Source organism: Asanoa ishikariensis, from assembly GCF_900107455.1.
Lineage (GTDB): Bacteria > Actinomycetota > Actinomycetes > Mycobacteriales > Micromonosporaceae > Asanoa > Asanoa ishikariensis.
Genome location: NZ_FNQB01000001.1, coordinates 2,333,429 through 2,442,254 on the forward strand (window position 1 = coordinate 2,333,429; position 108,826 = coordinate 2,442,254).

121 protein-coding genes, 1 pseudogene and 1 riboswitch (2 of these 123 cut by a window edge) are annotated in these 108,826 nt (G+C 71.7%); of the genes and pseudogenes, 60 read left to right on the plus strand and 62 right to left on the minus strand.

What is annotated here, in order from left to right:
• Positions 1-188: pseudogene (locus tag BLV39_RS10960) on the minus strand (alcohol dehydrogenase catalytic domain-containing protein); its annotated part reaches 1,291 nt to the left of the window's first position; the annotation flags it as partial.
• Between the two features lie 131 nt (positions 189-319).
• Positions 320-2,776: a M14 family metallopeptidase gene (locus BLV39_RS10965; protein ID WP_090789855.1), complete on the minus strand. Its 2,457-nt coding sequence runs from the start codon at positions 2,774-2,776 to the stop codon at positions 320-322.
• A gap of 318 nt (positions 2,777-3,094) precedes the next feature.
• On the opposite strand from BLV39_RS10965, the gene BLV39_RS10970 reads away from it, so the two are divergent.
• Positions 3,095-4,306 (plus strand): epoxide hydrolase family protein, encoded by a 1,212-nt coding sequence (locus tag BLV39_RS10970; protein ID WP_239083956.1) that lies wholly within the window; start codon positions 3,095-3,097, stop codon positions 4,304-4,306.
• A 3-nt stretch (positions 4,307-4,309) separates the two neighbouring features.
• Here BLV39_RS10970 and BLV39_RS10975 read toward each other — a convergent pair whose 3' ends face one another.
• From BLV39_RS10975 to BLV39_RS10990, 4 genes are all read right to left on the minus strand, one after another.
• Positions 4,310-4,789, minus strand: a complete 480-nt coding sequence (locus BLV39_RS10975; RefSeq protein WP_239083955.1) for a VOC family protein — start codon at positions 4,787-4,789, stop codon at positions 4,310-4,312.
• A gap of 61 nt (positions 4,790-4,850) precedes the next feature.
• The gene (sigJ, locus tag BLV39_RS10980) at positions 4,851-5,693 is read right to left on the minus strand and encodes an RNA polymerase sigma factor SigJ (protein WP_090789861.1); all 843 of its coding nucleotides are present in this window, start codon (positions 5,691-5,693) and stop codon (positions 4,851-4,853) included.
• A 16-nt stretch (positions 5,694-5,709) separates the two neighbouring features.
• Positions 5,710-6,900 (minus strand): NAD(P)/FAD-dependent oxidoreductase, encoded by a 1,191-nt coding sequence (locus BLV39_RS10985; RefSeq protein ID WP_239083954.1) that lies wholly within the window; start codon positions 6,898-6,900, stop codon positions 5,710-5,712.
• A 52-nt stretch (positions 6,901-6,952) separates the two neighbouring features.
• Positions 6,953-10,612, minus strand: coding sequence for a S8 family serine peptidase (locus BLV39_RS10990; protein ID WP_090789863.1), 3,660 nt, complete (start codon positions 10,610-10,612; stop codon positions 6,953-6,955).
• Positions 10,613-10,747: 135 nt separating this feature from the next.
• On the opposite strand from BLV39_RS10990, the gene BLV39_RS10995 reads away from it, so the two are divergent.
• On the plus strand, positions 10,748-11,725 hold the full coding sequence (locus BLV39_RS10995) for a helix-turn-helix domain-containing protein (protein ID WP_090789865.1): 978 nt from the start codon (positions 10,748-10,750) through the stop codon (positions 11,723-11,725).
• A 143-nt stretch (positions 11,726-11,868) separates the two neighbouring features.
• Entirely contained in the window at positions 11,869-14,457 is a 2,589-nt protein-coding gene (locus tag BLV39_RS11000) for a M14 family metallopeptidase (protein ID WP_090789867.1), read from the plus strand.
• Between the two features lie 46 nt (positions 14,458-14,503).
• On the opposite strand, the gene BLV39_RS11005 is transcribed toward BLV39_RS11000, so the two are convergent.
• Both BLV39_RS11005 and BLV39_RS11010 read right to left on the minus strand, forming a co-directional pair.
• Positions 14,504-14,830 carry a hypothetical protein gene (locus BLV39_RS11005; RefSeq protein ID WP_090789869.1) on the minus strand — a complete coding sequence of 109 codons (327 nt, stop codon included), beginning with the start codon at positions 14,828-14,830 and terminating at the stop codon, positions 14,504-14,506.
• Positions 14,831-14,906: 76 nt separating this feature from the next.
• Positions 14,907-15,386, minus strand: a complete 480-nt coding sequence (locus tag BLV39_RS11010; protein WP_090789871.1) for a hypothetical protein — start codon at positions 15,384-15,386, stop codon at positions 14,907-14,909.
• A 240-nt stretch (positions 15,387-15,626) separates the two neighbouring features.
• On the opposite strand from BLV39_RS11010, the gene BLV39_RS11015 reads away from it, so the two are divergent.
• Both BLV39_RS11015 and BLV39_RS11020 read left to right on the plus strand, forming a co-directional pair.
• Entirely contained in the window at positions 15,627-16,277 is a 651-nt protein-coding gene (locus tag BLV39_RS11015; RefSeq protein WP_176984847.1) for a 5'-nucleotidase C-terminal domain-containing protein, read from the plus strand.
• A 32-nt stretch (positions 16,278-16,309) separates the two neighbouring features.
• A complete protein-coding gene (locus BLV39_RS11020) occupies positions 16,310-17,266 on the plus strand; it encodes a metallophosphoesterase (RefSeq protein ID WP_090789875.1) in 957 nt (318 codons plus the stop codon).
• A 4-nt stretch (positions 17,267-17,270) separates the two neighbouring features.
• Here BLV39_RS11020 and BLV39_RS11025 read toward each other — a convergent pair whose 3' ends face one another.
• On the minus strand, positions 17,271-17,966 hold the full coding sequence (locus BLV39_RS11025; RefSeq protein WP_090789877.1) for an MOSC domain-containing protein: 696 nt from the start codon (positions 17,964-17,966) through the stop codon (positions 17,271-17,273).
• Between the two features lie 41 nt (positions 17,967-18,007).
• A complete protein-coding gene (locus BLV39_RS11030) occupies positions 18,008-18,562 on the minus strand; it encodes a DUF6529 family protein (protein WP_090789879.1) in 555 nt (184 codons plus the stop codon).
• Between the two features lie 126 nt (positions 18,563-18,688).
• Here BLV39_RS11030 and BLV39_RS43605 point away from each other — a divergent pair, with 126 nt between their 5' ends.
• The gene (locus BLV39_RS43605; RefSeq protein ID WP_204082926.1) at positions 18,689-18,844 is read left to right on the plus strand and encodes a hypothetical protein; all 156 of its coding nucleotides are present in this window, start codon (positions 18,689-18,691) and stop codon (positions 18,842-18,844) included.
• Positions 18,845-18,886: 42 nt separating this feature from the next.
• Positions 18,887-19,543 carry a GDSL-type esterase/lipase family protein gene (locus BLV39_RS11035; protein WP_204082925.1) on the plus strand — a complete coding sequence of 219 codons (657 nt, stop codon included), beginning with the start codon at positions 18,887-18,889 and terminating at the stop codon, positions 19,541-19,543.
• 11 nt (positions 19,544-19,554) lie between these two features.
• Here the strand turns inward: BLV39_RS11035 and BLV39_RS11040 are convergent, their stop codons facing one another.
• The gene (locus BLV39_RS11040) at positions 19,555-20,574 is read right to left on the minus strand and encodes a response regulator transcription factor (protein ID WP_204082924.1); all 1,020 of its coding nucleotides are present in this window, start codon (positions 20,572-20,574) and stop codon (positions 19,555-19,557) included.
• Positions 20,575-20,640: 66 nt separating this feature from the next.
• On the opposite strand from BLV39_RS11040, the gene BLV39_RS11045 reads away from it, so the two are divergent.
• On the plus strand, positions 20,641-20,931 hold the full coding sequence (locus BLV39_RS11045; protein ID WP_090789881.1) for a hypothetical protein: 291 nt from the start codon (positions 20,641-20,643) through the stop codon (positions 20,929-20,931).
• A gap of 153 nt (positions 20,932-21,084) precedes the next feature.
• Here BLV39_RS11045 and BLV39_RS11050 read toward each other — a convergent pair whose 3' ends face one another.
• Positions 21,085-21,447 (minus strand): YciI family protein, encoded by a 363-nt coding sequence (locus BLV39_RS11050; protein ID WP_090789883.1) that lies wholly within the window; start codon positions 21,445-21,447, stop codon positions 21,085-21,087.
• A gap of 244 nt (positions 21,448-21,691) precedes the next feature.
• Between BLV39_RS11050 and BLV39_RS11055 the strand changes: the two genes are divergently transcribed.
• Together BLV39_RS11055 and BLV39_RS11060 are read left to right on the plus strand one after the other, a co-directional pair.
• Positions 21,692-22,630 carry a permease gene (locus BLV39_RS11055; protein WP_239083967.1) on the plus strand — a complete coding sequence of 313 codons (939 nt, stop codon included), beginning with the start codon at positions 21,692-21,694 and terminating at the stop codon, positions 22,628-22,630.
• A complete protein-coding gene (locus BLV39_RS11060; RefSeq protein ID WP_090789887.1) occupies positions 22,627-23,349 on the plus strand; it encodes a TIGR03943 family putative permease subunit in 723 nt (240 codons plus the stop codon). Before BLV39_RS11055 ends, BLV39_RS11060 begins: the two co-directional genes overlap by 4 nt.
• Here BLV39_RS11060 and BLV39_RS11065 read toward each other — a convergent pair whose 3' ends face one another.
• Positions 23,350-24,477 carry a hypothetical protein gene (locus tag BLV39_RS11065; protein ID WP_143049726.1) on the minus strand — a complete coding sequence of 376 codons (1,128 nt, stop codon included), beginning with the start codon at positions 24,475-24,477 and terminating at the stop codon, positions 23,350-23,352.
• 116 nt (positions 24,478-24,593) lie between these two features.
• Here BLV39_RS11065 and BLV39_RS11070 point away from each other — a divergent pair, with 116 nt between their 5' ends.
• Positions 24,594-25,709, plus strand: coding sequence for a hypothetical protein (locus BLV39_RS11070; protein ID WP_143049727.1), 1,116 nt, complete (start codon positions 24,594-24,596; stop codon positions 25,707-25,709).
• Positions 25,710-25,716: 7 nt separating this feature from the next.
• On the opposite strand, the gene BLV39_RS11075 is transcribed toward BLV39_RS11070, so the two are convergent.
• A complete protein-coding gene (locus BLV39_RS11075) occupies positions 25,717-26,118 on the minus strand; it encodes a RidA family protein (protein WP_090789893.1) in 402 nt (133 codons plus the stop codon).
• A 64-nt stretch (positions 26,119-26,182) separates the two neighbouring features.
• Here BLV39_RS11075 and BLV39_RS11080 point away from each other — a divergent pair, with 64 nt between their 5' ends.
• From BLV39_RS11080 to BLV39_RS11090, 3 genes are all read left to right on the plus strand, one after another.
• Positions 26,183-27,157, plus strand: coding sequence for a helix-turn-helix transcriptional regulator (locus tag BLV39_RS11080; RefSeq protein WP_090789895.1), 975 nt, complete (start codon positions 26,183-26,185; stop codon positions 27,155-27,157).
• Complete coding sequence (locus tag BLV39_RS11085; protein WP_239083953.1) at positions 27,154-27,993, plus strand: EamA family transporter; 840 nt, start codon at positions 27,154-27,156, stop codon at positions 27,991-27,993. Before BLV39_RS11080 ends, BLV39_RS11085 begins: the two co-directional genes overlap by 4 nt.
• A gap of 190 nt (positions 27,994-28,183) precedes the next feature.
• Positions 28,184-28,414 (plus strand): hypothetical protein, encoded by a 231-nt coding sequence (locus tag BLV39_RS11090; protein ID WP_090789896.1) that lies wholly within the window; start codon positions 28,184-28,186, stop codon positions 28,412-28,414.
• On the opposite strand, the gene BLV39_RS11095 is transcribed toward BLV39_RS11090, so the two are convergent.
• Positions 28,411-28,599 (minus strand): hypothetical protein, encoded by a 189-nt coding sequence (locus BLV39_RS11095; protein WP_176984849.1) that lies wholly within the window; start codon positions 28,597-28,599, stop codon positions 28,411-28,413. The genes BLV39_RS11090 and BLV39_RS11095 overlap by 4 nt on opposite strands.
• 50 nt (positions 28,600-28,649) lie before the next feature.
• On the opposite strand from BLV39_RS11095, the gene BLV39_RS11100 reads away from it, so the two are divergent.
• A complete protein-coding gene (locus BLV39_RS11100; protein WP_090789900.1) occupies positions 28,650-29,567 on the plus strand; it encodes an aminoglycoside phosphotransferase family protein in 918 nt (305 codons plus the stop codon).
• On the opposite strand, the gene BLV39_RS11105 is transcribed toward BLV39_RS11100, so the two are convergent.
• Both BLV39_RS11105 and BLV39_RS44740 read right to left on the minus strand, forming a co-directional pair.
• Positions 29,533-30,174, minus strand: a complete 642-nt coding sequence (locus BLV39_RS11105) for a class I SAM-dependent methyltransferase (RefSeq protein WP_204082923.1) — start codon at positions 30,172-30,174, stop codon at positions 29,533-29,535. The genes BLV39_RS11100 and BLV39_RS11105 overlap by 35 nt on opposite strands.
• A gap of 45 nt (positions 30,175-30,219) precedes the next feature.
• Positions 30,220-31,224: an alpha/beta fold hydrolase gene (locus BLV39_RS44740; protein ID WP_090789904.1), complete on the minus strand. Its 1,005-nt coding sequence runs from the start codon at positions 31,222-31,224 to the stop codon at positions 30,220-30,222.
• Between the two features lie 282 nt (positions 31,225-31,506).
• Between BLV39_RS44740 and BLV39_RS11115 the strand changes: the two genes are divergently transcribed.
• Positions 31,507-31,800, plus strand: a complete 294-nt coding sequence (locus BLV39_RS11115) for a type II toxin-antitoxin system RelE/ParE family toxin (protein WP_090789907.1) — start codon at positions 31,507-31,509, stop codon at positions 31,798-31,800.
• A 26-nt stretch (positions 31,801-31,826) separates the two neighbouring features.
• Complete coding sequence (locus BLV39_RS11120; protein WP_090789910.1) at positions 31,827-32,897, plus strand: ImmA/IrrE family metallo-endopeptidase; 1,071 nt, start codon at positions 31,827-31,829, stop codon at positions 32,895-32,897.
• Between the two features lie 18 nt (positions 32,898-32,915).
• Here the strand turns inward: BLV39_RS11120 and BLV39_RS11125 are convergent, their stop codons facing one another.
• Together BLV39_RS11125 and BLV39_RS11130 are read right to left on the minus strand one after the other, a co-directional pair.
• Positions 32,916-33,236: a GYD domain-containing protein gene (locus BLV39_RS11125; protein WP_090789912.1), complete on the minus strand. Its 321-nt coding sequence runs from the start codon at positions 33,234-33,236 to the stop codon at positions 32,916-32,918.
• A 5-nt stretch (positions 33,237-33,241) separates the two neighbouring features.
• Positions 33,242-34,114 (minus strand): alpha/beta fold hydrolase, encoded by an 873-nt coding sequence (locus BLV39_RS11130; RefSeq protein ID WP_239083952.1) that lies wholly within the window; start codon positions 34,112-34,114, stop codon positions 33,242-33,244.
• Between the two features lie 85 nt (positions 34,115-34,199).
• On the opposite strand from BLV39_RS11130, the gene BLV39_RS11135 reads away from it, so the two are divergent.
• From BLV39_RS11135 to BLV39_RS11150, 4 genes are read left to right on the plus strand one after another with little or no spacing between them, the layout of a single operon-like run.
• The gene (locus tag BLV39_RS11135) at positions 34,200-34,529 is read left to right on the plus strand and encodes an ArsR/SmtB family transcription factor (protein ID WP_176984850.1); all 330 of its coding nucleotides are present in this window, start codon (positions 34,200-34,202) and stop codon (positions 34,527-34,529) included.
• The gene (locus BLV39_RS11140) at positions 34,529-35,182 is read left to right on the plus strand and encodes a cation efflux transmembrane domain-containing protein (RefSeq protein ID WP_090789916.1); all 654 of its coding nucleotides are present in this window, start codon (positions 34,529-34,531) and stop codon (positions 35,180-35,182) included. The genes BLV39_RS11135 and BLV39_RS11140 overlap by 1 nt, the downstream gene beginning before the upstream one ends.
• Positions 35,183-35,212: 30 nt before the next feature.
• Positions 35,213-35,845: a DUF305 domain-containing protein gene (locus BLV39_RS11145; RefSeq protein WP_239083951.1), complete on the plus strand. Its 633-nt coding sequence runs from the start codon at positions 35,213-35,215 to the stop codon at positions 35,843-35,845.
• The gene (locus BLV39_RS11150) at positions 35,842-36,534 is read left to right on the plus strand and encodes an alpha/beta fold hydrolase (protein WP_090789920.1); all 693 of its coding nucleotides are present in this window, start codon (positions 35,842-35,844) and stop codon (positions 36,532-36,534) included. Before BLV39_RS11145 ends, BLV39_RS11150 begins: the two co-directional genes overlap by 4 nt.
• Before the next feature lie 88 nt (positions 36,535-36,622).
• Here BLV39_RS11150 and BLV39_RS11155 read toward each other — a convergent pair whose 3' ends face one another.
• From BLV39_RS11155 to BLV39_RS11170, 5 genes are all read right to left on the minus strand, one after another.
• A complete protein-coding gene (locus BLV39_RS11155) occupies positions 36,623-37,174 on the minus strand; it encodes a GNAT family N-acetyltransferase (protein WP_090789922.1) in 552 nt (183 codons plus the stop codon).
• A 49-nt stretch (positions 37,175-37,223) separates the two neighbouring features.
• Entirely contained in the window at positions 37,224-38,390 is a 1,167-nt protein-coding gene (locus BLV39_RS11160; protein ID WP_176984851.1) for an NAD(P)/FAD-dependent oxidoreductase, read from the minus strand.
• The gene (locus BLV39_RS11165; protein ID WP_090789926.1) at positions 38,282-38,680 is read right to left on the minus strand and encodes a cyclic nucleotide-binding domain-containing protein; all 399 of its coding nucleotides are present in this window, start codon (positions 38,678-38,680) and stop codon (positions 38,282-38,284) included. The genes BLV39_RS11160 and BLV39_RS11165 overlap by 109 nt, the downstream gene beginning before the upstream one ends.
• The gene (locus BLV39_RS44745; RefSeq protein WP_275414310.1) at positions 38,680-38,808 is read right to left on the minus strand and encodes a hypothetical protein; all 129 of its coding nucleotides are present in this window, start codon (positions 38,806-38,808) and stop codon (positions 38,680-38,682) included. The genes BLV39_RS11165 and BLV39_RS44745 overlap by 1 nt, the downstream gene beginning before the upstream one ends.
• 92 nt (positions 38,809-38,900) lie before the next feature.
• Complete coding sequence (locus tag BLV39_RS11170) at positions 38,901-41,927, minus strand: AAA family ATPase (protein ID WP_239083950.1); 3,027 nt, start codon at positions 41,925-41,927, stop codon at positions 38,901-38,903.
• 184 nt (positions 41,928-42,111) lie between these two features.
• Between BLV39_RS11170 and BLV39_RS11175 the strand changes: the two genes are divergently transcribed.
• The 3 genes from BLV39_RS11175 (at position 42,112) to BLV39_RS11185 (ending at position 43,935) form a co-directional block, all read left to right on the plus strand.
• Positions 42,112-42,903: an alpha/beta fold hydrolase gene (locus BLV39_RS11175; RefSeq protein ID WP_090789930.1), complete on the plus strand. Its 792-nt coding sequence runs from the start codon at positions 42,112-42,114 to the stop codon at positions 42,901-42,903.
• Between the two features lie 13 nt (positions 42,904-42,916).
• Positions 42,917-43,426, plus strand: a complete 510-nt coding sequence (locus BLV39_RS11180) for a monooxygenase family protein (RefSeq protein ID WP_090789934.1) — start codon at positions 42,917-42,919, stop codon at positions 43,424-43,426.
• 68 nt (positions 43,427-43,494) lie between these two features.
• Positions 43,495-43,935: a VOC family protein gene (locus BLV39_RS11185; protein ID WP_090791398.1), complete on the plus strand. Its 441-nt coding sequence runs from the start codon at positions 43,495-43,497 to the stop codon at positions 43,933-43,935.
• A 139-nt stretch (positions 43,936-44,074) separates the two neighbouring features.
• Here BLV39_RS11185 and BLV39_RS11190 read toward each other — a convergent pair whose 3' ends face one another.
• On the minus strand, positions 44,075-44,749 hold the full coding sequence (locus BLV39_RS11190) for a type 1 glutamine amidotransferase domain-containing protein (protein ID WP_090789936.1): 675 nt from the start codon (positions 44,747-44,749) through the stop codon (positions 44,075-44,077).
• A gap of 110 nt (positions 44,750-44,859) precedes the next feature.
• On the opposite strand from BLV39_RS11190, the gene BLV39_RS11195 reads away from it, so the two are divergent.
• The 3 genes from BLV39_RS11195 to BLV39_RS11205 all read left to right on the plus strand — a co-directional run bounded on the left by BLV39_RS11195 (position 44,860) and on the right by BLV39_RS11205 (position 46,495).
• Complete coding sequence (locus tag BLV39_RS11195; protein ID WP_176984852.1) at positions 44,860-45,354, plus strand: CGNR zinc finger domain-containing protein; 495 nt, start codon at positions 44,860-44,862, stop codon at positions 45,352-45,354.
• A 1-nt stretch (position 45,355) separates the two neighbouring features.
• Positions 45,356-45,640, plus strand: a complete 285-nt coding sequence (locus BLV39_RS44750) for a LysR family transcriptional regulator (RefSeq protein ID WP_090789940.1) — start codon at positions 45,356-45,358, stop codon at positions 45,638-45,640.
• Positions 45,641-45,772: 132 nt separating this feature from the next.
• Positions 45,773-46,495, plus strand: a complete 723-nt coding sequence (locus BLV39_RS11205) for an SDR family oxidoreductase (RefSeq protein WP_090789941.1) — start codon at positions 45,773-45,775, stop codon at positions 46,493-46,495.
• On the opposite strand, the gene BLV39_RS11210 is transcribed toward BLV39_RS11205, so the two are convergent.
• Positions 46,492-47,433: a nucleoside hydrolase gene (locus BLV39_RS11210; protein ID WP_176984853.1), complete on the minus strand. Its 942-nt coding sequence runs from the start codon at positions 47,431-47,433 to the stop codon at positions 46,492-46,494. The genes BLV39_RS11205 and BLV39_RS11210 overlap by 4 nt on opposite strands.
• Positions 47,434-47,565: 132 nt before the next feature.
• Between BLV39_RS11210 and BLV39_RS11215 the strand changes: the two genes are divergently transcribed.
• Positions 47,566-47,895, plus strand: a complete 330-nt coding sequence (locus tag BLV39_RS11215; RefSeq protein ID WP_090791401.1) for a putative quinol monooxygenase — start codon at positions 47,566-47,568, stop codon at positions 47,893-47,895.
• On the opposite strand, the gene nadE is transcribed toward BLV39_RS11215, so the two are convergent.
• Positions 47,892-48,725, minus strand: a complete 834-nt coding sequence (gene nadE, locus BLV39_RS11220; protein WP_090789943.1) for an ammonia-dependent NAD(+) synthetase — start codon at positions 48,723-48,725, stop codon at positions 47,892-47,894. The genes BLV39_RS11215 and nadE overlap by 4 nt on opposite strands.
• A gap of 90 nt (positions 48,726-48,815) precedes the next feature.
• Between nadE and BLV39_RS11225 the strand changes: the two genes are divergently transcribed.
• Positions 48,816-49,346, plus strand: coding sequence for a SigE family RNA polymerase sigma factor (locus BLV39_RS11225; RefSeq protein ID WP_090789945.1), 531 nt, complete (start codon positions 48,816-48,818; stop codon positions 49,344-49,346).
• Positions 49,343-50,428 carry a hypothetical protein gene (locus BLV39_RS11230; protein WP_090789946.1) on the plus strand — a complete coding sequence of 362 codons (1,086 nt, stop codon included), beginning with the start codon at positions 49,343-49,345 and terminating at the stop codon, positions 50,426-50,428. The genes BLV39_RS11225 and BLV39_RS11230 overlap by 4 nt, the downstream gene beginning before the upstream one ends.
• Here BLV39_RS11230 and BLV39_RS11235 read toward each other — a convergent pair.
• Positions 50,375-51,028, minus strand: a complete 654-nt coding sequence (locus BLV39_RS11235) for a VOC family protein (RefSeq protein WP_090789948.1) — start codon at positions 51,026-51,028, stop codon at positions 50,375-50,377. The two genes, BLV39_RS11230 and BLV39_RS11235, sit on opposite strands and share 54 nt — an antisense overlap.
• Positions 51,029-51,118: 90 nt before the next feature.
• A complete protein-coding gene (locus BLV39_RS11240) occupies positions 51,119-51,475 on the minus strand; it encodes a hypothetical protein (protein ID WP_176984854.1) in 357 nt (118 codons plus the stop codon).
• A 58-nt stretch (positions 51,476-51,533) separates the two neighbouring features.
• Between BLV39_RS11240 and BLV39_RS42950 the strand changes: the two genes are divergently transcribed.
• The 3 genes from BLV39_RS42950 to BLV39_RS11250 all read left to right on the plus strand — a co-directional run bounded on the left by BLV39_RS42950 (position 51,534) and on the right by BLV39_RS11250 (position 53,026).
• On the plus strand, positions 51,534-51,704 hold the full coding sequence (locus tag BLV39_RS42950) for a hypothetical protein (protein ID WP_176984855.1): 171 nt from the start codon (positions 51,534-51,536) through the stop codon (positions 51,702-51,704).
• A gap of 20 nt (positions 51,705-51,724) precedes the next feature.
• The gene (locus tag BLV39_RS11245; protein ID WP_090789950.1) at positions 51,725-52,099 is read left to right on the plus strand and encodes a VOC family protein; all 375 of its coding nucleotides are present in this window, start codon (positions 51,725-51,727) and stop codon (positions 52,097-52,099) included.
• Between the two features lie 84 nt (positions 52,100-52,183).
• Positions 52,184-53,026, plus strand: coding sequence for a polysaccharide deacetylase family protein (locus tag BLV39_RS11250; protein ID WP_239083949.1), 843 nt, complete (start codon positions 52,184-52,186; stop codon positions 53,024-53,026).
• On the opposite strand, the gene BLV39_RS11255 is transcribed toward BLV39_RS11250, so the two are convergent.
• The 5 genes from BLV39_RS11255 to BLV39_RS11275 form a co-directional block, all read right to left on the minus strand.
• Positions 53,017-53,319 (minus strand): hypothetical protein, encoded by a 303-nt coding sequence (locus BLV39_RS11255; RefSeq protein ID WP_090789952.1) that lies wholly within the window; start codon positions 53,317-53,319, stop codon positions 53,017-53,019. The genes BLV39_RS11250 and BLV39_RS11255 overlap by 10 nt on opposite strands.
• 66 nt (positions 53,320-53,385) lie before the next feature.
• On the minus strand, positions 53,386-53,991 hold the full coding sequence (locus BLV39_RS11260; RefSeq protein WP_239083948.1) for a GNAT family N-acetyltransferase: 606 nt from the start codon (positions 53,989-53,991) through the stop codon (positions 53,386-53,388).
• A 104-nt stretch (positions 53,992-54,095) separates the two neighbouring features.
• Positions 54,096-55,007, minus strand: a complete 912-nt coding sequence (locus BLV39_RS11265; RefSeq protein WP_090789954.1) for an NAD-dependent epimerase/dehydratase family protein — start codon at positions 55,005-55,007, stop codon at positions 54,096-54,098.
• Positions 55,008-55,048: 41 nt separating this feature from the next.
• Positions 55,049-55,924 (minus strand): TIGR03620 family F420-dependent LLM class oxidoreductase, encoded by an 876-nt coding sequence (locus BLV39_RS11270; RefSeq protein ID WP_090789956.1) that lies wholly within the window; start codon positions 55,922-55,924, stop codon positions 55,049-55,051.
• Between the two features lie 110 nt (positions 55,925-56,034).
• Positions 56,035-56,247, minus strand: coding sequence for a helix-hairpin-helix domain-containing protein (locus BLV39_RS11275; RefSeq protein ID WP_090789958.1), 213 nt, complete (start codon positions 56,245-56,247; stop codon positions 56,035-56,037).
• A 29-nt stretch (positions 56,248-56,276) separates the two neighbouring features.
• Between BLV39_RS11275 and BLV39_RS11280 the strand changes: the two genes are divergently transcribed.
• Positions 56,277-56,858: a hypothetical protein gene (locus BLV39_RS11280; RefSeq protein ID WP_090789960.1), complete on the plus strand. Its 582-nt coding sequence runs from the start codon at positions 56,277-56,279 to the stop codon at positions 56,856-56,858.
• Positions 56,859-56,862: 4 nt separating this feature from the next.
• Here the strand turns inward: BLV39_RS11280 and BLV39_RS11285 are convergent, their stop codons facing one another.
• The gene (locus tag BLV39_RS11285) at positions 56,863-57,432 is read right to left on the minus strand and encodes a DUF1349 domain-containing protein (protein WP_090789962.1); all 570 of its coding nucleotides are present in this window, start codon (positions 57,430-57,432) and stop codon (positions 56,863-56,865) included.
• A gap of 26 nt (positions 57,433-57,458) precedes the next feature.
• Here BLV39_RS11285 and BLV39_RS11290 point away from each other — a divergent pair, with 26 nt between their 5' ends.
• Positions 57,459-58,250 carry an SAM-dependent methyltransferase gene (locus tag BLV39_RS11290; RefSeq protein ID WP_090789964.1) on the plus strand — a complete coding sequence of 264 codons (792 nt, stop codon included), beginning with the start codon at positions 57,459-57,461 and terminating at the stop codon, positions 58,248-58,250.
• A 4-nt stretch (positions 58,251-58,254) separates the two neighbouring features.
• Here BLV39_RS11290 and BLV39_RS11295 read toward each other — a convergent pair whose 3' ends face one another.
• The 3 genes from BLV39_RS11295 to BLV39_RS11305 are packed head-to-tail and all read right to left on the minus strand — an operon-like array spanning position 58,255 to position 61,652.
• On the minus strand, positions 58,255-59,031 hold the full coding sequence (locus BLV39_RS11295) for a hypothetical protein (protein ID WP_090789966.1): 777 nt from the start codon (positions 59,029-59,031) through the stop codon (positions 58,255-58,257).
• Between the two features lie 24 nt (positions 59,032-59,055).
• Complete coding sequence (locus BLV39_RS11300) at positions 59,056-59,697, minus strand: response regulator transcription factor (RefSeq protein WP_090789968.1); 642 nt, start codon at positions 59,695-59,697, stop codon at positions 59,056-59,058.
• Positions 59,685-61,652 carry a sensor histidine kinase gene (locus tag BLV39_RS11305; protein WP_204082922.1) on the minus strand — a complete coding sequence of 656 codons (1,968 nt, stop codon included), beginning with the start codon at positions 61,650-61,652 and terminating at the stop codon, positions 59,685-59,687. The genes BLV39_RS11300 and BLV39_RS11305 overlap by 13 nt, the downstream gene beginning before the upstream one ends.
• A gap of 131 nt (positions 61,653-61,783) precedes the next feature.
• Here BLV39_RS11305 and BLV39_RS11310 point away from each other — a divergent pair, with 131 nt between their 5' ends.
• The 3 genes from BLV39_RS11310 to BLV39_RS11320 all read left to right on the plus strand — a co-directional run bounded on the left by BLV39_RS11310 (position 61,784) and on the right by BLV39_RS11320 (position 64,432).
• Positions 61,784-63,184 (plus strand): hypothetical protein, encoded by a 1,401-nt coding sequence (locus BLV39_RS11310; protein WP_090789970.1) that lies wholly within the window; start codon positions 61,784-61,786, stop codon positions 63,182-63,184.
• 75 nt (positions 63,185-63,259) lie between these two features.
• The gene (locus tag BLV39_RS11315) at positions 63,260-64,063 is read left to right on the plus strand and encodes an NAD(P)H-binding protein (protein WP_204082921.1); all 804 of its coding nucleotides are present in this window, start codon (positions 63,260-63,262) and stop codon (positions 64,061-64,063) included.
• Between the two features lie 96 nt (positions 64,064-64,159).
• Positions 64,160-64,432, plus strand: coding sequence for a hypothetical protein (locus BLV39_RS11320; RefSeq protein WP_090789972.1), 273 nt, complete (start codon positions 64,160-64,162; stop codon positions 64,430-64,432).
• 3 nt (positions 64,433-64,435) lie between these two features.
• Here the strand turns inward: BLV39_RS11320 and BLV39_RS11325 are convergent, their stop codons facing one another.
• Entirely contained in the window at positions 64,436-65,437 is a 1,002-nt protein-coding gene (locus BLV39_RS11325) for an AraC family transcriptional regulator (RefSeq protein WP_176984856.1), read from the minus strand.
• 98 nt (positions 65,438-65,535) lie between these two features.
• Positions 65,536-65,970: a hypothetical protein gene (locus BLV39_RS11330; RefSeq protein WP_090789976.1), complete on the minus strand. Its 435-nt coding sequence runs from the start codon at positions 65,968-65,970 to the stop codon at positions 65,536-65,538.
• Positions 65,971-66,363: 393 nt separating this feature from the next.
• Here BLV39_RS11330 and BLV39_RS11335 point away from each other — a divergent pair, with 393 nt between their 5' ends.
• From BLV39_RS11335 to BLV39_RS11345, 3 genes are all read left to right on the plus strand, one after another.
• On the plus strand, positions 66,364-66,717 hold the full coding sequence (locus BLV39_RS11335; RefSeq protein WP_089248800.1) for an STAS domain-containing protein: 354 nt from the start codon (positions 66,364-66,366) through the stop codon (positions 66,715-66,717).
• Between the two features lie 86 nt (positions 66,718-66,803).
• Positions 66,804-67,550, plus strand: coding sequence for a serine/threonine-protein kinase (locus BLV39_RS11340; protein ID WP_090789978.1), 747 nt, complete (start codon positions 66,804-66,806; stop codon positions 67,548-67,550).
• A 9-nt stretch (positions 67,551-67,559) separates the two neighbouring features.
• Positions 67,560-68,090 carry an SRPBCC family protein gene (locus BLV39_RS11345; protein ID WP_176984857.1) on the plus strand — a complete coding sequence of 177 codons (531 nt, stop codon included), beginning with the start codon at positions 67,560-67,562 and terminating at the stop codon, positions 68,088-68,090.
• Here the strand turns inward: BLV39_RS11345 and BLV39_RS11350 are convergent.
• Together BLV39_RS11350 and BLV39_RS11355 are read right to left on the minus strand one after the other, a co-directional pair.
• Entirely contained in the window at positions 68,084-69,157 is a 1,074-nt protein-coding gene (locus tag BLV39_RS11350) for a coiled-coil domain-containing protein (protein ID WP_090789980.1), read from the minus strand. The genes BLV39_RS11345 and BLV39_RS11350 overlap by 7 nt on opposite strands.
• A gap of 7 nt (positions 69,158-69,164) precedes the next feature.
• Positions 69,165-69,292: riboswitch (cyclic di-AMP (ydaO/yuaA leader) on the minus strand.
• Between the two features lie 166 nt (positions 69,293-69,458).
• Positions 69,459-70,367: a cation diffusion facilitator family transporter gene (locus BLV39_RS11355; protein WP_090789982.1), complete on the minus strand. Its 909-nt coding sequence runs from the start codon at positions 70,365-70,367 to the stop codon at positions 69,459-69,461.
• Positions 70,368-70,534: 167 nt separating this feature from the next.
• Here BLV39_RS11355 and BLV39_RS11360 point away from each other — a divergent pair, with 167 nt between their 5' ends.
• A complete protein-coding gene (locus tag BLV39_RS11360) occupies positions 70,535-73,072 on the plus strand; it encodes an ABC transporter permease (RefSeq protein ID WP_176984858.1) in 2,538 nt (845 codons plus the stop codon).
• A 19-nt stretch (positions 73,073-73,091) separates the two neighbouring features.
• Positions 73,092-73,622 carry a barstar family protein gene (locus BLV39_RS11365; RefSeq protein ID WP_090789987.1) on the plus strand — a complete coding sequence of 177 codons (531 nt, stop codon included), beginning with the start codon at positions 73,092-73,094 and terminating at the stop codon, positions 73,620-73,622.
• Here BLV39_RS11365 and BLV39_RS11370 read toward each other — a convergent pair.
• Complete coding sequence (locus BLV39_RS11370; RefSeq protein ID WP_090789989.1) at positions 73,619-73,909, minus strand: metal-sensitive transcriptional regulator; 291 nt, start codon at positions 73,907-73,909, stop codon at positions 73,619-73,621. The genes BLV39_RS11365 and BLV39_RS11370 overlap by 4 nt on opposite strands.
• A gap of 14 nt (positions 73,910-73,923) precedes the next feature.
• The gene (locus BLV39_RS11375; RefSeq protein ID WP_090789991.1) at positions 73,924-75,945 is read right to left on the minus strand and encodes a copper-translocating P-type ATPase; all 2,022 of its coding nucleotides are present in this window, start codon (positions 75,943-75,945) and stop codon (positions 73,924-73,926) included.
• Positions 75,946-76,002: 57 nt separating this feature from the next.
• Here BLV39_RS11375 and BLV39_RS11380 point away from each other — a divergent pair, with 57 nt between their 5' ends.
• The 3 genes from BLV39_RS11380 (at position 76,003) to BLV39_RS11390 (ending at position 77,896) form a co-directional block, all read left to right on the plus strand.
• On the plus strand, positions 76,003-76,320 hold the full coding sequence (locus BLV39_RS11380; RefSeq protein WP_090789993.1) for a hypothetical protein: 318 nt from the start codon (positions 76,003-76,005) through the stop codon (positions 76,318-76,320).
• A gap of 10 nt (positions 76,321-76,330) precedes the next feature.
• Positions 76,331-76,906, plus strand: a complete 576-nt coding sequence (locus tag BLV39_RS11385; RefSeq protein ID WP_090789995.1) for a YdeI/OmpD-associated family protein — start codon at positions 76,331-76,333, stop codon at positions 76,904-76,906.
• Between the two features lie 69 nt (positions 76,907-76,975).
• Positions 76,976-77,896 (plus strand): SMP-30/gluconolactonase/LRE family protein, encoded by a 921-nt coding sequence (locus BLV39_RS11390; protein WP_239083946.1) that lies wholly within the window; start codon positions 76,976-76,978, stop codon positions 77,894-77,896.
• Here the strand turns inward: BLV39_RS11390 and BLV39_RS11395 are convergent.
• On the minus strand, positions 77,886-79,991 hold the full coding sequence (locus BLV39_RS11395; protein ID WP_090790000.1) for a HelD family protein: 2,106 nt from the start codon (positions 79,989-79,991) through the stop codon (positions 77,886-77,888). The genes BLV39_RS11390 and BLV39_RS11395 overlap by 11 nt on opposite strands.
• Positions 79,992-80,162: 171 nt before the next feature.
• On the opposite strand from BLV39_RS11395, the gene BLV39_RS11400 reads away from it, so the two are divergent.
• On the plus strand, positions 80,163-81,206 hold the full coding sequence (locus BLV39_RS11400; RefSeq protein WP_090790002.1) for a saccharopine dehydrogenase family protein: 1,044 nt from the start codon (positions 80,163-80,165) through the stop codon (positions 81,204-81,206).
• Between the two features lie 107 nt (positions 81,207-81,313).
• Here BLV39_RS11400 and BLV39_RS11405 read toward each other — a convergent pair whose 3' ends face one another.
• Positions 81,314-82,243, minus strand: coding sequence for an alpha/beta fold hydrolase (locus tag BLV39_RS11405; protein ID WP_090791411.1), 930 nt, complete (start codon positions 82,241-82,243; stop codon positions 81,314-81,316).
• Between the two features lie 257 nt (positions 82,244-82,500).
• Here BLV39_RS11405 and BLV39_RS11410 point away from each other — a divergent pair, with 257 nt between their 5' ends.
• Both BLV39_RS11410 and menC read left to right on the plus strand, forming a co-directional pair.
• Positions 82,501-83,352 (plus strand): GNAT family N-acetyltransferase, encoded by an 852-nt coding sequence (locus BLV39_RS11410; protein WP_204082920.1) that lies wholly within the window; start codon positions 82,501-82,503, stop codon positions 83,350-83,352.
• Positions 83,353-83,362: 10 nt separating this feature from the next.
• Positions 83,363-84,481: an o-succinylbenzoate synthase gene (gene menC, locus BLV39_RS11415; protein ID WP_090790007.1), complete on the plus strand. Its 1,119-nt coding sequence runs from the start codon at positions 83,363-83,365 to the stop codon at positions 84,479-84,481.
• On the opposite strand, the gene BLV39_RS11420 is transcribed toward menC, so the two are convergent.
• The 6 genes from BLV39_RS11420 to BLV39_RS11445 all read right to left on the minus strand — a co-directional run bounded on the left by BLV39_RS11420 (position 84,433) and on the right by BLV39_RS11445 (position 90,990).
• Positions 84,433-84,675, minus strand: a complete 243-nt coding sequence (locus BLV39_RS11420; protein ID WP_090790009.1) for a hypothetical protein — start codon at positions 84,673-84,675, stop codon at positions 84,433-84,435. The two genes, menC and BLV39_RS11420, sit on opposite strands and share 49 nt — an antisense overlap.
• An 80-nt stretch (positions 84,676-84,755) precedes the next feature.
• Positions 84,756-85,178 carry a winged helix-turn-helix transcriptional regulator gene (locus tag BLV39_RS11425; RefSeq protein WP_090790010.1) on the minus strand — a complete coding sequence of 141 codons (423 nt, stop codon included), beginning with the start codon at positions 85,176-85,178 and terminating at the stop codon, positions 84,756-84,758.
• Between the two features lie 27 nt (positions 85,179-85,205).
• A complete protein-coding gene (locus BLV39_RS11430; protein ID WP_090790012.1) occupies positions 85,206-87,560 on the minus strand; it encodes a hypothetical protein in 2,355 nt (784 codons plus the stop codon).
• A complete protein-coding gene (locus BLV39_RS11435) occupies positions 87,557-88,579 on the minus strand; it encodes a glycosyltransferase family 2 protein (RefSeq protein WP_090790014.1) in 1,023 nt (340 codons plus the stop codon). The genes BLV39_RS11430 and BLV39_RS11435 overlap by 4 nt, the downstream gene beginning before the upstream one ends.
• A 60-nt stretch (positions 88,580-88,639) precedes the next feature.
• Entirely contained in the window at positions 88,640-90,346 is a 1,707-nt protein-coding gene (locus BLV39_RS11440; protein ID WP_090790016.1) for a glycoside hydrolase family 3 protein, read from the minus strand.
• 152 nt (positions 90,347-90,498) lie between these two features.
• Complete coding sequence (locus BLV39_RS11445) at positions 90,499-90,990, minus strand: DUF3145 domain-containing protein (RefSeq protein ID WP_090790018.1); 492 nt, start codon at positions 90,988-90,990, stop codon at positions 90,499-90,501.
• A gap of 218 nt (positions 90,991-91,208) precedes the next feature.
• On the opposite strand from BLV39_RS11445, the gene BLV39_RS11450 reads away from it, so the two are divergent.
• From BLV39_RS11450 to BLV39_RS11475, 7 genes are all read left to right on the plus strand, one after another.
• Positions 91,209-91,538: a hypothetical protein gene (locus BLV39_RS11450; protein WP_089248760.1), complete on the plus strand. Its 330-nt coding sequence runs from the start codon at positions 91,209-91,211 to the stop codon at positions 91,536-91,538.
• Between the two features lie 102 nt (positions 91,539-91,640).
• Positions 91,641-91,877, plus strand: a complete 237-nt coding sequence (locus tag BLV39_RS43610) for a hypothetical protein (RefSeq protein ID WP_204082919.1) — start codon at positions 91,641-91,643, stop codon at positions 91,875-91,877.
• 17 nt (positions 91,878-91,894) lie between these two features.
• Positions 91,895-92,491: a class I SAM-dependent methyltransferase gene (locus tag BLV39_RS11455; protein ID WP_204082918.1), complete on the plus strand. Its 597-nt coding sequence runs from the start codon at positions 91,895-91,897 to the stop codon at positions 92,489-92,491.
• A gap of 33 nt (positions 92,492-92,524) precedes the next feature.
• Entirely contained in the window at positions 92,525-93,085 is a 561-nt protein-coding gene (locus tag BLV39_RS11460; RefSeq protein ID WP_090790020.1) for a TetR/AcrR family transcriptional regulator, read from the plus strand.
• Positions 93,082-93,747 (plus strand): alpha/beta fold hydrolase, encoded by a 666-nt coding sequence (locus tag BLV39_RS11465; protein WP_090790022.1) that lies wholly within the window; start codon positions 93,082-93,084, stop codon positions 93,745-93,747. Before BLV39_RS11460 ends, BLV39_RS11465 begins: the two co-directional genes overlap by 4 nt.
• 9 nt (positions 93,748-93,756) lie before the next feature.
• A complete protein-coding gene (locus tag BLV39_RS11470) occupies positions 93,757-94,392 on the plus strand; it encodes a DJ-1/PfpI family protein (protein ID WP_090790024.1) in 636 nt (211 codons plus the stop codon).
• A gap of 22 nt (positions 94,393-94,414) precedes the next feature.
• Positions 94,415-95,320, plus strand: coding sequence for an ion transporter (locus BLV39_RS11475; protein WP_090790026.1), 906 nt, complete (start codon positions 94,415-94,417; stop codon positions 95,318-95,320).
• Here BLV39_RS11475 and BLV39_RS11480 read toward each other — a convergent pair.
• From BLV39_RS11480 to BLV39_RS11490, 3 genes are read right to left on the minus strand one after another with little or no spacing between them, the layout of a single operon-like run.
• Positions 95,293-97,020 (minus strand): ATP-binding protein, encoded by a 1,728-nt coding sequence (locus tag BLV39_RS11480; protein WP_090790028.1) that lies wholly within the window; start codon positions 97,018-97,020, stop codon positions 95,293-95,295. The genes BLV39_RS11475 and BLV39_RS11480 overlap by 28 nt on opposite strands.
• Positions 97,021-97,032: 12 nt before the next feature.
• Positions 97,033-97,662: a class I SAM-dependent methyltransferase gene (locus BLV39_RS11485; protein WP_090790030.1), complete on the minus strand. Its 630-nt coding sequence runs from the start codon at positions 97,660-97,662 to the stop codon at positions 97,033-97,035.
• A gap of 13 nt (positions 97,663-97,675) precedes the next feature.
• A complete protein-coding gene (locus BLV39_RS11490) occupies positions 97,676-98,374 on the minus strand; it encodes a class I SAM-dependent methyltransferase (protein ID WP_090790032.1) in 699 nt (232 codons plus the stop codon).
• 27 nt (positions 98,375-98,401) lie between these two features.
• Here BLV39_RS11490 and BLV39_RS11495 point away from each other — a divergent pair, with 27 nt between their 5' ends.
• Positions 98,402-98,620 (plus strand): hypothetical protein, encoded by a 219-nt coding sequence (locus tag BLV39_RS11495; protein ID WP_090790034.1) that lies wholly within the window; start codon positions 98,402-98,404, stop codon positions 98,618-98,620.
• A 1-nt stretch (position 98,621) separates the two neighbouring features.
• On the opposite strand, the gene BLV39_RS11500 is transcribed toward BLV39_RS11495, so the two are convergent.
• From BLV39_RS11500 to BLV39_RS11525, 6 genes are all read right to left on the minus strand, one after another.
• Positions 98,622-100,031: an acyl-CoA carboxylase subunit beta gene (locus BLV39_RS11500; RefSeq protein WP_204082917.1), complete on the minus strand. Its 1,410-nt coding sequence runs from the start codon at positions 100,029-100,031 to the stop codon at positions 98,622-98,624.
• 41 nt (positions 100,032-100,072) lie between these two features.
• On the minus strand, positions 100,073-101,299 hold the full coding sequence (gene fabF / locus BLV39_RS11505; protein ID WP_090790036.1) for a beta-ketoacyl-ACP synthase II: 1,227 nt from the start codon (positions 101,297-101,299) through the stop codon (positions 100,073-100,075).
• Between the two features lies 1 nt (position 101,300).
• The gene (locus BLV39_RS11510) at positions 101,301-101,540 is read right to left on the minus strand and encodes an acyl carrier protein (RefSeq protein WP_089248740.1); all 240 of its coding nucleotides are present in this window, start codon (positions 101,538-101,540) and stop codon (positions 101,301-101,303) included.
• Between the two features lie 48 nt (positions 101,541-101,588).
• Positions 101,589-102,533, minus strand: coding sequence for a beta-ketoacyl-ACP synthase III (locus BLV39_RS11515; protein ID WP_090790038.1), 945 nt, complete (start codon positions 102,531-102,533; stop codon positions 101,589-101,591).
• Positions 102,530-103,699, minus strand: a complete 1,170-nt coding sequence (locus tag BLV39_RS11520; protein ID WP_090790040.1) for an acyltransferase domain-containing protein — start codon at positions 103,697-103,699, stop codon at positions 102,530-102,532. Before BLV39_RS11520 ends, BLV39_RS11515 begins: the two co-directional genes overlap by 4 nt.
• A 136-nt stretch (positions 103,700-103,835) precedes the next feature.
• Positions 103,836-105,029 carry a PucR family transcriptional regulator gene (locus tag BLV39_RS11525; RefSeq protein WP_090790042.1) on the minus strand — a complete coding sequence of 398 codons (1,194 nt, stop codon included), beginning with the start codon at positions 105,027-105,029 and terminating at the stop codon, positions 103,836-103,838.
• Positions 105,030-105,052: 23 nt separating this feature from the next.
• Here BLV39_RS11525 and BLV39_RS11530 point away from each other — a divergent pair, with 23 nt between their 5' ends.
• Positions 105,053-105,688, plus strand: coding sequence for a phosphatase PAP2 family protein (locus tag BLV39_RS11530; RefSeq protein WP_090790044.1), 636 nt, complete (start codon positions 105,053-105,055; stop codon positions 105,686-105,688).
• On the opposite strand, the gene BLV39_RS11535 is transcribed toward BLV39_RS11530, so the two are convergent.
• Positions 105,668-106,840 (minus strand): sensor histidine kinase, encoded by a 1,173-nt coding sequence (locus tag BLV39_RS11535; protein ID WP_090790046.1) that lies wholly within the window; start codon positions 106,838-106,840, stop codon positions 105,668-105,670. The two genes, BLV39_RS11530 and BLV39_RS11535, sit on opposite strands and share 21 nt — an antisense overlap.
• A gap of 170 nt (positions 106,841-107,010) precedes the next feature.
• Here BLV39_RS11535 and BLV39_RS11540 point away from each other — a divergent pair, with 170 nt between their 5' ends.
• Both BLV39_RS11540 and BLV39_RS11550 read left to right on the plus strand, forming a co-directional pair.
• A complete protein-coding gene (locus BLV39_RS11540) occupies positions 107,011-107,562 on the plus strand; it encodes a hypothetical protein (protein ID WP_090790048.1) in 552 nt (183 codons plus the stop codon).
• Between the two features lie 912 nt (positions 107,563-108,474).
• Positions 108,475-108,826 carry the 5' portion of a TetR/AcrR family transcriptional regulator gene (locus tag BLV39_RS11550; protein ID WP_090790050.1) on the plus strand. It continues 227 nt past the right edge of the window, so the window shows 352 of its 579 coding nt (coding positions 1-352); it begins with the start codon at positions 108,475-108,477; its stop codon lies beyond the right edge, outside the window.

Sequence of the window (108,826 nt, forward strand, 5' to 3'; positions counted from 1 at the left end):
TTGGCGTCGGACACGCTCACGCCCACGGCGTCGTGCCGCACGAGCAGTTCGTCCCGGCCGGGCACGGGCAGTGGCTCACTGACCGGGCCTTCCAGATCAGCCAATCCTGGGCCGGTCAGCCGCCACACCCGGTGCTCCGTGGGCAGCGGCCCGGCCACTTTGCGGTAGTCGTCGAGAAGATCCCCCATGTGCGGACGGTAATTGATTCGTCCGATTGGGGACCCCGACGCCGGAAAATTGCGTTCGAACGTGTACGTAACAGCACCGCCGCCAGGACCATGGGCGGTCCTGGCGGCGGCGGGCCGTACGAATGGCGCTGTTAGCGGATCGTGATCGTTGCCTTGCGGAAGTTCTTGCCGTTCTTGTCGGGGTCGTAGTTGCCCTCGACGTTGCCGGCGGCGTCGACCGAGAACCACTGGAACGTGGTCGTCTCGGTCACGTGGAACACCTGACCGGGCTCACGGAACTCGGTCGCCTCGTAGCGGGGCGACTCGAGGGTGGGCCGGCTGCCGTCGGTCGTGTAGTAGATCGTGGCCGGCTCGTTCGTCTCGAAGTGCACGTCGACCGGACGCGTGAACCGACCGCTGCCGGGGACGAGGTCGGACTTCGGGTCCTTCTTGTCCTTACCCCAGTCGGCGGCGACCCGGAACATCTCCATGAGGCCGTTCGCGTACTCCATCGTCTCGGAGTGGCCGCTGACCAGGTTCGGGTCGCCCTCCCACACCGGCTGGAACGAGCCGCCCTGCCAGTTGCCGGTGGCCGGGTTGTAGACCGAGCCGCCGACCTCCCAACCGAAGGCGAAGATGCCGTACGTGTGGTAGAGGTCCTCACGCACGTTGCCGGCGGACGAGTAGAGCACGTCCGACGAGCCGCCGACGTTCTCCGGGGTGACAACCGTTTCCCGGTACGCCTTGACCTGCGACAGGATCCGCCCGGCGGACTGCCAGTAGAACGCCTCGTCGCCCAGCGGCGGACGCGGCGTGGTGATCCGGCCGTCCGCGATGTAGGCGCCCGGCTGCCAGAACAGCTGGCCGCCGTTGGAGTGCACCGACATCATGAACTTGATGTTCTGGAACCTCTCGACCAGCCAGATGATGTTCTTCGACTCGGGCTCGGACAGTTCCGCGGGACCCTGGTAGGTGCCGCTGGTGCAGCTCGACGACGCGCCGTCGTAGCCGTCGAAGCCCGACCCGACCCGGTAGTTGCGGTTGAGGTCGACGCCCCACGAGTCGCGGCGACCCGGGTCGTCGTTCGCGTCTTCGCAGTGGTTGGTCATGTTCTTCCGCTGCGAGGCGAAGTTGTAGAAGCTGTAGTTCGCCCCGTCGGGGTTGTTGGAGAGGATGAAGAAGACGTCGGTGTTGTTGACGATCTTCTTGGTCTCCTGGTCGGTGCGGTAGTTGCGCACCAGCCGCTCGGCGGCCTCCAGCGAGGCCGTCGCCGGCACCCACTCGCGGGCGTGGTCCTGCGCCTGGATCAGGACACCGGGCTTGCTCTGGTCGCGGTGCTTGCCGATCCGCAGGACGGGGATCGTCTTGGGACCGCGCGGCACCTCGCCCTCCGGCGCGCCGACGCGCTTCAGGTCGAGGGAGTCCGTCAGCTTGACCGGGCTGGGCGTCGCGGCGACGATGCCGCTGCCCGCGTTGGTGCGGTACGGGTGCGCCCGGTCGACCAGCCCCTGCGACTGCGTCTCCAGCGCCGTCGACACCTGCGCGGCGGTGCTGGACACGGCCCCGTCGGCGTTCGTGGCGAGCAGGACGCGGATGGCCTTGCCGGTCACCTCGACGCCGAGCGGCAGGTTCGCGCCCGCTCGTTCGACGAACTCGACGGTGATGTCGTTGCCGCCCTGGTGGCCCCAGGCCGCCGAGCTCAGCACGACCGCGGACTGACCGGTGCCGCCGATCGCGGCCTGCGCCTTACGCTGGTAGCCGTTCGTCCGGTTCGGCAGGTAGATGATCTCCGCGATGTCCGGGTACTGGTCGGCGATCTCCTCCGCACGGGCGTACAGCTGCTGCGGGTGCTTGTAGCCGTCGATGAAGTTCGACTTGTAGCCCGGGCGGTCCGTCAGCGGCGGGGGAGCGTCCTCGAGCCAGTCGGAGACCTTGCCGACGGTGACGCCGCCGGTCGAGCTGGTGACCCGGATCTCGTGGGGACGGGCGTCCAGCTTGAACAGGTTCCGGTGGAACATGTACTCACCGGAGTCGACGAACCGGCTCATCGTGCGGGCGTAGCCCCAGTCGGTGGCCTTGCCCGAGTCGTTCTCGAGCTGCATGCCGACGACCGGGTCCGCCTGCGCCCCTTCGGTGGTGCGGGCCTCGACGTACAGGAAGCCCTGGTCCTTCGTGGTGAACCAGTCGGCGCGGACGACCCGCACGGTGTCCTCGTGGTTCAGGGTCTGGACGGACCGCGCGCTGGCCCCGGCGGCGGGGATGCCGCCGTCGGCGACCTCAGGCCACTTGAAGCCCTCGTTGTCACCGAGGATCTTGACGCCCATCGCCTTGAGCTGGGCGACCTCCTCGTCGGTCGCGAACGCCTCGCCCTCGATGCCGTTCGGCACCCGCTCGAGGCCGTGCTCGATGTCGAATCCGGCGTCGTTCACCTTGTTGAGCATGGCGGCGCCGGTCAGCTCGATCCGGACGAGGCGTGCCCCGTCCTGGGCCTGTCCGGAGGCCGTGGCCTGCCCGGACTCGGCTCCCGCGGATGGTGCTCCCATGAGGACACTGCTCACCAGCAGGGCGGGCAGCGCGAGAAGTGCGATCCGCAGTCGTCTGCGTCGCATGCTTCCTCCTTGTTTCTGCGCGTGGGGGGTCGTTGCCGCTTGATCAGTCTATAAAGGACACTCGTGCGAGGGGTGGGTCCGATCAGCGTATGTGTATCTCTCACTCCAGCGGCGGCGCGCAGCGGATCTTGAGTATTACTTGAGCTGCGTCGCCGGTTCTCGCCCGAGAAAGTCGGGACAGGCCTAGGCTTGAGCTTTGATCTGACGTGCTAGGCGCTGTGGTGGCCTGGGTCAGGCACGGGCGTCGCACGACGTCTCCCTCTCCTCGACCTGCTGTGGGCAGGCGCGTTGTCCTCAACGCTCTGAGAGGGGCTAAAAGTGTCTGTACAGACCGAGGCTGCCGTTCGGCCGTTCATGGTGCACGTGCCCGAATCGGACCTCACGGACCTTCGCGGACGCATCGCGGCCACCCGCTGGCCCGAGAGCGAGACCGTCGGCGACGGGTCGCAGGGAGTGCAAGAGGCCACGATGCAGGCCCTCGCGGGCTATTGGGAGCACAACTACGACTGGCGTCGGGCGGAGGACCGGCTCAACGCCTTCCCGCAGTTCATGACCGAGATCGACGGCCTGGACATCCACTTCATCCACGTGCGGTCCAGGCACGACGACGCGCTGCCGCTCATCCTCACCCACGGATGGCCCGGCACCATCGTCGAGTTCCTCGGCACCATCGAGCGGCTGACGGATCCGGAGGCCCACGGTGGCCGAGCCGAGGACGCCTTCCACGTCGTCGTCCCGTCGATCCCGGGCTACGGGTTCTCCGGCCGGCCGGAGACCACCGGCTGGGACCCCGACCACATCGCCCGGGCCTGGGTGACGTTGATGGACCGCCTGGGCTACCAGCGCTTCGTCGCCCAGGGCGGCGACTGGGGTGGGGTCATCGTCGACCTCATGGGCCTGCAGGCACCGCCGGGGCTGGTCGGAATCCACACCAACTTCCCGGGAGTGGTCCCGCCCGCCGTCGCGAAGGCGCTCGCGTCGAACGTCCTCGGGGCGGGCGATCCCAAGCCGTCGGGCCTGTCCGCCGAAGAGAGCCGCACCTACGACCAGTTGAGCTTCCTGTTCACCATGGGCATCGGGTACGCGCTGGAGATGGCGCTGCACCCGCAGACGCTCTACGGCCTGGCCGACTCGCCGATCGCGCTCGCGGCCTGGATGCTCGACCACGACAAGCAGAGCTACGACGAGATCTCGCAGGCCTTCGTACAGAAGGAGGCCGTCGGCAACCTCACCCGGGACGAGGTGCTGGACAACGTGACGCTGACGTGGCTCACGAACACGGGCGTCTCGTCGGCCCGGCTGTACTGGGAGAACAAGTACGGCTTCGTCGACGCCAAGGGTGTTCAGGTGCCGGTCGCCGTCAGCGTGTTCCCGCACGAGATCTACCAGGCGCCGCGCTCGTGGACCGAGCAGGCGTACCCGAATCTCGTCTATTTCAACGAGGTCGAGGTCGGCAACCACTTCGCGGCGTGGCAGGAGCCGGAGGTCTTCGTCACGGAGGTCCGCAACGGCTTCCGATCGCTCCGCTGAGCGTCACCGTCCGGGCTGGCGCTCCTTGATCTCCTGCAGCAGCCACCCGTTGCCGTCCGGATCGGTGAACGAGGCGAACGAGGCATAGCTGCGACCATCGGGCGCGTATCCGTCCACGCGCTCCTGGTCGCCGCTGTCGTAGACGTTGTGGAAGATCTCGCTCACCTGCACGCCTTTGCTGATCAGGTCGGCGCGGGCCTGGCCGAGGTCCGAGACCACGAGATAGGTGTTCTGGACGGTGCCAGGCGCGGCCGGGGTAACCCCGCGGCCGAACTGGATCGAGCACGCGGATCCCGGCGGCGTCAGCTGCACGATCCGGAACTTGGGGCCGGCCTCGTAGTCAGCATCGAGCCGCCACCCCAAGCCCTGGTAGAAGCGCAGGGCGCGGTCAACGTCAGCCACAGGAATGGCGACCACCTCGAGTTTCAGAAGCGTGCCGTCCGGACCTGCTTGCGAAGTGCTCATGCCGACCTCCCATGACACGGCTGACTCCGACAATTGTGACTTGCCGGGCACCACCGACGAGGCCCGTTGGCGCAACCCGTCAGCGCAGTGTCAGCAACGTCAGGGACTCCGCGCGGGAGAGCTTCTCCGGGTTGCGGACGTAGTAGATGTTCGTGACGTGGCCGTCCTCGACTCGGAGGGCGGCTACTCCGTCGAGCTCTCCGTCGACGCGGAACAGTAGCGCCGGGTTGCCGTTGATCACCGTTGGTTCGAGGGTGAGTGTGCCGCCGACCTTGCGCATGCTGCCCACGAAGAAGCGGATCGCCTTCTCCGCGCCCACGACCGGCCTCGGTGCGGCGATCTTGATGCCGCCGCCGTCGCTGACCACGACCACGTCGGGGGCGAGCACGTTGAGCAGTGCCTGTAGGTCGTTGGTCTCGACCGCGTGCTGGAACGCCTCCAGTGCCGCCCGTCGTTCGCGCGGGGACACCGTCGCGCGGGGGCGGCGGGCGTCGACGTGTCGCCGGGCGCGGTGGGCGATCTGGCGTACGGCCGTCGGGCTCTTGTCTACCGCTTCCGCGATCTCGTCGTAGCTGACCTCGAACACCTCGCGCAGGACGAAGACGGCGCGCTCGGTCGGGGAGAGCGTTTCCAGGACCGGTGCGGTCCGCAACGGCTCGGGGAGCCAGGAACCGACGTACGCCTCCCTGCGCCGTTGCATCGTGCGGATGCGGTTGAGCGACTGCCGGGTGGTGATCCGGATCAGGTACGCGCGCTGGTCGCGTACCTGATCCAGATCGACCTTGACCCAGCGGAGCCAGGTCTCCTGCAGTACGTCCTCCGCGTCGGCCGCCGATCCGAGGATCTCGTACGCGACGGTGAACAGCAGGTTCCGGTGCGCAACGAAGGCCTCCGTCGCCGGGTCACCTTCGTGGTCGCCCATCGCACGCACCTCGTCCTCACGCCGGCTGGCCGGTGACCTCCGGGGTTTCCTGCGCCCTGGCGCGCAACACGTTCGGGCGCCGGCGGTCCTTGAACCAGGGGTTGAACTTGCCAGGCCGGCGCGCCTCCTGCGAGAGCTGCCAGACGGTGCTTTTGCACACGCCTTCCTTGAGCATCGCCATGCTCCGACTGCCCAGGATGAACACCCCGGTCACAGTGTCGTCCCTGCGAGCGTACTGGACGACACCCCCGCCCCGGCCCAGGCTGATGCACTGCCCGAAGAGCCCGGCGTCGAACCGCGCGGGCTGCTTGCCGGCGAGACGGCTCAGCACCGTCTGCGCGGCCTGCGGGCCGATCTGCATCGCGGACTGGCAGCTCATCCGCACCGGCAGGTTCGACGGTGCCGCCGAGTCTCCCGCCGCGATGACGCGTGGGTCGTCCACGCTGGTGAGTGTCTCGTCGGTGAGCAGGCGGCCCACCGCGTCCGTGGTCAGCCCGCTGCGGGCGGCCAGGTCCGGCACGCCGAACCCGGCGGTCCAGATGGTCACGGCGCTGGGTAGGTCACGGCCGTCGGCAAGCTGGACCGCGTCACGGGTCACGCCCGTCACCGTCGCGCCGGGGCCTTCGATAAGGGTCACGCCCAGCTTGACGAGCCGTGCGGACACCGCCCGCCGCGTACGCGGGTGCAGGTAGGCGCCGAGCGTCCGTCCACACACGAGAGTCACCTTGCGGCCCAGCTCCGCCAGCTCGGAGGCGGTCTCGATGCCGGTCGACCCGGCACCGACCACCGTCACCGGTGCCGAGGCCGCCGCGGCCGCGAAGACCGGGCGCAGGCGCTGTGCGTCCTCCAGGGTGGAGATCGGGTACGCGTACTGCGCCGCACCGGGCACGGTCGGCTCGGCACTGGCGCTGCCCACGGCGTACACCAGGTAGTCGTAGTCGAGGGCGTTGTCGCTCGCCAGCGTCACGCGGCGCTCGGCCGTGTCGATCAGGGTCACGGTGTCGACCACGAGCCCGACCCGGCGGGCCAGGATCTCCTGGTAGTCGACGACCGCGTCGTCCGACCCGCCGACGAGCTGGTGCAGGCGGATCCGTTCGACGAACGACGGGCGAGGATTGATCAGCGTCACGCTGACGTCAGCGCGCTGCGTCAACCGGTTCGCCGCCATCACGCCGGCGTATCCGCCGCCGATCACGATGCAGGTCACTGACCAAGCGGCCCGCCCCTGGTGGGGGACGGGCCGCGAGGGGGTGAAGTGGTCAGCGAAGGCCGACGGCGCGGGCGATCGTCTGGGTGACGGAGTTGCCTGCGGAGTCGGTGGCGCTCACCCGAAGCGAGGCGAACCGCGCCTTCTTCGGTGCGTTCAAGCGATAGAGACCTCGGTGGTCGTCGGAGAGGCGGGTCCAGGTGCGGCCGTCGTCGTAGGAGACCTCGACCCGGGGTGAGCGAGGAGTGCCACCGCCGCCGACCGACACCGGGGTCAGGCCGACGGAGACGGGCGCGCGCGTTTCGACGGTGACGCCGAACGTCGAGTCGCGGGCCACGAGTCCGGCGGCGTCCGGGTCGACGGCGTAGCCGATCTGCAGGAGCGGAAGCAGCTCCCGTTCGCCGGGGACCTTCGGGGCGGCCGAGGTGAACGTCCAGGCCGTCGTCGTCGAGGACGAGTAGGGGCTGATGGTCGCGTCGCGGTGGTTCTCGACGACCAGGCGGTACGGCAGCTTCCCGGCGCTGGGGGCCGTGGGGTAGAAGATGAGCCCGTTGTCGGACCTGCCGAGCTGGGTGCCGCCCTGGTAGAGGGTCACGGTCTGACCCGCGTGCTGCTGGTCGTAGAGCGCACCGGTGTGGTCGGCGTTGCCGGACCCCGGCACGTCGATCCGCATCTCGTCGCCCGTACGCGTGGGGCCTAGGAAGTTGTTGTTGAGGTACGGCCGCTGGATGGGGGTGAACCACTTGTCGCTCGACACGGAGCCGGCTTTGTACGTGCGCCGGACGCCCCACTGGTTCAGCAGGCCGTCGTAGACCTCGTGCCCCCACCGGTTCGCGCCGTCGGTCGTGACCCAGTCCGTGCGGCGCCCGCTGGCGGCCATGGCGACGTAGTTCCCGATGCCCCATTCCGTGTACGCCGGGTAGTCGTACCGCCATTCCTGTCCCTGCCCACTGGGCACGAGGCCGGCGAACGTCTGGTCGATGCGCGCGAGGTTCTTCCCCGACGCGTGGACGACCATGTTCCTGGGCACCTCGTTGTGCCAGGTGTGCGCGAGGTCGTAGACGTAGGCCGGCGCCGGGTGTGACTCCGCACGCAGCGTCGCGTCGCGCCGCCGCGCCTGGGCGATCAGCTTCTCGCCCTCGTCGATGCCCACGAGCGCGACGTCGAGCGCGTCAGTCCCGAAGTACAGGCTCTCCCGGCCGGGCCGGTCGTTGGCCACGAGCAGCAACGTGGCGCCGGCGTCGGCAGCCGCCTGGGCGAGCACGTCCGGGGTCACCGACTCGGTGCGCCGCACGACCACCGCCTTGCCCCGGGCCTTGAGGCCGGCGTAGTCCGACGGCGCACCGGCACCCGCGAAGACGAGCGGCAGGGTCCGCGTTCCATCAGGCAGTGCGGCCACGCCCCGCTGCCGGGCGACGTCGGTGTAGTCCGTGCCCCGGACGGACACCGTCAACGCCGGCTGCTCCTTGCGCCACCGCGCACCGACCACGAAGTCGCCGTGCGTCGCCTTGCCCTGCGGCTGGATCCACAGGCTGTCGACGTCCGCGCTGGCCAGACCGAAGTCGTGCAGGCGGCCGTCCTCGTGGAGCATCCGCGAGTACTCGAGCCGCTGGTAGCTGGCGACGCTGCGCTGCGGGGTGGTCTCGTCGACCAGGCGGACCTTGGCCGCGTCCAGCGTGACCGTCCGGTCGCCGTCGAGAGTGAAGTCCGGATCGCCGACCAGCGCGAGCCCCATCGAGTTCGGGCCCTGGCGGCCGGGCACAGCCATATAAGCGAGCGCCGAGTACTGGTCGTCCGGCGTGTAGAAGCTCCCCGTGCCGTCGATGGCGAGCAGGATCGGGTTCGGGTCGCCGGCCCGCAGCGCGATGACGAACGCCCACGCGGGCTGGCCCGCCGCGTCCTTGACGTCGATGGTCAGGCGGTGGGCCAGCGCGCCGAGCGAGACCGCGGTGTGCGCGGCGAGCCCGCCGCTCGGCCCGGTCGCCAGGATCTGGGCGCTGTAGCCCGTGGACCCGGCGGTCGCCTTGCCAGGGTCGATGGTCACGGTGACCGTCGCCGTGCCGTGTGCGGCAACGGTCACCTTGTTGCCCGAGAGCCGGAACATCCCATCGGGTACGCCGGGCGCCGCGATCGACAGGTCGAGAGTCACCGGAGCGGCACCGAGGTTGGTGTACGTCACCGGACGGTCGACCGGGCCGGACGCGTTCTGCCCGGCCGAGGCGGTGGCCGAGGCGAAGATCCCGGCGCGGGCGGCGGCTGCCACGTCCACGCGTCCACTGCCGGCCTGGAACGCGGTGTAGTCCGGAGTCTGCTTGGCGGTGCTGGTCAGCAGGTCCTTGAGCTGGGCGCCGGTGAGCTCGGGGTGCTTAGCGGCGAGCAGCGCGGCGGCCCCGACCACGTGCGGCGTGGCCATCGACGTGCCGCTCATCGTCAGGTAGGGACCCTCCCCTTCGGAGGTGTACTGCGACCGCGCGGCCAGGATGTCGACGCCCGGGGCGGTGACCTCCGGCTTGAGCGCGCCGTCGCCGACCCGCGGACCCTGGCTCGAGAACTCGGCGAGGTGGTCATTGCTGTCGACCGCACCCACGGTGAGAGCGGCGTCGGCGGCACCGGGCGAGCTGACGGTGCCGGAGCCGGCGGTGTTGCCCGCCGCGATCACGAACAGCGCACCGGTCTGCGCGCTGAGCCGGTTCACCGCCTGCGACATCGGGTCCGTGCCGTCGGAGGGCTCCTGCGTACCCAGGCTCATGTTGATGACCTTGGCGTGCTGTTCGACCGCCGCCCACTCCATGCCGGCGAGGACCTGGGAGTCGCTGCCGGAGCCGGAGTCGGCCAGCACCTTTCCGATGTGCAGGCGAGCGCCTGGTGCGACACCCTTCTCGGCGCCGCCCGACGCGGCGCCCGTGCCGGCGATGGTGGAGGCGACGTGGGTGCCGTGGCCGCGGACGTCCTTGACGTCCTCGCCGGGGATGAAGCTGCGGGTGTCGACGATGCGTCCCGCGAGGTCGGGGTGGCCCTCGTCCACACCCGTGTCGAGCACCGCGACGTCGACGCCCTGCCCGGTGTCGCCGCCGGCCCAGACCTCGGGCGCGCCGATCCGCGCGACCGACTCGGCCAGGTCCGGGTAGACCTTGCCGTCGAGCCAGATCTGCTTGATGCCGTTGGCGAACGCCGCTGCGGACTTGGCCGCGAAGGACGGTGCCGTCGCCGCGGCCCAGAAGTCATGTGCCCGCGCGTGGTTCGTCGTGACGGCCGCGCCGTCGACGCTCGTGAGGGGCCGGACCAGCGTGGATCCCGGCAGCGCGGCGTTCGCGCGGATCCCGGGCGACGCGGTGGCGTAGGAGACGATCAGCGGCAGGTCGTCGCGGTGCGCGTCGTCGTAGCCGGCCGCGATCAGGTCCGTGACGTTGAAGAGCCGCCGGTCGAGCACGCCCTTGCCGAGGTAGGGCGCCGCGGAGTTCGGGAAGACGAACACGTCTCCCGCCGACTCCAGGATCCGCGCGTCGGCGGGTCCGCCGTCCGGCCCCTTGACCGAGATCGTCCCGCCGCTGTCACCGGTGTCACCGGTCGCGTTCACCGTGACGACATCGCCGGTGATCAGAGTGAGGGTGTGGGTCGGCGGGGCTGATCCGACGGGAGCGGCTGACGCCGAACCGGCGGCCATGATGGAGCTGAGCGACGACGCGAGGCACGCGGCCGTCACGATCGCCATGGCCCGACGTGTGCGTGAGGTTCTCAACGGCGGGATTCCTTTCTGCGCGGAAGCTGGCCGAACACTGTCAGCCGTCGATCCCCGTTACAAGATCCTTATGTGGCTGCTTCCTGCCAACTGGCACAATCTGGCCCCATGGAGCTCGCGGTGCTGGGGTTGTCCGCCGACGAGGAGCGGGTCTACGAAGCACTGGTCGCGCTGCCCGGGTCGACGGTCACCGCGCTCGCCGACCACCTCTCGACCCCGCCGGACCCGTTGCGGCGAACCATCGAGGCCCTGACCGACAAACACCTGGTGGCCGGCAGCGGCAGCCCGGAGCGCTACCTGGCCGCTCCGCCGGACATCGCGATCAACCGGCTCGTGCAGCAACGGGAGCGGGAGCTGAGCGCGGCGCGCGCCAAGGTGCACTCCCTGTCGGAGATCCATCGCAGCGCGCACCGGACGAGCCCGGAGCTCGTGATCGAGCAGTTGACCGACCGGGAGACGATCGCCGCGGCCGTCGCGCACATGGAATCCGAGGCGCACCACCAGGTCCGGGTGTTCGACACGCCGCCCTACTACGAGCTGCCCGGCGGGGAGGGTGCGGCCAGGAACACCGAGGCCCAGATCGCCCGCCACAAGAACGACGGCGTCGCGCACCGCGTGATCTACAGCCTGGACGCGCTGGCCTGGCCGCAGAAGCTGGAGACCGACATCCTGCCTGCGGTACGCGGCGGCGAGAGGGCCCGTACCCGGAGGACTCTGCCGATCAAGCTGATCATCCGAGACGACCAGGACGCGCTGATCCCGTTCGACCTCAGCCGGAGCGGCCTGCAGGTCGCCTACCTCGTGCGGCGGTCCCCGTTGCTGACCGCCCTCGAAGCCCTGTTCGAGGGCGAATGGGCACAGGCCGCCCCGCTCGACATGGCGCCGGCCGGCCGGTCCGAGCCGGACGAGGAGACCAGGTCGCTGCTCACGATGATGATGGCCGGACTGACCGACACGGCGATCGCGCGGGTCAACGGCTGGAGCACCCGGACCACGTACCGCCGGCTCCAGGCTCTGATGACCGAGCTCGGCGCGTCGAGCCGTTTCCAAGCGGGCTGCCTGGCGGAACGCCGCGGCTGGCTGTGAGTGGGTAAGGACCGAAATAGTCCCGACCCCATAGCATTCACATCCTCAAATTTTCCTCAACGTCGATGTCTTCAAGGTCGTTACCGACGAGTCAGGCCCTTAGATCGAAAGCGTCCTGTGGAGGACAGAGATGAGGGTTTCTGGTGGATCGACGAAGATTACGGACCCTGCCCGCCGCGATCGCTGTTGTCCTGCTCGCCGCTCCGGCCCTGAGTGCGGCCTCCGCCTCGGCGACCGGCACGTCCCGCATCCCCAAGCCGGAGTCGGTGATCGGCTGGACGCCGTGCACCGACTACAAGCTGGCCACCTACGAGCAGATCGCCGACTACTACCGCAAGCTCGACGCGGCCAGCGACCGCATGAAGCTGATGGAGATCGGCAAGACCTCCGAGGGACGGCCGCAGCTCATGGCCGTCGTCTCCTCCGAGGAGAACCTCAAGGACAAGAACCTCAAGCGGTACAAGGACATCTCCGTGCGCCTGTCGCAGGGCGACAAGCTCTCCGACTCGGTCGCGCGCGGACTGGCCAAAGAGGGCAAGACCATCGCGTGGGTCGACTTTGGCATCCACTCCACCGAGGTGGCCGGACACCAGACCGCACCGCAGTTCGCCTACGACCTGGTGACCAGCGAGACGACGGAAGCTCGTGAGGTGCGCGACAACGTCGTCACGCTGCTCGTGCCGAACGTCAACCCGGACGGCGGCACGAAGGTCGCCAACTGGTACCGGCAGAACCTCGGCGGGGCCTACCAGGACGCCGGATACCCAGAGCTGTACCAGAAGTACGCGGGGCACGACAACAACCGCGACTGGTACATGTTCAACCTCCAGGAGACCCAGAACGTCGGCCGGCAGCTCTTCCACGAGTGGCTGCCGCAGATGATGCACAACGTCCACCAGACGGCGGTCTTCCCCGGTCGGATCAGCATCCCGCCGTACGAGGACCCGATGAACCCCAACATCAACCCGCAGGTGGTACGCGGCGTCAACCTCATCGGTGAGGCGATGGGACAGCGGCTCGACCGCGAGGGCAAGGTCGGCGCGCTGGCCCGCCAGTCGTACGACATCTGGTGGAACGGTGGCGCCAGGACGGCGCCGTACTACCACAACCAGATCGGCATCCTGACCGAGACGGCGCACGCGTCGGCGACCCCGCGGGTGTACGACCCGAAGGACTTCCCGGCCACGTTCGCCGACGGCACGTCGACCACCCAGCCGTCGGTGTTCTACCCGAGCCCGTGGAAGGGCGGCGAGTGGCACCTGTCGCAGAGCTGCGCGTACATCGTGTCGGCGTCGTGGGCGATGCTCCGGCAGGCCAGCGACGACCGCGAGGGCTGGCTGTACGGCGCGTACCAGATGGCCCGCGACGGGGCGCGCGACGGTGGCAACACCACCTACGTGATCCCCGCGGACCAGGCCGACTTCCCAACCGCCACCAAGCTGGTCGACAAGCTGCGGTGGAACAACATCCAGGTCGAGCGGGCTGTCCAGTCGTTCACGGTCGGCTCGCGCACGTACCCGGCGGGCAGTTATGTGGTCCGTGAGGCCCAGCCGTACCGGGCGGCCGTGCTCGACCTGCTCAACGCGCAGGTGTACCCGGACCGGCGGCTCTACCCCGGTGGGCCGCTCGAACCGCCGTACGACATCACGGGTTACACGCTGTCGTTCCAGATGGGTGTCACGGTCGACAAGCTCGACCAGGCAGTCCGGGCTCGCACGGCTTCGGTCGACTGGCCGAAGGTTCCGGAGGGTACGGTCGCCGGCGCGCCCCGGCACTCGTACGCCCTGGACCCGCGGGTCAACGACAGTGCCACCGCCGTCAACGCGCTGCTCGCCGCCGGTGAGCAGGTCTGGCGCGCGGGTGGCGAGGTCACGACCCGGACGGGCAAGCTGCCGGCCGGCGCGTTCCTCGTCAAGGCGGGCGCTTCCACCGGCGGCCGGGTGACCGGGCTCGCCAAGCAACTGGGCCTGTCGATCGCGGCGGTGGATACGGCACCGACCGGTCTTGCGGCTTTGAAGGCGCCCCGGATCGGCCTCTACGACGGTTTCAACAACTACGACGAGGGCTGGACCCGGTACGTGCTCGACCAGTTCAAGTTCGGCTACCAGAAGCTGACGAACACGGCCGTGCGCGCGGGCGACCTCCGGTCCAGTTTCGACACCATCGTGCTGCCGGACGCGACGTACAACTCGATGCGCAACGGCCGGGCGGCGGGCTCACTGCCGGACTCTTACACCGGGGGCATGACCCCCGCCGGAGTGGCCAACCTGAAGGCCTTCGTGGAGGCGGGCGGCACGATCGTCACCCTGAACCGGGCTGCTCAGTTGCCGATCCAGGCGTTCGGGGTGCCGGTGAAGGACGTCTCGGCGGGCGTCGAGGAGACCGAGTACAACATCCCGGGCTCGGTGCTGAACCTCGGCACCGACGCGAGCGACCCGGTCGCGGCCGGCTTCGCACCGGCAACGGCGGCGTTCGTCTCGGACAGCCCGATCTTCCAGGTCAACGAGGGCGCGTCGGGCGTCAGCGTCGCGGCGACCTGGCCGGAGACGAAGCTGCTCAAGAGCGGCTTCCTGCTCGGTGAGGACCTCATCGGCGGCCAACCGGCCGTGGTGACGTCCAAGGTGGGCAAGGGCGAGGTCGTGATGATCGGCTTCAAGGCACAGCACCGCGCCCAGTCACACGGCACGTACCGCTTCCTGTTCAACGCGATGTATCTCGGCGGTCAGGACTGACACCACCGAGGGGTCCGAGGCCGGTCGCCTCGGACCCCTCGGCCTTTCACGGCACGGGTAGGTCGACCCGCCGCCCCATTCCGAACTGTGGGGCCTCCTCGTCGGTGACCATCGCGAACGCACCGACCGGCACGCCGTCCAGCGTCGCCACCCGAGAGGCGACGGCGAGCAGCGCGGCCTCGCTCTCGCCGGTGATGAAGAAGATGTAGACATCGCCGTGCTCTTCGCCGTCGTCGTAGATCTCGACCGCGGCTCCGTCCTCCAGATCGGCCAGGAAGTCCTCGATCTGGTCGATCCACGGAAACAGATAGGCACCTTCCGGCAACGCAGGCGCCGGCGTGAGCGGCACGTGTATCTCAACGATGTTCGCCATGGCGACATGATCGGCCAGCCAACCCCTCCGCGCCCACCCGTGGGAGACAACAACCCAGCCAAGATCTCTCGGCCTTTCAGCCCGCGCGCTCCAGAGTGATGGCGCTGCGCGTGGGAGTGCTCTTCCACAGCGCCTGAAGCGCCGGGTCGTGGTGTAACTCCCGCTCCGCCTCGCTTAGCGCCGCATCCTGTTCCTGGCCCTGCGCGCTGAAGTCGAACCCGGTGTCCTGCGCGTGGAGTTGGTCGATCGCGGGCCCATCCGAGAAGACGAGCTCCAACGAGACCTGCCAGTACTCCGGTTGGTGGTCGCCGACGCCGAACTGTCGGGTGAACCCCAGGCTCGGCAGGTTGTCGTGCCAGCTGTATCGGCCCCACTGGATGATCCAGCCGTCCGAGTCGGCGTCTGGATCGGCCTCCAACCCGTCGACCGGGACCGCGAGAAACTCGCGGAACGCCTGCCACGCGGCCTCGACGTCGTCCACCCGGTCCGGATCGAGCCCGCGTCGCCGCAGCAGCTCGACCAGCTTCGCGGGCGAATCCCGCCACCAGACACCCACTGTCGTCCTCCCATCGCGACCCTTGGGTCAATACCTTGGCAGCCTGCGGCGTGAGCGGGCTAGACCCACGGAGCGGGTGGTCCGCGCGTCGACATGACGTGTTCATCCGGTCATCTTGTTCATGATCAAGAACCTTCTTGCCGTCCTGTTGGGCTGGGTGGGATCGCCGGGGACACCTTCTCGGCGTCGTGTCTGACCCTGGAAGGGGGCATCGTGGCCGTGGCGCATGTGGATCGGTCCGTGTCGAGGACGGTTATCGGTGTGCTGGGCGGTCCGTTGACGCGACGGCAGAACCCGGCCGGTGAGTCGACGCTCGGGGCTGTGGTCGCCGACGCGTTGCAGACCGGTGCGAAGCCGTTCGACCTCAACGTGGCAACGCTCGTCGACCTTGACGACCTGCACGCCGACCTCGGTAAGAAGCACGGCGAGCTGATGGTCGGCGACGCGCTCGAGGCGCTCCCGATGAAGGTCGGCTCCAGTGTCTTGCGGCTCACCGGGGCCGAGCTCCACCAGGCGTTGGAGGCGCAGTTCGCCAAGCACGGCAACGTGATGCAGGTGTCCAGCCAGCTCGCGTACCAGTGGCGTTCGAAGCCCGTGGTGGGTCTGCACGTCGACCCGACCACCATCACCATCGGCGGCAAGGTCGTCGACCCCGTCGCCAGCTATGTGATCGCCGTCAGCGACGGGCTGCGCGACCGGGCCGACAAGCACGGGAAGGTCCGCAAGGGCAGCAACCCGGTCATCGCGGCCGCGCCGTTGATCGTCAAGGGCGTCACCGGTGTCGGCGGCGCGCACCCCGGGCCGCTCTTCGACAACCTGGCCGCCTACCTGGCGACCCGCAACCCGCTGGCCGTACCCGTGCTGGGCCGCATCACCCTCGTTTCGCGCTGAGCGCGTGCATCCAGGCAAGAAGGACAAAGACCATGTGCGAAACGCACGATGAAAGCCCCGCGCTCAGCCGTCGTACGCTGCTCGTCGGCAGCGGTGCCGCGGTGGCCGCCACGGCCCTCGGGCCGATGGTGCCGGCGTACGCCCACGAGCGCCGGCACGTCCTCTCGGACGTCCACATCAGCGACCTCTACCCGGTCGCCATGTCGGACATGCGCGACTCGCTGGCCGACCTCGACGACGCGGCCCCGAAGGCGGACGCGCTCGTCATCATCGGTGACCTGACCGAGCTCGGGAAGCAGCACCACTATCCGCTGCTCGACCTGACGCTCAAGACCAGCGTCCGCCCGCCGCGCACGTATCTAGCGATCGGCAACCACGAGTACCACGCGAACGAGCCGGTCGACGTGATGCGCCAGCGGTTCCTGGACTACGCCGGTCGCGACAGCGTGTACTACGCGACGAGCCTTGCCGGGATTCCGTTCGTCTTCCTCGGTTCGGAAGGCATTCCGACCGGCGAGACCAGCGGCGGCGCGGTGACCGCGCTGCTCAGTGACGCGCAGCTCGACTGGTTCGAGCAGACGCTCAAGACGGTGGCCCGCAAGGACCGGCCGACGTTCGTCTTCCTGCACCAGCCGCCGGAGATCACCACGCAGCGCGACCGACTCGCGCGGATCCTGGCGAGCGCGCCGAACGTGGTGTTCTTCTACGGTCACCTGCACACGGACCTCAACTGGTTCGCCGCCGGCCCGGACCCGTCGCTGCTGGGCAACGACGAGGGATATTGGCGAGTGCAGGCGCCGGCCACCACCTACATCAACCAGAAGACGCGCAACGCCAACGGCACCGTCAGCACCCTCTTCCAGGCCGATTGGAAGCAGGGCCTGGTGGTGGACGTCTACGACGACTCCGTGGTGATCCGGGGCCGCGACACGTACCAGCGGCAATGGATCGAGACCTTCCAGGTGGCCATCCCGGTGGCCAAGCGCTGAAAGCTCAGGCCGTTCCCGTGCCCGGCTTGGCCCGTCGGGCACGGGAACGCCGGAGCCGCTCTTCGAGGGTCGCGCGCAGGTCGTCGGGCAGCCCGTCGACCTCGAGAAGCTCGGGCAGCAGTTCCGGCTCGGTCAGGTAGGCCCGGAACGCCCGCGCGATCGTCACACCGTGCGCCGGGCGGTCCTCCACGGTCACCGGATCGCCGGCCCACACCGCGCCGGGCTCCAGCACCCGCAGGTACGCGCCGGGTCGGATCGCCCTGGCGAAGGTCTTCACCCAGCGCGGCTCGCCCATCTTGTGCTGGAACGTGGCGCACGGGATGCGGCCGAACGTCGGCTGGAGAACCAGCTCCGGGCCGATCCGCCACCGCTCGCCGATGACCGCGCCGTTGACGTCGATCCCTTCGGTCGTCAGGTTCTCGCCGAAGAGCCCGTTGGCCAGCCGGCGACTGAGCCGGGCCTGCCACCAGTCGTAGTCTTCCCGCGCGTACGCGTACACCGCCTGGTCGTCGCCGCCGTGGTTCTCGATGTCGAAGATCTGGTCACCGACCAGGCCGCTGTGCAGCCCGGTCGTCTTGGGCCCGGGAGCGCGGACGGCCACCAGGTGGTCGACCGGCCGCTTGTTGATGCCCGTGATGCCGACGCCCTTGGCCGGGTTGGGCTCAGGCACAGCCAGGTTGACCGAAAGAATCCCACCCACGCCGGCAACGTAACCGCCCCGGGCCGTCGTACGCGCGCGATTTATCTCGGCAGTCCGTACGTCGCGATGTACCAGAGGGCGCTGCTGGCGATGGCGCCGACCACGGTGGCCAGGAGCAGGCCGGCGACCGCCGGCAGTGCCCAGCCGGGCAGCCGTCTGCTGTGGAGCACGAGGACCTTGGCCACGAACGCGCCGTAGAACATGGTGCCGAGGATGCCGTGTGTGAGGACACGGGCGTCGTACGTCTGGAACCCCAACGCCCAGAGGCACGCCGCCGCCACCGGCAGGCTCACCAGGAACGCCAGAAAGCCGCTGGTGCGGTGCACCGGTCCCAGCCAGGGCCGGGGGCGCAGGCCGAGCTTGCCGTACATCCACAACGCGGTGCAGAGCTGGACGGCGGCCAGCAGGAGGACTCCCAGGCTGAACCAGACCTTCATCGCGTAGATCGACGGGAACGGCCGCTGCCACGGAACCTCGCCGGCGGGCTCGTGCACGCTGCCGAACACCCCGAGCGCGACCGAGACCGCGGCGCCGATCAAGAGCGGGACCAGGATGAGCCATGGCCTGGTACGCGGGGGAGCTGCTCGCTCGGACATCGCACTAGTATCCGCCCGAAGCCGGCAATAGCGTACGAACAGGGCTTTCATGGCGCTGGCCAGCCCGCGATTTGGTCACATTCTTGGATCGTCCATTAGTTGGACTACCGAGCTACGGTCTTTCGCGTGGACGATTCGATGACCTGGACGGCCGGCTTCCGCAGCGCGGTGATCAACCCGCACGACCAGCTTCAGTTCGGTGAGCCGCGCAGCTTCGCCGACCAGACCGTGAGCCAGGTGTTGCGCCTGGCCGGTGGTGGAGACGCCTCCGCGTACGCCTGACGAACCGCTACGGACTCGCGGCTTTCCGACGGGGCCGAGTCGGTGGAGGCCAGGTACGTCATCTCCGGCGTCGACGTCCCGGCCCCGCCCGTCACCATGATCGGTGCGGCCTTCGGTGACTCGTGGTTCGAAGGGGTCGGCACGACGCCCGGCGCGAACCACCGCTCCGTCGACTTCCTCAACCGACGACTCCAGAACGGCTGGGTCGTCAACCTCGGCATCGCCGGCAACCGCCTCCTGCGCGACGGCGTCGGCGAACACGCACTCGCGCGGTTCGACCGCGAGGTTCTTCCGATACCCGCGCTGACCCACGTGCTGGTCAACCTCGGCATCAACGACCTGGTCCTGCCCCGCATGCTCGGGGGACCGCCCGCGACCGCCGGTGACCTGATCGCCGGCTTCACCGCGCTGGCCGGCAAGGCCCACCGGGCCGGCCTGAAGATCGTCGTGGCCACCGTCGGCCCCTTCGCCGGCGCGGGCCCCGAGGTGCATGTTCTGGAAGCCCGCCGAGAGGTCAACGACTGGATCCGTGCCACTGGGGTCTTCGACGGTGTCTTCGATGTGGCCGCGGCGGTCGCGGACCCGCGCTCACCCGACCACATCAGGCGCGCCCTCGACGCCGGCGACGGCATGCACCTCAACGACACGGGCGCCAAGGCCATGGCCGACGCGGTCGACCTGCGCGACCTGACGCTCTGAGGCTGTTCCCGTCAGCCGGTGCCGGCCGCCCGCGACAGCAACGCGCGGCGGCTGCGGGTGCCGGTCTTGTCGAAGATGGACTTCAGGTGGTCCTGGACGGTGTTCTCACTGAGGAACATCCGGGCGGCGATGGTACGGGTGTCCGCGCCGGTCGTCAGGTGCCGCAACAGCTCGGACTCCCGCGCGGCGAGCCCGCAGGCGCGGGCGAACATCGTGGAACGATCCGGCAACGAGCTGTCCTCGAGCGTGACCGCGATCTGGTCGAAGGTCGGTCCGAGGCGGGCCGCGCGCAAGGTCAGCCAACGACCGCCGGCCAGATGCGTGCGGGCCAGCGGCGGCTGCTCGTCGACACCGTTCTCGACGGCGACAAGCTGAGCGGCGACGTTGTAGGCGGCGGCCGGAACCGGTTCGGTGTCCGTGTCCGGCAACAGCCGGGCCAGGTAGTCGACCGTCCGCGGGGTCTGGCCCACCACCCGCAACCCGGCGTCGAGCAGCAACATCACGGGGCCGGGTTCGAGCGTCCCGCCCGTGCCCTCGGTCTCGAAGCAGCCGGCGACGCACCTGCGCAGATGCGGGGTGAGCAACGCCGCGACGTCGTCGAGGAACGCCAGCTCGTCGTCGGCGAACGTGCCGCCGAGCCGCCACAGGTCCAGAAAGGCCCAGCACCCGTACCGGTCCCGGAACACCACCGAGGCGACGTCCGTGACGCCATGGGCGTGCAGCAGTTCGCGCCACACGAGGCTCGCGGCGGGCGTGTCGAGGCGGGCGGCTCTGGACAGGGTGGTCCACCGGTTGACCGGGGTCAGGTACTTGAGCCGAATGAGCCGGGGCAGTTCAGGCATGAGCGCCGGTGGCACCGAGGCCAGCGGTGCCACCCCGACCGACGTCTCGGGATCGGTCAGCAGCCAGACACAGGCGTCGAAGGGCACCGACCGACCGAGCTCGTCGAGCGCGGCCGCACGCAACGCACGCGACTCGGTCGCGGCGCTGGCGATTCGCCCCAACCGCGCGAGAGCCGGCGCATGACGCACGGAACAACGGTAACCACCCAGATATCTGGGATAGGGCGGCCGACACGGCAGAAATAGCGTCAGGACATGCCAACGCTACGCATCGAACATCCGATCACGGACTACCAGACCTGGCGAGGCGCGTTCGACTCGTTCGCCCCGGCCCGCGAAAAGGCGGGCGTCCAACAGCACCGCATCCTGCTCCCGGTCGACGACCAGCAGTACGTCACGGTCGACCTCGACTTCGCCACGATCGAGGCGGCCCAGCGATTTCGCGCGTTCCTCGAGACGACCGTCTGGTCCGATCCGGACCGCGCACCCGCCCTGGCCGGCACGCCCCGCACCCGAATTCTCACCCCGCCTGACAGCGACCGATGACGCTCGGTCATCGCAGTCGTTCATTGCCGTCTTCGCCGGTGACTATCACTTCTCGGCCGTGCACGGCGATCTGCCCGTCTGGGTGAACCCACACCTGTGGTCGCGACCGGGACGCGGTCGGACGAGGCATGCCGTCCCGGCGCACCAGAACGGCTAGGTCCACGCGCGTTTCGTGGCGCCGCGGAAGCGTCGCACCTCCTGCGGCCAGCCGCAGGCCGTTGCGATCTTGCCCGCCCACAGCCGCGCGTTCTCCTCGTCGGGGACGTCCACGACCGCGAAGCCGCCAAGGTGTTCCTTGGACTCGACGAACGGGCCGTCGGTGAACAGTGGCGTGCCGCTGGACGCGTCGACGCTGAACACCGGAGCGGCGTCGTCCAGGCCGCCGGTCACGACGAGGACCCCCGCGTCCTTCATCTCCTCGACCAGCACCTGGACCGTCCTGGCCTTCTCCTGTAGCTCCTCGTCCGTGTAGTGCGGCACCCACTCGTCGTTGAAAGCGATGAGGTACTCAGGCATGTCTCCTCTTTCCCGCCGGGGTGGCCTCTCTACCGCCACCCTTCACCCTCTCCACGAACAGCGGGAGCCGGATCGGACAGCACGTCGGGATTTCCGTCCGGGGAGTCCGTCGCGCGCGGCAGGGTCAGTCGCTACCGTGTCCGACGTGACGGCCCAAACCACCGACGGGCACCACCATCCGGCTGCGCCCGGCGGCCCGACCGACCCGCCGCCCGAGAAGCCTCGGCGGCTCTTCGGTGACCGCATCGGGTCGGTTGAAGTGCTTACCGCCGTTCTCGTGCTGTTGGTCGTGTTCCGTGGCCCCGTGTCGTCCGCCATCTCCAGCCCGCGGTTGCAGACCTGGACCACCGTGTTCGTCTCGGTGATGGTGCAGGCCGTGCCGTTTCTGGTGTTCGGCGTCGTCCTCTCCGCGGTGATCGCCGTCTTCGTGCCGCCCTCGTTCTGGGCCAAGGCCCTCCCGAAGCATCCCGCGCTGGCCGTGCCCGTCGCGTCCGTGGCCGGCGTGGTGCTGCCCGGCTGCGAGTGTGGGTCCGTGCCGATCGCCGGGTCGTTGATCCGGCGCGGTGTCACGCCCGCCGCCGCGCTCGCGTTCCTGCTCGCCGCCCCGGCGATCAACCCGATCGTGCTGACCGCCACGGCCGTCGCGTTTCCGAACAACCCCGAGATGGTCGTCGGTCGCGGCGTCGCGAGCCTGATCGTCGCGATGCTCATGGGCTGGCTCTGGTTGCGCCTCGGCAAGGCCGAGTGGATCCGGTTGCCGCACCGTCACGACGAGGGTGTCGGCAAGTTGATCGCGTTCTGGGCCGCGGTGCGGCACGACGTGATCCACGCGGGTGGCTTCCTGGTCGTCGGTGCCATGGCCGCCGCCACGATCAACGTGGTGGTGCCCGAGCGGTGGCTGCTCACGCTCGCCGACAACCCGGTGCTGTCCGTGCTCGCGCTGGCGGTCCTGGCCGTCGTCCTGTCGATCTGCTCGGAAGCCGACGCCTTCGTCGCCGCGTCCCTGTCGCAGTTCTCGCTGACCTCGCGGCTGGTGTTCCTGGTGGTCGGCCCGATGGTCGACCTGAAGCTGATCTCCATGCAGACAGGCGTGTTCGGCCGGCGGTTCGCGACCCGGTTCTCGCCGGCCACGTTCGCGGTCGCGGTGCTCGTCGCGGTCGGAGTGGGAGTGGTGGTGCTGTGAACCGGCAAGCGCAAGGCGTCGTGCTGCTGCTCCTCGGTGGGGCGGTGCTCAAGGCCAGCCTGACCGACGTCTACCTGCGGTACGTCAAGGAGGGCCTCCAGCCCTTCCTGATCGCCGCCGGTGCGGTGCTGGTCGTGGCCGCGGTCGTGACCCTCGCCCACGACCTGCGGCAACAACTCCGGGGCACCAAGAACGAGAAAGACAGCCACGACCACAGCGGCCACGGCCCGACCGTCGGTTGGCTGCTCGTACTCCCCGTCATCGGCCTGCTGCTCGTCGCACCTCCGGCGCTGGGCTCGTTCGCCGCCGGCCAGTCCGGCACCGCGCTGTCGAGCCAGGCGATCTCCGACTACCCGCCCCTGCCACCGGGCGACCCAGCCAAGATCAGCGTTCTGGAGTACGCGTCCCGCGCGATCTACGACAACGGGACCTCGATCGGCGATCGTACGGTGCAGATGTCGGGATTCGTCTCGCCCGGTGTCGCCGGTGAGCTCCTGCTCACGCGCATGATCCTGTCGTGCTGCGCGGCCGACGGCCGGCCGATCAAGCTCGGCATGACCGGTGGCGCACCCGTCGACCTGCCGGCCGACACCTGGATCGAGGTCACCGGCAAATACAGCAGCAAGGCCGGCACCGACCCCGTCAACGGCGAGCAGATCCCTTACATCGACGTGCAGACGTGGGTACGGATCGAGCCGCCCCGCAACCAGTACCAGTGACTACGTCAACGTCCGCAGGTCCATGGCCGTCCACGACAGCCGGTCCTCGAAACCGCTGGACCACCAGAGGAACCCGCCGCGGCACAGCACGCTGACCGCGTCGGAGGCGACCGTCACGGTCGTACCCCGGGAGACGTCGTAGATCAGCAATGGACGTCCCTGGAAGGTCGAAGCGGCCGGGTCGAGCGCGGTCAGCACCTCGAAACGGTCGAGGACCGCGACGTCGGTCAAGGGAAAGCCCACGTCGGGTCCGGCGATCCGTCGGCGTTGCGTGCCGTCGACCCGCACCAGGTCGACCCGGCCGGCGCCGGCGTCGTCGTCCAGGATGATCGACCGGCACCAGGTGGCTCCGCAGGACGGGAAGTCCGCCATGCCCGCGACGAACTCCCTGGTCTGGTTGCTCACGCGGTCCAGCAGCCGCACCCGGCCGCCCGCGACCGCGTCCATGCTGTCGACCAGCCACGGCCAACCGACGGGAGACCAGGTCCCGGGGACCGTCCTGGCGCGCGGGTCGCCGCCGTCGAGGACGACCGAGCGCAACTCCGTCGACGGGTCCGCGCCGTCTCCGTACACCGTCCAATGCAGACGCCCGTCCGAGATGGCCAACTCGTGCGCCGAGTCGGTCTGCCGCACGTCGCCGGCATCCGCCACGATGCGGCGCGTGGCGCCGCCCGCGTCGGTGCCGATGACCCACATCGACGTCGTGCGCCGGCCGACCGCGTCCTCCGCCGACTCCGCCCAGGCCACCCACCCCTGACCGGAGACGAAGCCGAAGAACTGCGGAGCGGACTCGGCCGGCAGCCGCCGCAGCTCGCGGGCCGGCTCGGCACCGCGCACCACCACCAGCCGCACCACCAGGCCGTCGGCGGTGACCGCTTGGCCGATGGAGGTGCCGGCATCCACGAAAAAACCGGGGGTGTACGTGTCGCCGTCCGCCAGCGAGCCCGACACCGAGCCGCGGACCGCCTGCGGCCAGACCGAGCCGACACCAGCCGGAACGGGGGTAGTGGGATCACGCACGTCGTCGGGGGAGAGCGACAACAGCCAGACCACCGCGACGAGTGCGGCGAACAAACCGGTCCAGCGCACCTGAGCCGGCCGGGCCGTCGCCGGCCTGCCATCGACCACGCCGTCTCTCCCGCCCGTCGACGAACCAGCCCGGAGACTATCCGCCTGCCCGGGTCGCGCGTGCGCGACAGCGGCTGGATCACCCGTGCGGTGCGGCCGCCGCTACGGTTGCTCGCGTGAACGAAGCGCGAGACCCGGCGCGACGGCCTCGGCCGCCGGCTCGCAGCGTGCTTGCCCTGGTCGCCGCGCTGGCCGCAACCGGGCTGCTGGTCGCGCAGACTCCGGAAGGAGCCCGCAGACCGCCACCACCGCCGCCGGCGGCCGCGACCGTCTGGCCGCAGGCCAAGCGCGCGGACGTGCCAGGCACGCTGGCCGACGGCGTTCCGTACAACCCGGCCTATTTCCTGGACGAGCAGAGCTCGGCCGGCACCGCTGTCGACCCCGACGGCGAGGCGGTGCGGCTGGTCCTGCGCGCGGCCGACGGCACGATGCGTGTGCTCCGCCGACTCCCGACCGCGGTCGGCCCACGGTTCACGGCATTCACCCGCGTCGGCGACCGGCTCGTGGGGGCGGAGCAGGTCACCGGCCGTGACGGCATCGCCCGGACCACGCTGTGGCGGGCGGACCTGTCCGGCGGGGCACCGCGGAAGATCACCGACGACACCGGTTGGATGACGTTCGCCGGCTCCGACTCCGACCTCGTCGTCAACGCCGGCCGCCTCTACTGGACGGCGCTGGCATCGGGCAACCAACAGTCGACGGAGGTACGGTCGGTGCCGGTCGAGGGCGGACCGGTCCAGGTGCGCACCGAGCCGGGCGAGTGGACCCTGGCCGGCTGGCCGTGGCTGGTGAGCCCGAGCAGCCGGAGCCGGGCCGAGCTGCGCAACCTCGACACCGGACGGGTGATCGACGTGGACGCGGCCCGTGACCGCCTGAGCCAGTGCGGGTCGTCCTGGTGTCGCGTGTACGTGCTGTCCGCCGACGGCCCGGCCCGCACCGACCTGATGCGGCCTGACGGGTCGGAGCGCCTGCGGGTGGCCGACGACGGCGCGACCGCCTCGATCGTCGACGTGGTGCCGCTGGACCGGTTCGAGGTGCTCGCGAAGGACTCGAGCGCGCTCGGCGCCGCGATCGGGGGACAGGAGCTGCTCGTGTACGACCTCGAGACCAGGCGGTCGATCCTGGTCGCCGAGGCCGCGACGAGCGTGTCCTATCGAGCCGGTGTGCTGTGGTGGTCCACCAACGCCCTCGGGCGCCTTTCCTGGCACACGCTCGACCTGCGTACCGTGTGAGCCCGCATCACCCGACGGCGGTGCCTTCCAGCTCGACCATCAGGTCGGGGACCGCCAGCCGGGTCACGCCGAGCATCGTGGTGGCCGGTGCCACCCCGGCCGCGCCCAACCGCGCCGCCAGCACGCCGTAGTGCTGGAACAGCAGGTCGACATCGGTGGTGTAGACGTTGAGCCGGACGAGGTTCGCGAGGGCCATGTCGGCCTCGGCGAGCACGGCTTCGAGGTTGTCGAGGCTCAGCGCCACCTGCGCCGCCATGTCACCGACGTGCGTAGGCTTGCCGTCGCCGCTGGTCGCCGTCTGGCCGGCGCAGTAGAGGGTCCGGGTGTGCCCGGAGACGAGCTCACCCTGGTTGAATCCGAGCGCCGCCGACCAGGTCCACGGGTTGACGGCCGTTCGCTGCGTTGTCATGCCGGGAGCCTGGCAGCCGAATCACGACATCCTGTGTCACGTATTCCCTGGCATGATTTTCGGTATGCGGGCCGACCGGTTGGTCTCGCTGGTGCTGTTGCTGCGCCAGCGCGGCCGGCTGTCCGCCGCGACACTGGCCGGCGAGCTCGAGGTGTCCACCCGCACCGTGCTGCGCGACATCGAGGCGCTGTCCGCGGCCGGCGTCCCGGTCTATGCCGAGCGCGGCAGGCAAGGCGGGTTCGCGCTGCTGCCCGGCTTCCAGACCGAGCTCACCGGACTCAACCATGACGAGGCGCTGGCCCTGCTGGTCGCCGGATCGCGGCGCGGCGCACAGGCGTTCGGACTCGGCTCAGCGCTGGCCTCGGCCATGCTCAAGGTGGTCGACGCGCTGCCGGAGGGCCATCGGGACACCGCGGCGGGCGCGGTCGAGCGATTGCTCATCGACCCGGAGACCGACCTGCTCTCGCGCCGGTCGGTCGCCGACGAGGTGCCTGAGCCCATCGTGGCGGAGGTCCGGCGCGCGGTGCTCGCCGGCCACAAGCTGCGTATCCACTACGCGGCCGCGGGCCGGACCGCGAACTGGCGCACGGTGGACCCGATCGGCCTGGTCACGGTGCGCGAGCAGGGCTACCTGCTGGCCCGCCGGTCCGGCGCGGACCGCACGTACCGGCTGTCGCGGATCCTGGCCGCCGAGGAGCTCGCCGAACCCGCCGAGCGGCCGGACGAGGTCGATCTGGACCGGGCCTGGCAGGAACGCAGCGAGCGCTTCCGCACCGGCGGTGACCAGGTCACGGTGCTGGTGCTGCTGAACGCGGCGCGGCGAGAGGACCTGGTCGGCACCGCACTGGCCGTGCGCAGCGAGGAGACCGACCCGGACGGCCGGCTGCGGCTGGAGGTGACCTTCCAGGACCCGAGACACGCCGAATGGGCCTTGTGGCAACTGGCCGCGAGCGCGGAAGCCCTTGCCCCGCAATGGTTGCGCGACGCCCTGCACCACCGCGCCGCCGCGATCGCCGCCCGCTATGCGACGCGGCCATGAACGCGACGCCGACGATGCTCGTGCTGTTGTCGGTGTGTTGCGCCCAGGTCGGCGGGGCTCTCGCGCGCACCTTGTTCGACGATCTCGGCCCGCCCGGCGTACTCCTGCTGCGCCTGTCGATCGCGGCCTTGATCTTCGCTGTCGCCACCCGTCCCCGGTTGCGGTCCTGGTCGGCGGAGGCGTGGCGGGCCGTGGCCCTGCTCGGCGCGTTCTCCGCCGGCCTCAACATGCTGACCTACCTGGCCTTGAGCAGCGCGCCGCAGGGCGTGGTCGTCACCGCGTCGTTCGTCGGTCCGTTGCTGCTGTCGCTGGTGCAGACCCGGCGTCCGGCCGATCTGCTCTGGGCGCTGATGGCCGGCACCGGCGTCGTGCTGCTCGGCCTCCGCACCCAGGTCGAGATCCCGCTGACGGGACTGCTGCTGGCGCTGGCGGCTGGTGCGTGCGGCGCCGGATACATCATGTTCAGCGCCCGCGTCGGCAGTGTCGTACCCGGCCTGAGCGGCCTGGCGGTCTCGTTCGCCGTCGGTGCGGTGCTGGTGCTGCCGTTCGGCTGGGCGGACGCCGGCGAGGTGGTCGGCCACCCGGCGCTGGTTCCCGGCGTGGTCGCGGTCGCCGTGCTGTCGTCGGTCGTGCCCTACGCACTCGAACTGATCGCCCTGCGTCGCCTGCCGACCCGCGTCTTCGGCGTGCTGATGAGCCTGCAACCGGCGGCCGCCGCGATCGCCGGCCTGCTCATCCTGGACCAGCACCTCGGAATGGTCCCGATCGCCGCGTTGGTCCTGGTTTCGGCGGCCAGCGTCGGCGTCACGCGGCGTGTTGCTGACCAAACAGAGTGAAAAGCCACCTGGATATCCGCCACCTGGCGTATGTCTCGGTGGCCACCCACCGACATGGGCGGATACCGCCCTTCGCCGCGCCCTCCCAATGTCAGCGAGCTGTCCGTTATCTCGTCCGGCCGGAACGGTGAGGCTCACTACGAGCGCCGGGCCGTGTCGAAACGGCGCCCACGGCGGAGAGGGTGACCCGATGAGCAGCCTCGGACGGGGCGACGAGCACTTCCACTACAGCGACGGCTCACACCGTTGGATCGCACCAGCCCACCTCGAGCAGAGCGTCTGGGAGGCCGGGATGCGCGCCCACCTGGGCCGCCACCTGCTCACCATGGGCGGCCGGGAAGAGATCGACCCCATCGACCTACCGCAGGCGTACGTTCCCCGCCAGCGCCGTGCCGGAGAGGACCACCACGTAAAGGCCTAGTCCCGTCTCCGCACGTCGGCCCACCAGGCCAGGCGTTCGGAGTCCACGAGCATGACCCCGGCCGACATCGCCGCCTCGCGCACCGGTGCGGACACCGCTCCGGCGGTGACCAGGACCGTCACGTCCCCGCGCCGCAGGTAGCGGGCCGCGTCGGTGAGGCGGCACACGTCGGCGGCTGCCATCACTTTCGCTAGCCCACAATCAGCGCAGCCGGCCGACGCTACTGTTGCTCCGCATGACGCACGTGGAGCTCACCGCGGAGCTGGTGCGGGACCTGGTCCGCGACCAGCACCCCGACCTCGCCCACCTCCCGGTGCGGTTGGGTGCGCGTGGCTGGGACAACCAACTGTGGCGGCTGGGCGACGACCTGGCCGTCCGGCTTCCCTGGGCGACCGGCGACGCCGACGTGCTGCTGCGCAACGAGCACCGCTGGCTATCGACGCTGGCCCCGCGCCTGCCGCTGCCGATCCCCGTCCCGCAGCGACTCGGCGAGCCCTCCGAACGGTTCCCGAGGCCCTGGCTCATCACCACCTGGGTGCCGGGCGCTCCCGCCGACCGGCACCCCGTCACGCGCGCGGCGGACGCGGCCCGATCCCTGGCCGGGTTCCTGACGGCCCTCCATCAGCCCGCCCCCGAGGACGCGCCCGCGGGCCGGGACCGCGGCGGCCCGCTGGCCGACCGTGCCGAGGGATTCGCCAAAGGGCTCGCGTACGCCACCGCGCAGGGGCTGATCCCCGACCCGGACGCGGTCCGCGCCGTCTGGCACGACGCGGTCGACGCTCCACGATGGACCGGCCCCGCGCTGTGGCTCCACGCCGACCTGCACCCGGCCAACGTCCTCACCGCCGACGGCACCATCCGCGGTGTCGTCGACTTCGGCGACCTGTGCGCGGGCGACCCGGCGTACGACCTCTCCTCCGCCTGGCTCCTGCTGCCGGACGACACCACCGACCTGTTCTACGCGGCCTACGAGCCGGTCGCGGACACCGCCACCATGCGCCGCGCCCGCGGCTGGGCGATGGCCCGCGCCCTGAGCGGCATCCTGATCGGCGCCGACGGCGGACCCGGCGGAAAGCCCACCTGGGGTCCGCCCGCGCAGGCCGCGCTGCGCCGCCTCGTCACGCGTACGCGATGCCCGCGATCTGGGTGTTGAACGTGATGAACGGGCTGTGCAGCCGGTACGGCTCGATGTCGACCCGGGCGAATCCGGCGGCCCGCAGCAGGCCGGCCAGGTCCCGTTCGCACGAGCACCCCTCGAAGGTCCAGGCCCACGGCCGGCGCAGCATCCGCTGGAGCGCGCGGGTGGGCGAGCCGGGACGGGCGGCGACGTGCTCCACGAAGCGGAAGGTGCCACCCGGGCGCAGGACGCGGCGGACCTCGGCCAGGACCTCGGCGGGGTCGGCCACCGTGCACAGCACGAGCGAGGAGATCACGCTGTCGGCGCTCTGGTCGGGCAGGTCGGTGCGCTCGGCCGACCGCTCGCGCAGGTCGAGCCGCACACCGCGACGCGCGGCGGCCGCCCGCAGCCGCCGGTGCATGGGTGCGTTGGGCTCGATCGCGACGAGGGTGGATCCCGGCCGCAGGTAGCGCAGGTTGGCGCCGACCCCGGAGCCGAGCTCGACCACCGTCTCGGGCAGGTCCGCGAACACCCGCCGCTTGTGCCGGCGCACGTGCCATTCGATGTACGGGCCCAGCGCGCTGAAGAACGCGGCGTTGAAGGGCCCACGCCCCTTGTTCACGACGAAGCCGGTCACTGTCACGACATCCACTCTGCGCCGGTGACCGCGGGCGTGTCAGGCGTAGAACTACCCCATCTGGTCCCGCCACCACGCCGCGACCTGGGCGCGGGACCGGAAGCCCAGGCGCAGGCGGATCCGTTCGACGTGCCCCTCGGCCGAGCGCTCGTCGATACCCAGGCGCGTGGCGATCTCCCGGTTCGTCAGCCCCTGGCTCACCAGGCCGGCCACCTCGCGTTGGCGGGCCGTCAGGCCGCTGCGCCGGCCGACCGGCAGGCCCAGGAACCGGCGGACCACCCGGACCAACTCGTCCCGGTCACCCGCGTACGGGAGGTGCGAGCGGCCGGGCAGCAGCACGAGCCGAGCACCGTCGATGCCGGCGGCGAGCGCCTCGGCCTGTGCGACAGGCGCGGCCCGGTCGCCGGTGCGGTGCACCACCAACGTCGGCGCCCGCACCTGGTCGAGGCGGTCGGTGACGTCGAGCTCGTAGCTCAGCGCCAGCAGCTCCCGGGCGGTCGCCGCACTCGAACAGGCGCGCTGGTAACGGGCGAGCTCGGCCCGCGTCGAACGGTCCGCGTCGGGGGCGAAGATGTCGGTGAGCACGTCCGACCCGAGCCCCCAGTGCGCCTCGACCAGACCCAGGACATGATCGCGTACGCCCGGCGGGGACAGGTCGTCGCCGCGCGCCCAGCCGCCGTAGAGCACCAGGCGCCGCACGGTGTCGGGATGGGCCGCGGCCCAGGCGACGGCCACCGGGGCGCCCATCGACGTGCCCATCAGGTCGAAGGGCTCGTCCAGTGTCGCCGCGACCGCGGCCAGTTGTTCGAGCTCGAACGCCAACGACGCCGGCCGGTCCGCGGCCGGCGACAGCCCCGAGCCCGCGCGGTCGTAGCGCACGAGCCGGCAGCCCTGCGCGAACCCCTCGTAGAGTGCCCGCTCGGCCGGCAGCTCCCAGCTGCGTTCGAGGTGGGATAGCCAGCCCATCACGTAGACCAGCGGCCGGCCGGCACCGATCGAGGCGTAGCACAGGGCGGTGCCACCGTCCAACGCCACCCGATCGATCCGCTGCCGCACGTACCTAGTGTGCTTCGAGCACGAAGGGAATGAAGCCCAGCAACGCGGCCCGTCCGCCGATGCGCGGCGGAAGAAGCGACGAAGCGCCCTGGCTGATCCTGGCACAGCGGAGCCACACGCTTACTCAAGCCGTCTCAACGCCGAGTACGTCGAATTGATCAGCTATGGGGGGTTTTGTTCGTATTGAGCTTATTCAAAGCAAGTGAAGGACGCTCGCGACCGATACCTGACACTCGGGTCGGCGTCGTGCGGCCAGTGTTACGATTTAGGTAACATGAAACCATGCAGCTCGACTATGCGACGCGAGACCTGGAGCGGGTCTGCACCAACGCTCGTCGGATGCAGGCCGCCTACGGTGAGATTGTCGCCAAGAAACTGAAGCTCCGGCTTGCTGAGTTGTCCTACGTCGATGAGATGGCGGACGTGTTGGGCGGGCGGGGGCGTTGGGAGGAGCTCACGGGTGATCGCGCGGGGCAGTGGTCGGCGCGGCTAACCGCGAACTGGCGGCTGATCGTTCGCCCCGAAAAACGCGACGTGATCACGGCGGTCATCGTCGAGATCATCGACTACCACTAGGCATCCAGGGGGGAGAGGAGCAGAACATGTCCACCACACTGGATTACGTCGTCACCACCGGCGATTTCATCGCCGAGTGGATGGAGGACGAAGGCATCAACGCCGCCGAGCTGGCGCGCCGCCTCGGCGTGACACCCAAGCATGTCAGCGAGCTGTTGAGCGGCAAGGCACCGCTGTCGCACCCGCTTGCCCTCGCATTGGAGCGCGTGACGGGTATCCCCTCGCGCCTGTGGAACATGTACGAGTCCGGCTATCGCGACGCCCTCGCCCGTGAGGCCGCAGGCGTCGATCTCGAAGCGCAGTACGAGCGAGCCAAGGAGTTTCCGCTTTCGTTCCTACGCAAGTGGGGTTTCATCACTGCGTCCGCTCGGGATCGGGCGGACACCGTTCGCCAGTTGCTCGGAGTGCTGGGCGTGGCGAGCCTTGAGGCTTTCGACGCCACGTGGACGCGAGGGAGCGTGGCGTATCGTCGCGCCGCCGCGAGGCGGGAGGATACGCCGGCGCTCGCGGTCTGGTTGGCGCTGGCTGAGCGTCACCACGATGGGCTTCGCGACGTCCCCGCGTTCGACCGATCGGGGCTGGAGGCATTGATACCCAGGCTCCGCGCGCTGACTCGACAGGAACCTGTAGCCGCGATCGAGGAGACCGCCACCGTTCTTCGTGCCGTCGGCGTCGTGCTCTGCTTCATCCCGGCTGTGCCGGGACTGGGCATCCATGGAGCCACGCGATGGGTCAGCGGGCACCCCGTCGTCCAACTCTCAATTCTTTGGAAGAGCGACGACCAACTCTGGTTCACCCTTTTCCATGAGCTCGGACACGTACTTCTGCACGGCGAGAAAGAGCTCTATCTCAACGGCGAGCAGAGTGCTGCCGAGGACGAGGCGAACGCGTACGCCTCCGATGTCCTTATCCCACCCTCGTTCGAGCGCCGACTACCGCGCAACCGCGACCTCGCGGCCGTGCGGCAACTCGCTGACCAACTGGGTATCGCGCCGAGCATTGTGCTCGGTCGCGCCCAGCGGAAGAGCAAGGACTATGGCTGGGGGCATGGTTTGAGGCGGAAGCTCGAGTTCCAGATGAAGCGGTCCCGCAGCTGAATCACGGGCTAGCTTCGGCTAGGCGCCGGGTGCCCGGAAGTCGACCGCCGCCCGGGCTGCCTGGTCGACCTCCTCGGGCGTCAGCAGGACCACGGTCTTGGTGTCCAGGGCGCCGCTCGCGCCCACGGCGATCGACAGGGCGGCCGCCGCCTTGTTGTCGGGCAGGTCGCAGATGATGTAGACGTCGTGGTCGCCGAAGCTGTAGTACATCGCCTCGACGCGGCCGCCGACGCTTTCGGCCGCCTTGTGCGCGGCGTCGACCCGACCGCTGCCGCCGTCCTTGAGCAGCCCACGGCGGCCCTCGGGGGTGTACGCCGCGGTGAACAGGAATTTCGCCATAAACCCTACGGTAGTAGGACTTCGTGCAGCCGTGCGGCGAACTCCGCCGGCTTGCCCGCGTAGCCGTACTCGCCGCCCAGGAAACCGCCGTGGTGGCTCGGGAACACGACGGCCTCCTGGCCGAGCAGCGCCGCCATGCCGGTGGCGGTGCGCGCGGTGTACGTACCCGCCGACTCCTCACCGACCGCGACCACGACGCGGGTCGGCGCGGCCGTCAACGCCGCCTCGTCCGGGCGGTAGTCGGTGACCGCCCACGAGGCCTGCGACAGCAGCGGATCGTCGCGCTTGCCGTCGTCCTCCGTGGACATGCCGAACATCGCGGGGTCGGGCGCGGGCTGCGCGAAGTACTCGTCGGTGAACTCGCCCTGCCACGAGGTCATCGCGATGAACGCGGCCATGCCCGCACCGGTGCCCTTCGCCTGGTACGCCTCGAAGAAGCCGGACCGGGCCCGTTCCGCTGCGGCCGCGTCGGGCAGCACGACGTTGATCGGCGGCTCGTGCGCCACCAGCGTGGCGACGTCGCCGGGATGGGCCGCGACCAGTTCGAGCCCGGTGACCGCCCCGCCGCTGCTGCCGAACACGTCGACCGGGCCCGTGCCGAGCGCCTCGATCAGCAGGTGCAGGTCGGCGGCCTGCTGCTGCGGCGTGTGGTCCGTGCGGCCGTCGGTCCTGACGCTGCGACCCAGGCCCCGAGGGTCGTAGGTGACGACCGTCCGCTCCGGGAAGTGCGCGGCGAGCGCCGCGAAGCCGTCTCCCGTCATCGGCTGGCCGATCATCAGCAGCACGGGCCGTCCGTCGGTGGGCGGCAGCGGGCCGCGTACGTCGTAGACCAGGTCGACGCCGGGCAGGGCGAGGGTGTGCGTCTCCATGCCAGTCATGCGGCCGAGCCTACGACCGATCAGAGCCACCGGGGGTACGACGCAGCCGGCGCGACAGTACAGCGTTTGCTGTATCGTCCGTGGCGTGGAGACGTTGACGCACGGTCAGGTGCTGGCCCGGTTCGGGCACGCGTTGTCGGATCCGACCAGGGCGCGGCTGCTGCTGGCGTTGCGCGACGGCCCGGGCTATCCGGCGGAGCTGGCCGAGTTGGTGGGCACGACCCGGCAGAACCTGTCGAACCATCTGTCGTGCCTGCGCGGCTGTGGCCTGGTCGTCGCGGTGCCGGAGGGTCGGCGGACCCGTTACGAGCTGGCCGACCAGCGCCTCGCGCACGCCCTCGGTGACCTGCTCGGCCTGGTCCTGGCCGTCGACCCGGTGGCCTGCCCCGACAGCGCGGAGAAGGGCTGCTGCTGATGCTGGTCGGCCAGGAGTCGGCGCGGCGGGCGGTGCTCACCCGGCGCGTGCGGCTGCTGGTCGCCGCCACGATCACGTACAACGTGGTCGAGGCCGTCGTCGCGATCACCGCCGGGACGATGGCGTCGTCGACCGCGCTGATCGGCTTCGGGCTGGACTCGGTCATCGAGGTGTCGTCCGCGGCGGCGGTGGCGTGGCAGTTCGCCGGACCGGACCCGGAGGCCCGCGAGAAGGTCGCCCTGCGGGTCATCGCGTTCTCGTTCTTCGCCCTCGCGGCGTACGTCACCGTCGAGTCGGTCCGGGCGCTGGTCGGCGGTGCCGAAGCCGCGCACTCCAGCGTCGGGTTGGTCCTGGCGGCGGTGTCGCTGGCGGTCATGCCCGGCCTGTCGTACGCCCAGCGCCGCGCCGGCCGTGAGCTCGGCTCGCGGTCCGCGGTCGCGGACTCCAAGCAGACGCTGCTGTGCACCTACCTGTCCGCCGTGCTGCTGGTGGGCCTCGCGTTGAACAGCCTGTTCGGCTGGTCCTGGGCGGACCCGGTGGCGGCGCTGGTCATCGCGGCCGTAGCGATCAGGGAAGGCCGCGAGGCCTGGCGCGGCGACGCCTGCTGCGCCGTACCCCAGGCCGACGGTTGTGCACCCGGCTGCTCGTGCTGAACGGTGCCTGCACCCCGATACCCTGCTCGCGTGGTTCATGATGACGTGCCCGAAATGAACAGGCGCTCGCCCCACCTCGTCCTGGTCGCCCTGGCGATTCTGCTGGGCGCGCTGGCCGGCGGCGTCGGCGGCTGGCTGCTCGCGCAGGACGGCCACGACGACGCCTCGGTCGAGGCCGGCTTCGCCCGCGACATGTCCTCGCACCACGCCCAGGCGGTCGAGATGGGCATGCTCGCCCACGGCCGCTCCGCCGATGCCGAGGTACGCACGCTCGGCGGCGACATCGCGCTGACGCAGCACGGTCAGATCGGCATCATGCAGACCTGGCTGCGCGACTGGGACCTGCTGCCCACCGGCGAGCAACGCCCGATGGCCTGGATGGCCAGCCACGAGGGCCACGCCGCGGACGGCCCGATGCCCGGCATGGCCAGCCAGGAGGAGCTGGCCCGGCTCCGCACCGCCACCGGCCGCGACTTCGACGTCCTGTTCGGACAGCTCATGCTCCGCCACCACCTCGGCGGCATCGCGATGGCCGACGCCGCACTGGCACAGAGCGACGACGAGGACGTGCGCTGGCTCGCCGAGAGCATGAAATCCGGCCAGCAGTCCGAGCTCGGCGCCCTGACGCAACTCCTCGACCGCAAGGGCGCCAAACCACTGTGACCGTCGCCCACGTGCTGCTGCACAGCCCGCTGGTAGGCCCGTCGACCTGGGCTCCGGTGGCGCGGCGGCTGCCGGGCGCGGTGGTGCCGTCGTTCCTGGGCCTCGCCGACGCCGAGCCGCCGTCCTGGCCGTTCGTCGCCGAGACCGTGGCCGCCGCCGTCGCGCATCTGCCACCAGGCACCGGGGTGGTCCTGGTCGCACACAGCAACGCGGGCCGGTTCATGCCCGTCGTGGTGGACGCGGTCGGCCGCACCGTCGAGGCCTGTCTCTTCGTCGACGCGTCCCTGCCCGCGCGCTCCGGGACGACCGACGCCGTCGCCCTGGCCCTGCTCGACGTCGTCCGTGGCAAGGCGGAGAACGACCGCCTGCCGCCCTGGCCACAGTGGTGGGACGAGGCTGACATCGCCCCGATGTTCCCGGACGCGGAGACGATGCGCGCCGTCGGTGCCGAAGCGCCGCGGTTGCCACTCTCGTTCTTCGCGCAGCGGATCCCCGTCCCGGCCGGCTGGAACGACGGCATCCCGTGCGGCTACCTCGGGTTCGCGCCGCCGGGGCAGGACGGCGACGACGAGAAGGCGCGCGAGGCCCGGGCGCGCGGCTGGCGCGTCGCGCACCTCCCGGGCCTGCACCTGCACCAACTCGTCGACCCCGATGCCGTCGCGGCGGCGATCGAGGACCTGTCCCGCTAGGCGCCGATGCCGATGAACGCCGCCGGCCTGATCCCCGGCGCTCCCAACCGCACCGCCTCCCGCCGGCCACCCCGGGCGATGGGTCGGGTCACCGGTCGGTAAGGGCGCCGAGCACGGTCGGTGGCAAGGGCTGGTCGCTGTAGAGCAGTCGGATCGCTGTCGGGTCCGGGTTGCCGGCGTCCGGGCCGCGCCAGACGCGGCTCAGGCCGAGGCGTTCGACCGAGCGCAACGACCGGTCGTTGCCTTCGAGCAGGTAGGCGGTGACCGGGAGGTCGGCGCGCTGCCGGCGTGCGGCGACGATCCCGGCCGCGCTGATCTCCTGTGCGTATCCGCGTCCCCACCAGGACGGGCAGAGGCGGAAGCCGAGGTTCCACGCGACCCCGTAGCGGACGGCGCAGCCGCCGATCCCGACGAACTCGTCGCCGTCCCAGGCGGTCCACATGCCGAGGCCGTCGCGGGCCCAGGCCGCCCGCCAGCTCTCAATCAGCTCCGCGGTCCGGGCCGGGACTTCGTGGCGGCTCAGTGGGTCCGGGCGCCAGACCCGCTCGTCGGAGTAGAGGTCGAACAGCCGCCCCAGGTCCGCGGGCGAAGGCACCCGCAGCACCAGGCGCTCGGTCGTATGCACCACGTCGTCGCCCACGGAAACCGATGATGGGCGACGATGGCCAACCAAGCCAGTCGAATTCCGGTCAGTCGCCGGCGAGCGCGGCGTGGACCGAGGAGACCGCGCTCGCGCCCTCGCCCACGGCGGTGGCCACCCGTTTGATCGAACCCGCGCGGAGATCGCCGACCGCGAACACCCGCGCGGCGCTCGTCTGGAACGGCAGCCCGCCGTCCGTGCGCACGAAGCCGTTCTCGTCCGTGGCGATGCCCGACAGCCAGCCCGACATGGGTCGGGCGCCGATGAAGCAGAACAACGCCCCGGACTCCAGGCGGTCCTGCCGTCCGTCGGGCCGTTCGACGACCACCGACGTCAGCCGGTCGTCACCGGTGAGCTCGCGGACCGCGCTGCCGGTGTGCAGGCGGATCAGGGGGTGGGCGCGGATCCGGTCGGTCAGGTAGGACGACATCCGTGCCCCGAGGTCGGTGCCGCGGAGGACCAGGTTCACCGTCGCGCCGTGGCCGGCCAGGGACAGGGCCGCCTGCCCGGCCGAGTTGGCGCCGCCGACGACCGTCACCGGCTGGTTCTCGTACCCTCGGACGTCCAGCTCTGTTGCCGCGTACCGGATGCAGCCGGTCTGCTCGAACGCCGACCAGCGCGGGACGTCCAGGCGCCGGTAGTCCGCGCCGGTCGCGGTGATGACCGCGCGGCAGTCGATGCGTGCGCCGTTGTCGAGCAGCACGGCCGGCCGTCGGTCGTCCGTGAGATCCACGCCGGCGACCGCGCAAGGCGAGTAGATCCGCACGCCGAACTTGAGTGCCTGCACCATCGTCAGGCGGGTCAGGTGCTCGCCGCTGACGCCCTGCGGGAAGCCCAGGTAGTTCTCGATCCGGGCGCTTTTCGCGGCCTGACCACCGAGCCCGGTGCGGTCGAGCAGGATCGTGTCGAGGCCCTCGGACGCCGCGTAAACGGCGGCGGCCAGTCCGGCCGGGCCGGCGCCGACCACGACGAGGTCGACCGGCCGTCCGTCGGTCCGGTAGGTGAGGCCGAGCATCGAGGCGAGCCGGAGCGGGGTCGCGCGGCGCAGCGCCGCACCGTTGACCACCGCCGCCGGAAGCTCGTCCGCGCCGAGCCCGGCCTGGCCCATCAGCGCACGCCCGGAGGGCGAGTCCGCGTCGTACCAGGAATGGGGGAGGAGCAACTGGGTGACGTACGTGCGCAGGTCCAACGTCGCGGCGGCGTCCGGTCGGCCCACGAGCTCCAGTGCGTTGCCCGCGGCACCCGGGCCGTCAGGTAGACGTGCTGGCCGGTCAGCAGGTTGAGCTCGCCCAGGAAGTCGCCGGGGCCGGCCTGGTAGATCAGGCGCTCCGGCTCGATCGCGGTCGTGTCCCGGACGATGTCGACGGCCGCGGTCCGGAGCAGGAAGAAGTCGTACGAGAGGTCACCGGACGTGAACAGGTCACGCCCGGCCTCGACCCGCTCCTCGGCTCCGTAGCCGGCGAGCCGGCGGAACTGCTCGTCGTCCAGGATCGGCCCGCGGTCCACTAGGCGGTCTCGCGCGCCGCTCGGAGGACGTAGCTCGGGAGCGTCTGCCAGGCCGGGGCACCGGAGGCCGGCCGCTGGGTGACGGTGTTGAAGCCGCCGCTGTCGGCGAACGCGATCGTGGGCACCATGGTCGAGTCCTCCTCCGTGCGACGGCGGTGATGCCGGGGAACCGGACCGACCGTACGGGCGGCTTGTGGACAACGACTGAAGTCCGCGGCGATCAGTGACCGCCCGGCCCGTCCAGCAGCTCCTGCGCGCGGTCGGCGAACAGGTTGGCCTCGCGCTCGACGGACAGGGTGCGGGCCTGCTCGGCGGCGGCCTTGAACGGTGCGCCGCGCTCCTGCGACAACCGCGCCCGGAGCAGCAGCACGTGCCCCTCGGCATAGCGCTGGTCGCAGCGGTCGAGCAGGGCGTCGGCACGGTCGAGCGCCGCGGCGGCCTCGTCGGTCATCCCGGCGGCCAGCCACATCTCGGCGAGCAGCCCGCACCAGGTGGCCACGCCCGAACGCGGCGGGTCGAGCAGCGTCGCCTCGATGATCAGCGCCGCCTCGGTCGCGGCGCCGGCCGGGTCGTCGCCGGTCACGGCCCGCGCCCAGCACCAGGCCAGCCGCTGGTAGCTGCCGAGGAAGACGAAGGTGCGCTCCGGGTCCATGGCGATGCCCCGGGTCGCCGCGCGCATCGCCCAGGCGGCGTCGCCGGCCAGCGCGGCGGCCGTGACGGAGAAGGCGGACCAGACCGCGATGACGTACGGGTCGTCGGCGGCCGCGTCCTCCATCCGGTCGAACAGCACCCGCGCACCCGGCACGTCGCCGTGCAGCGCGGTCATCAGCGCGAGCATGACCGGCCAGAGCAGCCGCAGGTCGCGCCGGAGCGGGTCCTCGCCGCCGTGGGGCAGGTCGTCGAGGACCGTCGAGCTGGTCCCGCTCAGATACCGGAACGACTCGCCGATGTTGCCGACGTCCCACTGGTGGATGCCCCAGGCGTGCCGGCCGTACGCCCGCACGAGCGGGTCCCCGGACGCCTCGCCCTGGTCGAGCAGCCGGCGCGCCAGCCGCCCGGCGTGGTCGAGCTGGATGCCCTGCGAGTACGCGGCCCAGCGGGAGAACAGGAAGTCGGCCGCCTCCCGCTCGCGGCCGAGCGCACGAGCCAGTTGCTCGGCGCGCTCCAGCAGGTCCAGCGCCGATCCGACGTACCCCGAGCGCATCCCGCTGACCGCGGTGAGCTGCGACAGAGCGGCCAGCTCCAGCTCCGCGAGGCCGGCCGTCCGTGCCACGTGCGCGGCCGCGCGGAGCTGGCGCTCGGCGGCCTCGAACGCGGACTTGGCCGCGGCGCGGCTGCCGGCGCGCACCAACGCGTCGGCGGTGCGGGCCGGATCCGCGAGCGGCCCGGCGGCCCAGAGGTGATGGGCGAGCCGCTCGGCCACGGACTCGTCGCCCGTGCCCTCCAGCGCTTCCGCGACGCGCAGGTGCAACCGGGTGGCGCGGATCGGCGACGTCGTCCCGACGACCGACTCGCGCACCAGGTCGTGCGCGAAGCGGAACGAGAACGGGTCGCCGGGCGATGGTTCGAGCAACCCGAGCCCCTGCAAGGGTTCGAGCCGGTCCAGGCAGGTCTGCCCGTCGATCGCGGCGGCCCGGGCGAGCAGCCCGAGGTCGACGTCGCGGCCGACGAGCGCGGCGACCTGCAACAGGCCGGCGGCGTCCTCGTCGAGGCCGGCCATCCGGTCCCGGACGACGTCGCGCACGGTGGACGGCACCCCGGCCCGGGCCGCGGCGTCCTCGGTGAGCGCGCCGCCGCCGGCGAGCAACCGGGACAGCTCACGGACGAAGAACGGATTGCCGGCGGTACGGGCGTGGATGCTGCGTGCGGCGCCCGGACCGGGTGCCTGGCCGGTCTCGCGGTGAACGAGCTCGGCCACCTCGGCCGCGCCGAGCGGGCCGAGGCGGATGCGCCGGTGGTGGGGGAGCCGGCTCGCCCCGGCGAGCATCCGCGCGAGCTCCGAGCCGGGCACGGGCGCGCGGTCGCGGAGCGCACCGAGGACGACGGTGGCGCCGGGCAGCCGTACCGACAGGTGGCCGAAGAGCTGCAACGAGGCGGCGTCGGCCCACTGGAGGTCGTCGAGCACGAGCACCAGCGGCCGCTGGCCGGCGACCTGGCCTACGAGAGCGACAACCCGTTCGAACAGGCGGAACTGGGCGCCGGTGTCGGGCAGCACCGGCGCCGAGATGACGCCGTCGCGCGGCTCCAGCAGGCGGCCGAGGTCGCCGGCGTGCCAGTCGGTGCGCGCGGCCGGCGGCAGGTTCTCGAGGAGGGTGCTGACGAGCCGCACCCACGGCCACATCGCCGGTGTGCCGTCGCCCTGGAGGCAGCGGCCCCAGAGGACGAGCGCGCCGAGGTGGTCGGCTTCCGCCGCGACCTCCTCCAGCAGCCGGGTCTTGCCGACCCCGGGCTCACCTTCGACGACGACGAGCCCCGTGCCGCCGGACAGCGCCGACCGCACGGCATGGTGCAGCAGCGCGAGCTCGTCGGCCCGGCCCACCAAGCCGTTGTGGGCGACTGCCGTGGGCTGGCGCAGGATCCGCTGGTGCGCGGCGAGCAACTCAGGGCCGGGATCGATGCCGAGCTCGTCGGCGAGGCGTGCCCGGAGCGTCCCGAACAGGGCGAGCGCCTCCGCCTGCTGGCCGGCCGCCGCCAGCGCGGAGATGAGAGCCGACTGCACCGGTTCGTGCAGCGGCGCCATCCGAGCGGCGAGCTGGAGCGGCCGCAGCACGCGTCTGGGCTGGCCCTGCGACACCGCGACCTCGGCCGCGGCCGCACAGGCGTCGAAGAACTCACCGTCGAGTGCGGTGAACACCGATGTCGCCCTCGGGTGGGTCAGCCCGTCGCCCGCGGCACCGTGCCAGAGCTCCAACGCCCGCGCGTAATGGTCGAGCGCCTCGTGCCCGGACCGCGCCCGGGCCAGGTCGACGAGCTCCCGGAAAGCGCTGACGTCCAGGACGCCGGGCCCGGCCGCGAAGAGGTAGCCGCCACCGCGACGCTGCAGGTAGGAGCCGACGCCCCGGGCCGGCAGCGCGGGTTCCAACAACCGCCGGAGCGTGCCGACGTATTTCTGGAGGATGTTGAGGGCCGAGGAGGGTACGTCGGCTCCCCAGATCAGCTCGATCAGCTCAGCGGTGCTGATCGGCCGGCCCGCCCGGGCGAGGAGCAGCGCGAGCAGGTAGGCCTGTTGCCGAGGCCCGGTGTCCACTTCGACACCATCTCGCCAGACCCGCAAGGGTCCGAGAATTTGAAGACGCAGGCCAGCCAACAGCTCCTCCTGCACACGTATGCGGTCGCGAGTCTACAGCGGGGAAGTTGTCGTTCAGTGATCGTCAACTGTTCGCTCGTACCGTGGGCCGGCTGACGAAAACGATATCGAGGGGACACATTCGATGACGACCACCCGACGCACGCTGCTGGCCGGATCCGTCGCGGCCGCCACGGGCGCTGTTCTCGGTGCGCCCGCCGCGCAGGCCCACTCGGGGCACAAGGCGAAGCCGACCGTGGTGCTGGTGCACGGCGCGTTCGCCGACGCCTCCGGCTGGAACGACGTCGCCGCGCGGCTCATCCGTGCCGGCTACCCGGTCATCGCGCCGGCGAACCCGTTGCGCGGCGTGGCCTCCGACTCCGCCTACCTGGCCAGCGTCCTCGGGACCCTGAGCGGACCGTTGGTGCTGGTGGCGCACTCGTACGGCGGGATCGTCATCACCAACGCCGCGACGGGCAACCCCGCGGTCAAGGCCCTCGTGTACGTGGCCGCGTTCGCTCCCGACCAGGGTGAGTCGCTGCTGGACGTGCAGGGCAAGTTCCCGGGAACCGAGTTGACCGAGGCGGCACTGGACTTCCGCCCGTACGGTGTGGACCACGTGGACGGCTACATCAAGAAGGAGGCGTTCCACGACGTGTTCGCCGGCGACCTGCGCAGGTCGACGACCGACGTGATGTGGGCGACGCAGCGGCCCGCCGACGTGCAGACGCTGGGCGAGCCGTCCGGCGCACCCGCGTGGAAGACGATCCCGTCCTGGTATCTGGTCGCCCGTGACGACAGGGTGATCCCGGCGGCGACGCAGCGCTTCATGGCGCAGCGGGCCGGCTCCCGCGTCCGCGAGGTCCGCGCCTCGCACGTCGCGATGATCTCGCAGCCCGCCGAGACCGCCGACCTCATCGAACGCGCCACCCGCTGAAGGGAGCTCGACAATGCCAACCAAGGTCGTCCGCCAGACCGTGGACCTGTCCACCTATCCGGACCTGCTGGTCCTGTACCTGGGCATGCGGGTGAACCACCTCTACGGGATTCGGACCTTCTTCAGCTTCGGCCGCAAGATCAGTGAGTCGGTCGCGGGTAAGCCCGACGGGCTGCTGCTGCACGAGCCCGTGTACTACTCGTTCTTCCCGATGAACATGGGCATGCGGCAGTACTGGCGCGACCTGCCCTCACTGCTCGAGTTCGCGCGATCCGAGCCACACCGGCAGTGGTGGTTGGACTTCCTGCGCGACTCCGGCGGCACCGGGTTCTGGCACGAGACGTACTCGGTCAAGGGCGGCATGGAAGCCGTGTACGACGATGTGCCCAAACCGATCGGCTTCGGCCGGTTCGCCGGCGTGCAACGCGCCCGCGGACCCATGTTCGGCTCCGCGGCCCGCCTGGGCCGGGGCGAGGTCGGCGGCGCGGCGGCCATCGGCGAGAAGGAGCTCTACGACTCCTAGATGTCGAGAACGGCCGGGCGGCTCCGTCTCAGGAGCGAATGGTCGTACGACAGCAGGGAGACACGAGCATGGCGCTCAAGCGGATGGACAACGTCCTGATCGTCGTCGAGGACCTCGACGCCGTCATCGCGTTCTTCGTCGAGCTCGGCATGGAACTGGAAGGCAGGGCGCCGATCGAGGGGCGGTGGGTGGAGAGCGTCATCGGGATCACCGGCGTCCGGCAGGACGTCGCGATGCTGCGGACCCCGGACGGCCACGGCCGGATCGAGCTCGCGATGTTCCACACGCCGAAGGCGATCAGACCCGAGCCCAAGGAGGCACCGGCGAACACGCTGGGCATCCGCCGGATCATGTTCGCCGTCGACGACATCGACGAGGTCATCGCCCGGCTGCGCACCCACGGCGCCGAGCTCGTGGGTGAGGTCGCGCGGTACGAGGACGTCTACCGGCTCTGCTACGTCCGCGGACCCGAGGACATCATCGTCGGGCTGGCCCAACAGCTCACCTGACGGGTGCGGGCGTGAGGACGACGCGGGTCGCCGTGGGCAGCGGTCGGCGCTCGGCGACGGCCGGCTCGTCGTGGGCTTCCGGCGGCAGCAGGCCGGCGTCTTCGACGCGCCATGCGAGCAGCCTAGTTCAATGAATGAACTAGTTCGACAGCGCCTTCAGCAGGGCCTCGCCGGCCGCTTCCGCCGACTGGGGGTTCTGGCCTGTGATCAGGTTGCCGTCGACCACGACGTACGAGGTGAAGGCCGGTCCGGCGCTGTGCACCGCGCCGGCTGCCCGCAGCCGCGTCTCCAGCAGCCAGGGGGCGTTGGCCGCGAGGCCGACCTGCTCCTCCTCGACGTCGCTGAACGAGGTGAGCTGCCGGCCACGGAACAGCCAACCGCCGTCGTTGTCGCCGGCCGGCAGGAACGCCGCCAGTCCGTGGCACAGCGCCGCGACGGTCTTGGACTCGTCGGGCAGCATCGCCTCGAGGATGCGGGCGATGTCCGGGTCCACGGCGAGGTCCTGCATCGGGCCGTGGCCGCCGGGGATCAGCACGGCGTCGTAGTCGGCCGGGTCGACGTCCGCCAGCCGCACCGGCGACTCGAGCACGTGGCGGATGCCGTCCAGGTAGGGCTGCTGGGTCTCGTCGACGCTGATCGCGTCGGCGACCGGGACGCGGCCGCCCGGGGTGGCGATCGTGACCCGCACGCCGGCCTCGGTGAGGGTCCGGTACGGGGTGGTGAACTCCTCGGCCCAGAAGCCGCTGGGACGCTGGCTGCCGTCCTGCTGCGTCCAGAAGCGCGCACCGGACAGAACGATCAGAACAGATGACATGGGAGGTTTCTCCTTGTACGAAGTGACGTTGCCACCGTACGGACGTAGACCTTCACCTAGTTATGCTTCTTGGGCATCAGGGTGGGCACCGACGGAGCTACGCTCCTAACGTGGAGAATTGCCCGCCAGCCGTTTGCGAGGCCAGTGACCTGGTGCTCTCGTTCGTCAACGCCGAGTCGCTCGACGGCTGGCTCGACGGCGCCACGCCCTCCGACGTGGCGGCGGCGACGGAGCTGCGGGCCAGCCTGGCCGTCCTGTTGCGCGCGCACTCCGGTTGCGCGCTCGACGCGGGCGCGGTCGGTGCGGCGGAAGCCCACCTGCGTCAGGTGGCGACCCGCTATCCGTTGATCCCCGTGGTCGGTGCTGATGCGTGCGCGCTCGTGCCGGCCCACGACGGCGCGTTCGGCCTCTTCGCCCGGGTGCTCGGGGCGGTCACCGACCTCGCCTATCGGGGTGCGTGGGCCCGGGCGAAGGTCTGCAAGAACGACACCTGCCACACCGGCTTCTTCGACAAGACCCGCAACACGTCCGGCCTCTACTGCAGCCCGGCATGTTCCTCCCAGGCGTCGATGCGCGCCTACCGCAACCGCCGAAAGGCAGCCTGACGTGGATCTTCGCCATTTGCGGACCTTCGTGGCGGTCGCCGAGGAACGCAGTTTCTCCCGCGCCGCCACCCGTCTGCGCGTCGCCCAGTCGGCGGTCTCCCGCACGGTCCAGGTGCTGGAGCGCGACCTCGGCCGTCCGCTGTTCGAACGCAGCAGGCACCACGTCGAGCTGACGAAGACCGGGCACGCCACGCTCGACAGCGCCCGCGCCGCGATCGCCGCCGCTGACGCCGTCCGTGCGGCCGCGCGGCACACCTGCCCGGCCGAATGCGCGCCTACGCCGTAAGCCGCTCGTCCTCGGCGATCGCGGTGAGCTGGTCGCGGAGGGCCCGCTCGTAGCGGAGTCTCGCGAACCGGCTTATGTCTCAGCAGACGTCGCCGATGATCAGAAGGGTCGGCTCACCGAGGGAGATCTGTCATGTCTGAGCGCACCGCACTCGTCGTCGGCGGAACGTCGGGGATCGGCCTCGCCGCCGCCCGGATGCTTCGCCAGCGGGGCGCCACCGTGCACATCGGCGGACGGGGCAGCGAGCGGCTGGCCGCCGTCGCCGGCACCGACCCCGAGCTGATCGGCCACCGGCTCGACGCGGGCGACCCGGCCGCGGTCCGTGCGGTGGTCGCCGAGATCGGCGTCGTCGACTGGCTGGTCGTGACCGTCGGCGGGTTCGGCGGTCCGGGTCCGATCGCCGACCTCGACCTGGCCGTGCTGCGCGAGGAGTTCGACGCCAAGTTCTGGGCCCAGCTCGGCACGATCCAGTCCGCCCTGCCGCACCTGGCGCCCGACGGCTCGATCACCCTGCTGAGCGCGATCACGGCCCGCGGCGCCATCCCGGGCAGCGCGGGCGTCGCCGCCATCAACGGTGCCATCGAGGCCCTGGTGCGGCCGCTCGCCGTCGAGCTCGGCCCGATCCGGGTGAACGCGGTGGCGCCCGGCGCCGTCGACTCGCCCTGGTGGACCGGGGCCGGGATGAGCGACGAGGTGCGGCGGGGCTACTTCGACCAGGTCACCCGGGCGCTACCGACCCGGCGGGTCGCCACCGTGGAGGACATCGCCGAGGCGCTCGTGCTGGTCGCGACCAACCCCAACCTGACCGGCACCGTCATCGAGGCGGACGGCGGCATGCACCTCGTCTCGCTCTAGGCCGGTGCGCCCAACCGCCGCACCGCGGTCATGAGCAGGTCCCAGAAGGCGTCGACGTCGAGTCCGACCGCGACGTCCACGTTCGGGGCGGCGCCGGTGCGGTGGTGCAGATCCACGACCGTCGCGCCGCGGGTGTACGTCCCGGTCAGCTCGACGGCGACGGGTGCGGCGACGGTCCGGACGACTGAGGCGTCGATGACGGCGGCCACCGCGATCGGGTCGTGCACCGGCGGATGCGGCAACCCGAACTCCCGGAGATAGGCGCTCGCGAAGAAGGTCATCAGCTCCGCGCAGACCGTGCCCAGGCGGGTGCCCAGGCCGCGGAACTCGGCGATGATCTGCTCGGTCGCGAGGGCCTGGTGCGTGACGTTCAGCCCGATCATCGTGATCGGCAGACCCGACCGCAGCACGATGTCGGCGGCTTCGGGGTCGGTGACGATGTTGAACTCGCCGTACGGCGTCGTGTTGCCCCGTTCGGTCGAGCCACCCATGAAGACGACGCGGCGTACGCGCGGCGCGACCTCGGGATGGCGGCGCAGGAGCAACGCGACGTTGGTGAGCGGCCCGAGCGCGACCAGCGTGACCGGCTCGGCGGACTCCACGATCAGCCGCCGCATCAACTCGACCGCGTGCACGTCCGCGACCTCGGCCACCGGCAGGTCGAGGTCGGGCCCGTCGAGCCCGGACGCGCCGTGGATGTTCTCGGCGACGGTGAGCTCGCCGACCAGCGGCCGGTCGCACCCGGCCGCGACCGGGACGCCGTCGACGCCGGCCAACGCGAGCATCCGCAGGGCGTTGCGCGTCGTCTTGTCGAGAGTCTGGTTGCCGGCGACCGTGGTGACGCCGAGGACCCGGAGCCGGGGGTCGCCCACCGCCAGCAGCAGCGCCAGCGCGTCGTCGTGTCCGGGGTCGCAGTCGACGATCACGTTCTCGCTCACCCGGTCGACGATAGACCGCGGTCGTCGCCATGACCGCCCGCGCGGCGCGCGCGGATCATTCTGCGACACTCACCTAGGCTCGCTGCGGGGAAAATGACGCGCACGGGTGCGCACGGCCACGAGGAGGTTCGGATGATCTTCATTACCGCCAAGTTCCGGGTCAAGCCCGAGCACGCCGACCAGTGGCCGGCGATCTCACGCGACTTCACCGAGGCGACCCGGGCCGAACCCGGCTGCCTCTGGTTCGACTGGTCGCGCAGCCTCGACGACCCCACCGAGTACGTCCTGGTCGAGGCCTTCCGCGACGGCGACGCCGGCGGCGCCCACGTGGGATCCGAGCACTTCGCGCAGGCGCGGAAGACGCTGCCGGCCTACCTGACCGCCACGCCGAAGATCATCAACGCGACGCTGTCCCAGGACGACTGGTCGGAGCTCGGCGAGCTCGCGGTCCCGGAGGCCTAGGGCCGGCTCCACCAGTCGTCGCCCGGCGTCGCGGGAACGGTGCGCTTGTGCCGGGTCGCGCGGAAGACCGACTCCACCCTGGCCGCGAGCTCCGCTGAGACGTCGACGCCCTCGAGGTAGTCGTCGATCTCCGTGTAGGTAAGGCCGAGCGCTTCCTCGTCGGGCAGCGCCGGCCGGTCGTCCTCGAGGTCGGCGGTCGGCACCTTCTCCCAGGCACTTCGCGGTGCGCCCAGCTCCTGGAGCAGGGCCGCGCCCTGGCGCTTGGTCAGGCCGGTCAGCGGGGTCAGGTCGACGCCACCGTCGCCGTACTTGGTGAAGAACCCCGTCACCGCCTCGGCCGCGTGGTCGGTGCCTACGACGAGCATGTTGAGCTGGCCGGCGATCGCGTACTGGACCACCATCCGCTCGCGGGCCTTGATGTTGCCGCGCACGATGTCCCGCAGCTTGGGGTCACCGTCCAGGGCTGCCGCGACCCCGGCGGCGGCGGCGTCCGCGCTCGGCTTGACGTTCACCGCGATCGACCGGTCGGGGCGGATGAACCGCAGCGCGGCCTGCGCGTCGTCCTCGTCGGCCTGCACACCGTAGGGCAGCCGGACGGCGATGAAGGTGGCGTCCTGGCCCTCCGCCCGCGCCTCCTCGACGGCGAGCTGGCACAGCCGGCCGGTCAGCGTGCTGTCCTGGCCGCCGCTGACGCCGAGCACGAAGCCGGTGGCCGGCGTCGACCGCAGGTAGCCCTTGAGGAAGTCGACCCGCCGCCGGATCTCGGCCTGGGGATCGATGGTCTTCTTGACGTCGAGCTCGACGAGAATCTGCTGCCGTAGGTCAACCACCGGGCCACTGTACTGGCCCTACAAATCCGTACCGCCCGGCATGCAAGGTTCTTCGCTCGGCTGCTGTCTATGTCGGTGGAGGGAGCATCCATGGACGAAACAGCCGAGCGGGAGTTCACCGCGTTCGTCGTCGAACGCGGTCATCGCCTGCTCCGCGTCGCCTACGCGCTGACCGGGAATCAACAGGCGGCGGAGGACCTGCTGCAGACGGCTCTGGCGAAGACGGCGCTGCACTGGTCCAGGGTCGAGCACGGCGCCGAGATGTACGTGCGGAAGATCCTCTACCACGACCACGTCTCGCGTTGGCGCAAGCTGCGGCGCCTGCGCGAGGTCCCGGTCGAGGCGGTGCCGGACCACAGCGCCGGCGGCGACCTGTCCCGCCAGGTGGCGGACCGCCTCGCCGTGCACAGCGCGCTGCTCCGGCTGCCACCCCGGCAGCGGGCCGTGCTGGTGCTGCGATACCTCGAGGACCTCAGCGAGAAACAGGTCGCCCAGGTGCTGGGCTGCTCCCCGGGCACCGTAGCCAGCCAGGCGTCCCGGGCACTCGTCCGCCTTCGAGAGCTGATACCCGGCCAGGGCCTCCTGGCAGCAGACGACGCCGAGCTGGAGGTCCTGAAATGAGCGAGGAACGCGTGGAGTACGCCCTGCGCCACCTGGGCGAGGACCTGCGCTACGACAACCCGACCCAGGCGGCGCTGCGGCAGGCCCGGCGCATGCGGGTTCGCCGCAACGTCGTCGGCGGGACCGGCGCCGCGCTCGCCATGGTGGCCGTGATCGCACCGTTCGCGTACGGCTCCGGCGAGAAGCCGGCACCGCCGGTGGCATCGCCCACGGCCCCGGCCACCGGTTCGCCGACCCCGGTGGCCACCACGCCGCCCGCGACCAAGCCGGCGCCGCGTGGCGCGGTGGCGCTTCCCGGCGGTGTCTACGTCGCGAGCGCGAGCAGTGAGTCGGGCAGCCACGTCTACGACCCGAAGACACACAAGTACCGGTCGTCCGGTTATCCGAGGGCGTGGGCGTCACCGAACGGGAGGCTCGCCGCTGTCGCCGACGACGACGGCCGGGTGGGCATTCTCGACGTGCGCCGCGACGACGTGCGCTGGATCGCCGGAGCTCGGCTGGAGATCGGCCGTCCACAGTGGTCACGTGACGGCCGTCGGCTCGCCTTCGCCGGACCGGGTGCCGACCAGCCGTCGCTGAGCATCGTCGTGGTGGACGTGGCCACCGCCAAGGCCCGCACCCTGCAGCCGGCCGTGCCCTGCGTCGAGCTCTGCCAGCCGACCTGGCTGCCCGGCGACCTGGAGATCGGGCTCCCGGACGCGAGCCACCCCATCGAAGGGCTGACGGCGTACCCGGCCGAAGGCGGCCGGGGTCAGTGGATGCCGTTCGGGGGAGCGGTGCAGAGCAGTGACGCCTGGTCGCCGGACGGCCGGTACGTCGTCGCGGAGATCGCCAACGAGCAGGGGTTCGCCGGAATCGGCATCGTCGACGTCGCCACCACCGCCGTGCTGGCCGAGCTCGACTGCGAACCCGGGGACGGTATCCAGGCCAGGGGCGTCATCTGGGCCACCCCTGACCGGATCGTCGCCGTCGCGGAGCGCGAGCTGATCGTCTTCTCGACCGATGGCAAGGAAGTCCAACGGATCGCGCTACCGCCCGCTCTGCGCGGCGTCGAGAACGCCCTCGCGTTCGCCCGCCCCTGACGCCCAGGCGAAGCCGTCCGGGTCGGTGAAGGGCTCGGCGTCGCCGCCGATGGTGATCCGGTGCGAGCCGGTGCCGTCGGGGGCGACGCCGGCGTCCTTGGCCAGGGCGCGGCGGCGGTACAGCGCCAGTTTGACCGGGCTCGACCCGGAGGCGAACTCGACGTACACGCGGCCGAAGCTCTTGGCCACCTCCAGCCCGTGCTCGACGTAGAACCGCTTGCTCGCGCCGATGTCCGCGACTCCCAGCAGGAGCACGATCGAGTCGATCCGCCGGGAGGCCGGGCCGGTGTCCTTCTTCGCCGAGGTCGCCACCTTCCAGATCGTCCCGTCCGGGGCGGCCACGACACCGCCGTAGCCCCAGAGCGACTTGGTCGCGGGCTTCAGCGTCGTCGCGCCGGCGGCCAGGGCGGCCCCGATCAGTGCGTCGACGTCGGCCGGCTGCGACACGGTGAGCGACAGCGTGAAGCCGCGGAAACCGGTCGTCGGTGCCTGTGAGGTCCGCACGCGGATCTGGGTGTCCAGGCCGAAGGCCTCGGTGTAGAAGCGGGTGGCGGCCGCGGCGTCGGCCACGTCCAGGGTGACGGATTCGATGAATGTCATGCCCAGAACGCTATTGCGGGACCGACCCCGGATGCTTCTCCATTCCTGACCGGTCTGCGGAAGGGCCCGAGATGGCCCGTGGCGTAGGGCTCAGTCGCCCGAGAAGCCCCAGAAGCAGAGCTCCTCGGGCTCGCCCGTCGCGTTGTGCAGGACCGCGCAGCGGCCCACCCAGCGCTCCTCGGCGAGCGGCTCCAGCGCCTCCACGTGGGCGCGGGTCAGCTTCGCGACGCCGACCGACGACAGGGCCTCGGCCTCGGTGACCGGCTGGACGGTGCCGGGGCCGGGTTCTTCGCCGTCCTCCGTCATCCGGTACATGTCCAAGATGGAGTGTTTGCCCGACTCCTGGACGACCTCCTCGTCCCACAGCTCCTTCTCGGTCCTGGGCCGGTTCGGAAAGTCGGCGGCGCACCCACGTACCCCGCCGCCCCTCGTGTGGTTGATCTTCAACAGACCCTAGCGCCGGACAAGGGTTCCCGGCGGCCCCGCGAGCTGCCATCATGCCGGAATGGAAGACCGTGAATTCGATGCGAAGAGCGACGGCCCCGCGATGAGCCGCCGAGTCTTCTTCGGCCGGACGTTCGCCGTCGCCGGTGGCACCGTCGGGCTCCTGAGCCTGACCGCCTGCCCGGGCGGCGACGACGGAGACGACGATGACGATGACGGAGACGACGACTAGGGCAACTACGCTGACCGGCCATGGTGTCGTTCATTCGGAATGTGTCGTTCGACTGCGCTGATCCGTACGCCCTGGCGCGGTTCTGGAGTGAGGTGGTCGGCCACCCGGTGGACCCGGATTTCGCCCCCGGCGACACCGAGGTCGTCATCGAGCCGCCGGGCGGGCCTCGGCTGTACTTCCAGGCCGTGGCGGAGGCCAAGACCGTCAAGAACCGGGTGCACGTCTGCCTCCAGCCCGGTGACCGCGACCGCGACGCCGAGGTCGATCGGCTGCACACGCTGGGCGCGACGACCCTGGCCGACCACCGCACGCCGGACGGCGACGGCTGGGTCGTGTTGCTGGACCCCGCCGGAAACGAGTTCTGCCTGACCCGGTCGGCCGCGGAGCGGGAGTAACCGGCCGGCTACGGCGCGTGTGAAAGCTGAATCCGGTGCACGTTGCTGACAAGTCCATGACATGACACGGCTACCTTTTCCTGCGTGTCGTTCACACCCGCCGCCCGGCTGCTCGCCGTGTTCATGGTCCTGCTGGCACTGAACGGTTGCGCCGCGAATCCCACGCCCGCGTTCGTCGCACACTCTGGCGCGCCCAGCCCCTCGGCCCCGCCGACACCGGCCGAGACAGCCGCGCCGACGCCGACGCCGACCCCGACCGCGAAGCCCAAACCGAAGAGCCTCGAGTGGTACGTGGCCAAGGCGCCCGCGTACCAACCGGTGCAGCCGCATCCGGTGAAGCTGCCCGCGAACGGGTTGCCGCCCTTCTGGCTCCGCGTGCCGACCCAGGACAAGGTCGCGTTCATCACCATCGACGACGGGGCGCTGGCCCGGCCGACCGCCGTGCCCGACTTCATCCGGGACGCGCACATCCCGGTCACGATGTTCCTGAACTCGCCGGCCGCGACGGAGCACACGGACTACTTCAAGGCGATCGAGGCGGCGGGCGGCGTCGTGGAGAACCACACGATCCACCACACGTCACTGCGCGGGAAGTCGTACGCGTACCAGAAACAGGAGATCTGCGGCTCCGCGGACAAGCTGGAGGAGCTGTTCGGCAAGCGCCCGACGCTGTTCCGCCCGCCGTTCGGCGACCACGACGACACGACGATCCGGGCGGCCAAGGACTGTGGCGCCAAAGCGCTCTTCTACTGGACCGAGACCGTCGACAAAGGAATCGTGCGCTACCAGACACCCGACAAGCACGTGCGGGCCGGCGACGTGCTGCTGATGCACTTCCGGCCGAGGCTGATGGACGACCTCCTGGCGGCGCTGCGGGCGATCCACGCCGCCGGTCTCACCCCGGCGTTGATCAGGGACTACGTGTGACGGCGGTCCGCCGCGGCGTACGACACGGCGGCGGTGAGCGCGGCGACGGCCAGCACGGACGGCCAGGCGCCGATCCTCTTGGCCAAGGGATGCGAGAGACCGAAGGCGCCGACGTACGTCGCCAGTAGGGCGCCGGTCACGGCGGGGCTCGTGTGCCTGGCCCATTCGCGGCCCGCCACCACACCGCCGGCCGCGAGGACGGCGCCGCCGAGCGGCCGGATGCCGGTGCGCCGGGCGAGCTGCCAGCCGCCGATCAGGGAGCCTGCGGTGATCGCCGCGGTAGGAACGCGCATCGCCCGACCGTACACCGCGGGCGGGCGCGGCGGCCGGGACCGCCGCGCCCACTGGTAGTCGTGGTGTTACCGAGGGTCGCGCCACATCGGGTAGAGCGACGGGCCGCCCGGCAGGTCGATCGTCTCCGGCATGCGCTGGAAGCCGAGGCGCTCGTACAGCGCGGCGTTGCGCAGGGTGCTCGCCTCCAGGTACGCCGGCCGGCCGGCGGCGTCGAGCTCCGCGAGCCGGTGGCCGAGCAGCGCGGCGCCCACCCCGGTGCCCTGGTGGTCGGGGTGCACCGCGATGAACGGCAGGTAGGCGTGGCTGCGGTCGTGCGGGTGGTTGGCGACCATCAGGTCGTCGAGCTCCGCGACCCGCTTGAGCGTCTCGCCGTCGAGGCCGGCCTCGAAAGCGGCACCCAGGCCACCGTCGTCGTCGGACTCCGGCGCGTCGACGTCGACGTCGAGCCAGAGCGCGAGTCCCTTGTGCCCGTCGAGCGTGTCGGCCCGGCCGCCGGCCAGTGCCACGTCCACGAACGCGCCGAAGAACACCAGGTGGTGGTCCGGCCGACGGTCCGCGTCCCGGAAGACCCACTCAGCGATCGGGTCGCCCATGAACGCCGCGGCGATGACGGACTTGAGGCCCGCCACGTCGTCCGCGGTGGCCGGGCGTACACGATGGTTCGTCGACACGTGTTCTCCTTGCGGTTCGGGTGGAGTGTCGGGCTGCGACAGCCGCGACGGTGGACGCTAATCCGGCCAACGTCCAAAACGCAAAGAGATCCGGACTGTCCGCACTAGACCTTGGGGAAGGTTTCGTGCAGGGCCGGGTTCAGGTCGCGGCCGGTGGTCGGCTCGATGAACAGCTCGGCGAGGAACAGGTCGGCGGCGTACGCGGGGTTGATGCCGGACTCCTTGCGGCCCAGGGCCTGCAGCGCGCCACCCAGGCGCATGGACGTGCGGGCGACTCCGCCCGGTAGGCGCCTGACCCGGCGGCCACGGCCGACCGCGTCGGCGATGCGCGCGAGCATGTCGGCCCAGGTCAGGTTCTCGTCGGCGACCGGAATGTCCGCACCGCTGGCCTGTTCGAGCGCGTCGGCCGTGACCTCGGCCACGCTGCGCGCCGACGCGGCGGCCGATCCGCCGACGGGCACCAGCAGGGGTGCGCGGGACCTGGCCCACCGGTCCAGCGGCTCGGACCAGTTGGGCAGCCGGTCACCGGCCCGGCCGAAGACGAACGGCAGCTCCAGGACGGCCACCGGCAGGTCGGGCCCGGCCGCCGCGCGTCCTTCGGCGGCCTGCTCCACCCGGCACCGGATGTACGTGTGCCGCTCCGGCAGACGCCATCGCGGGTGCAGCCGGTCGTAGTAGGTGTAGTACGAGCCCATGACGACCCCGCGGGTCAGGCCCTCCGCGCGGGCGGCCGTGAACAGGCGCACCACGGGGTCGACGAGGTCCTGCCGGAACACCGGATAGATCGGCTTTGGCAGCCCGCGCTGTTCGTCGGTGCGGGTGGCGTAGACCACACCGTCGTGACCGGCGAGCAGCCGGCGCAGCGCGTCCGGCGCGGCGGACTTCACGTCGAGCAGGTGGTCGACACCCGGCGCGGCGGTGCGCGCGGCGGTCGTCACCTCGTGCCCGCGCTCGCGCAGCACGTCTGTGACATGGGCACCGACCAGACCACTTCCACCGACCACGAGAATGCGCACGCCGCATCGTCCACTGTCGACCCACCCGGTTGTCAAGCCGGTCAGGCGAAGCGGGGCAGCAGCGTGGCGAGATCCCGCCACTGCTGGCGTGGCAGGCCGCCGTCGGCGCCGGCGGGGCGCAGGACGTGCAGGGTCACGTGGTCGGCGCCGGCGTCCAGATGCGCCTGGATGCGGTCGGCGACGGCGTCCCGGTCGCCCCAGGCGACCACGGCGTCGATCAGCCGGTCGCTGCCGCCCGGAACCAGGTCCGCGGGCCCGAAGCCCAGGCGGGCCAGGTTGGAGCCGTACGCGGGGAAGCCGATGAACATGCCGACGCCGGCGCGGGCGGCGGCCCTGGCCCGGGTCGGATCGGTCTCCAGGACCACCGCCAGGTGGGCGGCGATCAGGGGAGCGTCGCCCACCCGCGCCCGGTGTGCGGCGGAGTACTCGGGAGTGACCAGAAACGGGTGCCAGCCGGAGGTCCGGGCGGTGGCCAGGTCGACCATCCTGGGACCGAGCGCGCCCAGCAGACGCCGGTCGGCCGGGACCGGTCGGGGCGCGGCGTCCAGGGCGTCGAGGAAGCGCCCCATCGAAGCGGTCGGCCGGCCGTAGTCCTGGCCGGCGTTCGCCGCGGCGTGGGCGTTGCTGACGCCCAGCCCCAGCAGGGTGCGCGGGCCCAGCGTGGCCCGGCGCTCGGCAAGGCGGACCGGGTCCTGACCCCACATCGACAGCACGCCCAGCGCGACGGTGCTGTGCGGCGCGGCGGCCAGCAGGTGCTCGATGTCGTCCAGCGCACCCGAACCGTCCAGGCCCGGAATCCAGAGCGCACGAAAGCCGAGACCGTCGAGCTCGGCGGCGGCCTCCTGGACCTCGGGCCGGCCCGCACCCCGCAGCTCCATGCTCCAGATCCCGACCCTGCCCAGCGAGCGCTTGTCCATCGCACATCTCCATTTTTATAGCGTCCGTTAAAAAACTACGCTAGCAGGAGGTGGCGGCGCTATGCGGGTGGGATGTGCTGGCGATCACTCCGCGCGAGCCCGGGGGCCCGTCAGTCGGCGAACGCGAGGCCGCGCTCGGCGAGCGCGGCAGCCAGAATGGTGACCGCCTTCGGCCCGACCCCGTGCATCGCCAGCAGGTCGGCGCGCCGGTGCGTGGCCACCTGGGCGAGGGTCGTGATGCCCGCCAGGAGCAGGGCGCTGGTGGCCGGCCGCCCGATCGGCGGCAGGTCACCGATCTGGGCCGGCACGTCGCGCGTACTCATGTGGCCACGATAGAGGGCAGGATGCGGCGGTGGACTACTACCTCCTGAGCGACGACGGCGTCCTGGTCGAGGAGTTCGTGCGGGCACCGGACCAGTCGACCGTGGCCCTGCGCGGGGCGGTCTGGCGGCGGGCGGACGCCCGTTGGGCCGCGGCGTCCGGCCTCGCGCTGCGCGCCGACCCCGAGTCGCTCGCGCGCCTGACGCCGACCGACCGGGAAGGTGCCGAGACCGCGTACCGCCGGCTCGGTGGTGGGTCGTTGCCCGACGAGGCGGCGCTGCGGTCGGTCGCCGGCCACGAGCCACTCCCGATCGCGGCGCCGCTGCGGCTGGGCCCGGTGGAGGCGCCGGACGGCTTCCACGAGCGGCGGGTCTACCGGGTGCTGTTCGCGAAGGACCTGGACGCGGCCCCGGGCACCTCGCACAGCCGGCGGATCGGGGACGACCTGGTGCGCTGGACCTTGCGCCGCGTCGGAGGGATCGCCTGGGGCCTCGACGTGACGGTGCTGCTGGCGACCGACGCCGACGACATCGTCGGGCCGGTGCTGCGCGAGCTCACCGACACCGCGCGCCGGCAGGGGCTGGTGCCCGTCACGACCGAGCGCTTCACCTGACGCGCTATTCGAGGCCCTCCCGGGAGATCGGCGGGCCGACCCGGAAGTCGCGGAAGGTGGCCACCAGCCCGGCGCGCGAGGGTGAGCACGCCATGACGCCCACGCTCACGGTGGCGGGCAGGTCCAGGTGGCCCAGTCGCAGTAGCTGCCACGGGCCGTCGCCGCTGCGGCAGTGCACGGCGAGCGCGTCGTCGAAGCGGGTGACCCGCATGGCGACCTCGCCGGGCGGGCCCGTGACCGGCGCGACCGACAGGTCCGAGAACCCACGGGTGAAGATCGTGCTCACCTGGACGGCGCCCGACGTCACCTCCAGGCCGGTCTTGAGCCAGTTGCGCTCGTCCGCCCGGACCATCATGCCGGCCTGGTCGAACAGCGTCGTGTGCCCGGCCGACACGACGACCTCGGCCGTGAAGTCGCCGGTCGCGGGCTGGTGGAAGAAATGCCCGTTGTCGGTGGTCCAGCCGTAGAAGGTGGCGCGCCAGAAGTCGGTCTTCGACTCCGTCACCGCGCGCAGCACGTCGCCGTCCAGCGACCAGTCACTCGGTTCGTTCAGCCACGTCATGTCCGTCAGCACGTGCCCGAGCGTATCGGAGATCCTCTATGCTGTGCGGTGTGACCTCACTGGACACCAGCGTCGCGCACTCGGCCCGGCTGTGGAACTACCTGCTCGGCGGCACCGACAACTTCCCGGCGGACCGGGCGGCGGCCGAGCAGGTGCTGGCGTTCCTGCCGGAGCTCGTGCAGTCGGCGCGGTTCAACCGGGAGTTCCTCGGCCGGGCCGTCCGGCACCTGACCGGCGAGGCCGGGGTGCGGCAGTTCCTCGACCTCGGCACCGGCCTGCCCACCGCCGCCAACACGCACCAGGTCGCCCAGTCCGTGGCGCCCGACTCCCGGGTGGTCTACGTCGACAACGACCCGATGGTGCTGGTGCACGCGCGGGCCCTGCTGACCAGCGACCCGGCCGGCGCCACCGACTACCTGGACGCCGACGTCCGTGACCCGGTGTCGATCCTCGCGGCCGCCGACCACACGCTCGACTTCGACCGGCCGGTCGCCGTGATGCTGTTGGGCATCCTCAACTTCGTCACCGACGACGAACAGGCCCGGCAGATCGTGACCGCACTGACCGCGGCCGTGCCGGTGGGCAGCTACCTGGTCATCTCGCATCCCACGCGCGAGGTCAACCCGGAGGCGGTCGACCGCGCGGTGGCCATGTGGAACGACAGCGGCGCGGCACCGATGGCGGTCCGCGACCCGGCCGACCTCGCCCGGTTCTTCGACGGCTGGCAGCTCATCGAGCCGGGCCTGGTCACCTGCTCGCAATGGCGGCCGAACGGCAACGACACGACCCCGGCCTCCGAGTACGCCGGTGTGGCCCGCAAGGTCGCCTGAGCGCTCAGACCGCCGCCGGCTCGCCGCGGGCCAACCGCGCGCAGGCCAGTGCGGTCAGGACGGCGCCGAGGAGCAACGCCGCCAGCACGCTGCCGGACTCGACGTCAGGTCCACCGTCGATGGCGACCGCCACGGCGTAGAACACGTCGTCCCTGGGCGGCTCCGGCCAACTCCGCCAGGCCTCGTCGACCATGAACCAGGTCAGCAGGGCCAGCGGCGTCGTGCCTGCCACGACGATCGCGGCGGCGCCGTGCCGCTGGGCCGTCCGGCGCACCAGCCAGGCGTAGCCGCCGAGCACGCACAACACCTCCGCGGCCGCGGTGATCGGCCCGACCAGGGAGACGATCACCGGGACCAGCACCAGCACCAGCAGCGTGAGCGGCACCACGGTCGGACTGGCCAGGCCCAGGTGGCGCAGCCGGTCGCGCGGCAGCCGGCTGACCGCGACCGCGAGGCAGCCGCAGGCCAGCAGGAGGCATCCCGCCACGGTGGCGTGCCACCGGAACTGCTGCCACTGCCACTGCGGGTCCCGCACGGACAGCAGCGAGGCCGGCCATCGCCACAGCAGGGCGACGACGGCGGCGACGGACAGCAGGAGCGCACCGCGGAGCAGCCAGCGGGTCACCCGGGGCACGCGGGGGTCGCGCAGCGCCGGATGCGCCACGGCCAGTCCCAGCGCCAGCGCCGCACCGACCACTGCCACGCCGGCGCTCTCGGCCGTCGCGGCGGCGACCGCCACGACCGCCGCGACGGAGATCAGGACCACGAAGCGCGAGGACATCGGCACAGGCTAATGGGTCGAGGGTCAAGCGGCGGCCAGGTACATCAGGACCGCGAGGACACGGCGGTGGTCCTCCTCGCTGTTGGCCAGTCCGAGCTTGCCGAGGATCGAGCCCACGTGGGTCTCGACCGTACGGTCGGTCAGCCACAACCGGCGGGCGATGCCCACGTTGGTGCGACCCTCGGCCATCAACGCCAGCACCTCGCGCTCGCGCGCGGTCAGCGTCGACATCGGGTCGCCCGCCCGGCGCGGCCCGAGCAGCCGGCCCACCACCTCGGGGTCCAGCGCCGACCCGCCGGCGGCGATCCGGCGCAGCGCGTCGAGGAAGTCGTCCACGTCGAACACCCGGTCCTTGAGCAGGTAGCCGAACCCGCCGGAGGCGACCAACTCGACCGAGTGCCGGGTCTCCACATGTTGTGACAGCAGCAGGATGCCGAGGGCCGGGTGAGCCGCGCGCACCTGCCGGGCCGCGCGGGCGCCGTCGTCGGTCAGGTCCGGCGGCATCCGTACGTCGATGATGGCCAGGTCCGGCTCGTGTGCGGCGACGGCGGCCACCAGCGTGGGCGCGTCGCCGACCTTGGCCACGATCTCGTGGCCGGCGTCGGCCAGCAGCCGGGCCAGCCCTTCCCGGAACAGCGCGGAGTCCTCGCCGATCACGACGCGCACGGCAACTCCACCTCGACCACGGTGCCCCGGCCGGCCGGGGAGCTCAGCGAGAGCAACCCGCCGGCCGCCGCGACCCGGTCGGCCAGGCCGGCCAGCCCGGCGCCCGGGCGGACCACGGCGCCGCCCGCGCCGTCGTCGGTGATCCGCACGGTCAGCCGTCCGTCGAGCCGAAGAACGCGCAGGCCGATCGACTCCGGGGACGCGTGTTTGATCGCGTTGGTCAGCGCCTCGCTGGCCACGTAGAACGCGGTGGTCGCCACGTCGTCCGGCACCGGGTCGGCGCACACGTCCAGTGCCACCGGCACCGGCACTTTGCTGGCCAGCGACGACAGCGCCGGGCCGAGACCGTCGTCCAGGCTGGACGGTCGCAGCCCGTTGGCGATCTGCCGCAGCTCCGCGACGGCCAGCCCGAGCGACGCGACCGACTCGTCGAGCAGGCCGTCGACGTCGACCGTGCCGTCGTCGAGATGCCGCTGGGCGAGCCGCAACGACATGCCCAGCGAGACCAGCCGTTGCTGGGCGCCGTCGTGCAGGTCGCGCTCGAGCCGTCGCCGCTCGGCGTAGCCGGCGTGCAGCAACCGGGCCCGAGACAGCTCCACATCGGAGAGTGCCTCGCGCAGCTCGATCCGCAGCGCGACGACCTCGACCAGCAACGCGCTCGCGTCGGCCAGCTCGCGGAGCAGCTCCCGGCTGCCCACGGAGCCGCGCAACAGGGCGCCGATCTCGTGGCCGCTGGCCCGCACCGGGACCCGGAGCGCGGAACCGGTGGTCAGCTCGGCGCCGGACGCGGACACCAGCCCGGACGCGCCAGGCACGAGATAGCCGACCCGCAGCGCCGGGTCCCGCAACGCCGCCCGCAGCACCTCCTGGAGCTGCTCGGGGCGGGCCTGCCCGGTGTGCGTACGGTCGCGCAGCTCGTCGATCGCCGCCAGTGCCGCCCGCCGGGACGGGTAGAGCCGGCGGTCCACGCCCCGCTGGAGCCGCACCCGCAACGGCGCCAGCACGGCGGCGCACACCGCGGTGGCGGCGGCCGCGGCCACCGGCGACGCGCGGCCGGCACCGAGGCCGACCAGGAACGAGGCGACCGTGTAGCAACCGAGCAGGACGGCGGTGGCGAGGCCGTAGGTGGCGGCGGCGCTGATCGCCTTGTCGACGTCGTACAGGTCGTGCCGGAGCAACGCGATGGCCGTGGCGGCGGGCAGCGCGACGTAGGTGGCGGCCAGCCCGATCAGCGCCAGCTCCGGGCCGTCGGTGAACAGGTACGACGCCCAGCAGAGCAGCAGGGTCAGCGGGAGGAACAGCGCGCCCAGCGCGAACCAGCGGACCTGTGCCCGGCGCACGGGGTCGGTGGCCCGCCGGTAGCGCACCACCATCGCGGCCCCGGCGGCGACCAGCAGGGCCAGGAATCCGAGCAGCACGACGATGCCCACCAACAGGACCGGACCCGGCAGCGTGTACGGGTGCGCGACGCCCGCGAACGGCGGTGGGTACGGTGTCGGGTCGCCCGCCGCGCCCGCCGCGAACAGGACCGGCACCACGACGAGCCCGGCCGCGACCCCACGCCACCGCGGCCCAGGCAGGTGCCCGTCCGGGAAGACCAGCATCAGCAGGGCCGCCGGCACGTAGAGGACCATCCACAGGCCGGGCGAGAGCCCGACGTACCAGTCCCAGACCGGGAGCAGGCCAGGCCGGGCCTCGACCCCGGCGACGTAGAGGTCGCCGAACGCCACCCAGACGGGTGACCCGCCGACCAGCACGAGCAGCGGCGCCACCACGTTGCGCGGGCGGCGGTGGGCGACCAGCAGGCCGAGGGCGACCGAGAACAGGCCCAGCAGCGTGGCGGTGCCGAAGTAGCCGGTCATGCCCGGCACCTGCCCGGCCAGCACCAGTCCGGTCGCGCTCAGAGCGATGACCAGCACCGCGAACACGTACGCCAGCAGGCGGGGGACGGCCATGCGTTTCACGGTAGGGCGCGGGCGGCCCGCCGCGTACCCGTGCCAGTACGGAGTTCGGTCCCGTACCAGTGCCGATCCGCCCATCCGGTCGGCTGACCGACGCTGGCTCCACACCGGAGTTTGGAGGAGCCATGCTGGAGACCACCGTCGCACCGACCGGGACCAGACCGGTCACCCGCACGCGGGACCTGCGGACCTTCTGGCGCACCGCGCTAGCGATCCTCGCGCCGCTGCCGATCCTGGCCCTGGCGTTGGAGACGCTGGTCGTGCCGTGGCCCGTCGGCAGCAACCTCGTGCGGGCCATCGCCGGCGCCGCGGACGCACCGGGCCGGGCGCAGACCAGCCTCTGGCTGTCGCTGTTCTTCGCGCTCACCGTGCTTCCGGCGACCATGGCCGTGCTGTGGACCGGCCGGCGCGGTGCGCCGAAGCTGACGCTGGCCGCCGGCGTGCTGCTGGTCCCCGCGTTCGCGGCCAGCCTGGCCAGCAACGACCTGGTCGCCGTCGTGGCCGCGCGGGGCGGGCTGGACCCGGTCGCGGTCGCCACCATCGACGACCTCGTGCAGGCCAACCCCTGGGTCGGGATCCAGTTCGTGGTGTTCCTGCTCGGCCAGACGGTTGGCTTCGTGCTGCTCGGCCTCGCGCTCTGGCGGGCCCGCGTGGTGCCCGGCTGGGTCGCGATCGTGCTCGGCCTGTCCGGACCGGCCCACCTGTTGATGCCCGGCGGCAACGCGGGCGCCGCGGCGTCGTGGGCGATGACCGCCATCGGGTACGCCGGCGCGTCCGCCGCCCTGATCCGCAGGCCGGACGCCGACTTCGACCTGCCGCCGGGTGATGCTCCTGCCGGACCGGCGCCGGCCGGCGCGGACGCCCGCACCGGCTGGCGATGGTTGTTGGCCCTGGCCGCCGTGCCGCTGGCCCTGTTCGTCACGGTCTTCCGCTACCTGCTGCCCTACGACACCGGCGACCAGCCCCGGGAGATCTTCGACAAGCTGGTCGCGGCGACCACGTTCCAGCAGGCCGCGCTCGCGGTCGGCGGGCTGGTCGCACTGACCGGCTGCGCGGGCGTCCTGGCCGTCGCGTGGCACACCCGCCGGCACACGCCGCTGCTCACCACCGTCGGCCTGTTCCTCGCCGTGCCCGGCTACCTCGCCCTGTTCGCCGGCGGCCCGTACGCCGACGCGCTGACCTACGTCACCGGCACGCATCCCGAGGTGGACCGCGACCTGGCGTTCGCGCTCGGGTCCGCGCTGGAGTCGAGCCCGCAGTCGAACGTGCTCGTGCTGGTCTTCGTCGCCGGCCACCTGCTCGGGACGATCATGATCGGTGTCGCGCTCTGGCGGGCCCGGATCGCACCGACCTGGCTGGCGATCGGGCTGGCCGTCTCCCAGCCGATCCACCTCACCGCGGTGCTCACCGGCGTCCGCTGGCTGGACCTGGTCGGCTGGGGACTGACGACGGTCGGATTCGGGTGGGCGGCCTGGCGGCTGGCCCGCACCGGGAACGACCGGTTCGACCTGCCCCGGGTGGCCTGACCGAAACTCGGTGGCGCGGTCCGGCGGCGCGGTGTTCGCTGACCGTCGCCAGATCAACAGGGTGGCGGCAGAGGGATGGACATGATCGTTGTCTGCGCGGCGTCGGGTGCGCTCGGTCGGTTGGTGGTCGCGGAGCTCGTGGCCCGGGGCGAGCGGGTGGTCGCCGCCGTCCGCGACCCGAACCGCGTGCCCGATCTGAACGGTGCCGAGGTCAGGCACGGTGACTACGACGAACCGGCGAGCCTCCGCTCGGCGCTGACCGGCGCCGGGCGGGTGCTGCTGATCTCGTCACCCGAGCTGGCCACGGACCGGCGGGTCGCCCAGCACCGGGCGGTGATCGACGCGGCGGTCGCCAACGGGGTCGGGGCCGTCGCCTACACCAGCTTCCTCGGCGCCGACCGCGGCGGCGACCCCATGAACGCCGCGCACCACGAGACCGAGCGGGCGCTCGTCGGCAGCGGGCTGGGCCACGTCATCCTGCGCCACCCGTTCTACACCGACGCGTTCGTCAACGCCGGGCTCCGGGCGGCGGTCGAGTCCGGTGTGCTGCTCTCCGCGACCGGCGGGCGCGGCCTGAACACGGCGCCGCGGGCGGACCTCGCCTCCGCCGCGGCGAACGTGCTGACCGACGACGCCCACCTGGGCCGGGCGTACGACCTGACCGGCCCGGTCTGGACCTATCCGCGGCTCGCGGAGGTGCTCAGCCAGGTCAGCGGCACACCCGTCGAGCATCGCGACGCCGACGTCCCCGCAGCGATGGGCTTCCTGATGGGCCTGGCCCGGGCCGGTGCGTTGGAGCGGCAGACCGACGACCTGCGCCGGGTGCTGGGCCGCGAGCCGGCGACCCTGCGGCAGCTGGTGGAGCGGGCTCTCGGGTAGGAGACACGCGCGATCCGGATAACCCCGGCGTGAAGTGGATCGACGCACGACAGGCACCGGCCTACAGTCCGTCGGATCTGGGGGAGGGACGCGTCCATGCAGGACCTCGAAGGTGACATGTTGCGGGCGGTCGCGGCACTCAGCGGCGCGGTCGATTTCCTGCACCGTTACGACCGGCTCCAGGCCGCGCTCCGGATCGAAGCCGGCGCTTCCCCGTCGGCACTGACCACCACGGCGGAAGACGGTCTCGCGGCGGCGCACCGGGTCCTCGACACCCTCCGCTCACCCAACGGGCGCCCGGTGCGCACCGAGCCGTTCATCCCGGCCCAACGCACCTCCCGCGACCGTCTGGGCGACCCGGGGGAATAGGCCTCACCGTCCGCGCAGCGTCGCCGACGGTGACTCGCCGTAGCGTTCGCGGTAGGCCGCCGCGAACCGGCCCAGGTGGCCGAAGCCCCACGCGTGCGCGATCGCGGCCACCGTGTCGCGCCCGGGCACCGGATGGCGCAGCTCGTCCCGCGCGTAGCCCAGGCGGACGTGCTGGAGGTAGCCCATCGGGGAGAAGCCGACGTGCCGGCGGAAGCCCTCCTGGAGCGAGCGCACCGAGACGCCGGCGATCCGGGCGAGCTCCGCGGTGGTGAAGGGGTGCGTCGGGTCGGCCTCCATCACCTGCACGGCCCGCCGGACCGTGCGCGGGCGGACCGGTGGCGCGTGGGCGGTGAGGGCGTCCGCGTACTGGTGGTCGACCGCGAACAGCAGCCCGCCGAGCAGGCCCTGGGCGTAGCGCTCGGCGACCAGCGGCTGGCGCAGCGCGCTGTGCGGGTTGGCGATCTCCGACCGCAGCAGATTGATCATGCGGCACCAGGTGAGCCCGGCGCCGTGGGTCGTGTCGAAGCTGGCGCCGAACCGGATCGGCCCGCTCACCGGGCGGCCGAGCAATGCCGACAGCTCCGCCTCCAGTACCGCCCGGTCGAAGCGGATGCCTAGGCTGCGGCACTCGGCGGACCAGCGGCCGGCGTGCGCGCCGGCGCCGGGCCGGTAGACGGCGGCGCGGCGAGGGCTGGCGACGGTGATCGCGCCCCGGTGCTCGCTGCCGATCGCACCGGCGATCGGCATGTTGATGTGGTAGGCGTCGATCAGGTCGGCGCCGATCGCGACGTCGGCACCGAACTGGATGTCGCCGACGGTCACCGGGCCGAGCCGCACCAGGTCGGCCGCCAGTGCCAGCGGCCGGATCTTGTCGAGCAGATCCAGGTCGACGTCGTAGTAGAACTCCGCGCAGAAGGCCCGCGCCTCGTCGAGGTCGCTGATGCGGAACGAGTGCGCCTCGATCGGGAACGGATCGCCACGCTCGGTGGTCGGCCCGTGACGCATGACCATGAGCATCGCTCGCGCAGAGTCACACGTCAATCAGCCGCAGAGCGGGGTTGCCGGTCTAGCTGTTCGGCAACCCCGCGACCCGCGTGCTGTTCTCAGCTCTCCAACGTCGACTTCGCCCGGTCGGCCTCGACGAACTCGAGCTCCTCGGCCCGACCGCCCTGTGCCTCGTCGCCCATCCGCGCGATCGCGGCGCGGGACGCCGAGCCGGCGGCCCAACCGATCGCCGCGCCGACCGCCGCGGCCGCGATCACCAGAACCCAGGGGGTGGGCATCCGGCGGCCGGCCAGGGCGTCCAAGGCGAGGCCGGCTCGCCGCCGGGCCTCGTCGGCCGCGTCGCCGACGACGCTCGCGGCGCCACCGACGGCACCGACCGCACCGCTGACGCTGCTGCCGGCGTCGCCGGCCAGGTCGGCGGTGCGCCGCCCGGCGTACCGCGCCGAGTCGACGAAGGCGTGCAGGTGGTCCCAGGCGTCGTCACTGATCCGCTCGGTCCTGCTCCGGCGGTCCATGAGGTTGGTTCCGAACATCCCTGCTGTCCTCCTCGATCGCCGAACCTGCCACTTCGGACGCAACGGAGCGTCCGGTTCTTTTGGTGAGTGCCCGCCGGTCGGTGGGCGCAAACCACGCAACGCGCCGCGGCTCACTGTGGACGGTCGGCGTCGCCTCACTCAGTGTGACGGCCGCCACGTGCGGTAGGCTGGCTGCGGCCGAATTCGGCACGTGTGTTCGGTTCACGCGAGTCGAAGGTCACATATTCAGGTTTTTGCCGGCTATGCCGGTTTCGGAATACGAGAAAGGGGAAAGTACGCGGCCGCAAGGCTGGCGACCATGTGATGGATGCGAATACCCTCGGTCGCGGTCCGCGTACTGTCGAAAGGTCCCCTGGATGCGGACCGAGGTTCGAGCTCGGAGGTAGTTGCGTGAGTCTGTCGATCGTGACAACTCGGCGTGCCAACGGAGTCCTCGAGATTGCCCCCCGCGGTGAGATCGATGTCGACTCCGCCCACGAGGTCAAAGAGGCCATTGCCGCGGCGCTGACCGATGACCGCCCCAACCGGATCGAGCTCAATCTCCGGTTGGTGAGCTTCATCGACTCCGTCGGCATCAGCGCGATGGTGGCCGGCTTCCAGACCGCCGAGGTGAGTGGCGTCAAACTGGTGGTCACCGAACCCAGTCGGTTCGTACACCGCCAACTCTGGGTGACCGGATTGCTCGGTCTCTTCGGTGCGCCGGAGCCCTATCTCGGCGACCTCAACACGCCGGCGGGGGCCTGACCCTTATAGGCGGTTAAAGCCTGCCCGGCAACTCTTGTCCGGGCTCGTGCGATCCGGCAGAGTCCCGGATCGTGGCGTGGTTGCGGATGGGTACGACCATCCTCCGGCGGTACGTCCTGTTGGGTCCGATCGCGCGCGGCGGGATGTCGACCGTCTATCACGGCTTCGACAGCCACTCCGCGCGCCCGCTGGCGGTCAAGGTCATCACGCCGACACACGCGGACGCCGCCGGCCGCGAGGCCGCGATCACCGAGCGGCTCCGCCATCCGAGCGTTCCCAAGGTGTACGACCACGGCTCCGCGCGACTGCCCGACGGTTCTGTCGCGCCGTACGTCGTGCTCGAGCTGCTCGACGGCGTCGCGCTGGCCGGCCGGCTGGCCGCCGGCCCACTGCCCTGGCCGGAGGCAGTGCGGATCGCGGCGACCGTCGCGGACGTCCTGGCCGTGGCCCACCGGCGCGGTGTCGTGCACCGCGACGTCTCGGCCCGCAACGTGATGCTGACCAGGGCCGGCGCCAAGATCATCGACTTCGGTCTGGCGGGCCCGGCCGGCGCACCCGGGCTCCCCGCCGACGACGTCTTCGCCCTCGGCGCGCTGCTGCTCCGGATGCTCACGGGGTGGCCCGAACAGCACGGCCCGCGCCCCGCGCCGGTGCTGGCCGTGCCGGGCCTGCCCCGCGCCGTCGCCGAGCTGTGCCGGGCGACGATGCGCCGCAAACCGGCCGACCGGCCGGGCAGCGCGGACGTCGCCATCGGTTTATGGTCATCGATCATGCCGGCCACCGCTCCGCCGCCCCATGCCCTCCCCGCGCCGGCCCTGCATCACCTCAACTAGGGGTCACCTTTGGCGAAGACCGGCTCGTTCACCTACGACCTGCGTGCCCGCTGCACGGTGGCCGACGCGACGGCGCTGCTCTCCGACTTCAGTCGGCACACCGAGCTTCACCCGTTCATCGTCAAGGTGACCGAAGTGTCGCCCGTGGACGGTGCGGTGCGCAGCTTCGTGATCAACGACCGGTTCCCGCTCGGTCCGTTCCACTTCACCACCACCTACACCGCCGACGTCATGGCGATCAACAGGATCGGCCCGCCGGACGCCCCGCAGGAGCGCGTGACCGAGATCGTCACCGTCGCGCGCCAGCGGCCGGGCACGAAGCTGGACAACTGGACCAAGATCTATCCCGTGTCCGACGGCGGCTGTCGGATCGACGTGCGGATCACGCTGACCGCACCGACCCTGCTCTTCGGGTACGCCTTCACCCAGGCCCAGAAGGCCCACCACGCACTGGCGGAGCGGCTGGCCGTGGTGCTGGACAAGACATCAGGGGGCACGCCGGACGGCGTACCCCCTGATGCTTCTTCGGGACCTCAGTAGACGCTCAGATGCACGTGGTTGGTGTGGTCGCTGGACGGGTCTCCACCCGCGCCGCTGTACGACTTCCAACCACTGCTGGGTAACCAGATCTGCCGGTACCAGATGACGTAGAGCACGGCCAGCCGGTCCGAGTTGCGGATGAAGTAGTTCGCCAGGTTCGTGCCGTAGGTCTTGTCGGCGCCGGTCGCGTCGCCCTCGAACCCGTTCTTCGCGGCCGCGAAGTCGCACGCCCGGCCCTTGGGATGCTCGCCGGAGCCGCCGCTGCGGTAGCACGACACGTAGTGCGTGAACTTGGCCGCCTTGGCCTGGTTCAGCGCATGCAGGGTGCGCGGGGTGATGCAGCCGTTGGCCGGGGTCGGGTCGTTGACGCTGCACGACTCGGTCGGATAGCTGCCGTCGCTGTTGCGCTTGGTGGGCGTGGCGGTGGCACCGCCCGATCCGCCGGTGTTGCTGCCGCTGCCGCCGGACCGGGCCGCCCTGGCCGCGTCCGCCTTCTGCGCCTTGGCGGCGACGTCCAGCGCCCGTTCGGCCTGGTCCTTGCGGGCCTTCATCAACGCGACCTGGCGTTCCTGCTCGCGTACCTCCGTCTTGATGGCCGCCGTGGCCTGCGCCGCCTGCTCCTTCGACTGCTCCAGGCCGCGGATCTCCCGCTGCTCGTTGGCGGCGACCATGCCGAGCGCGTTGGCCCGCTCGAGGAAGCGCTCCGGTGAGTCGGAGTTGATCAGAGCGGACATCGGGCCGAGCCGGCCGGTGCGGTAGGCCGAGCGGCCGATCTCGGCGACCGTCTCGACGTGCGTCGCCAGGTCCTGCTCGATCGTCCGCAGGGTGGTCTCCTGCTCCTTCTGCTTGCCCTGCGAGCGCTTCAGCGCCGCCTGGGCGTCCAGGAAGCCGCGGCTGGCCTTGTCGAGCTGGTCCCGCAGCTCCTCGGTGCCGCCCTCGCCGTCAGGGTCCGCGTTGGCCGGCGCCATCGGGCCTACGAGCCCGAGCACGAGGCCGAACATCGCGACCGTGGCGACCCGGATCCATCGTCGTCGTCGAAGGTGCGGATGACTGGGGGGATCAATCATTTGGTGCGCGTCCTTCCGTCAGCCGCCTACCGGGTTAGCTGACGGGTTCGGGACGGAAGATCCCTACCGCTTTCGCGGACTCACCCCTGGTGCGTGGTTCCCCGGCTCGCTGTGGCGATTAGGCGACGACCTTCGTCGGGCCGGCGGATGCCCGTCCGACGAAGATCGATCTGGAGGGTACCCAGGAATGCCTACGGAGCGGGAGGGCCGTTAAATGCGCATAAGAGGAGTTTGCCGGTATTTATCCGGGCAAATTCCCCTCGAAGGTCACCAAAGTTAAGGCCGCGCTAAACACCCACGGTCACCAGCGCGCGGTGTGACAGCCACCCGTCGTGGCGGCCGGCTCCACCTGGAGGGTCGCGTGCTCGATGCCGAAGCCGTCGTGGAGCGTCTCCCGTGCGGCGGTCAGCACCGCCGAGAGCTCGGCGTCGCCCTCGATGCCGAGGTGCGCGGAGGCCACCTCCATGCCCGAGGTCAGCGTCCAGACGTGCAGATCGTGCACGTCGCACACGCCCGGCACCGCGCCGAGCGAGGAGCGCATCGCGGAGACGTCGAGATGCTCGGGTGCGGCCTGCACCAGGATCCGCAGCGCCTCGCGACCGAGCTTCCAGGTGCGGGGCAGGATGAACAGGCCGACGGCGACCGCGATCAGCGGGTCGACCACGAACCAGCCGGTGCCCGCGATCACCGCCGCGCCGACCAGCACGCCGACGGAGCCGACCAGGTCGCCGAGCACCTCCAGATAGGCGCCCCGCACGTTGATGCTCTCCTTCGCACCACGGCGGAGCAGCACGAACGCGACGATGTTGGCGATCAGGCCCAGCCCGGCGACCACCAGCATCGGCGTGGTGTTGACCTCGGGCGCGTCGCCGAACCGGCGCACGGCGGCGACCAGCACGTAGATCGCGACACCGAACAGCAGCACCGCGTTGCCGAGGGCGGCCAGCACCTCCAGCCGGTAGAGGCCGAACGTGCGCTGCGGGTCGCGCGCGGCCCGCCGGGCGGCGGTGATCGCGGCCAGCGCCATGCCGATGCCGAGGACGTCGGTGAACATGTGGCCGGCGTCCGAGAGCAGGGCGAGCGAGCCGGTGGCGAACGCGGTGATCGCCTCGACCACCATGAAAACCGCGAGCAGGCCGAAGGCGGCCCAGAGCCGCCCGCGGTGCTGTGCGCCCGCGTCGCGCACGCCGTGGTCGTGTCCTGCCCCCACCGGGCCCTCCAATCCGTCTCCGCTGCTCACTACAGTCTTATGCAAACATCGCTATGTATGCAAAGGCGACACCGGGAACCATTCCCATTGTCCGCCCGACACGACTGTCGTCTTGTTTACCGGTGGGGCGTGGCGGGCTGCCGTGGCGGTTGATCACACTGGGGTACGTGAAACGGCCTCTGCTCCGCCTCGCCGTGACCGGTTTCCGGGCGCATGCCGTCCGGCTCGTGCTCACCGGTTTCGCCGTGATGGTCGGGGTGGGCTTCCTGGCCGGCACCCTGGTCTACGGCGACACCGCCCGGGCCGCGTTCTACGACGACCTGGCCCGCTCGGCCCGCAACGTGGACGTCGCGGTCGAGCCCGCGGCGCTGCTGGCCGAGCGCGACACGGTGGAGACCGTCGCCGCGGTCGACGGGGTGGCGGCCGTCGACGGCCGGATGGCGGCCTGGCTGAGCATGCTCGACCGCGACGGCCAGCTCATGATGGACCACGGGCACGTCGGCTACGGCCTGTCCGTGCCCGACGTGCCCGCGCTGGCGGCCTACGACCTGCTCGCGGGTCGACTACCGGAGGGCCCTGGCGAGCTCGCGGTCGAGAAGAACACCGTGGCCCGGGCCGGCTTCACCGTCGGCGGCCCGGTGACCGTGCTCGACGCCGCGGGCGAGCCGCGCACGCTGACCCTGGTCGGGGTGCTCGACCTGGGCGTCAACCGGCTCTACGGCGGGTCCACCGTGGCCGCGCTCACCGACGCCGAGCTCACGGCGCTGACCGGCACGGAGCGGTTCGCCGAGGTGGTGGTCGCCGCCCGGCCCGGGGTGTCCGAGGCGGTGCTGCGCGACCGGGTCTCGGCCGCGCTGGGCCACGCGTACCCGGTGCTGACCGGGTCAGAGCTCCGCGCGAAGCTGGCCGTCGAGGCCGGCAAGTACGTCACCGGCTTCGTCGCCGTGCTGCTCGGCTTCGGCCTGGTCGCGCTGACAGTGTCGGCCTTCGTCATCTACAACACGTTCGCGATCCTGGCCGCCCAGCGCACCCGCGAGCTGGCCCTGCTCCGCGCGGTCGGTGCGTCCCGCCGCCAGGTCAGCGCCACCGTGCTGCTGGAGGCGCTGCTGCTCGGCATCGTCGCCTCGATCGGTGGCCTGCTGATGAGCGTGCTCATCGGGTACGGCCTGATCTGGGGCCGCGAGCTGGTCGCCACCGACATCCCGCTGCACACGCCTGTGGTGCGCTGGCCGACGTTCCTCGTCGCGGTCGGCTTCGGCACCTTCGTCGCGGTGGTCTCCGCCCTGGTGCCGGCGCTGTCCGCCGGCCGGGTCGCGCCGCTGGCCGCCCTGCGGGACGCGGCGCTGTCCGAGCCCCGGGCGGTGGCCGGCGGCCGGCGCACCGCGCGCGTCGTCGCGGCCACGCTGCTGGCCACGATCGCGCTGCTCGCGGTCGGCGCCGGCATCCCGCTCGGCTTCCCCGGCCTGCCGCTGGTGCTCGGCGGCGGGATGCTGCTGTTCGTCGCCGCGGTGGTCGCCGGCCCGCTGCTCGTGCCCCGGGCGGTCGCGCTGGTCGGCTGGCTGCCGGCCCGGCTGTTCGGCACGGTGCCGACGCTCGCGGTGGCCAACACGCGGCGCAACCCGCGCCGCGCCGCCGCCACCACGCTCGCGCTGGTCATCGGGGTGGCGCTGATGTCGCTGTTCGCGGTGCTGCTGGCCACCGCGCGGGACCAGAGCGGCCGCGAGCTGACCGAGAACTTCCCGGTCGAGTTCACCCTCAACCGGGCGCGCACCGACGGCACGTTCGAGTCGATGCGGGCCGGCATGCCGGCGGGCCTGGCCTCGGCATTGCGGGGCCACCCGGAGTTCGCCACCGTCGCCGAGGTCCGCTCCGAGATGCCGCTGGTGGGGGAGCGCACCCGGGTCGCCGCGGTGCCGCCCTCCCAGCTTCGCGGCGCCATCCTGCCGGAGGTGACGGCGGGCTCGCTGAGCGACCTCGGGCCGGGCACGGTGGCGCTCGCGCGTGGCTACGCCGCCGAACGCGGGCTGTCCGTCGGCTCAGCGGTGCCGTTCGGCGCGCTCGGCACGCCGCGGGTGGTGGCGCTCTTCGACGACTCGCCGCTGGACGGCTCGGCGCTCGTCTCCTACGGCGCGTTCACGTCCGCGTACGGCGAACGCCCGGCCGTGGAGCTCCTCGTCGACCTGGCGCCCGGGGTGTCCACGACGGACGGCCGCCGGGTGCTCGACGCCGAGCTGCGCGCGTACCCGGTGGTCCAGGTGACCAGCCGCGCCGCCGAGGCCGACGAACTGGCCGCCTCCCTGGACGAGCTCCTCGGCATCTTCGCGGCGCTGTTGGGCATGTCGGTGCTGATCTCCCTGTTCGGCATCGGCAACACCCTGGCGCTGTCCGTCGTGGAACGCCGGCGCGAGTCGGCGACGATGCGCGCCCTGGGCCTGTCCCGCCGCCAGTTGCGCGGCATGCTGCTGCTCGAGGCGGCCCTGGTCGCGGTGGTCGGCGCGGTCGGCGGCGTCGCCCTTGGCGGGGGAGTGGGCTGGGTCGCGGCGGCCGCCCTGATCGACACCTACGGCCACGGCGTCCCGGTGCTCCCGCTCGGCCAGCTCACCCTGGTCGTCCTCGCGGCCGCCGGCGCCGCCCTGCTGGCGGCGGTCCTACCAGCCCGCCGCGCGGCCCGGCTCCCGGTGGTCGCGGCGCTGGCCGACGACTGAGCGGCTAGCCTTCCTGATCATGGCGGCCTTCGACGCAGACACGGACCTGAGCCAGGACCGCGCCTACCTGCTGATGAGAAACTCGCCGGCGACCCTGTTCTGGCGCCGGGAGCTCCTGGAAGACACGACGGCGTGGCTGACAGTGCACGGCTATCAGGTAACCGTCCTGGACGCGTCAGGATGGTGGACGGACGAGGACATGCACCGCGCCGTCGCGGCCGCGCTGAGCTTTCCCGACTACTACGGCCGCAACCTCGACGCGTTGAACGACTGCATGCGCGACGTGGTGAGCCAGGACTACGGGTGGGCGGCGGGCACTACCGGGCTCGCGATCGTCTTCACCGGTTACGACGCGTTCGCCACCCATCGTCCGCGCGAGGCGCACGTCGTGCTGGACATCCTGGCCGACCACTCGCGCGCCGCCGCGCTTCTCGGCCGCCGCCTGATGTGCCTGGTGCAGAGCGACGACCCGAAGATCACCTTCCCACCGGTCGGTGCGACGGCGGCGCAGTGGAACGACGCCGAATGGGCCGACTCGCGACGTCGTTAACCGCGCTTCATCAGGCGGCCCACGGCGGCCATCATCTCGCCGGCCATCTCGTCGGCACGGCCCGCTTCGGCGCCCTCTTTCATGCAGTGGCGGGCGTGGCCGTCGAGGAGGCCGAGGGCGACCTTGTCGAGTGCGGCCTGGATCGCGGAGATCTGGGTCAGCACGTCGATGCAGTAGCGGTCGTCGTCGACCATCCGCTCGATTCCGCGTACCTGTCCCTCGATCCGGCGCAGCCGGCCGGCCAGCTGGTCCTTGCTGGCGGTGTACCCGCGCGTCGGGGCTGTCATGTGGTCAACCATAGCTACGAGCCCTCCGGGGTCAGGCGCACGCGGCGCAGCAGTTGCGCGTTGAGCGCCACGACGATCGTGGACGCGGACATCAGCACCGCGCCGACCGCGGGGCTCAACGTGAGGCCGGCCCAGGCCAGCACGCCGGCCGCCAACGGGATCGCGATGATGTTGTAGCCCGCCGCCCAGGAGAGATTCTGGATCATCTTGCGGTACGCCGCGCGGGACAGCCGGATGACGCCGCTGACGCCGCGTGGGTCGGACGACGCCAGCACCACGCCGGCCGACTCGATCGCGACGTCGGTGCCGGCGCCGATCGCGATGCCGACGTCGGCGCGGGCCAGGGCCGGTGCGTCGTTGACGCCGTCGCCGACCATCGCCACCCGCAGGCCGCGCGCCTGGAGGTCGGCGACCGCGCGGTCCTTGTCGGCCGGCAGCACCTCGGCGAACACCTCGTCGATCCCGGGCCGGAAGCCCAGGTCCGCGGCCACCGCCTCGGCCACCGCGCGGGAGTCGCCGGTGATCATCGCGATCGTGCGTACGCCCTGTTCGCGTAGTTGCGCGATCGCCTCCCGAGCCTCGGGCCGCACCTCGTCCTCGAGCGCGAACGCGCCGAGCACCTCACCGGTCCCACCGCTCAGGCGCAACAGATGCAACACGGCCGCGCCGCGACCGGCCCAGCTCTCGGTGCGTGAGGCGAGTGTGGCGGGCACCGTGACGCCAAGCTCGCGCAGCAGTGCTGGTCCGCCTACGGCGTAGGCCGTGCCGTCGATCGTGGCCTGCACTCCGCGGCCGGTCAGCGACCGGAACTCGCTCGCCCCGGCCGGGCTGCCCGCCGCCCTCACGATCGCCTTGGCCAGCGGGTGCTCGCTGTCGGCCTCGACGCCGCCGCCCAGGCGCAGCACCTCCTGCTCGGTGACGCCGTCGACGGCCGCGACGCCGGTGACCTTGTGCGCGCCCTTGGTCAGGGTGCCGGTCTTGTCGAACAGCACGGCGTCCACCGTGCGCATCCGCTCCAGCGCGAGCCGGTCCTTGACCAGGATGCCCGCCCGCGCCGAGACGGCCGTGGACAGCGCGATGACCAGCGGGATGGCCAGCCCCAGCGCGTGCGGGCAGGCGATCACGAGCACCGTGATCGTGCGGACCACCGAGTCGTCCAGATTGCCCGCGGCCCACCACGCGAAGAAGGTGACCACCGCGACCGTGGCGGCGACGTAGAACAGCGCCGCGGCGAACCGGTCGGCCAGCACCTGGGCGCGGCCGCCGGAGGCCTGTGCCTGCGCGACGAGCCGCTGGATGCCCGCGAGCGCGGTGTCCGCGCCGACGGCGTCGATCCGCACACGGACCGCGGAGTCGGTGACCACCGTGCCGGCGACCACCCGGTCGCCCGGCTCGCGCGGCACCGGCCGGGACTCGCCGGTGATCATCGACTCGTCGACCTCGGCCGTCCCCTCGGTGAGCCGCCCGTCGGCCGGCACCCGGCCGCCGGGACGCACCAGCACGACGTCGCCGAGCCGCAGCGCCGCCACGGGCACGGTCTCCACCGCGCCGCCCGTGACCCGCTCGGCGTCGTCGGGCAGCAGGGCGGCCAGCGCCGCGAGCGCGCCCTGCGCCTGGCCGATCGCCTTCATCTCCTGCCAGTGGCCGAGCAGCATGATGGTCACCAGCGCGGCTAGCTCCCACCAGAAGTCAAGGTCGAACGCCCCGGCGGCAGTGGCCAGCGAGGCGCCGTAGGCCACGGTGATCGCCATCGCGATGAGCAGCATCATCCCCGGGGCGCGGTCGCGGACCTCACGGACCGCGCCGACCAGGAACGGCCAGCCGCCGTAGAGGAAGACGGCCGAGCCGAGCACCGGGCCGATCCAGTCGATGCCCGGGAAGTCCAGCGAGTAGCCGAACCAGTCCATCACCATCTCGCTGGTCACGACGATGGGCACGGTCAGTGCGAGGGAGAGCCAGAACTTGCGCCGGAACTGCTCCGGATCGTGCCCAGCGTGCTTGTCGTGGCCCCCGTGGTCAGCGTGGTCTCCTGGCATGCGTCCACCATACCCCCAGGGGGTATATGTGCAAGCCGCTGTGCGACCCTGACGCGCATGTCCAACGAGCCGGTCGTCATGCAGGTCTACTGCCGCGTCGAGGTGCTGGTCCGCGCTCCCGCCGCCGTGGCGGAACGGGCGGTCCGGGAGCTGACCGGGGCCGACATCGACTGGTCGGCGGAGCCGGACACCCTCGCCGAGGCCGTGGCCGAGCTCCGGACCGACCTGCCGCAGGCGCTGGGCAGCCTGCTCGATCCCCATCGGATGCTGTCGGACGTGTCCGGCGTGGAGTTCCGCGGCGGACACCTGTGGGTCGAGCCCGGCGCGCCGTCGCCACGGTTCCTACCGGGCTTCGTCGAACCCGATGAGCGATAGCCTCGCGGGCATGGAGCCGATGACCTTTCATGCGTTGGCCGACTGGGAGGCCTGGCTGGCCGACCACCACGGGACCGCCGGCGAGGCGTGGCTGGCGATCGCCAAGAAGGGCGCCGCGACGCCGACCATCTCCGCGGCCGAGGCCGGTGACGTGGCGATCTGTTTCGGGTGGATCGACAGCCAGCGCCGTGGTCTCGACGACTCCCATTTCCTCCAGCGCTACTCGCCCCGCCGGGCCGGGGCGCGTTGGTCACAGGTCAATGTGGACCGTGCCGAGGCGCTGATCGCCGCCGGCCGGATGCGGCCCGCCGGGCTCGCCCAGATCGAGACGGCCAAGGGCGACGGGCGCTGGGCCGCCGCCTACCCGGCTCAGCGTGACGCGAAAACTCCCGAAGACCTCGAAGCGGCCCTCGCGGACAATCCCGCCGCGGCCGCGCGGTTCGCCACGCTCGACAAGACCGGTCGCTACTCGGTGATTCTCAAGCTGACCAGCGCGCCCAGCGCCGCCGCCCGGGCCAAGCGGCTCGCGGCGTTGACCGACCTGCTGGCCAGTGGGGCGCCCATCCCGCCACCCCAAGTTGGTTGAAGATTGAACCTCATCGACGCGACGTGCGTGCCTTCCTGAACGGACGTCACGTCGAGAGGAGACGCCATCGTGCGCCACCGAATCGCGCTGGGACTGACCGCGGTGCTCGCCGCCACCCTGCTCGGACCGGCCGGCACCGCTTCCGCACACGACAGGAAACTCGAGACCACCATCGCCCTGCCGAACGGCTTCCAGCCCGAGGGCATCGCGATCGGCAAGAACCCGTACGCGTACTTCGGGTCCCGGGCGACCGGGGCCATCTACCGGGCCAGCCTCGCCACCGGTCGGGGCGAGATCATCAACCCGGGTTTCGGCGCCGGATCGCTCGGGCTCAAGCTCGACCACCAGGGCCGGCTCTTCGTCAGCGGCGCCGCGAGCGGTGACGGCCGGGTCGTCGACGCCCGCACCGGCAAGACCTTGAAGATCTGGAACTTCACCGACGGCACCAGCTTCGTCAACGACGTGATCCTCACGCGCGACGCCGCGTGGTTCACCGACTCGCAGCGACCCGTCCTCTACAAGGTCCCGTTCGGCCGCCACGGCAAGCTCGGCGACCGGTTCGAGACCGTCCCGCTCACCGGCGACTTCGTGTTCACGCCGGGTGCCACCAACGCCAACGGCATCGCGCGTACGCCCGACGGCAGGAACCTGCTCGTCGTCCAGTCCAACACCGGACTGCTGTTCCGGGTCGACGAGGACGGGGTGGCCACCCAGGTCGACCTCGGCGGCGTGCCGATGACCAATGGGGACGGCCTGTGGCTCGAGGGGCGCCGCCTCTACGTGGTGCAGAACCGCCTCAACCAGATCGCCGTCGTCGACCTCGACCGGTCCGGCACGCGGGGCAGCGTGGTCGCTGCGATCACCAGCCCGGCGTTCGACGTGCCGACCACCATCGCCGCGTACGGGAAGCGGCTCTACCTGCCCAACGCCCGGTTCACGACACCACCGACGCCGGACACGACCTACACCGCGGTCGCCGTCAGTCGCTGACCTCCACGGTCACCAACCGTTGGGTGGCGCGGGACAGGGCGACGTACAGCGTGCGCACGCCCGCCGCGCCACCCGCACGGATCTCGCTCGGCGCGACCAGCACGACGGCGTCGTACTCCATGCCCTTGGCCTGGAGGCTGGTGACCACCTGGAGGCGCGGGTCGTGGAGGTCCGCCAGCCAGCCGGCGACCTCGCCGACCCGCGGGACCGCCGTGATCACGCCGACCGTGCCCTCCACCTCGCCGAGCTGGTCGGCCACCGCGGAGCGCACCGTCGCCTGGAGCGACTCGGTCGGCACCGTCAGCGCCACCGGCGGCACACCGGTCGACCGGACGGCGGTCGGAAGGGGCAGATCCGGCGCGATCGTGCGGATCTCCGCCGCGGCCACCTCGAAGATCTCGGCCGAGTTCCGGTAGTTGGTCGTCAGCGTGTACAGGTTGCGCGCCCGCGTGCCCAGCGCCCGGTCCCGGGACTGGTCGAGCTCGTCCGGGTCGCCGGTCCACGCGGTCTGGGCGGGGTCGCCGACCACCGTCCAGGACGCCAGCCGGCCGCGCCGGCCCAGCATCCGCCACTGCATCGGGGAGACGTCCTGCGACTCGTCGACCACGACGTGCGCGTACTCCCGATAGTCGTCCGGCCGGCTGGTGGCGGCGGCCCGGGCGGCGCGCGCCCGCTCGGTCGACGTGCTCAGCTCGTAGACGCCCTGCGCCACCTCGAACTGGCTGCGCTTCTGGCGCGCCGACTGCGCCGGCCGGCCGAGCACGGCGTCGAGCTCGTCGAGCAGCGCGATGTCCGAGATCGTCGGCTCCTCGGGGTGGAAGCTGCCGGTCAGCAGCCGCACCTCGGCCGGGGTCAGCAGCCCGTCCGCGTACCGCCGCAGCCGCGCCGGGTCGGCCAGCCAGGCCAGCACGTGCCGGGCGCGCAGCCGGGGCCACCATCCCTTGACGAACGTGCGGAAGTCCTCGCGCCCGGCCAGCTCGCCCTCGAAGTCGGCCTTCTTCAGCCCGGGAATCCTGCGCTCCTGGGCCTGCGCCCAGAGTGCGTCGAAGATCCCGTTGAAACCGACCCGGCGCACCTCGTTGCGGCGGGCGCCGCGGGGCAGCGCGCGGGTCCGGATCCGGTCGAGCTGGGAGCGGTCGAGCTGGAGCAGCGTCCCCCGGTAGAGCAGGCGCAGCGAGGTCGGGCCGTCCGGCACCGCGTCGTGCGAGGCCCGTTCGAGGACCCGGCGCATCCGCAGCGAGCCCTTGATCGCGGCCACCGGGCCCGGGTCGGTGCGGGTCGCCGACCAACCGGGCACCAGCGTGCCCAGCGAGCGCAACGTCGCCGACTCCTCGCCGAGGGACGGCAGCACCGACGCGATGTACTCGACGAACACCGTGGACGGGCCGACCACCAGGATGCCGCCGCCGGCGAACCGGTTGCGGTCCGAGTAGAGCAGGTACGCCGCCCGGTGCAGGGCCACCGCGGTCTTGCCGGTGCCGGGACCGCCGGACACGATCGTGACGCCGCCGCCGGGGGAGCGGATCGCCTGGTCCTGCTCGCGCTGGATGGTGGCGACGATGTCGCGCATGCCGTGCCCGGTCGCCTTCGACAGCGAAGCGAGCAGGGCGCCGTCGCCGACCACCCGCATCTGCTCCGGCGCCGCCTCCGGGTCCAGCAGGTCGTCCTCGATGCCGGTCACCTTGACGCCGGACGACTGGATCATGCGGCGCCGGATCACGCCGCGCGGCTCGGCCGCCGTGGCCTGGTAGAACGCGGCCGCGGCGGGAGCGCGCCAGTCGACGACCATCGGCTGCGCGTCCTCGTCGCGTACGCCGAGCCGGCCCACGTGGAAGCTGGCGCCGCCGTGCATGTCCAGCCGGCCGAAGACCAGCCCTTCGTGCTCGGCGTCGAGCAGATAGCGGCGGCGGGCGGCGTGGAACACGAACGCGTCCCGCTCGACGAGCGCGCCGAAGTTGCCGACCGAGGCCTGGCGGTAACCCTCCCGCTCGGCGTGGGCAGCCGCTTGGCGCAGCTCGTCGACCCGGGCATACACCCGGTCCACGTGCTGCTGCTCGGTGGCGATCTCCTGCTGGAGCGTGGTGACGTCGGTCAAGCGGATGGCTCCTCGTGCGATTGTTCGGCCGCAGGTCGTGCGACCAACCCGAACGAGAGTACGGGTCGCCGAGCCCGGACGAATCGGTAACCGGGTCGATGTGCGCCTACTCGCACCTCGATAGGATTGCCCTTGAGCCTTTAAGTTGATGCCGTGTCGCATCAACGATGGATGATTTACGGCGCCAACGGCTATACGGGCGACCTCGTCGCCCGGCTGGCCGTCAGCCGCGGCGCCCGCCCACTCCTCGCCGGCCGCAACGCCGACGCCGTCCGTGCCCTCGCCGACGAGCTCGGCCTCGACCACGTGACTTTCGATCTGCGTGACCCTGCCGCTACCCGCCGTCACCTGGCCGACGTGGACGTGGTCGCGCACTGCGCCGGCCCGTTCGTGGCCACTGTCGGCCCAATGGTGGACGCCTGCCTCGAAACGGGCACCCACTACCTCGACGTGACCGGCGAGCACCCGGTCTTCGAGGCCGTGCTGGCCCGCGCCGCCGACGCCCGCGCGGCCGGCGTGGTGCTGCTCACCGGGGCCGGCTTCGACGTGGTGCCGACCGACTGCCTGGCCAACCTCCTGCACGCGGCCCTGCCCGACGCGACCGCGCTCGAACTGGCCTTCGTCGCGCCCGGCGGGCTCAGCCGGGGCACCGCGACCACGGGCCTGTCGATGAACGCCCAGGGTGGCTGGCGGCGGATCGCCGGCAAGTTGGTGTCCACGCCGATGGGCACGCCCGCCCGGGACGTGCCGTTCCCGACGAAGGTCCGCCGGGTCGGCGCCGTGCCGTGGGGCGACCTGGTCACCGCGCATCACTCGACCGGGATCGGCGACATCGTGGTCTACACCCGGGTGCCGGCCCCGAGCCTGCTGTCCCGGCTGATCCGGTTCGCGCCGGTCCGCGCGCTCGCCGCCCGGGCGATCCGGCGCCGGCCACCCGGCCCGAGCGCCGCGACCCGGGCCGCGACGACCTGTGAGGTGTGGGGCGAGGTGCGCAACGCGGCCGGTGAGGTGCGCACGGCCACGCTGACCGGCCCCAACGCCTACGACCTGACCGCAGACGCCCTGCACCGCGCGGTGGAGCACCTGCTGGCCGGCACAGGCGGCCGAGCCGGCGGCGCGGTCGAGGCGGGCGCGCACACGCCAGCCACCGCGTTCGGTCCGGACTTCCTCGCGAAGCTCGACCGCGTGGTGGTGAAAGCAGGGGCCCCTTCTTAACGGTTTTTGCATAGGAAGGGCCCCTTGTTAACGACGCCAGCCAGCGGCGCGTTAACAAGGGGCCCTTCCTCTACGGAAAGCGTTAAGAAGGGGCCCTTCCTTGCGCGCTAGGCGGCCTGGAGGTCCGGGGCGTCCTGGGGGTTGCCCAGGGCGGCCCGGGTGACCTGGGCCAGCGCCGCCGTGACGATCGCGGGGCGCTCCAGCATGAGCATGTGGCCGGCGCCGGGGCAGACGGTGAGGTCGGCGTTGGGCAGGGCGGCGGCGATCGACTCGGCACAGGGCGGCGGCGTGAGCCGGTCCTGGTCGCCGACCAGCGCCGCCGCCGGCAGGTCGCCGAGGGCGGCCAGGGTGGTCAGGCGCTGCTGCTCGCCGACCGACGAGCGGAACGCGCCGATCGCCAGGAGCTGCGCCCGGGCCACGGCGGCGGTGGTGACGATCAGGTCCTCGGGCGCGCACCGGTCGCCGAACAGCAGCCAGCGCAGCGACGGGGCCAGCGCGCGGAGCAGGTAGCGGTGCACTCGCCAGGACCCGCCACGGGCGAGGATGCCGGCGCCGGTGGTCTCCGCGAGGCGGATGAGGCGGGTGATCCGCGGTGGAAGGCCGTACACCGTGTGGGTGTGTCCCTCGGCCGTGGTCGAGATGAAGACCAGCCCGGCCACCCGCAGGGCGAAGAACCGGGGGTGCCCGTGGGCGAACTCCATGATCGTCATGCCGCCCAGCGAGTGGCCGGCGAGCACGATGGGGCCGGTGGGTGCGACCGCGGTGATCACCTCGGCCAGGTCGTCACCGAGCTGGGCCAGGTTGGCGCCGGCCCGGCTGGTGCCGCCCGAGCGGCCGTGCCCGCGCGCGTCGTACGCCACGATCCGCACCGGCGTGCCGAGCGTCTCCTGGAGCCCGGAGAGCTGGCGGTGCCAGGTGCGGGTGTCCAGCGTCCATCCGTGCAGCAGAAAGACGGTGATGGGCGCGTCGTCGGTCCCGCTGATCTCGACGTGCAACCGCACGCCGTCTGGCAGCGTCACCGAGCTCCGCTGCGGCATGGTCACCTCCAAGGCCGAGGATTCCGCACCGATGTTCTTACCCACGCGCATACCGGGCAGTAACAATCATGCCTTAAGCTGCGTTCAGGCCGCTAGATCCAAGATCCGGTTTACCCCGTTTCGACCAAAGTGCGTCGGATGGGCGGCTGGGCCGTGGGTGGCAACGTAAAGAAAACCATCAATTACCTACGGTAGCCTCGACACGAGGCCTGTTCACCTGTTGAAGTAAGGACTCGGTCTGCACAATGGGAGGCTGGGTGGACGAGCTGATCGCGGAGGCGAAAGAGGTCGCGACCGCCGCCGCGACCCGGCTGGGGATTACCGTGCGGGAGCTCCGCGAGCCCGTCGCGCACGATGAGGCGGCCCGGCTGTTCGGCAGGATCTGGCGCACGGACTCGCCCAACGAGTTGCTGGACGCGCGGATGATGCGCGCGCTGTCCTATGCCGGCAACTACGTGGTGGGCGCGTTCCGCGACGATCAGATGATCGGAGCCGCGGTCGCCTTCTTCGGCCTCGACCATCTCCACTCGCACATCACCGGTGTCGACCCGGCGACCCAGAGTCGCGGCGCGGGGCACGCCATCAAGCTGCACCAGCGCGCCTGGGCGCTGGACCGGCGGATCGAGTCGGTGCACTGGACGTTCGACCCGCTCGTCCGCCGCAACGCCTACTTCAACCTGCACAAGCTGGGCGCACGGGCGGTCAAATACCTGCCGGACTTCTACGGCGTGATGACCGACGGGATCAACGCCGGCGACGCCACCAGCGACCGCCTCTACATCCAGTGGGACGTCGCCTCCCCGGAGGCGATCGCGGCCGCGGCCGGTGACTCCCGCGAGATCAACATGCAGGCGGTGTACGCCGCGGGCGCCGAGGTGGCCCTCGGCCGCGACGACTTCGGGCGGCCGAGCCCCGGCAAGGCGGTGCACGACGGCCAGCCGCTGCTGGTGGCCGTGCCGCTGGACATCGAGGCCATGCGGGGCACCGACCCGCCGCTCGCGGTCGCGTGGCGGCGAGAGGTCGGTGACGCGCTGTGCGCGGCGTTCGACTCCGGATATCGCATCGCGGGCATGGCCCGCGACGGTTGGTACGTCATGGAAGCCGAGTAAAGGAACCTAGTTGAACCTGCGTGGTCTCGAACTCCGCCGCATCGCCCTGCCCCTGGTCAGCCCCTTCCGCACCTCGTTCGGCACCGAGACCGCACGCGACGTCCTGCTGGTCCGGGCGGCCGGTGACGGCGCCGAGGGCTGGGGCGAGTGCGTGGCGATGTCGGAGCCGCTCTACTCCAGCGAACACGTCGACGGCGCCGCCGAGGTGATCCGGCGGTTCCTGCTGCCCGAGGTCGTCGCGCTGGCCAAGGCCGGCGAGCTGACCGTGCCGCGGCTGGAGTCGGCGCTGGAGCGGATCAAGGGCCACCCGATGGCCAAGGCCGCCGTGCTGACCGCGTTGCTCGACCTGTCGCTGCGGGAGTCCGACACGTCCTTCGGCACCTATCTCGGCGCGGTCCGTTCGACCGTGCCGGCCGGCGTCTCGGTCGGCATCATGTCGTCGATCCCGGAGTTGCTCGACGCCGTCGACGGCTACCGCGCCCAGGGCTACGTGCGGATCAAGCTCAAGATCGAGCCCGGCTGGGACGTCGATGCGGTCCGCGCGGTCCGCGAGCGGTTCGGCGACGACCTGTTGCTCCAGGTCGACGCGAACACCGCGTACACCCTGGCCGACGCCCGCCACCTGGCCCGCCTCGACCCGTTCGACCTGCTGCTGATCGAGCAGCCGCTGCCGGAGGACGACCTGCGCGGGCACGCCGCGCTGGCCAAGCAGCTCCGCACCCCGATCTGCCTCGACGAGTCGATCACCTCGGCCCGGGCGGCCGCGGACGCGATCGCCCTCGGCGCCACCTCGGTGGTCAACGTCAAACCCGGCCGGGTCGGCGGCTACCTGGAGGCCCGCCGGGTGCACGACGTGTGCGCGGCCAACGGCGTGCCGGTCTGGTGCGGCGGCATGCTCGAGACGGGCATCGGCCGGGCGGCCAACGTCGCCCTGGCGGCGCTGCCGAACTTCACCCTCCCGGGCGACACGTCGGCGTCGGACCGCTACTTCGCCAGGGACATCACCGAGCCGTTCGTCCTCGACGACGGCCACGTCGCGGTGCCGACAGGCCCGGGCCTCGGCGTGACGCCGGACCTCGACTACCTGACCGAGATCACCACCGCGACGGAGTGGCTGCCACTGTCCTGACCCAGACCGCCGCTGTCCTGACCGAGAGCGCCGCGGTCCTGAGCCAGAGCGCCGTCGTCACGGCCGAGCGCGAGCGCGGCGAGCACGATGCCGGCGAGGCTGATCACGATCGCCAGCGTGGCGATCACCAGGGCCACCGCGACCAGCAGGCTGCGCTGATGCGGGGGAGCGGCCGACCAGCGCGGAAGATTCACGCACAGACGCTAGCGTCGCGGTTGGCATGCTAGGAATGCGTCTTTCGAGTGACACGCCCCAGCCTGGCGCGGCAGCATGCCTACCCCGCGTCGTACGCCGTCCGGTTGCGGCGGATCTCGGCGTAGTTGCTGGCGGACCAGTCGGCCAGCGCCAGCACCGTCGACAGCAGCGAGGTGCCGAGCGGGGTCAGCCGGTACTCCACTCGCGGCGGCACCTCGGCGTAGGCCGTGCGCTCGACCAGGCCGTCCCGCCTGAGCTGTTTGAGGGTCAGGGTGAGCATCCGCTGCGAGACGCCCGGGATGGCGTCGGCCAGGTCCGAGTAGCGGACCGCGCCGTCGGCCAGGGTGCCGATGACCAGGACGCTCCACTTGTCGCCGACCAGGTCGAGGATCTCGCGGATGAACGAGGCGTTCTCGTCGTCCCACCGGGCGCACGGGCCGGGCGCCCGCCGGACGCTGGCCCGGGTGTTGCTCGGTCGGCGGCGGACCTCGTCAGCGCTCATCACCCAACACTAACCAAAAGTAAGAAATTAGCGCAGCTCGTAGACGGCCATCCGGTCGTTCGAGTAGCGCAGGTCGGCCAGGCCCGCCAGGTCCGGCGACTCCGGGCCGGCCTGCCGGTCAGCCACCAGCCAGCGGACGCCGTCGTCAGCACGAAGCGCGGTCAGCGACTGCGTCGTCGGTGCGGTGAACGCCGCGTCGTTGCGGGCCAGCAGGGCCGGGTCCCAGAACTCCCAGGAGCCGGATTCGGACACCCGGGGCGCGAACGCCCAGCCCTCGACCAGCACCCGGCGCTCCGCGTACGCCGAGAGCCAGAACGACCTCGGGTCGCAGTAGCCGTCGGTCGGCGCGTTGATGCAGTGCGCGTTGGTGGCCACCACGTCCGACGGCGCGCTGTGGTCCCGCAGCCACCGGGCCGCCTCGACCCGGGAGCGGGGCAGCGAGACCGTCGCGTACGCGCCGCCGTTGGAGAACCGCTCCGACTTGCGCATGTCCATGATCAGGCCCGGGGCGCCGACCACCAGGATCGCCGTCAGCGCGACCACACCACCACGACCCCGCAATGCGGGCCGCCAGCGGCTCAGTGCCGGCCACAGGGCGGCCAGCAGGAGGCCGAGTGCGGCCAGCCCCAGCGCCCAGCGCAGCAGCGGCATCAGCGGGTCGAGCGGGCTCGGTGGCACGGACGCCTCCGCCGGCCCGGCCAGGCGGAACTGCGCGAGCACCAGCACCACCGCGAACGCGAGGGCCTCCACGCCGAGGAAGATCCGGCCGACCCGGGAGAGCTTGGCCCGGTCGTACACCATCGCGTAGCCCCATGCCGAGAGCAGCACCGCGAAGGTGAAGCCGGCCCGGGTGAAGTACTGGTTGCCGTCGCCCGGCTGCTTGACCATCAGGTAGATCAGCGGGCCGCCGATGCCGCCGGCCAGCAGGAACACCTGGGTCGGCTCCAGCCGGCCCCGGCGCAGCCAGACCAGCGGCACGATGCCGGCCGCGCGGAGCTGCATGTTGACCAGGAACGCGAACCAGACGGGCAGCACGGCCAGCCACATCGGCCCGTCCGGCGGGGTCCAGAAGCGCTCGAAGCTCCACATCGGCTCGGGCGTCACGCCGTACGCCTGGAAGCGGAACAGCACCGCCATCGCGAAGAGCTGTGCGGCACCCGTGAGCACGCCCAGAGTCAGCAGCGTCCACGGGATCCGCCGCTGGGCCAGCAGCACGACCACGAACGTCACCAGCAGCGCGACCGCCACCACCGGCAGCGAGCTCGCCTTGGCGCCGCTGGACGCGACCAGGAACAGGAACGCCAGCACGAAGCCGCCCCGGGCAAGCTGACCCGTCAGCAGCGCGCAGACCACGCCGATCAGGGCGAGCAGCAGCACCCAGGAGTAGATCATCGACATGCCGTGCCAGATCACGAACGAGCTCTGGGTGCCGAACGGCATGGTGACCGGGTCGGTGAAGTTGGTCTCGCCGACCACGAAGAACAGCGCCGCCGCCACCGCGCCGACCAGCGCACGACCGCTGATCCGCCAGCCGACCACCGCCGTCAGCACGATCGCGAGCGCGCACAGGAACGGGATCGCCAGCCGCAGCGCGATCACCGGCAGGTCGATCCCGCCGATCATGCTGCTCGCCGCCATGTGCGCGTAGCCGAACCAGTGGTAGAACAGCGGCTCGCCGGCCACCTGCGGCACGTGCAGCGGGAACTGGTGCTTGGCCTCGCCGGCCAGGGAGAGCTGGTAGGCCAGGTCGAGGTATTGCCGGGTGTCCTCGGACGTCGGCAGGATCGGGTTGCGCTGCAGGAACGTCGACGACAGGTAGGTCGTGAAGAACGCCACCGCACCGCCGACCGCCCACTGGAAACCCAACGGGGCTGTCACGGAGTAGTGCGGCCGGAAATGCGTCCGCAAACGCGGCACGGCGGCGAACAGGGCCACCACGACCAGCGGCCACGCCCACAGCACGCCGCGGATGTCGAGCACCGAGACGAGCGTCCAGGCCGGCAGCTCCAGCACCAGGCCGACCGCCGTGCCCATCGCGAGGTCGTCGAGCAGCGAGTGCGGCGTGCGGCGCAGCGCGCGGTAGACCAGCGTGCCCGGCAGGGTCAGCGCGAGCCCGAGGTAGAGCGCGTACTTCACCAGGTCGAGGACGGCGGTGTCCGCCTCGACCAGCACCGCCGCGACGTAGAGCAGCGTCGCGACGAAGGGCAGGAAACGCAGCAGGGGATACGCGCGACGGGGCGCACCGGTCGCGGAGGAGACCGACTCGGCCGGCGCGGGATCCGCCGGCACCGGCGGACGGGCGGCCGGAACCGCGGCGGGGGCCTGCTCGGCCGACTGCGTCTCGGCCCGCGGCGACGCGGGCTGCTCGGCGGGGGCGGTCACCGGCGGCTGTCGGCCAGCACGGCCGGGTCGTCGTCGGCGGCGGGGCGCTGCTCCGGTGCGCCACCGGGATCGGCGGTGTCACCCGGATCGCTGTCGCTGGCGATGAAGTAGGCCGGTCGGGCCTGCACCGCCGTGTAGATCCGGGCCACGTACTCACCGAGCAGGCCCAGGCAGAGGAGCTGGACGGCGCCGAGGAACAGCACCGCGACCAGGATCGACGGCCAGCCGGTGACGGTGCGGCCGGACGCGAACGCGACGATCACGGAGATCACCAGCAGCCCGCACACCGCGACTCCGGCCAGGCCGAGCCAGGTCGCCACGCGCAGCGGCGCGGCGGAGAAGCTGGTCACGCTCTCGGCGGCCAGCGCCAGCATCCTGGAGAGCGGGTACTTGGTGCGTCCCGCCGCCCGCTCCGCGCGCAGGAAGCGCACCTCGCCGCTGGGGAAGCCCAGCCAGGGCACCACCAGCCGGAGCACCGGGCTGCGTTCCGGCAGGTCGCGCAGCGCCTCGATGGCGGCCCGGCTGAGCAACCGGAAGTCGCCCGCCTGGGCCGGCACCTGCTTGCCTACGAGCTGCCGCATCAGCCGGTAGTACGCGGCGGCGGTGAGTCGCTTGAACGCCGTGTCGGAGCTGCGGTCGCCGCGTACCCCGTAGACGATGTCGAGGTTCTCGGCCCGGGCCAGCGCGAGCATCTCGGAGATGATCTCGGGCGGGTCCTGCAAGTCGGCGTCGATGCTGACCACATAGCGACCGCGCGCCCGCAGCAGACCCGCGATCAGCGCCGCCTGGTGGCCGCCGTTGCGGCGTAGCCGGATGACCCGCAGCTCGGGCCAGCGTTGCCGCAACCCGCTCAGGCCGGCCGCGGTCGCGTCGGTGCTGCCGTCGTCGACCGCGACCACCTCATAGGGCTCCGTGAGCCCGTCGAGGGCCGCGCGCAGCCGCTCCGCGAGCAGCGGCAGCACGCTCTCCTCGTTGTACATCGGCACGACCACGGAGAGTGCCGGATCCTGCTGAGCCATCCCGCCCGTGCTCCTCCCGCGCTTCGAACGGGGGAACCGTATCAGGCGGGCCGGGGTAAATCAGCACACGCTACGGGGCAAACCGGGCACATCTACCGGTGACTTGCCGGTCGGCTTCTGCTTTCCGGCCAGTACCTGGGCGAGCGCCTTCAGCGAGTCCGGCGTGGACGAGTACGTGGCCAGCACGTTCGGCGACTTCGCCTTGCCGAGGATGTACGGCGTGTCCATCCCGACCGTCACGTCGGCGGTCTTGCTGAGGTCGGCCGTGCCGTCGCCGTAGCCGACCAGGTGCACGACCCGGCCGCCGCTCGGCACGACCTCGACGCCCGCACTCCGGAGCGCCTTCTCCAGGTTGGCCTTGGCGGTGTCCCGGCCCGGTGAGGTGGTCACCGTGACCGGACCCTTGATCGGTGCGCCGCACTGGCCGCGGAGCTGGGTGACCGCCGCGGCGGACAGGCCGCTGGCGACGTCCAGGTGCGACTGCGACGCGAGCACGTTCTGGTCGCCGGCCTGGGCGTCGGCCAGCGTGAACCGCAGCGTCAGGTCGCGGGTGACGGCCTCGACCAGCCGGTCCTTCTTCAGCGAGCCGGTGTGCAGCCCGTCGAGCAGGCCCTGGTAGGCGCCGCCCACGTCCGGCGGCATCAGCAGCAGGTCGTTGCCGGCGTTGAGGGCGCGCACGGCGGCCTCGCCGGCCGGCCACTTCTCGGCCGGCGCCATGTTGAGCGCGTCACTGACCACGACGCCCTTGAAGCCGAGCTCACCGCGCAGCACGTCGACGAGCGCCTTGTGCGAGAACGACGCGGGCACGCCCGGCTCGATCGACTTCACGTCGAGGTGGCCGCTCATCACCATCTGCGTCCCGGCGTCGATGCCGGCCTTGAACGGAGCCAGGTCGACCTTGTCGAGGTCGGTCTTGCTCTTGCTGATCATCGGCAGGTCCGTGTGCGAGTCCGACGAGGTGCTGCCGTGCCCGGGGAAGTGCTTGAGGGTGGCGGCGACGCCCGCGCCCTGCAGACCGCGGACCGAGGCGGCCACCTGGTCGGCGACGGCCTTCGGGTCGGACCCGAACGAGCGCGAACCGATCACGCCGCCGTCGGCGGTGCCGAGCACGTCGGCGTCGGGTGCGAAGTCGACGTTGAGCCCCATCGCGCGAAGCTCGTCGCCGGCCACCTTCCAGCCCTGCTGGGTGGCGGCCGGGTTGCCGCCGGCGCCGAGCGCCATCGCGCTGGGCAGCAGCGTCACGCCGCTCTTGATCCGGGTGACCGCGCCGAACTCCTGGTCGGTGCCGATGAAGATGGGCGCCTGGCCGCCGGCCGCCTTCTGCAGCCCGTCGGTCAGCGCGGTGATCTGCTTGGGGTTGTCGACGTTGGTGGTGGCCTGGTTGGCCGACGTCGGGTCGTCGGCGGAGAAGCCGACCAGGATCAGCCCGCCCAGGTGGTACTTCTGGATCATCTGGGCCGGGGTGTCGACCTTGGCGAGCTTCTGGTTGCCCATCGCGGAGCCCGGAGTCACATCGGTCGCCGAGGCGCCGTAGGCGTAGGGCATCAGCACCTGGCCGGCGAGCTGCTCGTCGGAGAGCGTCGTCACCAGCGCCGAGGCGCGGGCGGCGGGGCTCTGATCGGTTGCTGATGCGGTCGCTGAGGGCGGCGGAGAGGAGGACGGTGCTGCCGCGCGAGGCGCCGGCTTGCCGCAGGCAGCGACGGCCACGAGGATCGCGGCGACCACAGCGGCGAAAAGCAACGCGAGGCGGCTCCGGGGGGAGGCCATCGAGCCATGATGGCCAGGCTCTTGCGGAATGAGCAAGTGAAGCAGGCGATACGTTCGGTCCGGAATTCGCACGAACTAGCTGCCCCTGGTCGGCCGTGGCCTGCGGTGGGTGGTTTTTCGGTGGCCCGAACGGCCCCGGTGGGGGGCCGCGATCAGCCCACGCGGGTGAGCAGGGTCACCGGGGCGCCGTCGCCGGCGTACCGGTAGGGCTCGAGCTCGGCGTCCCAGGCGGTGCCGAGCGCCTTGTCGAGGGCGTGCTGGAGCGCCTCCGGGGCGCGCGAGCTCGCCATGATGGCCCGCAGCCGGTCTTCGCCGAGCTGGATGTCACCGGCGGCGCCGGCGGTCGCCCGGAACAGCCCACGGCCGGGCACGAACATGAAGCGCTCACCGTCACAGCCCGGGCTGGGCTCCTCGGTGATCTCGAAACGGAGCATCGGCCACTGCCTCAGGGCAGCAGCCAGCTCCGCGCCGGTCCCCGCCCGGCCGGTCCAGCTGCACTCGGTGCGCCGGGCGCCGGCGTCAACCGGCTGCGCGGCCCAGTGCAGTGTGACCGGCGCGGTGAGGACGCGCGCGATCGCCCACTCGACGTGTGGGCACACGGCGAGCGGGGTCGAGTGGACGTAAACGACGCCACGCGTTGGCACGGTGACCTCCCGAAGACCCGAGGTGCGTCTTCCCCTACGACCTCGCGCCACTCCGAGTAGTCAGCAATCATGATGACTCCTGTTGCCAATGTTGCGCCAGGGAATCGTAAAACTGGTTGGGACGATTGGTCCGGATGGCCGATCCACCGGCTGGTGTACTCTTCACTGGGCCCCCTGGGTCCATTTCCCATGTACGCGCCCTTGCAAGGAGTCCCCCCGTGGCGAGTAACACCTCCAAGACCGCGCGCGCGTCCGTCCGGGCTGGCCAGGCCGGGCAGGGTGGCGCACTTAGCGTGCTCGGCGAGTTCAAGTACCTCATCCCGCTCAACAACGGGAAGTTCGTCTACGTGCGCAACCTGACGAACGGCAAGACCAACCACCTCCGCACCGACTCCGACGCGTTCGTCGAGGAGATCAAGGTGCTGGCGGGTGCCGGCCACGCGGCGAAGATCCGCGTCGAGCTGGCCGGACTGGCCGAGGCCTTCCCGGGCCACGGCTGGGACGTGACCGAGAAGCGCCTCGTCGACGCGGGCGTCTTCGAAGCCTGAGCTCTGACACGAAAGAGCGCCCCGGCGGTTCTGCCGGGGCGCTCTTTCGTGTTCGCTCAAAACCCACTCGCCGGCCGGCACGCTGATCACTAACGTGCCCGCATGGCTTATCGGCATCCGGCCGCGTTCCTGCTCGGCATGGAAGGCCTGGCTTTGCTCCGGGCATTCGCGGGCGAGTTCGACGCCGCCTTCGTCGCGGCCCGGCTCGCCGAGACGCGTGACATCCTGGCCGTCGCCGAGCGCGGTGAACTGGCGCGGCCGACGAGGTCGGCGAGACCGACACCGTCGCCGGCTACCGGATCTGGTCGACGACCTACGACGAGCCGGGCAACCCGCTGATCGACGTCGAAGAGCCGGTGGTCCGGGACATCCTCGCGGCGCTGCCCACCGGGCGCGCGCTCGACGCCGCCTGCGGCACGGGCCGGCACGCGGCGTTCCTCGCGGCCGGCGGGCACACCGTGCTCGGCGTGGACAGCTCGCCGGACATGCTCGCCTACGCCCGCCGGAACGCACCCGAGGCCGAGTTCGTCGAGGGTGACCTGCGCGACCTGCCGGTGCCGGACGCGTCCGTCGACCTGGTCACCTGCGCGCTGGCGCTGACCCACCTGCCGGCGCTGGCGCCGGCGTTCGCCGAGTTCGCCCGCGTGCTGCGCCCCGGCGGCCACCTGGTCACCTCCGACATCCACTGGCAGTCGCTCTACCTGGGCGGCATCGCCTCCGCCGTGGACGCGCACGGTGTCGAGTCGCGGTTGCCGGCCAGCCGGTTCCGGCCGAGCGCCTACGTCACCGCGGCGGTGGGCGCGGGCTTCGCTGTCCGGGCCTGCCACGAGCCGCTCTGGCCGCACAGCGAGACCGGCGGCGGCCCGTTCCTGCGGAAGTGGGCCGCCGACGCGGTCGACGCCGCCTACGAACACACGCCGGCCGCGCTCGTCTGGCACTTCGAAAGGCTGTAGACAGTGTCTACGAACCTCTGGTAGACACTGTCTATGACCGAGGAGCCACTGCGTGACCGGCTGGTGCGGGTCGGTGTCGCGCTGCTCGAGCAGGACGGGCTGCCGGCCCTGACCCTGCGGGAGATCGCCCGCCGGGCCGGGGTGTCGCACGGCGCGCCCCGCCGCTACTTCCCGACCCACCTCGAGCTGCTGTCGGCCATCGCCCACGAGGGCTACGCCCAGCTCGCCGTCACTGTCCGGCCCGCGCCCGAGGACGGCCCCCGCGAGCAGCTCGCCGCGCTCGCGCGCGGCTACCTGGCTTTCGCCCGGGCCAACCCCGGGATGTTCGAGCTGATGTTCCGGCACGACCTGCTCGCCAGCGGCCACCTCGGCCTGCGCGAGACCAGCCTGCCCCTGTTCGCCCGCCTGGTCGACCTGGTCGCCGACGTCGGCACCCGCTCGGCGGCGCCGCCGTGGGTGGTGGCCGGCGCGCTCTGGGCCAACCTGCACGGCATCGCGCAGCTCCGGAGCTGGGGCAGCCTCCAACTGGCCACCGGGGAGGACGACCCCGAGCCGCTGGTGTCCGCCGCGCTGGACGCGTACGTACGCGGATGAGCCCGTTGTCCTATCGCGACTCCGGCGGCGCCGGCTCACCCGTCGTGCTGTTGCACGGCGGCGCCAGCAGCGCGGCGACCTGGGACCGTTTCGGCGCCGCGCTGGCCGCGGCCGGCCGGCGGACGATCGCCGTCGACCTGCGCGGCCACGGCGGCAGCCCACGGGCGGCCACCTACCCGCTGACCGGCTTCCGCGACGACGTCACCGGGCTGCTCGACGTGCTCGGGCTCGACCGGATCGCGCTGGTCGGCCACTCACTCGGCGCGCACACCGCTTCGCTGGTCGCCCAGGCGTGTCCGGATCGGGTCAGCCACCTCGTGCTGGAGGAGCTCCCGGTGCCGGGCGGCCTGTCCGGTCGCCGGTTCCTGCTGCCGGCGCTGTTGCTGCTCGCCGCGCGCCGGGGATTCGACCCGCGCGCGATGATCTCGGTCGTCCGCCAGCTCAGCGCGCCGGACCCGGCCTGGTGGGACCGTCTCGCCTCGATCACCGCACCGACGCTCGTGGTCTCCGGCGGCCCGCGCAGCCACATCCCGCCCGCCCGGTTGGCCGAGGTCACCCGGGCCATCCCGGCCGCGCGGCTGGTCACCATCCCGGTCGGCCACCGCGTCCACAGCCTCGACCCTGCCCGCTTCCACGCCGCCGTCGTGCCGTTCCTGACCTGAGGGAGTCCCATGCAGATTGCCATCCTGTTGTACGACCGGTTCACCGCGCTCGACGCCGTCGGGCCGTACGACGTGCTCAGTCATCTCCCCGGTGCCGAGGTGGTCTTCGTCGCCGAGCGGCCCGGTCCGGTGACCAACGAGGTCGGTGGTCTGAGCCTGGTCGCGGGTGCTGCGCTGGCCGACGTCCCCACGCCCGACGTGGTCGTCGTGCCCGGTGGCCCCGGCCAGACCGCGCACATGGGTGACGGCCCGATCCTGCGCTGGCTGCGCGCCGTCGACGCCCACACGACCTGGACCGCCTCGGTGTGCTCCGGCTCGTTGCTGCTCGCGGCCGCCGGGCTGCTCACCGGCCGCACGGCCACGAGCCACTGGCTGGTCCGCGAGCAGCTCGCCGACCACGGCGCGATCCCGATCGCGGACCGGTACGTCTTCGACGGCAAGTACGTCACGGCGGCCGGTGTCTCGGCCGGCCTGGACATGGCGTTCGCGCTGGCCGGCCGGATCGCCGGCGACGCGGTGGCGCAGGTGATCCAACTCGCCCACGAGTACGACCCGCGACCGCCGTACGCCTCCGGCAACCCGGACACCGCACCCCGCGCGATCGCGGACGCCGTCCTGGCCCGGCGGTCGGCCATCGTGTCCTGAGGGGACGAACTAAGCTTCGTTGATGTTGCGACCCGTCCCTCGGCAGCGAGCCGCTCCCGAGGAGCCGTCGCCGTTCGCGCGGCGGTGCGCGGCGATCGCCGACTCGCGGGTGTTCGACGTGGTGATCGTCGCGGTGATCGGGGCCAACGCCGTCGCGCTCGGCGTCGAGACCTATCCGCACCTCGGCGAGTTCCGGCCGCTGCTGCTCGCTCTGGAGTGGGCGTTCCGGTTCGTGTTCGTCGTCGAGATCGCGATCCGGCTCGGCGCGTACGGCCGGCGTCCGCAGGACTTCTTCAAGCACGGCTGGAACGTCTTCGACTTCCTGGTCATCGCGGCCGCGTTCCTACCCGGCCTGCACGACTCGACCGCGCTGCGGATCGTGCGCATCGCGCGCGTACTCCGGCTGGTCCGGTTCTCGCCCGGGTTGCGCACGATCGTCACCGCGCTGCTGCGCAGCCTGCCCGGGGTCGGCGGGTTCCTCGCCCTGGCGCTGGTCACCCTCTACGTCTACGGCATGGCCGGCTGGCTGATCTTCCACGACGAGTTCCCGGACCAGTACGGAACCCTCGGCCAGGCCGTGCTGACGCTGTTCGTGCTGCTGTCCCAGGAGACCCTGCCGGATTTGATCCAACAGGGACTGACGGTCTCGCCGTGGACCCTCGTCTACTACGTCAGCTACGTGCTGATCACGGCGAACCTGCTGCTCAACATCCTGATCGCGGTCATCGTCAACTCGATGGAGGAGGCCCGCCGGCTGGAGATCAGCGAGGGTATGGCCGACCGCGACGGCGACGGCGTGCCCGACGAGGTCGACCGGATCGCGGTCACCCAGCGGATCGACGACCTGCGGGCCGCGCTGGGAGAGCTCGAACGCGAGCTTCGAATCGACCGTGACGACGATCAGGCCCGAAGGGCCCGGTCGGGATAGGCGGCGCTCTGCTCGAAGAAGCGGACCCGGTCGGTGCACTCGAGCAGCACCTCGTTCCAGGTGCGAACCCGGACCCGGCCGTCGTCCGGGCTCGAAGCGACCAGCCCGCGGACGACCAGCCACACCTCCCAGTCGACCCGGATGCCGCGGTACCGGGTGTCGGCCGCGACCGCTTCCGCGTACGCGCTGAGCTGCGTCAGGTCCTTGGCACCCGCCGTGTCGGACCCGAGGACGACCAGGTGCTGGAGGCGTTCGTGCTCGCGGCGGGTCTGGGCCACCAGCAGGTCGGCGTCCGGTCCGGCGTGTCGGTCCAGAACCACGTCGAGGGTACGGTCGCCCGCCAGCAACCCGTGCCGGTCGCCGAACACCCAGGTGTTGCCGGCCAGCACCGGGCGGAGCCGCTCCGGGTCGGCGCCGTCCGCCGTCAGTCGCCGCAGCGCGCCGATCACCTCCAGGCGGTCCGCGACGGTGGCGGCCGCCCGGATCACGCGGTCGGTCTCCCGCAGCACCCGATCGAGCTGGGACCGGTCGTCGTCGGAGAGCTTGAAGATCGTGCCCAACAGGTCGGCGACCCGGTCCGGCCGCGCGCGCAGCACCTCGCGCAGCAACGCCAGGGTGGCCCGCCGCTGGTTGCCCCGGCGCGGGATGTGCCGGTGCACGGTGGTGGCGACGAGGTCGAACGTCTCCTGTTCGAGCCCGCCGTCGGCCTCGTACGGGTAGTCGCCCTCGGTGCGCCACCGCGCGACCAGCTCCCGGCGCCGGTCGTCGACCCGGCTGCGGAAATGCGCCCGCAACTGCTCCCGGGCGGCGGCGACCAGGGCGGTGACCTCGCTGTCGTGCCCGTCGCCAAGCTGCACGTCACCCACGTGGTCGGCGGTGGCGTGCCAGAGCACGTACGCGGTGAAGTCGAACCCGGGCGCCCGGATGCCGACGTCGACCGACCCGACCGGGATGCCGTGCCGGTCGCACAGGTGCAGCTCGCGCTCGACCGGTGTCGACCACTCGATCACCTTGAGCTGCGCTTCTTCGGTGTCGCCGGCCGCGGTCGCGAAGGTCAGCGGGTAGACGGCGGTGCGCGCGACCGAGGTGCGCGGGTCGACCGGCACGCCGTCGTAGACGACCGTGACCTCCGGGTACGCGGTCAGGTAGGGCGCGAGCTCGGTGGTCAGGCGGCGGTGGTTGGCCCGCAGCGGCAGCCGGTCGAGCCGGGGCGACTGCTTGCCCCACGCCTCGACCAGCGTGCCGGTGCCGGACCGGGTGGGCTCACTGTCGCCGATCAGGAAGTCGTTGCGGGCTCCGGCGTGCGCGGCGACCTCGGTCCGCGACCGGCCACCCACTCCGTCGGCCACGGTGGTCCAGCGGAGGTGGTCGCCGAGCGCGTACGCCCGCAGCCGTCCCTGCCCGTTGCTGCCGTGCAGGGTCCGCTGTTTGAGCAGCGTACCGGCGGTCCACTTCTTCCAGGAGCCACCGATGCGGTCGAACGCGGCAGCCAACGCCTCGGGCGCCATGCCGGTGCCGTCGTCGCGCACCGTCACCCGTTCGACGGCACCGAGCGGCGAGCGATGCAACACCACGTCGACCCGGGTCGCGTCAGCGTCGAGCGCGTTCCAAATCAGCTCCTTGACGGCGCCCAACGGGTCACTCTCGCGCGCCAGCCGCTGCACATGGTCCTCGGCTGCTTCCAGGTGCACACGGCGCATCACCGCATCTTGCTACGCCGCGGCTACGTGCAGGGGGGTGGCCATGCGCATCAGCCAGAAGCTGGACGGGACCCGGATGGCGTCGTCGACGACCTCGCCCGTCACGTCCGCGAAGGACTCGCGGGCCAGGGCCTCGAAGGCGGCCGGTTCGCGGACGTGCTCGCCGCGGTCGTTGTCGCTCATCCACTTCGAGATCCGGCCCTGGCCCGGCGCGTAGCAGGTGTCGACCGCGATCACCCGCCCGCCCGGCGCCAGCGCCCGCGACGCGACCCGCAGCAGCGAGCGCGACTCGTCGTCGGAGAGGTGGTGCAGCAGGCCGAGCAGCAGCACCGCGTTGGCCGGCGGCAGCACGCCCAGGTGCTGCTCGCCGAAGATCTCCGTGGAGAACGTCGCCCGATCCGAGCCGTAGCGGGCGGAGGCATGTTCGACGTACCGCGAAGAGGTGTCGAAGCCGAAGTAGGTCACCGCCGGCAGCCGGTCGAAGTAGTACGCCGGTCCGCAGCCCACGTCGATCACCGTGTCGCCGTCGTGCAGGTCGAGTTCGGCCAGGCAGCGGTAGCGCAGGCGGTCGGAACCGAGCGCCTTCTGCAGGGCCACGTACATCGTGACGTTGCCGAGCAGGTTCTTGAGCGGGGCCAGCACGGGGACGGGTCTCCTATTCGGGACGGTGGGCGCGCAGCATCAGCGAGACGCCGGGCAACGACTTCACCGGAAGATAGCGTTCGGTCGCCACCACCGCACGCAGGCCCAGGTTGACCGGGGTGGCGATGTCGTCGAGGTCGCTGCCGGTGGAGTTGCGCCGGCGCCAGGCCGCGATCGGCCGGAGCAGCACGTTCCAGCTCCACAGCTCGTCGATCACGAGCCCGGCCTTCTCGACGACCGCGCGCAGGCCGGCCCGGTCGTAGCGCCGGACGTGACCGACGGCCACGTCATGAGCCGACCAGAGCTTCATGTCCGCGGGTACGGCGATCAGCACCGTGCCACCCGGCCGCAGGACCCGGAAGATCTCCGCGGTCGCCTCGTGGTCCTCGTCGATGTGCTCCAGCACGTCGAACGCGGTCACCAGGTCGAGCGCGCCGCTGCCGATCGGGAGCTGCCGTGCGTCGGCCCGCATCACTGACAGCCCGCGCTCACGGGCCACCTCGGCGCCCTCGGTGCTGTATTCCAGCGCCACCGGCCGCCAGCCGTGTGCGCGCAGCACCCGGGTGTTGCCGCCGCCGGCCGCGCCGATGTCGAGTGCCGCACCGGGCGTGCCGAGCCCACGCAGGGCGCGGGCGAGCAGCGCCCGGCGCTCGGCGTACCACCAGTGGCGGTCCTCGAGCGCGGCCAGCTTGCGGATCTCGGTCGCTTCCACGGCACTCACCCTATTACGCTGCCCGACATGCCTGAGGCACACGGCTTCGCGTACGAGGAGCGCGCCGATGGATCGGTCGTGATCTTCCACCACGGCCGTCCCGCGACGACGGTGCGCGGCGCCCGCGCGGGGGAGTTCCTGGCCGAGGTCGACGACGATCCGCAGGGCGTGATGGCCCGCTGGACGGGCAACTACCGGCGGGGCAACGAGCGCACGGGCAAGAACCACCCGCGCAACCGGGGCTAACTCAGAGCGGAATGTTCCCGTGCGCCCCGCGCGCGGCCGGAGCGGCCGCCAGGGCCTCCGCGAGCCGGCGCCGGGTCTCGCCGGGCTGGAGCACGTCGTCGACGACGCCGATCTCCAGCGCCCGCTGCACGCCGCCCGCCTCTTTGATCTGCTGCTCGATGAGTTGGGCCCGCAGGGCCTCGCGCTCCTCGTGCGGCGCGGCGGCGAGCTTCTTGCGGTGCAGCACGTTGACCGCGGCCGACGCGCCCATCACCGCGATCTCCGCGTCGGGCCAGGCGAACACCGCGGTGGCACCCAGCGAGCGGGAGTTCATCGCGATGTACGCGCCTCCGTACGCCTTGCGGGTCACCAGCGTCACCCGGGGCACGACCGCCTCCGCGAACGCGTGCAGGAGCTTGGCGCCGCGGCGCACCACGCCGTCCCACTCCTGGCCGAGGCCGGGCAGGTAGCCGGGTACGTCGACGAGCACGATCAGCGGCACGCCCAGCGCGTCGCACATTCGGACGAACCGGGCGGCCTTCTCGGCGCTGGCCGCGTCCAGGCAGCCGCCGAGGCGCAGCGGGTTGTTGGCGATGACGCCGACGGTCCGCCCGCCGAACCGGCCCAGGGTGGTGACGACGTTCGGCGCCCACTTGGCGTGAAGCTCCACGCCGGGCTCGTCGAGCAGGGCGGAGACGACCGGCTTCACGTCGTACGCCCGGTTGGCCGCCTCCGGCATCGTGCCGGTCAGGTCGTGCGCGGGGTCGTCGGTGGCGATGTCGGCCGGTGAGATCCGGCCCTGCCGGCCGAGCAGGGCGGCCAGCTTGCGCGCCTCGTCCAGGGCCGACTCGTCGTCCTTGGTGGTCACATGCACGACGCCGGAGCGCCGGCCGTGCGGCTCGGGACCGCCGAGGCGTTCCATGTCGACCTGCTCGCCGGTGACGCTGCGGACGACCTCGGGACCGGTCACGAAGATCCGGCCCGCGCCGCCCATCACCACGATGTCGGTCAGCGCCGGCCCGTAGGCGGCACCGCCGGCCGCGGGGCCGAGCACGACGGAGATCTGGGGGACCCGGCCGGACGCCCGCACCATGGCCGCGAAGACCTGGCCGACCGCGTCCAGTGCGACGACGCCCTCGGCCAGCCGCGCGCCGCCGGAGTGCCACAGGCCGAGCACCGGCACGCGCTCCCGGACGGCGGCGTCGATCGCCTCGACCACGTGCCGGCAACCCTCGCTGCCCATCGCGCCGCCCATCCGGGTGGCGTCGGTGGCGTACGCGACCGCCGGCGTGCCGTCGATCTCGCCGCGGGCGGCGAGCACACCGGAGTCGTCGCGGGGTGCGACCAGGCGCAGGGTGCCGGCGTCGAACAAGGCTCGCAGCCGAAGCTCCGGGTCCCGATAGTCCACGCCGGCCGCGTCGTCGACAGCCATGCTCCTGGTCACCACAATCCCCCGTCAGTGGGGCCCGATGTTCACGCGCGGGTGAACACCAGGGCCACGTTGTGCCCGCCGAAGCCGAACGAGTTGTTCAGCACCGCCGGAATGTCCAGCGGTCGCGCCTTGTGCGCGGCCACGTCCATGTCGAGCTTGTCGTCGGGGTCGTCGAGGTTGATCGTCGGCGGCACCACGCTGTCGCGGATGGCCAGGATCGACGCGATCGACTCCAACGCGCCGGCCGCGCCGAGCAGGTGCCCGGTCATCGACTTGGTCGCGGTGATCACGGGGTGGTCGCCGAGCGCGGCGTGCAGCGCGTAGATCTCCGCGACGTCGCCGACCGGGGTGGAGGTGGCGTGCGCGTTGACGTGCACGATGTCGCCCTTGGCGATGCCGGCGTCGGCGATCGCCTTGGCGATGGCCCGGATCGCGCCGCGCCCCTCCGGGTGCGGCTGGACGATGTCGTAGCCGTCGGAGGTCAGACCGGCGCCGGCCAGCCGGGCGTAGACCCGGGCACCGCGCGCGGCGGCGTGGTCGGCGCGCTCCAGCACGACGACCCCGGCACCTTCGCCCAGCACGAAGCCGTCGCGGCCCTTGTCCCAGGGCCGGGACGCCCGCTCCGGGTCGTCGTTGCGGGTCGACATGGCCCGCATCGACGCGAAGCCGGCGATCGGCAGGGGGTGGATGACCGCCTCGGTGCCGCCGGCCACGACCACGTCGGCCCGGCCGGCGCGGATCATGTCGAGGCCGAGCGCGATCGCCTCGGCGCCGGTCGCGCAGGCGCTGGCGACCGAGTGGACGCCGGCCTGTGCGCCGAGCTCGAGCCCGACCCAGGCGGCCGGGCCGTTCGGCATCAGCATCGGCACGGTGTGCGGGGAGACCCGGCGCGGGCCGGAGGCCTCCAGGATGTCGTCCTGGGCGAGCAGGGTGGTGGCGCCCCCTATGCCCGACCCGATGCTGACCCCGAGCCGCTCCGGGTCGAGCCCCGTGTCGGCCAGGCCGGCGTCGGCCCAGGCCTCGTGCGCGGCGATCAGCGCGATCGCCTCGGACCGGTCGAGCCGACGGAGCTTGACCCGGTCGATCTTCTCGGAAGGCTCGACCGCGAGCTGCGCGGCGATCCGGACCGACAGTTGGCCGGCCCACTCCTGGGTGAGCGGACCCACCCCGGAGCGGCCGGCCAGCATGGCGTCCCAGGTCGACGCGACGTCCCCGCCGAGCGGGGTCGTCGCTCCGAGCCCGGTGACGACGACGTCGGTGCGACTCATGTCAGAGGTTCGACTCGATGTAGGTGACAGCGTCGCCGACGCTCTTGAGGTTCTGCACCTCGTTGTCGGGGATCTTGACGCCGAACTTCTCCTCGGCCGCCACGACGACCTCGACCATGGACAGCGAGTCGACGTCGAGGTCGTCCGTGAAGGACTTCTCCTCGGCCACGTCGTCGGGGTTGACCCCGGCGACCTCTTCCAGGATCTCGGCCAGGCCCGACGTGATCTCGTCACGGGTCATTGCGGTGGTGTCCTCTCGGTGTGGTGATGGTGTCGGTTGAGCGTCCGCTCACGGGCAGCGAACAACCTGCCCGGCGTACGTTAGGCCGCCGCCGAAACCGAACAGCAGGACGGGTGCGCCCGAAGGCACCTCGCGCCGTTCGATCAGCTTCGACAGCGCCAGCGGCACACTCGCCGCCGACGTGTTGCCTGATTCGACGATGTCCTTGGCGACGACCGCCTGCGGCATACCGAGCCGCTTGGCGATGCCGTCGATGATGCGGCCGTTGGCCTGGTGCGGCACGAAGGCCGCGATCTCCTCAGGTGCGACGCCGGCCCGCTCGCAGGCCTGCAGCGCCAGCGGGGCGAGCGCCGTGGTCGCCCAGCGGAACACCGACTGGCCCTCCTGCTGGATGTACGGGCGCCAGCCCTCGATCCGGACCGCGTCGGACTTCTCCGGCACCGAACCCCAGATCACCGGGCCGACACCGGGCGCCTCGCCCTCGCCGGCCGCCGTGACCACTGCCGCGCCCGCGCCGTCGCCGAAGATGATGCAGGTCGAGCGGTCGGTCCAGTCGGTGAAGTCGGAGAGCTTCTCGGCGCCGATGACCAGGGCGTTGCGGGCCGCGCCGGCGCGGATCGCGTGGTCGACGGTGCCCAGGGCGTACGAGAAGCCGGAGCACGCGGTGTTGATGTCGTAGGCGCCGGGGGCGTTGATGCCCAGCTTGGCGGCGACCCGGCAGGCCACGTTCGGGCTGCGGTCGACGGAGCTGCAGGTGGCGACGACGACCAGGTCGATGTCGGCGGGCGTCAGGCCGGAGTTGGCGAGCGCCTTCTCGGCCGCGAACGAGGCCATGTCGGCGACCGTCTCGCTGTCGGCGATCCGCCGGGTGGCGATGCCGACCCGGTCGCGGATCCACTCGTCGTTGGTGTCGACGATCTGGGCCAGGTCGTCGTTGGTGAGCACCCGCGACGGCTGGTAGTGGCCGAAAGCGAGGATGCGGGAGCCTGTCATGCGGGTTGTCCTCCGATGCGCGCGAGCGGCTGGCCCGGTGCGACCGGGTCGTCGTGATGGGCGAGCCATTCGGTCAGCAGGCCGTCGCCGTGCGCGGCGACCTCGACCGGGCCCTGCCGAGTGGAGACGTGCCCGATGATCTGACCAGTACGTACGCTATCGCCTTCGGCCAGCCCGTCGACCGGGAGGAACAGGCCGGCAGTGCTGGCGACCACAACCCGGAACTGCGGGCTGGGCTCGTGACTGGGTGCCGTGCCGTGGCGAGCCACGAGGTCGCACGCGGCCGGCAGGTCGTCGGGGGTGTTGAGGGTCACGATCTCGATGCCGTTGGCCTTGAGCTCACGCTTGATCAGCCCGGCCAGGGTGCCCGCGGGCGGCAGCTCGATCACGGCGGTCACACCGAGGTCGGCGAGGGTACGCATGCACAGGTCCCACCGGACCGGCGCGGTGACCTGGCGCACCAGCCGTGTCAGCAGCTCGCGCCCGTGTGCGACGGCGGCGCCGTCGAGGTTCGACAGCAGGATCCGGGTCGGGTCGGCGGGGGTGATGCCGGCCGCGACGGTCGCCAGCGCCTGTTCGGCGGGGGCCATGAACGGGGTGTGGAAGGCACCGGCCACCGACAGTGCGATGACCCGCGCCTTGGCCGGCGGCTCGGCGGCGAGCTTGGCCAGCGCGTCGATCGCACCGGCCGCGACGACCTGGCCCGCACCGTTGCGGTTGGCCGGGAAGAGGCCGTGCGTCTCGATCGCGGCGAGTACCTCGGCGGGGTCGCCACCGAGCACGGCGGACATGCCGGTGGGCTCCAGCGCGCAGGCGGCGGCCATCTCGCGGCCGCGGACACCGGCGAGCGTCACCGCCGCCTCGGCCGAGAGCGCCCCGCCCAGGGTCGCTGCGCCTAGCTCGCCGACGCTGTGGCCGGCGACCACCGAGACGTCGTGCATCGGCAGCCGCTCGGCGGCGAGCAGTGCGGCGGCGACGAGCAGCGGCTGGGTGCGCGCCGTGTCCTTGATCTCGTCGGCGTCGGCCTGCGTGCCGAGGTGGACGAGGTCGACCCCGGAAAGCGCGGACCACCAACGGAGGCGGGCCTCGGCACCCGGGAGTTCGAGCCAAGGTGCGAGGAAACCGGGCTTCTGCGAGCCCTGGCCAGGAGAGAGTACGGCGAGCACGTTTACGACTCTGCGGGATACTCGTGGGTCATGTGGTTGCCGGCAGGCACCAAACCACACTATTGGTTTTGTAGGGTTTCTACAACGAGTGGCAGCGATCACGTACGGTATGGAGCCATATTTCCCAAACGAGCGTTCAGGCGTCCCCGGGCGGCGTCGAGCCACGGGGGTCCAACCGGCCGACCGTGAGCGCGATCCGCAACGCGAAGAGGTCCCGCGGGGACAGTGGCGAGAAGCCGGTGACGTCGCCGATCCGCCGCAATCGGTACCGCACCGTGTTCGGGTGCACGAACAGCGCCCGGGCGGCACTCTCCAACACGCCGCCGGCCGCGAAGAACGCGTCCAGCGTCTCGATGAGCTCGCCGCCGGCCCGCACCAGCGCGCCGTAGACGTCCCGGCGCAACGCCCGGCGGGCCGCGACGTCACCGGCCAGCGCCCGTTCCGGCAGCAACGCCGCCGCGGCGACCGGGCGGGGTGCGTCCGGCCACGCGGGCGCGGCGCGGAACCCGGCGAGCGCCGCCCGGGCCGACTCCGTCGCCTCGTCGAGGCTGGCCACCGCCGGCCCGACCACCACCGGCCCGGTGCCGAAGGCGTCGATCAGCTTCTCGGTCGCGTTGAGCGGGTCGGCCGCGCCACCCAGCACCACCACGAGGCGGTCGCCGTGCACGCCGCTGATCACCTCGACGCCGATCCGGCGGGCCTGCCGGTAGACCGTGTGCAGCACCGGCGCCACCTCGCCACCCGGCGAGCGCCCGACGGCCACCGCGACCGGCGGCGGGTCCGCCCAGCCGAGCGCGGCGGCCCGGCTGGCCAGCGTGTCGGTCGAGTCGCCGCGCAGCAGCGCGTCGACCAGCAGCGCCTGGAGCCGGGCGTCCCAGGAGCCGCGGGACTCGGCGGCGCGCGCGTAGACCCGGGCCGCGGAGAAGGCGATCTCCCGCGAGAACCGCAGCACCTCCTCGCGCAGGTCCCGTTCCTCGCCGGGCGCGGCCAACTGGCCGGCGTGCTCCTCGACGACGTCGATGGTGACCTGGATCAGGGCAACGGTCTGCTGGAGGCTGATGCTGCGGGCCAGCGCGCGCGGGGCGGCGGCGAACACCTCGTCGGAGACCTCGCGGGGCCGGGTCTTCGGACCCTGGCGCATGAACTCGACCAGCGACCGGACGCCGGCCTGGGCGACCAGCATCACCCAGGCGCGCTGGTCGGCCGGCAGAGATCGGAACCACGCCAGACTTTCGTCCATCCGGGCGACGCTGGCCGTGGCGAGGGCGCCCGCCGACCGCTCGATCCGGCGCAAGGTCGCCGCGAGCCCGTCAGCGGTCTGGTCGTCCACGCGTACACCATAGGCTTGCCCGGATGCACCGCTGTCCCGCGCGCCCACCGGCCGCCCTGCCCCTGGTCGCGCTGGCCGCCTTCGGAGTGCTGCTCGGCCTGGTGGCCGCCGACTGGCCGCCGCTGGTCCGCTGGGACGACACGGTCAGCGCGGCTCTCCGTGACTACGGCACCGCCCGCCCGACGCTGGTCGACTGGCTGCGGACGCTGACCTCGCTGGCCGCCACCATCCCGTTCGTGGCCGTCGGCGCCGCCGCCACGCTGCTCTTCGCGGTCCGCCGGGAACGTCGTTCCGCGGTGTTCTGCGCCCTGGTCACCGCGACCGTGCCGATCGCCTGGGGCGTCATGCACTGGGCGCTGCACAACCCGCGCCCGGTCGACGGCTTCGTGGTGGTCGAGAGCTCCGGCTTCCCCAGCGGGCACACCAGCAATGCCGCCGCCTTCGCGTTCGCCCTCGTGCTGCTGGTCTGGCCCCGGGCCGGCGCGGCCACCCGGGCCGCGACCCTCCTGGCCGCGACGGCGTTCGCCCTGTTCATCGGGTTCAGCCGGGTCGCGCTGCTGGCGCACTGGCCGACCGACGTGATCGGGGGGTTCCTCCTGGCGCTGGCTCTGGTGTCCGTGGCGGCCCGCGTAGCGAACCTAGGCCGCGTCGACGGGTAGGGCGGCGTGCACCCGCCACCGCGCGCCGGTCGCCGGGCCGGCGTCCAACCGCCCGCGCAGGAGGGCGGCCCGCTCGCGCATGCCGATCAGCCCGGCGCCGGCGCCGAGGTGGTCCAACGGGCCGGGGCTGGCGACCGGGTTGTGCACGGTCAGCCGTACCTCCTCGGCGCCGTAGTCGACCGTGACACTGGCCGTACCCGTGCCGTGCTTCAGGGCATTGGTCAGCGACTCCTGGACGATCCGGTAGCCGGCCAGGTCGACACCCACCGGCAACGCCCGCGGCTCGCCGGTCGTGGTCAGCTCCACCGCGAGCCCCGCCGACCGCGCGCCGCTGACCAGCCGCTCGACCTCGCCCAGCCCCGGCGTGACCGGGTCGTCGCCGGGCTCCGCCTCCGGGCCGCGCAGCACGTCGATCATCTGCCGCATCTCGCCGAGCCCCTGCACGCTGTTCTCCCGGATGACTCGCAGCGACTCCTGGACCTGGGCCGCCGACAGGTTCGGCACGCTCAGCGCCGCGGTCGCGTGGATCGCCACCACGCTGAGGTGGTTGGCGACCATGTCGTGCAGCTCGCGCGCCATCCGGGTGCGCTCGGCGACGACCGCCTGGCGCCGGTCGAGCTCGGCCACGCGGGCGGTCTGCTCGGCCCGGGACCGTTCCAGGGCGGCCTGGTCGCGGTACTGGCGGACGCTCAGCCCGGTCAGGATCGGCAGGATCAGCACGAGTACCGCCGGAATGCCGAGAGCCAGCCCGCGTACCTCGCCCGACACCACCACGCCGATCACCGAGGTGGCGACGACCACCGCGATCGCCACTTCGAGGGCGCGCCGCCAGAGCCGTTGCGGTCCGAAGACGCACGCGTCGTACAACACCTGGGTGTAGATCAACAGGGTGCCGAGCGAACCGCCGAGGGCCAGGTCGACCGTGACCGCGACGGTGCCGATCGCGAGGCTGACCAACGGCTGGCGGCGGCGCAGGGCTACGGCACCGCTGGCCGCGACCATCGGCGGGTAGAGCAGCCAGTTCGCCTCGTCGGCGGCACCGAGCCCGATCGTCTTGTAGGCACCGGACGCGATGATCAAAGTCCCACCGGCCAGCGCGACGGCGGCCAGCACGAGGTCGCGGCCGATCGACCCGCGTGGGGGGAGGCGCATCACGTCATCGATGCAACCACACCCTCGCTCTCGTCTCGTCCGCCTGCGAGAGGAGACGGCTCCACCTTGGGGATGAGACCGGTCTCGTCAGCCTCGGCGACGCGGCGGCGATCTTTATGGCTTTCCCTGGATACGCACGGCCGTGTCCCGTGCCTTGGGGGGAGACCGACATGATCGTGGCGTTGATCGTGGCCAGCGAGATCGGGTTCTGGGTGCTGCTCGGCGCCGGCCTCGTCGCGCGTTACCTGCTGCGGCTGCGCCGGCTCAGCACGGTGCTGCTGGTCGGCTCGCCGGTGCTCGACCTGGTGCTGCTCGTGGCCACGGTCGTCGACCTGCGCCGGGGTGCCACGGCCGGCCCGTTCCACGGTCTGGCCGCGGTCTACCTCGGCTTCTCGGTGATGTTCGGGCACGCCATGATCCGCTGGGCGGACCAGCGGTTCGCACACCGCTTCGCCGGCGGCCCTCCGCCGTGGAAACCGCCTCGGGGTGGCTGGGCCCGAACCCGGCATGAGTGGCGCGAATGGGGCAAGGCCGTCGCCGCATGTGCCATCTCGGCCGCTCTGCTCGGCGCCGGCATCCTGATGGTGGGTGACGCGGAACGTTCCGCGCAGTTGCTCGGGTGGCTGACCCGGATGGGTTGGGTAGCCGGAATCTGGTTCGTCGTCGGCCCCGCATGGGCGACACTCTTCCCGGGTCGGCCCAAAGAGGACGCATTCCGTTGACGCAGCGAATCGCTGTAGTATGCAGCCAGTCACTCCGGCCCCGCGGGCAGGATTTCGGCTGCTCAGCCCATTAGGGTGTGGAGGCCTAGTGGGTCACCCGGTGGCGGCCGGGTGGCGAGACGGCGGAGAACAGGAGGCCGTGATGGCGCACGGGGAGGCCGATCCCGGCTGCGCCGACGCGGACAGCCAACCGCACATACCGGACGAGTCCCGGCGCACCCCGCCCGGCCGACAAATCCGACGAAGCTGTGCGGAACCGACGGCGGAACGCGTTCGCAAAGAACGTCCAGACACGGACCCGACCGACGACCCACCGACCGACCACGTGGCCGACCCCGGCCCGATCCAGTTCGGTCGCGCACCGGCGTGCCGCAGCGACCGCCCGGGCTGGGCGGGCGCCCATCGCCACGGCGCGGTCCGCCCACGCCGCCGAGCCTCCCGACGGGAACGCCCACCAGACCGCTGGTGCTAACCCGCACGCCCCCCACCACGCACGCGCCAAGACCCGCAACGCCCGGACCACACCCGGGCATTGCGGGTCTTCCGCTGCCCCGCGTTCCTGCCTCGCCCCGCCCTACGGTTTCGCGAGGGGTCGGGCGAGCGTTCGCGGCACGCGGCGGTCTCGCGCCGCGTTGCGGTCTCGCGCCGCGCCGCGCTGCGGTCGTCTGACGCGCTTCGCGGCGTGTGCTGCGGTGTTCGTGGCTTGCGCCGTGTGCGCCGGCGGTGTGCCGCCGTGCGGCCGCGCGGCGCGGCCGCAGGGCAGATCTAGGTAAGAAATTGCAGTTGTAGCAGCAATTTTTTACCTAGATCTCGGGAGGGTGGGCGGTTAAAGCGCGTGTTGCGGCGTGTTCGGGTGATGGGGCCGTAGGGCGGCGGGCGTGGGCGCGGGGTGCAATGTAGATTTTGTCCGATATGGACGAGAAGCAGCGGCTGATCATCGACCAGGCGATCGCCATCGCCGACGCGCAGGGGGTCGAGGCTGTGTCCATGCGGGCCGTTGGGCAGCGGCTTGGGCTGAGTCCGATGGCGATCTACCCGTACGTGCGGAGCAAGGGTGCGCTGCTCGACGGCATGGTCGAACGCATGCTCGGCGAGTTGTTGGCGACCGCGCCCGGGGCTGGGGAGTGGCAGGACCGGCTGCGGGTGGTGTCGGCCGCGGTGCGGAAGTTGGCGCGGCGCCATCCCGGCGCGTACCCGCTGATCGTCGCGCGACCCGGTGCCACCCCGGAGTCCAGGAGGCTCGACGACCTGATCTCGGAGATCC

What these genes read in the sequence shown, in the direction of transcription:
- BLV39_RS10965 (WP_090789855.1), bottom strand. Translation starts at nt 2,776, where the DNA reads ATGCGACGCAGACGACTGCGGATCGCACTTCTCGCGCTGCCCGCCCTG.
- sigJ (WP_090789861.1), bottom strand. Translation starts at nt 5,693, where the DNA reads ATGGGCGACCACGAAGGTGACCCGGCGACGGAGGCCTTCGTTGCGCAC.
- BLV39_RS10990 (WP_090789863.1), bottom strand. Translation starts at nt 10,612, where the DNA reads ATGGCGATCGTGACGGCCGCGTGCCTCGCGTCGTCGCTCAGCTCCATC.
- BLV39_RS10995 (WP_090789865.1), top strand. Translation starts at nt 10,748, where the DNA reads ATGGAGCTCGCGGTGCTGGGGTTGTCCGCCGACGAGGAGCGGGTCTAC.
- BLV39_RS11005 (WP_090789869.1), bottom strand. Translation starts at nt 14,830, where the DNA reads ATGGCGAACATCGTTGAGATACACGTGCCGCTCACGCCGGCGCCTGCG.
- BLV39_RS11020 (WP_090789875.1), top strand. Translation starts at nt 16,310, where the DNA reads ATGTGCGAAACGCACGATGAAAGCCCCGCGCTCAGCCGTCGTACGCTG.
- BLV39_RS11030 (WP_090789879.1), bottom strand. Translation starts at nt 18,562, where the DNA reads ATGTCCGAGCGAGCAGCTCCCCCGCGTACCAGGCCATGGCTCATCCTG.
- BLV39_RS11045 (WP_090789881.1), top strand. Translation starts at nt 20,641, where the DNA reads ATGCCAACGCTACGCATCGAACATCCGATCACGGACTACCAGACCTGG.
- BLV39_RS11050 (WP_090789883.1), bottom strand. Translation starts at nt 21,447, where the DNA reads ATGCCTGAGTACCTCATCGCTTTCAACGACGAGTGGGTGCCGCACTAC.
- BLV39_RS11075 (WP_090789893.1), bottom strand. Translation starts at nt 26,118, where the DNA reads ATGACAACGCAGCGAACGGCCGTCAACCCGTGGACCTGGTCGGCGGCG.
- BLV39_RS11080 (WP_090789895.1), top strand. Translation starts at nt 26,183, where the DNA reads ATGCGGGCCGACCGGTTGGTCTCGCTGGTGCTGTTGCTGCGCCAGCGC.
- BLV39_RS11085 (WP_239083953.1), top strand. Translation starts at nt 27,154, where the DNA reads ATGAACGCGACGCCGACGATGCTCGTGCTGTTGTCGGTGTGTTGCGCC.
- BLV39_RS11090 (WP_090789896.1), top strand. Translation starts at nt 28,184, where the DNA reads ATGAGCAGCCTCGGACGGGGCGACGAGCACTTCCACTACAGCGACGGC.
- BLV39_RS11100 (WP_090789900.1), top strand. Translation starts at nt 28,650, where the DNA reads ATGACGCACGTGGAGCTCACCGCGGAGCTGGTGCGGGACCTGGTCCGC.
- BLV39_RS11115 (WP_090789907.1), top strand. Translation starts at nt 31,507, where the DNA reads ATGCAGCTCGACTATGCGACGCGAGACCTGGAGCGGGTCTGCACCAAC.
- BLV39_RS11120 (WP_090789910.1), top strand. Translation starts at nt 31,827, where the DNA reads ATGTCCACCACACTGGATTACGTCGTCACCACCGGCGATTTCATCGCC.
- BLV39_RS11125 (WP_090789912.1), bottom strand. Translation starts at nt 33,236, where the DNA reads ATGGCGAAATTCCTGTTCACCGCGGCGTACACCCCCGAGGGCCGCCGT.
- BLV39_RS11130 (WP_239083952.1), bottom strand. Translation starts at nt 34,114, where the DNA reads ATGACTGGCATGGAGACGCACACCCTCGCCCTGCCCGGCGTCGACCTG.
- BLV39_RS11140 (WP_090789916.1), top strand. Translation starts at nt 34,529, where the DNA reads ATGCTGGTCGGCCAGGAGTCGGCGCGGCGGGCGGTGCTCACCCGGCGC.
- BLV39_RS44745 (WP_275414310.1), bottom strand. Translation starts at nt 38,808, where the DNA reads ATGGTGCCCACGATCGCGTTCGCCGACAGCGGCGGCTTCAACACCGTC.
- BLV39_RS11175 (WP_090789930.1), top strand. Translation starts at nt 42,112, where the DNA reads ATGACGACCACCCGACGCACGCTGCTGGCCGGATCCGTCGCGGCCGCC.
- BLV39_RS11180 (WP_090789934.1), top strand. Translation starts at nt 42,917, where the DNA reads ATGCCAACCAAGGTCGTCCGCCAGACCGTGGACCTGTCCACCTATCCG.
- BLV39_RS11185 (WP_090791398.1), top strand. Translation starts at nt 43,495, where the DNA reads ATGGCGCTCAAGCGGATGGACAACGTCCTGATCGTCGTCGAGGACCTC.
- BLV39_RS11190 (WP_090789936.1), bottom strand. Translation starts at nt 44,749, where the DNA reads ATGTCATCTGTTCTGATCGTTCTGTCCGGTGCGCGCTTCTGGACGCAG.
- BLV39_RS11205 (WP_090789941.1), top strand. Translation starts at nt 45,773, where the DNA reads ATGTCTGAGCGCACCGCACTCGTCGTCGGCGGAACGTCGGGGATCGGC.
- BLV39_RS11215 (WP_090791401.1), top strand. Translation starts at nt 47,566, where the DNA reads ATGATCTTCATTACCGCCAAGTTCCGGGTCAAGCCCGAGCACGCCGAC.
- BLV39_RS11225 (WP_090789945.1), top strand. Translation starts at nt 48,816, where the DNA reads ATGGACGAAACAGCCGAGCGGGAGTTCACCGCGTTCGTCGTCGAACGC.
- BLV39_RS11230 (WP_090789946.1), top strand. Translation starts at nt 49,343, where the DNA reads ATGAGCGAGGAACGCGTGGAGTACGCCCTGCGCCACCTGGGCGAGGAC.
- BLV39_RS11235 (WP_090789948.1), bottom strand. Translation starts at nt 51,028, where the DNA reads ATGACATTCATCGAATCCGTCACCCTGGACGTGGCCGACGCCGCGGCC.
- BLV39_RS42950 (WP_176984855.1), top strand. Translation starts at nt 51,534, where the DNA reads ATGGAAGACCGTGAATTCGATGCGAAGAGCGACGGCCCCGCGATGAGC.
- BLV39_RS11245 (WP_090789950.1), top strand. Translation starts at nt 51,725, where the DNA reads ATGGTGTCGTTCATTCGGAATGTGTCGTTCGACTGCGCTGATCCGTAC.
- BLV39_RS11255 (WP_090789952.1), bottom strand. Translation starts at nt 53,319, where the DNA reads ATGCGCGTTCCTACCGCGGCGATCACCGCAGGCTCCCTGATCGGCGGC.
- BLV39_RS11270 (WP_090789956.1), bottom strand. Translation starts at nt 55,924, where the DNA reads ATGGACAAGCGCTCGCTGGGCAGGGTCGGGATCTGGAGCATGGAGCTG.
- BLV39_RS11275 (WP_090789958.1), bottom strand. Translation starts at nt 56,247, where the DNA reads ATGAGTACGCGCGACGTGCCGGCCCAGATCGGTGACCTGCCGCCGATC.
- BLV39_RS11290 (WP_090789964.1), top strand. Translation starts at nt 57,459, where the DNA reads ATGCTGTGCGGTGTGACCTCACTGGACACCAGCGTCGCGCACTCGGCC.
- BLV39_RS11295 (WP_090789966.1), bottom strand. Translation starts at nt 59,031, where the DNA reads ATGTCCTCGCGCTTCGTGGTCCTGATCTCCGTCGCGGCGGTCGTGGCG.
- BLV39_RS11305 (WP_204082922.1), bottom strand. Translation starts at nt 61,652, where the DNA reads ATGGCCGTCCCCCGCCTGCTGGCGTACGTGTTCGCGGTGCTGGTCATC.
- BLV39_RS11310 (WP_090789970.1), top strand. Translation starts at nt 61,784, where the DNA reads ATGCTGGAGACCACCGTCGCACCGACCGGGACCAGACCGGTCACCCGC.
- BLV39_RS11315 (WP_204082921.1), top strand. Translation starts at nt 63,260, where the DNA reads ATGGACATGATCGTTGTCTGCGCGGCGTCGGGTGCGCTCGGTCGGTTG.
- BLV39_RS11320 (WP_090789972.1), top strand. Translation starts at nt 64,160, where the DNA reads ATGCAGGACCTCGAAGGTGACATGTTGCGGGCGGTCGCGGCACTCAGC.
- BLV39_RS11325 (WP_176984856.1), bottom strand. Translation starts at nt 65,437, where the DNA reads ATGCGTCACGGGCCGACCACCGAGCGTGGCGATCCGTTCCCGATCGAG.
- BLV39_RS11330 (WP_090789976.1), bottom strand. Translation starts at nt 65,970, where the DNA reads ATGTTCGGAACCAACCTCATGGACCGCCGGAGCAGGACCGAGCGGATC.
- BLV39_RS11340 (WP_090789978.1), top strand. Translation starts at nt 66,804, where the DNA reads ATGGGTACGACCATCCTCCGGCGGTACGTCCTGTTGGGTCCGATCGCG.
- BLV39_RS11350 (WP_090789980.1), bottom strand. Translation starts at nt 69,157, where the DNA reads ATGATTGATCCCCCCAGTCATCCGCACCTTCGACGACGACGATGGATC.
- BLV39_RS11365 (WP_090789987.1), top strand. Translation starts at nt 73,092, where the DNA reads ATGGCGGCCTTCGACGCAGACACGGACCTGAGCCAGGACCGCGCCTAC.
- BLV39_RS11370 (WP_090789989.1), bottom strand. Translation starts at nt 73,909, where the DNA reads ATGACAGCCCCGACGCGCGGGTACACCGCCAGCAAGGACCAGCTGGCC.
- BLV39_RS11375 (WP_090789991.1), bottom strand. Translation starts at nt 75,945, where the DNA reads ATGCCAGGAGACCACGCTGACCACGGGGGCCACGACAAGCACGCTGGG.
- BLV39_RS11380 (WP_090789993.1), top strand. Translation starts at nt 76,003, where the DNA reads ATGTCCAACGAGCCGGTCGTCATGCAGGTCTACTGCCGCGTCGAGGTG.
- BLV39_RS11385 (WP_090789995.1), top strand. Translation starts at nt 76,331, where the DNA reads ATGGAGCCGATGACCTTTCATGCGTTGGCCGACTGGGAGGCCTGGCTG.
- BLV39_RS11400 (WP_090790002.1), top strand. Translation starts at nt 80,163, where the DNA reads ATGATTTACGGCGCCAACGGCTATACGGGCGACCTCGTCGCCCGGCTG.
- BLV39_RS11405 (WP_090791411.1), bottom strand. Translation starts at nt 82,243, where the DNA reads ATGCCGCAGCGGAGCTCGGTGACGCTGCCAGACGGCGTGCGGTTGCAC.
- BLV39_RS11425 (WP_090790010.1), bottom strand. Translation starts at nt 85,178, where the DNA reads ATGAGCGCTGACGAGGTCCGCCGCCGACCGAGCAACACCCGGGCCAGC.
- BLV39_RS11435 (WP_090790014.1), bottom strand. Translation starts at nt 88,579, where the DNA reads ATGGCTCAGCAGGATCCGGCACTCTCCGTGGTCGTGCCGATGTACAAC.
- BLV39_RS11440 (WP_090790016.1), bottom strand. Translation starts at nt 90,346, where the DNA reads ATGGCCTCCCCCCGGAGCCGCCTCGCGTTGCTTTTCGCCGCTGTGGTC.
- BLV39_RS43610 (WP_204082919.1), top strand. Translation starts at nt 91,641, where the DNA reads ATGGCTTATCGGCATCCGGCCGCGTTCCTGCTCGGCATGGAAGGCCTG.
- BLV39_RS11460 (WP_090790020.1), top strand. Translation starts at nt 92,525, where the DNA reads ATGACCGAGGAGCCACTGCGTGACCGGCTGGTGCGGGTCGGTGTCGCG.
- BLV39_RS11465 (WP_090790022.1), top strand. Translation starts at nt 93,082, where the DNA reads ATGAGCCCGTTGTCCTATCGCGACTCCGGCGGCGCCGGCTCACCCGTC.
- BLV39_RS11470 (WP_090790024.1), top strand. Translation starts at nt 93,757, where the DNA reads ATGCAGATTGCCATCCTGTTGTACGACCGGTTCACCGCGCTCGACGCC.
- BLV39_RS11475 (WP_090790026.1), top strand. Translation starts at nt 94,415, where the DNA reads ATGTTGCGACCCGTCCCTCGGCAGCGAGCCGCTCCCGAGGAGCCGTCG.
- BLV39_RS11480 (WP_090790028.1), bottom strand. Translation starts at nt 97,020, where the DNA reads ATGCGCCGTGTGCACCTGGAAGCAGCCGAGGACCATGTGCAGCGGCTG.
- BLV39_RS11495 (WP_090790034.1), top strand. Translation starts at nt 98,402, where the DNA reads ATGCCTGAGGCACACGGCTTCGCGTACGAGGAGCGCGCCGATGGATCG.
- BLV39_RS11500 (WP_204082917.1), bottom strand. Translation starts at nt 100,031, where the DNA reads ATGGCTGTCGACGACGCGGCCGGCGTGGACTATCGGGACCCGGAGCTT.
- fabF (WP_090790036.1), bottom strand. Translation starts at nt 101,299, where the DNA reads ATGAGTCGCACCGACGTCGTCGTCACCGGGCTCGGAGCGACGACCCCG.
- BLV39_RS11510 (WP_089248740.1), bottom strand. Translation starts at nt 101,540, where the DNA reads ATGACCCGTGACGAGATCACGTCGGGCCTGGCCGAGATCCTGGAAGAG.
- BLV39_RS11515 (WP_090790038.1), bottom strand. Translation starts at nt 102,533, where the DNA reads ATGACAGGCTCCCGCATCCTCGCTTTCGGCCACTACCAGCCGTCGCGG.
- BLV39_RS11530 (WP_090790044.1), top strand. Translation starts at nt 105,053, where the DNA reads ATGCACCGCTGTCCCGCGCGCCCACCGGCCGCCCTGCCCCTGGTCGCG.
- BLV39_RS11535 (WP_090790046.1), bottom strand. Translation starts at nt 106,840, where the DNA reads ATGCGCCTCCCCCCACGCGGGTCGATCGGCCGCGACCTCGTGCTGGCC.
- BLV39_RS11540 (WP_090790048.1), top strand. Translation starts at nt 107,011, where the DNA reads ATGATCGTGGCGTTGATCGTGGCCAGCGAGATCGGGTTCTGGGTGCTG.